This is a genomic window from Cohnella panacarvi Gsoil 349, from assembly GCF_000515335.1.
Lineage (GTDB): Bacteria > Bacillota > Bacilli > Paenibacillales > Paenibacillaceae > Cohnella > Cohnella panacarvi.
In genome coordinates this window covers 2,320,114-2,435,456 of record NZ_KI911563.1, presented here as the reverse complement: position 1 = coordinate 2,435,456, position 115,343 = coordinate 2,320,114, and the positions used below count along the sequence as shown (strand labels likewise).

The following is a 115,343-nucleotide window of genomic DNA, read 5'->3' as shown; positions in this document are numbered from 1 at the left end:
AAGATAGGAATCGTAACGACCAAAATGCGTGCCGGCTCCATCCGCGCGCTCGAGCTGCTCGGAGTCTATAAGGTTGTGGATACGCTCGTGGCTCTTGACGACGTGGAGCATGCGAAGCCGCATCCGGAGCCGGTAGCGAAAGCGATCGCCGCGCTCGAAGTCGAGCCTTCGGCTACGTTCATGGTCGGGGATAGCTCGGTCGACATCCGGTCCGCGATCGCCGCGGGAGCAGTGCCGGTCGGCGTCGCCTGGTCGCTTAAGGGCGCGGACTTGCTGTACGAATCCGGAGCTGTGCATATGCTGCACGAAATGAACGAGCTTCTTACCTTATGCGGGATTGCGGGTGGCGGCGATTGAGAAGGGTGGAGCGGTATCCGGTTGAAGGGCCGAACGCGCTCTGGCAAGTCTATCGAACGGTATCCCGCTTGAAGGCGGTCCGTAACTTTATCTTCATCCAGATCGCGCGTTATTGTCCGAGCTTGCCGGTGAAAAATTGGATCTATCGGCGAATCCTCGGCATGAAGGTCGGGCGGCATACTTCGTTCGCGCTTATGGTGATGGTTGACGTGTTCTTCCCGGAGCGGATATCCGTCGGGGACAATAGCATCATCGGCTACAACTCCACGCTGCTTACGCATGAATACTTAATTAAGGAATATCGTCTTGGCGATATCAAGATCGGCTCGGAAGTGATGATCGGAGCGAACGTCACGATTCTTCCGGGAGTAACGATCGGGGACGGGGCGGTCGTTGCCGCGGGCTCCGTCGTCCACAAAGACGTGGCGCCTGGCGCTTTCGTCGGCGGGAACCCGATCAGAGTCATCGAACGTACGAAAGACGCCAACGAATAGACTGTTTACCGAAGAGAGCCGCCGACAAGCGGCTCTTAAATATTGACATTGTGATCGTACTCCTTAAACATTACAATGGTAGGGGTCAACAAGGATTGATAGGAGTGGGAGTAAATTGAAGTCGATTTGGGTTAACTCTATTCGTACGCCGTTCGTGCTGACTTTCCTATTGCTCATGCTCAAAATGATGCTGTTCCGGCATTTTATTTTCGATAACGTTCAATTAACCGGCCTTTTGGCGGACGCTGCCGCATTGTTAACGCTGCTGTGCGTATTCGAGCTCGCGGTGCCGGCTAGATGGAAACCGCTCGGACACGGGATCGTCAACGCGATCGTCTCGGTGTCGTTATTCGCGGCAACCGTCTACTTCAGCTATTACGGGACGGTTCCGATCTATACGGCGCTGTATGGGCTCGACCAGGTCGGGCAAATACAAGATAGCGTAGAAGCTTCTATTCAAGCGTCGTATTATTTGTTGTTGGTCGACGTCGTCGCGCTTGCGATCGTCGGGCTGTGGAGCCTCGTCAAGGGAACGAGATTGTTCGCGAAGCACCCTATCGCGAGGCCGGAGAACGTTCTTATCTCTCTCGTTGCGTTCGCCGTAATCTCAGGGGGATTCATCCGTTATAATCACGATATTCCGAACGAGCTCGTGCAGGCGGAGAGCCTCGGCTTCCTGAATTACGAAATTACGGCAGGCTATAAAGCAAGCCGTAACGGATCCGTCTCCGTAGAGGCTTTCGCCGAAATTGCCGCGCTGCACGAAGATTTGGAGAAGTCGTTTGCGACCAGCCACGGAGGTGCAACGAAGGGGAACGGAGACACTCCGGCACTCTTCGGTACGGCGAAAGGGAAGAACGTCATCCTCATTCAAATGGAGGCATTCCAGAACTTCGCGATTCATCTGTCCGTCGACGGACAAGCGGTTACGCCGAATCTGAACGCCTTAATCGACGATAGCTTGTACTTCCCTCGATTCTTCCAGACGATCGGTCAAGGCAATACGTCCGACGCGGAGTTTATGTCGAACGCATCGATCTATCCGACAGGCGTCATCGCGATGTCTACCGGGTACGGAGACCGGGAAATTCCGAGTATGCCGAGAATGCTGGCGCAAGACGATTATGTCTCGAATACGTTCCATATTAACGACGTATCGTTCTGGGACCGGAATCAGTTGTATCCCGCGCTCGGGTTCACGCGATATTATGACAGGCCTTCGTTCAACAACGATAAGTTCAACGCCTTCGGAGCTTCCGATATGGAGTTGTACCGCGTCGGTCTGGAGAAGCTTAAAGCCTTCCATGATGCCAACACGCCGTTCTATGCGCAGTTCGTAACCGCCTCGAGTCATCATCCGTTCAAGGTGCCGAAGGACTTGCAAAGAATGAAGATGCCTGAAGCCTTAGAAGGAACGCAGCTTGGCAACTACTTGATCTCGTTGAATTATACCGATTACGCCCTCGGGGAATTCATTCATAATCTGAAAGCGAACGGCATGTGGGACGATACGGTGCTTGTCGCTTACGGGGACCACTTCGGCCTTCAGCCTAAGGACAACGATCCGGCATGGGTGAGCGAGCAACTCGGCATCACTTACGACGAGCACGTAAGCCGATTCAATATTCCGCTCATTATTCGCGTTCCGGGAGTGAAAGGCGAAATGAAAGAGCAAGTCGGCGGTCAGGTCGACATCGTGCCGACGCTTGCCAACTTGCTCGGGGTTAACATCAAGAAACGCGGATACTTAGCGTTCGGCCACGACTTGCTGAACGTGGAGCATAACGTTGTCGGGATGAGATATTATCTTCCTACAGGTTCATTCTTCAATAACGATATTCTGTTCGTGCCGGGCAAAGGGTTCGACGACGGCACGGCTATCGACCTGAAGACGTTGCAACAGGTGACGGACTTCAGCAAGTATCGCAACGATTACGAATATATGCTGTCCTTGCTGAAGCTGTCCGACCAGTACGCCCAGTCGTTACCCGAGCGGTAGCTCTTCCGCTTACTTGAACGTAATCCCGAAGTTGCCGAGCACGTCGTTAATGATCGTGAACAATTCGCCTCTTGTCAGCTGTTTGGCATCGTCGATGTTCTTAAGCGTATGCGCGCCGATCCATGAGCCGTTCGATAATGACGCAAGCGCGGTGTCGGAAGCGGTCTCGAAGCCCATAGCCATGGCTAGGATATAAGCCGTCTGTTCCAGCGAAAGCGGGCCAGGCGGTTGTTCTTTGTCCAGGGGCAACAAATCGTCGATATTCGTACCGAAATACGACGGGTATATTTTCTGCAGTCTGTGCACGCTATTGAGGAGCAAGACGGAACTGGCAGGGCCGTCCAGCTTCCAAGCATCGTTCTTGTAGCCTCCGGCGGTTAAGGAAAGACTAGTGGCGGCAAGCAATCCGGCATAGTCGGGATGGCTTGCGTATTCCGGCTTCGCGAAAGGTCTCATTCTCAAATCCATGCCTTGCTTCGTCAGGCGGGAGCGCAACTCGGTAATGGCGCTCCAAGAACGGGAAAGCTGCCTGAAGTTCATGTTGCGTTCTTGGGCCAGCTTAACCGCGGCGCCCGCTGCTTGGCCCGTCGCCATGCCTAAGGGAATAACTCGCGCGCTGCCATGCGGCAGCGAATCGAAGCTGGCCGACCTGCCGACGACAAGCAATCCATCGATGTTCTTAGGCACCAGCGTCCGGAAAGGCACGCCGTATTGTTCGGGCAGCATCATCACCGCTCCGCCGGCGGTGGCGCTCAAGGATTGAATATCGACTTCGTAGGAACCATAAGCGATGGCGTCCCAGAAGTTCCGGTTCTCCATCAGGTCTGTCATGCGAAGCCGATACTCGCCGATCAGGTGCCTGGACTCGCGCACGTAAAGCTCGGGCGCGACTCCGACGTACTTCAGGCTTGCGAACGGCTTGAAGTTCTGCTTCAAATAATCGACGATAAGCGGAGCTTCCTTGGCGCCGATCTGCATTCCTTCCCGCACGGAAGCGGGATCGAGCGGATCAATGCCGTAAATTTGCATCGAATTGATCAATATCGTGTTATCGTCCTGGCGACCGATGTTCAGCCCGCGCATTTTGACGCGGGTCGGGTTGGAGGACGGGTATTCTCTAGCTTCCGAGTATCCCCATATGCTTCGGGCGTCGGAGCCTACCCCCGGATATTTCTTCAGCTCGTTCCAGACCTTGTCCGTGACTCCGCCAAGCTTAATGACGAGCGTTACGGCCATGCGGGCTTCGGGCTCGCCGATATCCTCCCGTCCCATCGTGAAGGGAGCACCCGCCAGCGCGGCGATATCCGCGTCCTGCGTGGCGTCGATAACCGCGCCGCTTCGTACGTCGTACGAAGAATTATCGGCATTCACGATACGCATGCCGGCGACTTTAAGATCGTACATGATCGGTTCGAGCGATTTGACGTTCATGAGCACGTCGATGTTCTTCTCGTTCTGTACGAGTTTCTGGAAGGCGCTCGCCGCGCGGTTAACGTCGAACGAAGTCCCCTCGATCAGACGATACCACTCGTCGAAGATGCCCTGGTTCAAGTAAGGCGAAGGGTATTTGGAATTAATCAAGGGCGCCTTGTTGTTATCGAGCGAATTGAGCCAGCCTAGCGTCATTAGCCCGCCGAGAATGGTACGCTTCTGCCGAGGCTCGACCAGCAGTACCTTCAGACCGTTGCGCGCAGCGGATACGGCGGCGGTAACGCCTTCGGGGTCGGTGCCCGCCACGATCACGTCGTAATCGCTTTGAGGCTTGGATACGGACGGAATCGGAGCAAGCGGTTGCAGCGAAACCTTATACGATGCGGCATATAGATGAGGCGTTCCGATCGTATTCATAAGCAGCGTTAATAACATGAGGGCGCAAATAAACGGAGCGAGGCGGCGGCGTAGTCGTTGTCGGCAAAACATGCGGTGTCGTCCCCCTATGAATCTAAGTCAATAGCACACAAATGGTATCTAAAATCTAGTAAGATGTAAATAGATTGAAAGGCTCAATGCTCGAAATATGAGCCGTTGTATGTTATTCTGTTATGAAAATCCGACATATTAGTGGGAGAAATAGAGAGAAAGCGAGAAGGGTTATGAAATCAAAAAAGCGTTCCAACGCCATCCAAGTCCTGAAATACGCAAGAACGCTGCTGGTTCTCGCCATTGTCATTTTCGTGCTCATGCCGCAACCGTTCGCCGCTTCCTATGACGTTAAGATTAAGCCCGTCCCATTGGTCCAGGCAGGATCGCCGTCCGCGACGTACGACGTTATCGTGGTCGGCACGGATCCGGAGGGAATTACGGCGGCGGTATCGGCTGCTCGCAACGGGTTGAAAACGCTGCTTGTCGAGCCGCGTAAGCGGAATAGGCTTGGCGGTCTGATGACGCTTGGCGGCCTTAACTCATTGGACATGAACAAGTCTCCGGTCGTGAAGGGCAAGTACCCGGAGAAAACGTTGAATAAGGGCATCTATCAAGAATGGTACGAGATGATCGAGGGCACCTCGTTCGATGTGAACCGGGCGGCGAACGCGTTCCAGAAGCTCGTGCAGGACGAGAAAAATATCGATCTGCTGATGAACGCGAAGGTTACGCCTGTATTAGAAGGTTCGAAAGTCGTCGGAATGAACATCTTGAGAGACAACGGGAAGCCGCTTACGGTTCGCGCCGGAGCTGTAATTGACGCGACTCAAGATGCGGATGTCGCCGCTGCGGCCGGCGTGCCCTTCACGCTTCTTCGCGAAGATCTTGGCGAGCCTTCCGACAACCGCATTGCGGTAACCCTCGTCTTCAAAATCGCCGGAGTTACGGACGACGTATGGCAGGCCATGCGGAACTATCCCGGAGTCGGCTCCGATTCAAGGAGTATCTGGGGGTATAGCAACGCGAGGGAGTATCCGTCATCGAATCCGGATCGCGTGCGGATCCGCAGCCTGAATATCGGCCGACAAGACGATAATACGATCTTGCTGAACACGATGCAGATTTACGGCATCGATCCGCTGGATCCGGCGTCGCTGGAAGAGGGCATCAAGATCGGCACGAAGGAAGCGCCGTTGATCGTTGATTATTTGAAGAAGAAATACAAGCCTTTCCGTAACGTGACCTACGCAGGGGTCGCATCGGAGCTGTACGTGCGGGAATCGAGGCATATCGTCGGGGAATACCGGCTGACGATCGCCGATCTGATGGAGAACCGGGATTTCCCGGACGCGATCGCCTACGGTTCTTACGAGGTCGACATTCAAGGCTCCAGCACCAGCAATCCGGGTTCGGTCACGGTCGGATCGATCTTAATGATTCCGGAGCAGTACGGCGTTCCATTCCGTACGCTCGTACCTAAACGCATCGACGGGTTGCTCGTCGTGGGACGGTCCGCAAGCTTCGATACGCTGCCTCACGGAAGCGCGCGCGTCATTCCGCTCGGAATGGCGACGGGCGAAGCCGCGGGCGCCGCGGCGAAGCTGGCGAAGGACAAGAACAAGTCGCTGCGCGAGCTGTCGCGTTCGAGCGCGGATATGAAGGAACTGCGCGATCGTCTGACTAAACAAGGCATGGACTTAAGAATGAGACCGTTCGCCAAACCCGAGTATATGAAGCATAAGAATTACGAAGGTTTGCTAGCGGCGGTCAGCATCTTCGCGACGGTCGGCGGCTACGATAACAAGGCCTGGGCGCTTGATGAGCCGTCGAATCCGAAACGGTTCGCCAACGTGTACCGCAAGCTGCAGAAGAAGTATCCGTCCATGCAGTCGAAGCAAGACATCGCGACCTTGTTGAATGCGGACTCGGCTAACCTGAGATGGGAAGACGCCGCGTACGCCATTGCCCGCGCTTCGGATCGGGACGTATCGATGGATCAAGCATCGGATTGGCTGATCGGGCAAGGTTGGATTCGGAAGCAGACGGTCAAAGACTTCGCCGATCCGAATAAGCTGACGAACGGCGAGGCGTTCATGATCATTCGGGATCTTGCGGAGAATGTAGCCGGCGCCAAAATTCATTAAGGAAACGACCGCTTGTCGCCGCGAGGCGACCAAGCGGTTTTTGTCTTGATTGGGAGAGCGCCTGCTTAGGGCGTAATGGGTTGACGCGCAAGATGAGGCATGATAAGATTACGACTAACTTCTTCATTTTGGCAGTATGGTAACTTGTTATCGCTTTAATGTAATAAAGTAAAATGCAAGGCGTAGAAACGAGGGTGCGCAGGGTGTCTAAACCAAAAGTTTTCGAGAAACCGACAGGCGTCAAAGATTATTTGCCGCATGCCGTGGCGAAGCTGCGCCGCATCGAGCGGAACGTGCTGGACTGCATGCAGCGATGGGGCTACGAGCAGATTATGACGCCTACGATCGAGTATTACGATACGGTCGGCGTCGCGAGCGCAACGTCGGATCAGAAGCTATTTAAACTGCTTAATCAGAAAGGCACGACGATCGTGCTGCGTTCGGACATGACGGCTCCGATCGCGCGCGTCGTCGGATCTCTGTTGAAGGATAAGCAGTTTCCGCTAAGGCTTAGTTATCACGGGAACGTATTCCGGGCTTTCGAGGATAAGGGGGGGCGGGAAGCGGAGTTTTTCCAGACCGGCGTCGAACTGGTCGGAGACGCTTCTCCCGAGGCGGATGCGGAAGTGATCGCGCTGGCCATCGCCTCGCTGCAGGCTGCGGGCGTTCCGGCTTTCAAGATCGCGATCGGACACGTGGGCTTTCTGAACGGGCTGTTCGAAGAGACGTTGCCGGGCCGCTCCGGCGAGCAAGAGGCGCTCAAAGAATGTTTGCTTCAGCGGGATCATGTCGGCTATCGCGATTTTCTGCGCAAGCTTGTGATCGGCGATTCGGTTCGGGAAGAGCTGGAAGGGATCCTGCGACTGCGCGGCGGGCAGGAGGTATGCAGCCATGCGCTCGAGCTTAGCAGCAACGCAAGCGCCCAAGCGGCGATCCGGCACCTGTGCGAAATATGGGATAATCTTTCCGCGTACGGCGTGCAGGAGCACGTGCTGATCGATCTCACGATGATCGGGGATTTCTCTTACTACACGGGAATGACTTTCGAAGGCTATGCGTCCAACCTCGGATTTCCGGTGTGCAGCGGAGGACGTTACGACAATCTGCTCGCGCAATTCGGCCGGCCTGCGCCTGCGACGGGCTTCGCGCTCAAGACGACGCGGATTATGGAAGTGGTCCCTGACGAGGCGGACGATGCCAGAAGGACGTTGGTCGCCTACGTGCAAGACGATAAGGCGGAGGCGCTTAAGGAAGCGACGATACGCAGGACAAGCGGAGAGACCGTCGTTACGGCGTTAGTAACGGGAGAACAACTCGATAGCCTTGTCGGGCTGGAGATCGCCGAATATTTAACGAATCGTCCCTTTGAATTTAGAGGCGTCGAATACGATCGGTTGGTTCTGGTGAACGGGAAGGAGGGTCAAGCATGACGGAAGGAATCTTGAAGGTTGCCATGCCCAAAGGGCGGATCTATAAGCAAGCGAGCAAGCTCTTCCGCCAAGCAGGGCTACCGATACCGGAGGATTTCGACGACTCCCGCAAGCTTATTATTCCCGTTCCGGAAGCGAACATGGAGTTCATCATGGCCAAACCGGTCGATGTCCCGACGTATGTCGAGTACGGCGTCGCGGACATCGGCATCGTCGGCAAGGACGTGCTGATGGAGGAGAATAAAGACGTCTACGAGCTGCTCGACCTTGGCATCGCTAAGTGCCGGATGTCCGTCATCGGACTGCCGGACTGGAAGCCGGTCATTCATCCGCGCGTCGCGACGAAGTATTCCAACGTCGCTTCCCAGTATTACCGCGAGAAGGGCGAGCAAGTGGAGGTCATCAAGCTGAACGGCTCGATCGAGCTTGCGCCGCTCATCGGCTTGGCGGATCGGATCGTCGATATGGTCGAGACGGGGACGACGCTGCGGGAGAACGGTCTGGTCGAGATGGAGACGCTGTTCCAAGTCACGAGCAGGCTGATCGCGAACCGAGTAAGCTACCGATTGAAAAACACGGCGATTCAGGAACTGTGCGATCGGCTCAGTACGGTAATCCAGGTTAGCGTATAAAGGGAATTGAACGGATCGGAGGTCGCACACGGATGTATATAGGAAAAGCGGAAGGTTTCAAGCTCGACCGCAAGGTGGAGTACGGCACGCCGGAGCAGAACGAGGCCGTTAAGCGGATCGTGGAGGCGGTTGCCCGCGAAGGCGACGAAGCGTTGCTCCGTTATACGGCGGCATTCGATAAAGCGTCGCTGACGGCGGGACAGCTTCGGGTGACCGAAGAGGAAATCCAAGGCGCCTACGCCAAGGTGGAGCCGGAGTTTCTGGAGGCGCTCCGCCAGGCGGCAGCGAACATTACGGCGTTCCACGAGAAGCAGAAGCGCAATACATGGGTCGACTTGCAGCCGGACGGTACGATGCTGGGCATGGTCCATAGACCGCTGCGCAGGGTCGGGCTGTACGTGCCCGGCGGCAAAGCGGCCTATCCGTCGTCGGTGCTCATGAACGTGTTGCCGGCGAAGGTCGCCGGGGTGCCGGAGATCGCGCTTGTAACGCCGCCGGCGACGGGCGGGCGCGAAGGGATCGACCCGTACATTCTCGTGGCGGCCGCGGAAGCGGGCGTGACGGAGATGTACCGGGTCGGCGGCGCCCAAGCGGTAGCCGCGCTGGCCTACGGGACGGCGAGCATCCCCGCCGTCGATAAAATCTGCGGACCCGGCAATATCTACGTGGCGCTGGCGAAACGCGCCGTGTTCGGCGCGGTCGACATCGACAGCATCGCGGGCCCGAGCGAGATTGCCGTGCTGGCGGACGATAGCGCCGATCCGCGTTACATTGCCGCGGATATGCTGTCGCAAGCGGAGCACGACGAGATGGCGTCGGCGGTGCTTGTCACGCCGTCGCAAGCGTTGGCAGAGGCGGTCGCCGCTGAATTGGACCGCCAAGTAGCGACGCTGCCGCGCGCCGACATCGCGCGCAAGTCGCTGGAGCAGTACGGCGCGATTCTCGTTGTGGATAGTCTAAGCGAAGGCGTGGAGGTCGTGAACCAACTGGCGCCGGAGCACTTGGAAGTGATGACGGAGGAGCCGATGGAGCTGCTCGGACGCATCGAGACGGCGGGGGCGATCTTCCTCGGCCCTTACAGCTCCGAACCGGTCGGCGATTACTTCGCTGGACCGAACCACATTCTGCCGACGAACGGCACGGCGCGGTTCTCGTCGCCGCTGAACGTGGACGACTTCATGAAGAAATCCAGCTTGATTCGATACAGCAAGGAAGCATTGTTAAGAGACGCAGCCGGCATCGCCGCGCTTGCCCGCCATGAAGGGCTTGAAGGGCATGCGCGCGCCGTCGAAATCCGATTGGAAGGACGGGAATCTTAAATGAGTGAATGGGAAACGAAGCAAGGCCGCAGCGGGGCGGTGTCCCGCCGCACGAACGAGACGGATATCACGCTGTCGCTAGGCGTGGACGGCTCGGGAGACGTATCGCTCGAGACGGACGTTCCGTTCTTGAACCACATGCTGGATTTGTTCGCGAAGCACGGCCAATTCGACCTTAAAGTCGATGCGCGCGGCGACGTGGACATCGACGATCATCACACCGTCGAGGATATCGGCATCTGCCTCGGCCAAGCGCTGCGCGAAGCGCTCGGCGACAAAGCGGGCATCAAGCGCTATGCGAGCGTGTTCGTACCGATGGACGAAGCGCTGGCGCAAGTCGTTATCGATGTCAGCAACCGTCCTCACTTCGAGCTGCGGGCGGAATTCCCGGCTGCGACCGTCGGCAGCTTCACGGTCGAGCTCGTGGAAGAGTTCCTGTGGAAGTTCGCGCTCGAAGCGCGCGTTACGCTGCATGTCATCGTCCACTATGGACGCAATACGCACCATATGATCGAGGCGGTGTTCAAAGCTTTCGGCCGCGCGCTGGACGAAGCGACCTCCATCGATCCCCGCGTGAAGGGCGTGCCCTCCACGAAAGGAGTGCTGTAAGTGATCGCCATTATCGACTACGGAATGGGCAACCTGCACAGCGTCAGCAAAGCCGTGGAACGGCTCGGCTGCGAAGCGGTCGTCACGTCCGATCCGGCAACGATCTTGGCTGCCGAAGGAGCCATTCTCCCGGGAGTCGGCGCGTTCGGAGACGCGATGGCGAACTTGCGGGAGACCGGCCTCGACGCCGTGGTCAAGCAATACGCGGCGACGGGCAAACCTTTGCTCGGCATTTGTCTCGGCATGCAGCTGCTCTTCACCGAGAGCGAAGAGCACGGGACGCATCGAGGATTGAATCTATTGCCGGGCCGCGTCGTGCGGTTTCAAGGCTCGTACAAGATCCCGCACATGGGCTGGAACGAGCTGGCGTTCAAGCAAGCCGGCCCTCTGTTCGAGGGCGTGGAGCCGAGCCACGTTTATTTCGTGCATTCGTACCACGCTCTGCCGGAAAATCCGTCGGATTTGCTCGCGGTGACGGACTATCATCAGCCGGTGACGGCCATCGTCGGACGCGGATCGCTGTTCGGCATGCAATTCCATCCGGAGAAGAGCGGGGCGCTAGGTATGCGACTGCTCGAAAGGTTCGTCGGGATGACCCGGCTGGCGAGAAAGGGTTGAGCGAAGTTGCGGTTCAGACCGTGCATCGATATTCATCAAGGCAAAGTGAAGCAGATCGTCGGGGAGACGCTGCAGGCCGATCCTTCCAAAGTCGTGGAGAACTTCGTCTCCGAACGCGGAGCGGATTACTTCGCTTCGTTATACAAGGAAGACGGGTTAACCGGCGGACATATCATTATGCTGGGCGGGGGCAATCGCGATGCGGCGTTGTCCGCGCTTCGCGCGTATCCGGGAGGGTTGCAGATCGGCGGAGGCATTACGGCCGATAATGCGTCCGAATACTTGCGCGAGGGCGCATCGCACGTCATCGTGACCTCGTATGTATTCCGTGACGGCCGGCTTCATATGGATAACTTGCGTAAAATCGTATCCGAAGTCGGCAAGGAGCGGCTCGTGCTCGACCTGAGCTGCAAAGAACGGGACGGCAAGTGGTACGTGGTCACGAACCAATGGACGACGTTCAGCGATTTGGAGGTGAACGAGGCGACGGTTCGCGAGCTGGAAAGCTACTGCGACGAGTTCCTCATTCACGCCGTAGACGTGGAAGGGAAGCGGGAAGGCGTTCAGGAGAAGCTGGCGGCGAAGCTGGCGGAATGGACCCGCATACCGGCTACGTACGCGGGAGGCGCGCGCTCGATCGCGGACCTGGAGCGCTTCCGCGACATCACCGGCGGCAAGCTGGACATTACGATCGGCAGCGCGCTCGATATATTCGGAGGGGCGCTTCCTTATAGGGAAGTCGTTGACTATTGCGATCCGAAGCGGACGCGGTAGAAGGAGGAACGGACAATGTTAGCCAAACGAATTATTCCATGTCTGGACGTGAAAGACGGACGCGTCGTTAAGGGCGTTAACTTCGTCAATCTGCGCGATGCGGGCGATCCTGTCGAGCTTGCGGCCATCTACGACCGCGAGGGCGCCGACGAGCTTGTATTTCTAGATATTACCGCTTCCGTCGAAGGTCGCGCGGCGATTGTCGAAGTCGTCAAGCGGACGGCCGGCGAGATCACGATCCCGTTCACCGTCGCCGGGGGCATCTCCACGGTCGAAGACATGAAGCGGCTGTTGCGCGCCGGCGCGGACAAAATCGGCATCAATACGTCGGCGGTGCGCACGCCGGATTTGATCAACGAAGGCTCGCGCGTGTTCGGCGCTCAATGCATCGTCGTGGCGATCGACGCCAAGTGGAACGCCGATTGGAACGATTGGGAAGTGTACACGCACGGCGGCCGTAACCCGACGGGGCTGCGCGCGATCGCCTGGGCGCAGGAAGCGGAGCGTCGCGGGGCAGGCGAGCTGCTGCTGACGAGCATGGACGCGGACGGCACCAAGAACGGCTTCGACATCGCGCTGACGCGCGCGGTATCGAATAGCGTAGGCATTCCCGTTATCGCTTCGGGCGGAGCGGGGAACGCGGAGCATTTCGTCGACGTATTCGCTGAAGCTGACGCCGATGCGGGACTGGCGGCGAGCATTTTCCACTTTAAAGAAATTACGGTGCAAGAGGTTAAGGATGCTTTGCGCGCCAAGGGAGTGAACGTACGATGACGGCGAAGTTTAAAGAGAACGGCTTGCTGGAGCAGATCGCCTGGAACGCGGACGGTCTCGTGCCGGCGGTCGTGCAGGACGCGCTCAGCAAAGAAGTGTTGATGCTGGCCTACATGAATAAAGAATCGCTTCGTCTATCGCTGGAAAGCGGGCAGACGTGGTTCTGGAGCCGTTCGCGCAACGAGCTATGGAACAAAGGCGCGACGAGCGGACATACGCAGCGAATCGAGTCTTTGTCTTACGATTGCGACGGCGACACGCTCCTCGTGAAAGTTTGGCAGCAAGGCCCGGCTTGCCACACCGGCGCGTACAGCTGCTTCTACCGTTCGGCGGAACCTGCCGAAGGCGAAGCCCAGGAAGCGCAAGCGGAAGCAGACCGCTTCGGTCCGCTCAGCCGCCTGGAGGCGACGATCGCCCAGCGCGACGCGGAGCGTCCGGAAGGCGCGTATACGACGTACTTGTTCAACAAGGGCGTCGAGAAGATTCTGAAGAAAGTCGGAGAGGAATCAGCGGAAGTGATCATCGCGGCGATGAAGCGCGACGCGAAGGAGCTGCGCGGCGAGGCGGCGGACCTTATTTTCCACCTGATGGTGCTGCTGCGCGAGCAAGGCATTCCGTTCGACGACGTGCTGGAGGAGCTGGAGTTCCGGCACCGCAAGCCGGTCAAGAAAGACTAGGTGACGGCCATGACGACGAACGAGAACGTGAGCGGGGATCGGGCGCAAGGGATGCCGATCGACTATCATACGCACAACGTGCGATGCGGTCACGCGATCGGCGAGCTGGAAGAGTACGTGCAAAGCGCGGTCGCGCAAGGGATGAAGCAAATCGGCTTGTCCGACCATATGCCTCTGGTCAACCTGTCGCAAGAGGAGCATCCCGACATCGCGATGCCGATGGACGAGCTGCCTCGTTACGTGGAAGAGTGCTTCCGCTTGAAAGAGAAGTATAAAGATCGGATCTCGGTGCGGGTTGGTCTCGAGGGCGATTACGTCGAAGGTTTCGAGGATAAAATCGAGGCGATCGTCAAGGGATACCCGTGGGACTACGTGATCGGATCGGTGCATTTTCTCGGGACGTGGGACGTGACGGACTTCCGCCAAGCCCATCGGTGGGAAGGGCGCCGCGTCGTCGATGCGTACGCCCAGTACTTCGACGCGATCCAGAAAGCGGCAGCGACCGGTTTCTACGACTATATCGGCCATATCGACGCCATTAAGAGGTTCGCTAGACCGCCGGAGGAGGACGTGACGGAGCTAGAGGAAGCGGCTTTGCAAGCGGTGAAGAAGCACGGGCTCGCTTTCGAGCTGAACGTGGCGGGCATTCACGCGCCGTGCAAAGAGCAATACCCTTCGGAGCGGATCCTGGCGCGCGCGAAGGCGCTGGACATTCCCGTCACGTACGGCTCCGACGCGCATCACCCCGATAAAGTAGGGCAAAAAGGGGCTGAAGCGAGAGAGTTGCTGCACAGAATCGGATATACGCACTTGGCCGCGTTCGAAGGGCGTAAACGGTCTCTTATATCGTTTTGAATTCCGCTCCTAATGGTTGTATAATAGATTAGTCGAATTGACGGATTTCGGCACGAAGCGTGTCGATTACAATTTGGAGGGTGTCATGTACAGCAGCAGCAAACTTCGTATTTTTTCCGGATCATCGAATCCGCAGTTGGCAGCCAACATTGCCGAGCATCTCGGTTTGCCGCTAGGCAAGATCAAGCTCTCCCGATTCAAGAGCGGCGAGGTGTACGTTCACTTCGAAGAAACGATTCGGAACTGCGACGTCTTCATCGTTCAATCGTTATCTCATCCGATCAATGATTATTTCGTTGAATTGCTTGTCATGATCGACGCTGCTAAACGTGCTTCGGCCCGGACAATTAACGTAGTGCTGCCGTATTACGGCTATGCCCGCCAAGAACGGAAGGCCGCCCCGCGCGAGCCGATCTCGGCGAAGATGGTCGCGGACGTCCTGACGACGGTCGGCGCCAACCGGATCGTTACGATCGATCTTCACGCGCCGGCGATCCAAGGCTTCTTCAACATTCCGGTCGATCACTTGACCGCTCTCGATCTCATCAGCGATTATTTGAAATCCAAGAATATCCGCAACCCTGTCGTCGTATCGCCCGACGCGGGCCGCGCTTCGACGGCGGAGAAGCTCGCGAACCAACTCGATTGCTCTTTCGCCATCATGATCAAGAAGCGTCCTGCCCATAACGAGTCGGTTATCACTCACGTCATCGGCGACGTCGAAGGCTGCACGCCGATCATCATCGAGGACATGATCGATACCGGAACGACGATCGTCAACGTTGTCGAAGGCTTGAAGGAACGCGGCGCCGAGGACGGCTTCGTCTGCGCGACGCATCCTTTGTTCTCGGGTCCCGCGCTCGAGCGCCTCGATCATCCGAACATCCGGGAAGTCGTCGTTACCGACTCGATCCTGCTGCCGGAAGACCGTTCTCCGCGATTCAAAGTCATCTCCGTCGCTCCGATGCTGGCCGACGCGACCCGCATCATCATGGAAGGCGGTTCGATCAGCACGCTTTTCAAGAACGCCGGCATTTAATCAATCGAATACGCCGCCGACAACCTTTGGGGTCGGCGGTTTTTATTTTATGGATCGGGCGCGCTGTGTTATAATCTTGGTGGTTAACTTGCAAGCAAACGAACGACGGGAGGTGCCTTGCCGATGAGTCAGCGGAAGCGCGCGGCTAAAAACCGGCGTCCCAAAGTGATTCCGATCCGACTGGACGCGACATTCTTCTTCGAACGAGCCGTGCAGTCGCTGGATCGTTATCATTACGACAAGGCATTGAAATATTTTCGCAAAGCGGTCGAATTCGAGCCGGAAAATCCGGTCAACCATTGCAATATGGCGGGTATTCTGTCGGAGATGGGCCGTTACGAGGAGTCGAACGACATTCTTCGCTCCGTGCTCGAACGCATCGATCCGGCGATGACGGAATGTTATTACTACTTGGCGAACAATTACGCCAACATGGAGCTGTACGAAGCGGCCGAAGAGGCGCTCGTTCGGTATCTGGAGAACGATCTGGACGGCCAATTCCTGGATGAAGCGGATGAGCTGCTGGATCTGCTGAAGTTCGAGCTGAACCGTCCGACGAAGTTATCCACGATCAAATCCAAAGAAAACGTATTCGCTCACGACAAAGCCCGCGAGCTTCTTGAAGCCGGACGCTTCGCCGACGCGGTGAAAATATTGGAAGACATTATCGAGAAAGAACCTGGCTTTCTGGCGGCGCGCAACAACCTCGGACTGGCATACTATTATATGGGGCTGTTCGAGAAGTCCATCGTCACGATTAACGAGGTGCTGGATTCCGAGCCGGGGAATTTGCACGCGTTGTGCAATCTGGCGATATTCTACCAGCATTCGAATCAGGAAGGGCCGCTTCGCACGCTCGTCGATCGGTTGAACAAGACGGTTCCGTTCCATCCCGAGCACGTGTTCAAGATGGCCACGACGCTCGGCATCGTTGGGGAGCATAAGGAAGCTTACCGGCATTTTCTTCGCCTGCTGCGCACGGGAGAACTGTCGGGCGAGCCGAGCTTGCATCATTTCGCCGCGGTGGCGGCGACGAATTTGGCGAGGTACGACGACGCGGAGAGGCACTGGAAACAAGCCGAGAAGCTGGACGAGGGATCGCCCGTTCCGCTCTATTACTTGAATAAGCTGGAGAAGGTGCGCGCCGGGGAAGAGAGCGCCCCGTCGCATTATCACTACCACCTTCCGTTCGAGGAGCAGTTCCGGCAATGGGAGAACAATCCGGGGCTCGTTACGGAAGCTCTTAAGCGCGAGCCGCTTATTCGTTCTTCGTTCTTCTGGGCGCTTCGCCACGGCGATCGCAAGACGAAAGTGCAAGTGATACAGGCACTCGGCCTCATCGCGGACGATGAGGTGATCGAAGCGCTGAAGGCGTTCCTGATCGACGCAGGCGAGGAAGACGAATTGAAGCGCGTGGCCGTGCTCGTCCTGCGGTCGATCGGCGTGCAGGAGACGCTGGCGGTTACGTTCGGCGGACGGACGCTGACGCTTGAAGCAAGGCGTAAATCCGCAAGGCTGCCGGTATGGGACAGCGCTTGGCAAGCGGTTCTGGAGCAAGCGCTCGCGGGGATGTCCGGACGCTACGACGTCGTGCAGCAGCACGATATGATGACGTTGTGGGTCGACTTCCTGTCGCGCGTCTATCCGGATGTACCCAAGCTTCACAAGACGACGGGATGGGCGGCCGCGCTTGAATATTGGACGGCGAAGATGCACCGCAGAACGGTAACCTACGCGGATCTCGTGAGCCGGTACGGCGTATCCCAAGCGAGCATTAGCCGCTATGCGAACCGAATTGATGAAGCGTGCGGCATTCGGGAGAAACTGGACTTAACGACACCGTCGTTCCATTGAATCTTTACACAGCATGGACTAGGAGGCAGCATAGATGCATAAATGTATCGTAATCGGTACCGGCCCTGCCGGATTGACGGCAGCGATCTATCTGGCGCGGGCGAATTTGTCGCCGCTCGTCATCGAAGGGCCTGAGCCGGGCGGTCAATTGACGACGACGACGGAGGTCGAGAACTTTCCCGGGTTTCCGGAGGGCATCATGGGACCGGAATTGATGGCTAACATGCGCAAGCAAGCCGAACGCTTCGGCGCGGAATTCCGCACGGGCTGGATTAACGAAGCGGATTTGACGAAGCGTCCGTTCACGTTGTCGCTCGAGGGCGGAGAACAGCTTCGGGCCGAGACGATCATCATTTCCACCGGCGCCTCCGCGAAGTACTTAGGCATTCCGGGAGAACGCGACAACGTAGGCCGCGGCGTCAGCACGTGCGCGACTTGCGACGGATTCTTCTTCAGAGGCAAGAAGATCATCGTCGCAGGCGGCGGGGATTCGGCGATGGAAGAAGCGAACTTCTTGACGCGGTTCGCGTCCGAGGTAACGCTCGTGCATCGCCGCGACGAGATGCGGGCATCGAAGATCATGCAGGATCGCGCGCGGGAGAACGGCAAGATCGTCTGGAACTTGAACCGAACGCCGCTGGAAGTGCTTGCGGGAGATAACGGCGTGACCGGTCTGAAAGTACGCAACAACGCGACCGGCGAAGAAGAGGTTATCGACACGCAAGGGTTGTTCGTGGCGATCGGGCATACGCCGAACACGAAGTTCCTGGGCGGACAGATCGATACGGACGAGCACGGTTATATCCAAGTGAAGCCGGGAACGTCCGAGACGAACGTGCCGGGAGTATTCGCTTGCGGCGACGTTCAGGACAACAAATACCGCCAAGCGATTACGGCGGCGGGCAGCGGATGCATGGCGGCGCTCGATTGCGAGCGATTCTTGGAGCATTCGGCTACGCATGATTGGAGCCAGACGTTATAACCTGGATAGAACATTCTTAACGCGTTACCATTATTCTTTATGAGGTGTCGACTAACATGTCACAATTGTTGTACGTAGGCGTAGATCTTGGCGGAACCGCCATCAAGGTAGGGCTGTGCAACGCTTCGGGAGATTTGCTTCGCACGCATGAGGGCCCGACGGAAGCTGCGGGCGGTACGGATACCGTGCTGAATAACATTGCGGCTTACGTGAACGAGCTGGTGCCGCCGGGTACGGAGGAGTGGGAAGCCGTAGCCGGGATCGGGATCGGGATCGCGGGCTTCCTGAACATTCGGGAAGGGATCGTGGATTTCAGCGCGAACCTTCCGTTCCGGAACGTGCACGTGAAGCAAATCATGGAAGAGAAGCTGGGCAAACCCGTCAAGATCAACAATGACGCCAACGTTGCAGCGCTTGGCGAGGCATGGGGCGGCGCCGGTAGAGGCGTGGCGAACTGCGTGTGCTATACGCTCGGAACGGGTGTCGGAGGCGGCATCATTCTGAACGACCGGCTCATCGAGGGCTTCTCCGGCATGGCCGGCGAGCTTGGGCATATGTCGGTCGTGCCGGATCTGGAGGCGATCCAATGCGGTTGCGGCAAGATGGGCTGCTTGGAGACGGTATCCTCGGCGACGGGCATCATCAGGATGGCGCGCGATGCGGTTTCCCGGGGAGATAAGACGTCGCTCGCGTTGATCGAGGACGGGGTGACGGCCGCGAAGGAAGTGTTCGACGCGGCCAAGAACGGCGACGAAGTCGCTCAGCGGATCGTGAGCCGCGCGGCATTTTATTTAGGCAAATCGCTGGCTGCGGTCGCGGTTGTCGTTAATCCGCAACGGTTCATTCTTGGCGGAGGAGTTAGCAAAGCCGGAGAATTCCTGTTCGCGCAAATTCGCGAGGTGTTCCAGAAGCTGACCCCTTCGGCCGCGAACGAAGACGTGGAGATCGTTGCGGCCGAGCTTGGCAATAATGCCGGCGTCGTAGGCGCAGCGGGATTGTTCCAACGCGCGTGATGCAGGAAGAGTTGACGCTTGGCTCCGCTGCGCTTGCGGCGGGTCAAGCGTTCTGTCGTTCATAGCCACCCAAGGGAGAGGACGCTTATGGATAACATGGTCGCGCAACCTACGCTGGTCATTATTACGGGCATGTCGGGAGCGGGCAAGACGATCGCGGTGCAAAGTCTCGAGGATCTCGGATTTTTCTGCGTGGATAATTTACCGCCTGTGCTCATTCCGAAGTTCGCGGAGTTAATCGAGCAGTCGCAGGGGCGCATCGCGAAAGTCGCGCTCGTCATCGACTTGCGCGGGCGCGAGTTTTTCACGGCGCTCTCGGAATCGCTTAACTATATTCGCGAGCACTACACGATTCATTACGAGATTCTGTTCCTCGACGCTACCGACAGCGTTCTGGTTCAGCGTTACAAGGAGAGCCGCCGCAGACACCCGCTGGCGCCGGAAGGCATGCCTCTGGACGGCATTCGGTCGGAGAGAAAGCTGCTCGAGGATTTGAAGGGCTGGGCTACGCAAGTCATCGATACGAGTAGCTTGAAGCCTGCGGCGTTGAAAGAGAAAATCATCGGGCGGTTCACCGACCTCGATCGCAACAACATCTCGATCAACTTGACTTCGTTCGGTTTCAAATACGGCGTTCCCATCGACGCCGATCTGATCTTCGACGTGCGGTTCCTTCCGAATCCGCATTACGTGGAGCAGTTGCGTCCGAAGACCGGGCAAGAGCCCGAGGTGTACGATTACGTTATGAAGTGGCCTGAGACGCAGACGTTCCTGGCGAAGCTGCTCGACATGCTGCAATATTTGATCCCGCTTTATCATAAAGAAGGTAAAAGCCAGGTCGTCATCGGAATCGGGTGCACCGGAGGCAAACATCGGTCCGTAGCGATCGCGGAATATTTAGGGCGTAGACTCGGGTCTAGCGAGACGGAGCATATCCGGGTCAGCCATCGCGATTCGGAACGCGACAGGCAGAATTGAGGTGGCACCAGTGATAGGGCAACATGATCTTCCGCGTATGCCGCGGATCGTCGTCATCGGAGGCGGCACGGGGTTGTCGGTGATGTTGCGCGGATTGAAACAAAAGCCGCTCGACATTACGGCAATCGTGACGGTCGCCGACGACGGCGGAAGTTCGGGCAGGCTGCGCGAAGAGATGCAGATGCCGCCGCCCGGGGATATTCGCAACGTGCTGACGGCGCTCGCGGATACGGAGCCGTTGATGGAAGAGGTGTTGAAGTACCGATTCAGCAACGGCACCGGGCTTGCGGGACACAGCTTGGGTAATTTGATTCTGGCTGCCATGACTGATATTACGGGCGATTTCGTGACGGGGATTACGGAGCTTAGCCGGATTTTCGCGGTTAGCGGCCGGGTTCTGCCCGCGGCTAATCAAGCGATCGTCCTGAAGGCGGAGATGGCGGACGGCTCGATCGTCGTCGGCGAGTCGACGATCCCGAAGTCGGGGCAACCGATCCGCAGGGTGTTCATCGAACCGCCTAACGTAGAGCCGCTCCGAGAGGCCGTTGAAGCGCTGCGGCAGGCCGATGCGATTCTGATCGGACCGGGAAGCTTATATACGAGCATTATTCCTAATCTAATCGTGCCGAAGCTGGCCGAGGCGATCGTGGGCTCGGATGCGGTGAAGCTGTTCGTCTGCAACGTGATGACGCAGCCCGGGGAGACGGACAACTATTCCGTAAGCGATCATTTGGTAGCTATTCATAAGCATATCGGGCATCATCTATTCGATTATGTGATCGTGAACGATGGAGAAATTCCGCCTCAAGTGCAAAGCTTGTATGCCGAGAAAGGCTCAAAAGCCGTCCATCTGGACTTGGAAGAGGTAACGCGGCGGGGGTATAAAGTCATCGCCGACAAGCTCGTGCTGTTCCGTACGTATTTGCGCCACGATGCCGCTAGATTGAGCGATCATATCTATCAGCTCGTGGAAGATTGGATGATTCGAAAGGGTGACTAAGGCATGTCTTTCGCGGCACAAACGAAAAAAGAGCTGACGATGGTCGTCGCGGACGGCTGTTGCGAGCGTGCCGAACTGTCCGCGCTCATCCGCATGAACGGAACGGTAGCATTGACCGCCAAACGCGTCGTGCTGGACATCGCGACGGAGAACGCGGCGATTTCGCGAAGAATCTATACGCTGCTTAAGCGCCATTACTCCGTCCCTACCGAATTGCTCGTTCGCAAAAAGATGCGGCTGAAGAAGAACAACGTCTATGTCGTCCGGATTCCCGGGGGCGTGGAGGAAATTCTCAAAGATCTGTCGATCACGACGGAAGGCTTCAACTTCCATCCGAGCATCGATAAGAACCTGATCAAGAAGCCGTGCTGCAAAAGGGCGTACTTGCGTGGCGCGTTCTTGGCCGGGGGCTCGGTCAACAATCCGGAAGGCTCCTCATACCATCTGGAGATCGCTTCCCTCTACGAAGAGCATTGCCAAGCGCTTGTCGAGCTCGCGAACAGGTTCCAGCTTAACGCGAGATTCATCGAGCGGAAGAAGGGCTTCGTGCTTTATATTAAAGAGGGCGAGAAAATCATCGAGTTTCTGAGCATTATCGGGGCTCATCAAGCGTTATTCAAATTCGAGGACGTCCGGATCATGAGGGACATGCGCAACTCGGTCAACCGGATCGTCAATTGCGAGACCGCTAATCTGAATAAGACGATCGGTGCCGCGGTTCGGCAGATCGACAACATAAAGCTGCTGCAGAAAGAAGTCGGATTGCACAATTTGCCGGAAAAATTACGCGAAGTCGCGGAGATCAGGCTTCAGCATCCCGACATGAACCTGAAGGAAGTCGGCGATCTGCTCAAGGGTCAAGTAAGCAAGTCCGGTGTCAACCACAGGTTGAGAAAATTGGATGAATGGGCTGAAAAAATCCGAAACGGCGGCGCATAAGCGTATAGCAAATTAGGTTTATTCAATGTTATAATAGCTAAGAAACGATGTTCGGGGTTCCGAAGAAGAGGGACGATTAAAGATAGGGGGTAGCCGTTCCATGACGAGACAGCCGGTGGTTGTTCGGCTAAAAACGGGGCTTCACGCCAGACCGGCGGCACTATTCGTGCAAGAAGCCAATAAATTCTCCTCTGATGTGTTCGTGGAGAAGGATGATAAGAAAGTTAACGCCAAAAGCATCATGGGTATTATGAGTCTTGCGATTAGTTCCGGTACAGAAGTCGCAATTAGCGCCGAAGGTTCCGACGCAGAGCAAGCTGTAACCGCTTTAGTGCAATTAGTCAGCAAAGAAGAGCTCGAAAACCAATAATCCCATACAGCTTAAAGCTCCCGCGCGGGAGCTTTTTGCATCCGAATAACGAAAGCCAGGGCGGTTGCACAGGGTTCATTCCCGATGCAACCGCCCTGGCTTTTCGGTTAGCTAGAGCAAACAAAAGACCGCACTCCGTTAAGGGGTGCGGTACAGGAATTTCAATCGAAAGTTAAGCTTCTTGGTAAGTGTCCAACTGACGCATCGAGATGGCTTCTTCAAGCAATTCGATAAATTCCGCCGAGAGATTCAACTTCTTCGCTTCCCGGTATACTTCCAGCAGGTGTTCATCTCTTAGCGGACGTAGCAGTGAAGCTTTATCGCTTAGCCGACGAGCGGCAATCGTATCGATAGGTCTGCGGTTGGATGGCTGGTAAGGCATATTCGGTTCGAACTGGTCGCTCACAACGTACGGATAGGACCGTTGGTTCATGCAAGATCCCCCTCTTCCAAAGTTCCTAGGTGCTGACTAGAACTGGAGGTATATGGTATTCCCTCATAACCAAGCATACCATGGATTGTCCGGACGGGAGAGGGGGCATTCAAAGATTTGAATTGTTGTTGACACAATTCAGAAGTTGTGGTATCAGTTGCCGATTTTCTCGATGACTTTGTCGATCAGACCGTATTCGCGAGCGGTTTCTGCTTCCATGAAGTTGTCGCGATCCGTATCTTTCTCGATCCGTTCGATCGGTTGACCGGTACGTTCGGCGAGAATGGCGTTCAGTTTATCGCGCATCTTCAGAATGCGTCTGGCGCGAATTTCGATATCGCTGGCTTGACCCTCCGCTCCTCCGAGCGGCTGGTGAATCATGACCTCGCTGTTAGGCAGCGCGAAACGCTTGCCTTTGGCGCCCGCCGCGAGCAGGAAAGCGCCCATCGAGGCGGCCATGCCCACGCAGATGGTGGACACGTCCGGTTTAATGAATTGCATCGTATCGTAGATCGCCATCCCGGAAGTGATGGAGCCGCCCGGACTGTTAATGTAGAGGTGGATATCCTTTTCCGGATCTTCAGCGGCAAGGAACAGCAACTGAGCGATAATGGAGTTGGCGACTACATCGTTCACCGGCGTACCCAAGAATACGATGCGGTCTTTCAATAGACGGGAATAGATGTCGTAGGCTCTTTCCCCGCGGTTACTTTGTTCGACGACCATTGGAATGAAGCTCATTAGACGTCCCTCCTCAGGATTTGGTTTTCTTATCATAGCGAAATCTCAAACAAAAGTCAAAGAACGTCAAAGAACCGAATTGCTCCTATTTCGCAACCCGCTTGGGGCAGAATAAAGAAAACTTTGGCAAATTAACATTTGAAGATTTCTTATAATATAATTTGATCGAATTATACAAAATTATACAAAAACATGAGATAATGATCATGCACCGGCCATTCGGCGGATTCGCAGTCCAGAGGGGAGGGGAATAATGCCGATTCAATTCCGTAATGTTCCGAAACAAGTGATTGCATCGAGAGGGCCGCCAACCTCTGCCCGAGTCGGGCATGATCCGTAAGGCAAGCTCGATAAGGAATCGACGGAGAACAAGAAGCAAGATCGTATTGCCATTATTTTATCGGGTCATAGAACCCTGGAAGGGGAATGTTCATGTCTACTTTAAGCGTTACGAAAGGCAATCTATTGGGTAAAATCGTATTGTTCGCGCTTCTCGCCGCCAGTCTCATCCTTAGCATGGTTCCGAGTTCCGCCTTCGCGTCCTCGGGAGCGCCCGTGCCCGTTATCACGGGAATTCCTAGTCAGCCTACGGGCTTGAGTCCTACGCCGCTTTACGGCGCTGTTAAGCTGACATGGAACGCGCCGCCTGAAACGAATATTACGAAATATATCGTGCAGTACAGAGAGGAAAGCCCAGGCGGAACGAATCCTTGGACATCCGTGACCATCAACAGCGCTACCGCTTATCTCGGCACGACAATCGGAGGGTTGTATATCGACAACACTTCCTATGAATTCAGAGTCAAAGCCGTTAACTCGAACAACTTGCAATCGCTGCCCTCGGCTTCCGTATACGCGTTCCCTAAGAATGCGCCTTGATTCTTTCCTCCTGTAGATACGCAATGAATAGGATTTATCCGAATGTTCGGAAAGGAGGAAAAGAATGATGCTCGCTATGAGATGCGCATCCGGTCGGATGGGCAAGATCCTATTGATCGCGCTTTTGATTGCATGCACCATGGTCGCCGGCGCTTCCAAGCAAGCCGGAGCTTCGGGAAACGCGCAAGTTCCGTCGATTGTTTATCCGCCGACGAATTTGGTGGCCATGCCGGGACAATCGCAAGCCACTCTTACATGGATGCCTACCACGACCAGCAAGATTGATCATTACGTTGTGTATCGCAGATATACGACGGAAACGGGCTTTAGCGCAACCGTGCCTACCAAAGTAAGCGCAAATGCCTATCGCGGGTACACGGTGAATCTTCCTGTAGGCGAAACTTACGAGTTCAAGGTATCGGCAGTAAGGATTACCAATGGGAAGGCAGAGGAGTCAAGCAAGTCCAAACCAACTTATGCGGTGCCGTATTAAAATTCGCCGTAAGCGAACAGAAACCGCCCTCTCGAGGGCGGTTTCTTCATTGCGAGCAGAATAAAGGCCGTACCTAAGGTCGTCGTATAACAACTAAGGTACAGCCCGTGCTAAGCCGAATGAATCGGTCGAAGATATATTGTAGGATAATGGTTGATGCGCATGAAGCGCGGAAGGCAATTGGCGCGCCCGCGAGGAATCGAACCTCGATCTCAGGCTCCGGAGGCCTACGTCATATCCGTTGGACCACGGGCGCACATCCAAACAGGACAGCAAAAAGTATTATAGTTCATCCGTGGTGTAAAATCAAGTAAGCATGAGCGTGTAAATTTGTGAAAATCGTGTACGTTTCTGTTGCATCGTTCCGGGATTTTCGTTAAAATGATGGTGGGACTTAAAGAGTAATGGTGGGACGATTCGCGACCAGCGAATCGCATCGCATGATTGCCGAGGATTGACTCTCCGGGAGGAAACGCGGATCCATGCGAAAAATCGTAGACATTCAAAAGAAGTTGATTCCCGACATCCTCCAGACGATGGAGAAGAGATACGACATTCTGCGCCGCATCTTCGTGACGGGAACGATCGGCCGCCGTACGCTGGCGAGCAGCGTAGACTTGACGGAGCGGGTGCTGCGGACGGAGCTTGAGATGCTTCGCGCGCAAGGACTGCTCGAGATCGGTGCTTCCGGGATGACGTTAAGCGACTCCGGAAGGCAACTCGTAGAAGAGATGGAGCCGATCGTCAAGGAAGTGTTCGGACTGTCGGACCTGGAAGAAGCGGTTCGTCAAGCTTTCGGGCTGAAGCGGGTCGTCATCGTGCCGGGAGACTCCGACGTCTCCGATCATGTCAAACGCGAATTGGGGCGTGCGGGCAGCCGAGTGTTGCGCGAAAGCTTATCCGCGGGAGATGTCGTTGCGGTGATGGGCGGATCGACGATGGCAAGAATGGCTTCGCAGTTCACGGCTCCGGCGCAGCTTCGCGATAACTGGTTCGTACCGGCTCGCGGAGGCCTTGGCGAAAGCGTGGATTACCAGGCGAACACGATCGCCGCGGAATTGGCTAAACGCACCGGAGCTCGGTATCGGATGCTTCACGTGCCGGACCACCTTAGTGAGGAAGCGTACCAGACGCTCATGCAAGAGCCTAACGTGCGCGAGGTCGTCGACATGATCCGCAGCGCCAGGATCGTCGTCCACGGGATCGGGGACGCTATGACGATGGCGGGAAGGCGCAAGCTTAGCGACGTGACGAAGAACGAGCTGCTTAAAGACGGCGCGCTGGCGGAAGCGTTCGGCTACTACTTCGACCGCAGCGGCAAAGTCGTGCATCGGATGGCCACGGCGGGGTTACGGCTGGAGGACATCGAAGCGGCGGGTGTCGTAATCGGCATCGCTGGCGGACGAAGCAAAGGCGAAGCCATCGCGTCGGTGGTTCGGTTCGGGCACGACGACGTGCTGGTAACGGACGAAGCGGGCGCCGAAGAAGCGCTTAAGCACCTCTAACCCGGACGTCGTGAAGGAAATAACGGCGAATCGGCAGTTATTTTCATCTGAAAGTTTACGAACCTCCGAAATTACTGCAAATCGATAGCTGTTTCTACTGAAATTGCGTAAGTCCGGCGTGTGATCGGGAAATAACTGCAAAAGGTTGTTATTTTCGAAGACTACAGTTGCCGGAAGCGAAATAACTGCAAATCGTTGTTATTCAATAGCAAAACCTGTTGTCTCGGCGCGATTCCGCGCTTGACATAGATCAAAATCAGTGTGGTCATCACAAGGAGGAAACCTCAATGGTAAAAATCGGTATTAACGGATTTGGTCGTATCGGTCGTAACGTGTTCCGCGCATCCCTGAACAATCCTAACGTTGAAGTCGTCGCAATCAACGACTTGACGGACGTAAGCACGCTGGCTCACCTGCTCAAGTATGACACTACGCATGGTCGTCTGAACGGAACCGTTGAAGTGGGCGAAGGCGCACTGATCGTCAACGGCAAGTCGATCAAAGTGTTCGCAGAGCGTGACCCTGGCAACCTGCCTTGGTCTTCCGTAGGCGCTGAGATCGTCGTTGAATCGACGGGTATTTTCACGGCTAAAGAAAAAGCCGAGCTTCACCTTAAAGGCGGCGCTAAGAAAGTCATCATCTCCGCTCCTGCTACGAACGAGGATATCACGATCGTTATGGGCGTTAACGAAGACAAATACGATGCCAAAGCGCATACGGTTATCTCCAACGCTTCTTGCACGACGAACTGCCTTGCTCCGTTCGCGAAAGTTCTGAACGATCAATTCGGCATCGTCAAAGGCATGATGACGACGATCCACTCCTATACGAACGATCAACAAGTGCTTGACCTGCCGCACAAAGACCTGCGCCGCGCTCGCGCCGCAGCAGAGAACATCATTCCTTCCTCCACGGGCGCGGCGAAAGCAATCGGCCTCGTTCTTCCCGAGCTGAAAGGCAAGCTGAACGGCATGTCTTTCCGCGTACCTACGCCTAACGTATCCGTAACGGACCTTGTTGCCGAACTGAAAGTATCCGTAACGGTAGACGAAGTGAACGCGGCTCTGAAAGCTGCTGCAGCAGGCCCGCTGAAAGGCGTTATGAACTACTCCGACGAGCCGCTCGTATCGAGCGACTACAACAGCGATCCGGCTTCCTCCACGATCGACGCGCTGTCGACGATGGTTATCGAAGGCAACATGGTTAAAGTCGTTTCCTGGTACGACAACGAGTGGGGCTACTCCAACCGCGTTGTTGACTTGGCTGCATTCATCGCTGCTAAAGGTCTGTAATATAGCATTGCGCAACTCCCGAAACCCCCTCTTGCAGGGGGATTTCGAGGGGGTTGCCCCTCGGACACCCGTCATGGGTGTCCTGCTTCATGGATAGGCGATATGGAAGTTTCCGAGGAGGAGTCGTACTTGAATAAGAAAAGCGTAAGAGATATTGAGGTTGCCGGCAAAAAGGTGCTCGTTCGCGTGGACTTTAACGTTCCGCTCGAGAACGGCGCGATTACGGACGATACGCGCATTCGCGAAACGCTTCCGACGATTCGCTACTTAATCGAGAACGGCGCGAAAATCATTCTGGCGAGCCACCTTGGTCGTCCGAACGGCGAAGTGGTAGACGGCCTTCGCCTGACGCCCGTAGCCGCACGCTTGTCCGAATTGCTCGGCAAATCGGTAGCTAAGGCAGATGAAGTCGTAGGCGCCGCGGTCAAAGCGAAAGCCAACGCACTGAACAACGGAGACGTATTGCTGCTTGAGAACGTACGTTTCGAAGCAGGAGAAGAGAAGAACGATCCGGCGCTGGCGAAAGCATTAGCAGAGCTCGCCGACCTTTACGTGAACGACGCATTCGGCGCGGCTCACCGCGCGCATGCTTCGACGGAAGGCGTCGCTCATCATCTTCCTGCCGTATCCGGCTTGCTGATGGAGAAAGAGCTCGACGTGCTCGGCAAAGCGCTGAACAACCCCGAGCGTCCTTTCACCGCGATCGTCGGCGGCTCCAAGGTCAAGGATAAAATCGACGTCATCAACAAAATGATCGAAATCGCCGACAACATCATCATCGGCGGCGGCTTGTCTTATACGTTCTTCAAAGCGCAAGGCCATGAAATCGGCCTGTCGCTGTGCGACAATTCCAAGCTCGACCTCGTGCTCGAATTCATGGAGAAGGCGAAGAAGCTCGGCAAGAACTTCCTGCTGCCGGTCGATATCATCGTATCCGAAAGCTTCAAAGAAGCCGTCAACATGGACATCGTCGGAGTCGACGGCATTCCTTCGCACAAGGAAGGCGTCGACATCGGTCCGAAGACGCGCGAGATTTACGCGGAAGTCATCAAGAACTCCAAGCTGGTCGTCTGGAACGGACCGATGGGCGTATTCGAAGTCGACGACTTCGCGAACGGCACGCGCGCGGTCGCGCAAGCTTGCGCGACGACGGCGGGTTACACGGTTATCGGCGGCGGCGACTCCGCTGCGGCGGCCGAGAAGTTCAAGCTGGCCGATAAGATGGATCATATCTCGACGGGCGGCGGCGCATCGCTGGAGTTCATGGAAGGCAAAGCTCTTCCTGGCGTAGTCGCGCTGAACGACAAATAGGAGCGAATTCCAATGAGCAGAACACCGATTATCGCAGGCAACTGGAAAATGTTCAAAACCGTCTCCGAAGCGACTTCCTTCGTCTCCGAAGTGAAAGGCAAAGCGGAAGTGGCCGGCGTGGAGAGCGTCATCTGCGCTCCGTTCACGGCGCTGCCTGCGCTTGTAGAAGCGGTTAAAGGAACGAGCATCAAGATCGGCGCGCAAAACCTGCACTGGGAAGACAACGGCGCGTTCACGGGAGAAATCAGCGGCGTTATGTTGAAGGATCTCGGCGTGCACTATGTCATCATCGGTCACTCGGAGCGCCGCCAATATTTCGCGGAGACGGACGAGACCGTGAACAAGAAAGCCCATGCGGCGTTCAAGCACGGCATCGTTCCGATCATCTGCGTCGGCGAGAAGCTCGAAGAGCGCGAAGCCGGCCAGACGAAAGAAGTGTGCCGCGTGCAGACGGAAGGCGCGCTCGTAGGTTTGTCCGCTGAACAAGCCGCTGCATCGGTTATCGCTTACGAGCCGATCTGGGCGATCGGAACGGGCAAATCCTCGACCGCCGACGACGCTAACGAAGTAACGGCGTACATCCGTCAGGTAGTTGCCGGTTTGTACGGCGCGGAAGTAGCGGCGAAGGTCCGCATCCAATACGGCGGCAGCGTGAAGCCGAATACGGTAGCGGAGTACATGAGCAAGTCCGATATCGACGGCGCCCTCGTGGGCGGCGCGAGCCTGGAGCCTGCGTCCTATGTGGCGCTAGTCGAAGGAGCGAAGTAAGATGTCAGCACCTAAACCGGTTGCGCTTATTATTCTCGACGGCTTCGGCCTCCGCGATGAGACGCACGGCAATGCCGTCGCCCAAGCGAAGAAGCCGAACTACGATCGTTATTGGAACACGTTCCCGCACACGACGCTTACCGCATGCGGCGAAGCCGTCGGTCTGCCGGAAGGACAGATGGGCAACTCCGAAGTCGGCCACCTGAACATCGGCGCGGGACGAATCGTCTATCAAGACTTGACGCGGATTACGAAGTCGATTCGCGACCAGGATTTTTACGCGAACGAGACGTTGGTCGGCGCGGTGCGCCATGCCAAATCGAACGGCAAGAAGCTTCATCTGTACGGCTTGCTTTCGAACGGCGGCGTTCATAGCCACATCGATCATCTCTTCGCGCTGCTTGACCTGGCGAAGAAGGAAGAGCTTAACGAAGTTTACATCCATGCGTTCCTCGACGGACGCGACGTCGCTCCGGACAGCGGCGTTAGTTTCCTGCAGCAGCTGCAGGATAAGATCAAAGAGGTCGGCGTCGGTACGCTGGCGACGGTTCAAGGCCGCTACTACGCGATGGACCGCGACAAGCGCTGGGATCGCGTAGAGAAGTCCTACCGCGCCATGGTTTACGGAGAGGGTCCTGCGGCAACCGATGCGGTAGCAGCGGTGAAAGAATCTTACGCGAACAACGTATACGACGAGTTCTTCGTGCCTACAGTAATCGTGGACGCAAGCGGCAAACCGAATGCGCTGGTAGAGTCCGAGGACGCGGTCATCTTCTTCAATTTCCGTCCCGACCGCGCGATTCAGCTGTCGCAAGTATTCACGAACGACGATTTCCGCGGTTTCGATCGCGGTCCCGGCGCTCCAAGCAAGCTGTACTTCGTCTGCATGACGCTGTTCGCGGAGACGATCGGCGGGCTCGTGGCTTACAAGCCGAAGGAACTCGACAATACGCTTGGCGAAGTGTTCGTTCAACAGGGCAAGAAGCAATTGCGCATTGCCGAGACGGAGAAGTATCCGCACGTCACTTTCTTCTTTAGCGGCGGACGCGATCACGTGCTGGACGGCGAGACGCGCATTCTGATCAATTCGCCTAAAGTCGCGACGTATGACCTTCAACCGGAAATGAGCGCGTACGAGGTTGCCGAAGCGGCGGTCCAGGAGATCGAAGCGGATAAACACGACGCTATCATCCTTAACTTCGCCAACGTCGATATGGTCGGCCACTCCGGCATGCTGGAGCCGACGATCAAGGCGGTCGAAGCGACGGACGAATGCCTTGGCAAAGTCGTCGACGCGGTCATCGCGAAAGGCGGCGTAGCCGTCATCATCGCGGACCACGGCAACGGCGACATGGTCATTGACGACAACGGGCGTCCGTTCACGGCTCACACGACGAACCCGGTTCCATGCATTATAACGCAAGCCGGCCATAACCTTCGCGAAGGCGGCATCCTGGCCGACGTCGCTCCGACGCTGCTGAAGCTGATGCAACTGCCTCAACCGAAGGAAATGACAGGCAAGTCGTTGGTTTGATTGAGTTGCATTAGTCAGGCGTCCGAAGTCAAAAACTCTCTCCAGCCGCTGTCCTCGTCCCTTAGCTTGATTAGCTTTTAAGGTGGCTAAGGGACTCCGAAGGCGGACGTTACACTCTTCCGAGAGCTTATGCTTCTCCCGCCTTTAAAGCAACTCGAATGACTCGTTGCAAGCTCGGTCGCAACGTCGACCGACTATTTTATTAAATATAAGGAGTGTTCCTTCAATGACGATCATTACTGACGTTTACGCACGCGAAGTCCTCGACTCCCGCGGCAACCCGACTGTCGAAGTAGAAGTACGCCTCGAATCCGGCGCGCTTGGCCGCGCAATCGTTCCATCCGGCGCATCCACCGGCGCTTACGAAGCCGTCGAGCTTCGCGACAACGACAAAAGCCGTTACCTGGGCAAAGGCGTCCTGAAAGCTGTTGAGAACGTCAACTCCATCATCGCTCCCGAAGTCATCGGTTACGACGCGCTTGACCAAGTCGAAATCGACAACAAAATGATCGCGCTCGACGGCACGCCGAACAAAGCGAAGCTGGGCGCTAACGCGATCCTCGCGGTATCCATCGCGGTTGCTCGCGCTGCTGCAGAAGCTCTGGACGTACCTTTGTACCAATACCTGGGCGGCTTCAACTCCAAGAAACTGCCTGTTCCGATGATGAACATCATCAACGGCGGGGCACACGCGGACAACAACGTCGACGTTCAAGAATTCATGGTTCTTCCTGTCGGCGCTCCTACGTTCGCCGAGGCTCTTCGCACGGGCGCGGAAATTTTCCACGCTTTGAAATCCGTACTTAAAGCGAAAGGCCTGAACACGGCTGTCGGCGACGAAGGCGGCTTCGCGCCTAACTTCGGTTCCAACGAAGAAGCGCTCTCCACGATCCTGGAAGCTATCGAAAAAGCCGGCTACAAACCAGGCGTCGACGTATTCCTCGGCATGGACGTTGCGTCCACGGAGTTCTTCAAAGACGGCAAATACCACCTCGAAGGCGAAGGCAAATCTTACACGCCTGCCGAGTTCGTCGGCCTGCTTGCTAGCTGGGTAGACAAGTATCCGATCATCACGATCGAAGACGGCTGCTCCGAAGACGACTGGGAAGGTTGGAAGCTGCTTACCGACAAGCTCGGCAGCAAAATCCAGCTCGTCGGCGACGATCTGTTCGTAACGAACACCGAGCGTCTGTCTGACGGTATCGAGAAAGGCGTCGGCAACTCGATCCTCGTTAAAGTAAACCAAATCGGTTCTTTGACGGAAACGTTCGACGCGATCGAGATGGCACAACGCGCTGGCTATACGGCGGTTATCTCCCACCGTTCCGGCGAATCCGAAGACAGCACGATCGCCGACATCGCGGTTGCTACGAACGCAGGTCAGATCAAAACGGGCGCTCCTTCCCGTTCCGACCGCGTCGCGAAGTACAACCAATTGCTCCGCATCGAAGACAAGCTGGGCTCCACGGCGTCCTACGCGGGCAAAAAAGCGTTCTACAACCTCAAAAACTTCAAGTAATCGGGGACGAAACCTCGGAACGGCAAAGGACCAAGCTGCGGCGATCGACGCACGGCTTGGTCCTTTTTCTGCGAGGAATTTCGAACAAATAACAACAAATCAATAGTTATATTCGGGATATAAAGCAACAAATTGAAAATAACAACAGATCGATAGTTATTCTAACGAAACCGTGCGATTCGATAGAAAAGGGGCCAAAGTAACTGCGAATCGCTGTTATTTGACGATAATGGGACCCCTACAGAGGAAATAGCTGCGTATCGTTGTTATTTGTGGCGTCTATCGCACGCTCAGTCGAGTTTGTCACAACCATTCAGCGCGGATCCGGTCAAAATGCAAAAACAGGTTGGCGAAGGAAGGTGCCGAGGTTTCATTCTTCTTACGGCAGCGCTTCGCGAAGGACTTGCTCGACTTTGCTGAGATGATCGGCGATCAACGCCGCGGCGCGCTGCTTATCGCGATTTTCGATTGCTTGGAAGATCAACCGATGCTCGGCGAGCAGACGTGCGGCCGTCGCCTTCTCGCCGTAAAACCAGAGCTCCCTCGTCTGGCGAATCGAACCCGAGAACCGGTGGGAGAGCGATTCCATGAGCTGCGCGAGCAACGAATTTCCCGATGCCGCCGCAAGGGTCATGTGGAATTCCGCGTCTGCCCGTTCGCCCGCAAGCGTATCTCCCTGCTCAAGGCTTGACTCCATCGCTGCGAGCAAGGCGCGAAGCTTATCGATGTCGGCGGACGTTCGGCGCTCCGCCGCGAGCGAGGCTGCTCCGATTTCTAACGTTCGGCGTACCTCGAGCAGCTCGATCAACGATTCGGCGTCCTGAAACAGCGAGCTTCCGCCTTTACCTTTGCCGGACTCGTCAGGCAGTTCCGCTCGGACGAAAGTTCCTCCGCCGTGCCGTACGTCCAGCCAGCCCATCGCTTTCAGCGCGCTCGCCGCTTCGCGAATCGTCGAGCGGCCGACGCCGTAAGCTTCGGCCAGCTCTACGACGGAAGGAAGCCGCTGGCCCGGCTGCCATTCGCCTTCCCGTATGCGGCGAAGGATGTCCTCCGCGACCAGTTCGTGTCCTTTGGGTGTTTCGATTTTCATATGACGCATATCCAGCCTCCGACAAGTCGCTTGTCCCACAATCTAATATCTATACAATACTATAAAAGTAACCTATAATGAACCCAAAGTCATCAGATGACCTGACAACATAGGAGGGGTACAGGTGCTGGAACCAGCCGTTGCTAGGCAATTGCGGCAGATCGTAGGGCAGAGACATTTCAGAGACGATCGGGAATCGCTCGTGGCGCATTCTTACGACGGGACGCCGATGTTGCAGCATATGCCTGACGGAGTCATCTATCCGGAGAGTACGGAGCAAGTGTCGGAAATCATGAAGGTGCTTTCCGCGCACCGGGTGCCGATCGTGCCTAGAGGCTCAGGATCTAATCTGTGCGGAGGGACGGTTCCTATCCAAGGAGGAATCGTCATGGTCATGCACCGGATGAATCGCATCCGCGAGGTCGACGCGGATAACTTGACGGCGACGGTCCAGCCCGGCGTAATTACGGCGGACTTCACGGCGCATGTCGAATCGATGGGACTGTTCTACCCGCCCGATCCGAGCAGCATGAGAATATCGACGATCGGCGGCAATATCGCGGAGTGCTCGGGCGGATTGCGCGGGTTGAAATACGGGACGACCAAAGATTACGTCATCGGGCTCGAAGCGGTGCTGGCGAGCGGCGAGATCATTCGCACCGGCGGCAAGCTGATGAAGGACGTCGCCGGCTACGATCTGACCAAGCTGCTCGTCGGTTCGGAGGGGACGCTGGCGATCGTGACGGAAGCGACGTTGAGGCTGGTTCCGCCGCCGGAGAGCAAGAAGACGATGCTTGCGATGTACAAGGATATATACGGCGCGGCGAGAACCGTCTCCAGAATCGTCGGATCGCGCATCATACCCGCGACGCTCGAGATTATGGACAATCCGACGATTCGGGTCGTCGACGACTTCGCGAAGCTGGGGCTGCCGCGCGATATGGCGGCGATTCTGCTCATCGAGCAAGACGGAGAGTCGGCAACCGTGGAACGGGACATCGAACGGATCAAGGACATTTGCGCTTCGGAGGGGGCCGATCGGATCGACATCGCGGAAAGCCGCGAGCAAGCGGAGAAGCTGCTTACGGCACGGCGCAGCGCATTCACGGCGCTCGCCCGGCTGCGCCCGACGACGATTCTCGAGGACGCGACGGTTCCGCGCTCGCGCATTGCCGACATGGTGTTGCGCATCAACGAAATCGCCGCGAAATACGGCGTGTCGATCGCCACGTTCGGACATGCGGGAGACGGCAATCTGCACCCGACCGCGACGACGGACGCGCGGGACAAGGAAGAGGTACATCGCGTCGAGCAGGCGTTCGAGGACATTTTCGCGGCGGCCATCGAGCTCGGAGGCACGATTACGGGCGAACATGGCGTAGGGCTCGTGAAGTCGCCGTTCCTGGAATGGAAAGTCGGGGCGGCGGGGGTCGAACTGATGAAAGGAATCAAGACGGCGTTCGATCCGGACAATCTGCTTAACCCGGGCAAGATGTTCGCGAAGGAAACGAGGAAAAGGGTGGTCATCGATCGTGGCTAAGACAACCGAAGAACTCGGCAATCCGCTGAAGAAGTCGCTGATCGCCAAGCTGGACTACGATCAGTTGACGAACTGCATGCGCTGCGGCTTCTGCCTGCCCGCTTGTCCGACTTTCCGGGAGACCGGTCTCGAACAAGAGTCTCCTCGCGGACGGATCGCGCTCATGAAGGCGGTAACGGACGGATTAATGGAACCTGACGGATCGTTCCGCGACCAGATGGACCACTGCTTGGGCTGCCGCGCGTGCGAACCGGCTTGTCCCGCTGACGTGAAATACGGCCAGTTGATCGAGCAAGCGCGCGACGCGATCGAGGATCACGCCGAGCGCGGACCGCTGATGACCGGCGTACGCAGGCTGTTCTTCAAGAGCATACTTCCGCATCGCAACCGCCTGAAGCGGGCAGGCAGTTTGCTAGCGTTCTACCGGAAATCCGGTTTGCGCGCGCTCGCGAGACGAAGCGGAGCGATGAAGTTGTTCCCTGAGCACATGCGGGAGATGGAGAACGTATTGCCGGACGCTACCGGAAGAGGCGTATTGGAGAGGATCGGAGAAGTATACCCGGCCAAAGGCGAGAAGATCGCCCGCGTCGCGCTGTTCAGGGGCTGCTTGATGGACGTCCTGTTCGCGGAGACGAACGTCAACACGGTCAAGCTGCTGTCCGAAGCGGGATTCGAGGTCGTTATTCCTCCGAGTCAGACGTGCTGCGGCGCGTTGCACGCGCATAGCGGAGAGATGGAGCAAGCCCGCGAGCTGGCTCGCGCCAACGCGAAGACTTTCCGCTCGGCAGACGTCGATTACGTCGTATCCAACGCGGGCGGCTGCGGGGCGTTCCTCGTCGAGTACGATCATCTTCTTCACGACGATCGGGAATATGCCGAGCTTGGAGAATGGTTGGCATCCCGTACGGTGGACGTCGCGAATCTGATCGTCGAACGCGGCAGATTGCCGGCGTTCGCGGAAGCCGAAGCCGCCGAGCCGGTGACGATCACCTACCAGGACTCGTGCCATCTGCGCAATGTCATGAAAAGTTCCGATGCGCCAAGACGGCTTATGAGGCAAGTGAGCGGAGCGCATTACTGCGAGATGAAAGAATCGGACCGCTGCTGCGGATCGGCGGGCATCTATAACGTCACGCAGCCGGAGATGGCCGGACAAATTTTGCGGCACAAGATGGAACATGCGAACGAGACGAATGCCCGCTACATGCTGACGAGCAACCCCGGTTGCCTGCTCCAGATGAAGCTGGGCATCGAGAAGCACGGGGCGAAGGGACGGATGGAAGCGAAACACGTCGTCGATTACTTGTACGAGAGAATCGCGGCGCCTAAGGAATGATCTTGTCTTTTCATACCCGTACGATTAATATGAAAATAAATTTCAATAACCGTGACTTTATTAAATGGATAAGTAGGGACGAATATGGCGATACACGATAATATTCTGATCAAGATGCGGGACATGAAGGAAAGCTTGACTCCCGTCGAGAAGCTGGTGGCCGAATATATCCTGGCCAACTTGGACGAAATCCCGCATCTGTCGATTAAGCAGCTTGCCCAATTGAGCAAGACGAGCGACGCGTCCGTGCTGCGCTTCTGCAAGACGATGGGCTGCAGCGGGTACCGAAGCTTTATCGTCAGCATCTCCGCGTCGATCGGCTCGATGGAAGACGAACAGAAGGATCAATATACGGACATTCAGCCGGGAGACGATTTGACGACGATTATCGCCAACATCTCCCGCAACAATATGAAATCGATCGAGGACACGTTAAGCGTACTGGACCGCGGCGAAGTCGCCCGGGCGGTGAAGGCGCTGCGGGCGAGCGACCGGATCGTGTTCTTCGGCATCGGCGCTTCCGGTTTGGTGTGCAAGGACGGGGAACAGAAGTTTTCCCGCATCAACAAGATGTGCCACGCCTATATCGACGGACACAGCCAGCTAACGGCCGCTACGCTGCTTGGCAGGGGAGACGTGGCCATCTTCATCTCGAACTCCGGGGATACGTCGGAAATTCTCGAAGCGCTCGATATCGTCAAGAAGAACGGCGCGCAGGTTATCGCGATTACGAAGTACAACAAGAGCGAACTGGCGGATAAGGCGAATATCGTGCTGTACATCTCGACGCCGGAGCTTACGATCCGCAGCGGCGCGATGGGCTCGCGGATCGCGATGCTGAACGTCATCGACATTCTGTTCGCGGGCGTTGCGAGCGCGGAATACCAGAACGTGAAGAAATATTTATCGAAGACGCATAACATCCTGTCCGGCAAGCACCGCAGATCGTCGTCCCGATAACGGAAAGGACCTCCGGCGGGGGTTCTTTTTTTTTTTTTTTTTTTTTTTTTTTTTTGTCGCATATTGACGTTATTAAACCAAAAATTTATTTCATTATGAAATTTTATTTCAAATTCTATTGACGAATAATCGACTTGCGTATTATATTAACCTCAGCAAGAGATACACAAAAAGAGTTAATAAAGACTGAAATCCGGACCAATAATCAGGGTAGGAGAATGGCGATGAACGATTATCTTGCAGGCTTGACGACGGAGGAGATTAATCAGAAGACGAAGATGATCGATGAATGCACGACGGAACAGATGCTGAGGCTTCTCAACGAAGAGGACGCCAAAGTTCCCGCGGCGGTAGCGGAAGTCATTCCCGAAATCGCGCAAGCGGTCGATATTTGTTATCGCAAGCTGAAGGCGGGAGGCAGAATGCTGTACGTCGGGGCAGGCACTTCGGGAAGGCTGGGCGTACTCGACGCATCGGAATGTCCGCCGACCTTCGGCGTCGATCCCGAGCTGGTGCAAGGCCATATTGCCGGGGGAGACATTGCGCTAAGAGTAGCGGTGGAAGGTTTCGAGGACAAGGAAGAGGAGGGGGTTGCGCTCATCGAGCGCTGCGGCGTGACGGATAAGGATGCGGTAATCGGCATTTCCGCCAGCGGCAGCGCGGCGTTCGTCATTGCCGGATTGCGGCAGGCGTCCAAGCTCGGCGCGGCGACGATCGGGGTGACGAACAACAGGCGTTCCAAGCTTGAAGCCGTATGCGACGTCTGCATCGCTCCCGTCGTCGGTCCCGAGGTGATCATGGGATCCACCAGACTCAAGGCAGGAACCGCGCAGAAGCTTGTACTCAACATGCTGTCCACGAGCACGATGGTGAAGCTCGGCAAAACATACGACAACCTGATGGTCGACCTGAAAGCCAGCAACTTGAAGCTGTACGACCGGTCCATCCGGATCATCCAGGAAGCGACGGGCGTCGAGCAGGGATTAGCCAAAGTTTATCTTGAAAGGGCTTCCATGAACTGCAAGCTGGCGATCTTGATGATTCGAACCGGCATGAACGCGGAGAACGCGGCGCTCGCTCTAGCGCGCACCGAAGGCAGTCTGAAGGCGGCAATCCGTACGAGTGCCCAGGCGCTTTGACTAAGGCCTGCGGGCGCGAGTGCATGATATTGCAACATATATGAAAAAGGGAGGATTTACGCAATGAAGAGCAGAAAGAAAGTTCTAACATCCATCCTGGCAACAACGTTATCGCTCTCCGTGTTAGCAGCATGCGGTAACAACAATAACAACAATGCTTCGCCATCCGCAAGCGACTCTCCAAGCTCCGGCTCGCCGGCGGCAAGCTCCGCCGCCCCGGAAGCGGCGAAGGACACGATTACCGCGCTGCTGCCGCCGATCTCGCCGAAGTATCAAGAGAGCATCGCGCAGATCGAGAAGGATTTCAACGCCTTGTACCCGAACTTGACTTTGAAAATCGAACCGGCAGGCTGGGAAGACATGACCCAGAAGCTCGATACGCAAGTGAACGCGGGCAGCCCGCCGGATATCGCGTTCATCGGCTCTTCCAGCATCCCGAAATATCTTGAGCAAGGCATGCTGATGGACATTACGGATTCGGTCACGCCGGAGATGATCGCCGACTATAACCCGGCGGTAACGCTCGATTATATGAAAAGCGGAGCGGGGTTGTACGGATTCCCGGCGTACATGGTCGTCCACTCGATCGGCGGCAATAAGCAGTATCTGGAGGAAGCGGGCGTCGACTGGAAGAAAGTACAGCAGGAAGGCTGGACGTACGAACAATTCCGCGAGGCGATCAAGAGCGGCGCGGCAGGCGGCAAGCATTACGGCTTCGTATTCGCCACGGCCGGCGTCGCCGCGAGAGACTACTTGACGATCTTGGCTAAAAACGCGGGAATGGCGGATCCGTTCACGAAAGATTTGAAGTTCGCTTATACGAGCAAAAATTACTTGGAAGTGCTCAAAGCGGTCAGACAGATGATCGACGACGGCTCGATGCCGAAAGAGCTTAGCTCCGTCGACGCGGGCAAACGTTGGAATATGTTCCTGACCGGCCAGACGATGATCACGGGCAAAGGGTTGGCCACGTTCGAGAACTCCGCGAAGGCGAATAACGCCAAGCTCGAAGCGAACGACGGAAGCGCGGTTAAGGACAGCATCAAGGTCGATTATATCGTGCTGCCGGTACCGACCTTCGCAGGCGCTCAGCCGGTCTCGACGACGGTCATCGACGGATACGTGACGTTCCGCGGCAAGAAAGAACCGACTGCCGAGCATAAAGCGAACGTCGCGAAAGCGGCATACTACCTGGCAAGCGGCAAAGTCGCGGCAGTCACGAACAACGATCTGTTCGCTTCGCACATCACGGAAAGCGCGAAAGCCGCGGCGGCAAGCCTGACGATCGAGCGCAGCGCGGAAAACTTGGCGGCGGTAGAGCGGATGCTGACGTTCGCGACGCCTCCTCGCCCGGATATCCCTGCGGAACTGAGCGCGAAAGCGATCAAGCTCGAAGACGAAGTGATCATTCCGAAGATGCAAGCCTTGCTCGCTAACGAGATTACGCCTGAGAAGATGTACGATGAAGTCATGAAAGCAGCTGTGAAAGAATTCGGCGCCGACGGCGTCGTCCAAGACTAAGATTGCGAACGTCGGATAGCCGCTGATCGTACAGCGGCTATCCGATCTCGATTTGAATCGGCTCATAAAGGGGTACGGCGGCATGGCTCAACCGGCAACGAAGACATACAAGAAACGAATGATCAAAGACGGCGATTGGGCATGGGCCTACGCGTTTATCGCCGTGGCTCTCGTCGTATACGCGCTGTTCACGGCGTATCCCGTCGTAAGCGCTTTCCTGATCAGCTTCCAGGAATACAAACCGCTCGGCTCCACTTATATCGGCTTAGACAATTACGCGGAAACGCTCCGCGATGATCTCTTTTGGAAGTCGATCCGCAATACGATCAAATATACGGTTCTGACGGTTCCCGTCAACCTGTTGATCTCTTTCGTGATCGCGATCTTGATCCTTCCGCTCAGGAAACGGCTGCAGACGACGTTCAAGGCCGTCTATTATTTGCCGGCCGTGGCGAGCGGCGTTACGATGTCCGTCGTCTGGCTATGGATATACGATCCGTTGCCGGAGGGCATTCTGAACCAACTGATCGGCTTCTTCGGAATCCATAACCAGAACTGGCTGGGTACGAGCGATACGTCGATGTTCTCGCTCGTGCTGATGTCTTGGCTATCCAGCCACGGCACAAGCATCATCATCTACTTGGCGGCGCTGCTCGGCATCGACGACAGCTATTATGAAGCCGCTGAGCTGGACGGCGCGAACTTCCTGCAGAAGCTTCGTTACATCGTTCTCCCGTTCCTGAAGCCGACGACGCTCTTCCTGCTCGTCACGGGCGTAATCGGTTCCTTCCAAGTGTTCCAGAACGCGTTCCTCATGACGGGCGGCGGACCGGACAACGCGACGACGATGGTCGGGCTGCTTATTTTCAACAATGCGTTCAAGTATTTCGAGTTCGGCGAGGCGGCGGCTCAATCGCTCATTCTGACGGTGATTATCGCAACCATCGCGCTTATACAGTTCAAAGCGTTCGGTAAAGACGTGGAGTACTAGGGAGGCAGGAACGCCATATGGCTTTATACAAAAAAACGCACGCGAACCCGTTGGTTCGAAGGGCCCGGGACGGCGCGATCGTCTTCGTCTTGCTTCTGTTCGCTTTGGCGACGCTGTTCCCGATCTACTTCATGGTCATCTCGTCGTTCGGCGACGCGGTCGAAGCAGGCGCAATGAACTACACGTTATGGCCGGGCAAATTCACGCTGGATTCCTATAAATTTTTCTTCGACTACAGCGAGTATTCGCTGAGATGGATCTGGAACTCGCTTATCGTCGCCGCTTGCGTCATGGTGTCGAACGTGGTGTTCGCCGGCATGGCGGGGTACGCCTTCTCCAAAATCCGTTTCAGAGGGCGCAACGTCCTGTTCGCGATCCTGCTCTGCGCGATGATGATCCCGTACCAAGTGACTCAGGTGCCGCTCTACATCCTCGTCGTGAATACGTTCGAGATGGAGAATACGTACACGGCGATGATCATGCCGGGACTCGTCACGGTGTTCAACGTGTTCTTGGCGAAGCAGTTCATGTCGAGCATCCCGACGGAGATTATCGAAAGCGCCAAGGTTGAAGGCTGCAACCAATTCCGAATTTTCTTCCGCATCATCATGCCGTTGTCGAAGACGGTGCTGGCCGTTATGGCCATCCTGACGTTCATGGACAGCTGGAACACGTTCTTCTGGCCGCTCCTCGTCACCAATTCGATGGATATGCAGACGATCCAGCTCGGGCTGAAAAATTTCCGATTCAATAGCACGACGTATTTCTCGCCGATGATGGCGGGGGCGACGGTCGCGGCGTTGCCGATGTTCATCTTGTTCTTCAGCCTTCAGAAATATTTCCTGCAAGGCGTTACCGTGGGAGCGGTGAAAGGATGACGGGGAACGGACGCGATTCGGCGAATGGCCCGCGTCTTGCCGTCGGGCTAATGTCAGGCACGTCCGTCGACGGCATCGACGCGGCCGTCATCTCGATCGAGGACGGGGAACAAAGCTGCGAACGGCCGAAGGTGAAGCTGCTCGCGTTCGAGAACACGCCCTATCCGGCGCAGGTTCGGGAAGCGATATTCGCCTTGTTCGATCCCGGGCATGCGACGGTCGACCGAGTGGGCAAGATGAACGTACGGCTCGGCGAGTTATATGCCCAGGCCGCGTTGTCCGCGATCTCGGCAGCCGGATTAAGGCCCGAAGACATCGGGGTTATCGGATCCCACGGCCAGACGATCTACCATTCGCCCGAGCCGGCGTTGGAAGACGGCTTCGAGCTGCGATATACGGTGCAGATCGGAGAAGGGTCCGTTATCGCCGCCAGGACAGGCATTCCGTGCGTCTCCGACTTCCGTCCGGCCGACATGGCCGCGGGAGGCCAGGGGGCGCCGCTCGTTCCGTTCACCGAATATCTGTTGTACCGGGAGCCGGATCGGACTTTGCTGCTTCAGAATATCGGAGGCATCGGCAACATGACCGTCATTCCGGCCGGAGCGACGCCCGGGCAAGTGTACGCTTTCGATACCGGTCCGGGCAACGTGCTGATCGACGGCGCGGTGTCGCGGCTATATCCGGGCAGGAAGATGGATGCGGGAGGCGAGCTTGCGCGAAGCGGAACGGTGCATGCGGGTCTGCTGGATCAGCTCAAGCATGAGCCCTACTATAGGAAGCCGCCGCCGAAGTCGACGGGCAGAGAGCTATTCGACTCGAAATATATGACCAAGCTGCTTCGTTGCGGCCGGGAGAATCAGATCTCGTCCAACGATCTGATCGCCACGGTTACGGAGCTGACCGCATGGTCGATCGGAGAAAGCTATCGCCGATTCGTGCGGGATCGCAACCCGGCTGACGCGATCGTCGTCGGCGGAGGCGGAAGCTACAATCCGGTCTTGATGGAACGGATCAAGCAGGAGATGGAGCCGATGGGCGTGCGCGTCATGACGCAGGAAGACATCGGCCTGAACAGCGACGCCAAGGAAGCGGTCGCATTCGCTTTGTTGGCGGACTATGCGATCGCAAGGCGCAGCAACCATCTACCGAGCGTTACGGGAGCGGGACAAGAGAGGATACTCGGGAAAATATCGTATTAGCCGGCGTCGACTAGATTCGGTCGGGTGAAAGCGGGGAATGAGCATCATGATTGAAACTTGGAACGACCGGTATGGCGACGAAGTCATCGCGCTCTGGAACGAGTCGGCCTCGCAAGACGGCTATAAGGAGATGACGGCCGAGAGCTTTCGCGCGACTATCCTGAACAACCCGTACTTCCAGGCGGAGTCCGCGTTCGTGTTGCTCGAGGCAGGGCGGGCGATCGGCTTCGCTTGCGGATGCACCGGCGACGATCTGCCGCTTGGCCATGCGGCGGGATATATCGCTTGCGTCGTCGTCGCAGCCGGGCATCAGTCCGACGATAACTACGGGAAGCTGCTTGGCGCGCTGGAGAATCGATTCCGTCGGCTGGGCAAGACGCAAGCGGACTTCTGGTTTTTCAACCCGATCCGGCTGCCTTGGTACGTCCCGGATACGCCGGGGCACGAACATAACAACGCGCCGGGAGTGCCGGTCGGCAGCAGGCTCCATCGCTATCTGCTCGAACGGGGATACGCGCAGCGGGTGCAGCAGTACGCGATGTATTTGCCGCTGCAAGGCTTCTCCGTCCCGCAAGACATCGAAGACAAAGCGGCGAAGGCGGAAGCGGACGGTTACGAAATCGCGCTGTACGAACCGGATAGGCATACCGGAGTAGAGGATATGTTAGACGCTTTAGGCAATCCGCTGTGGCGGAAGGAAATCGCGGGATGCACGGCGGACGGCGTGCCCGTCGTTATCGCGGCTAAGGACGGCAAGGCTGCGGGCTTCGCCGGACCGGTCGTCCGCGAGCCGAGCGGGCGGGGCTATTTCGCCGGTATCGGCGTGCATCCCGAGCATGAGGGGCATGGTCTCGGCAGCGTGTTGTTCTTCCGTCTCTGCGAAGCGTTCCGGGATATTGGGACGGAATATATGTCTTTGTTTACGGGGGAAGGCAACTTCGCGTATCGGATTTACGAGAAAGCCGGATTTCGGACGGTTAGAACATTCGCGGTGATGAGGAAGGGGCTATAAGCGATGAGCGAACGCAAGAAGTTAACGGTGCTGGCAATCGGCGGACATGTAGGAGACGCGGAGCTTACGGCGGGAGGCGTGCTTAGCAGCCATGCCTTGAAGGGCGATCGAATCGTGACGCTGGCATTGACTGCCGGCGAGCGCGGCGTGCCTGCGGGAAGGGATATGGCGGACTATCGGGAACAGAAGGTTCGCGAGGCGAAGGCGTTCGCGGCCGAGCTTGGCGGCGAAGCGATCGTGTTCGACATCCCGGACGGGGAGCTTCGGGACAACGAAGAGATGCGCTACCGGGTATGCGATGTGATCCGGGAAGTGAAGGCCGATATCATCATTACCCATTTCAAGAACAGTATGCATAAGGATCATATGTCGACCCATCGAATCGTCAATGACGCGAGATACTATGCCGCTCTGCCTACGTTCGTGCGGGAGAAGCCCGCCCACTTCGCCTCGCGGCTCTATTACGCGGAGAATTGGGAGGATGCGGTCGACTATAAACCTTACGTGTACGTCGATTTCACAGATGAAGCTTTCGAGCTTTGGGTGAAAGCCGTCTCGCATCATTGGTTCGTCACCGGCAGCAAGTCGTACGAGTACCTGGAATACTACAAGCATCTGAAGAGAGTTCGCGGCATCGAGGCGCGCAAGCGGTACGCGGAGACTTTCATGATCCCGGAAGAGAACATGCGCTTGCTGAAATCCGATTTATTGTAAAAGGAAGGTGCGGCCATGAGCGTGCGATACGGCATCGACCGCATTGCGCAAGAGGGGCGGTTGCTTCAAGGCAAACGGCTGGGGCTGATTACGTCGCCGACGGGGCTGAACGCGAAGTTCGAGTCCACGATAAAGCTGCTGCACGACGACTATCGGCTAACCGCGTTGTTCTCGCCCGAGCACGGCGTGCGGGGCGATAGGCAAGCGGGAGCGATGGTGGACACGTACTTGGATCCATTGACGGGCGTGCCGGTATACAGCCTCTATCGCCGCGACTCCAAACGGTTGACGGATGACATGTTAGACGCGGTAGATGCGATCGTATACGACATTCAGGACGTCGGCGTCCGGTATTATACGTTCGTCTATACGATGCTGTACGCGCTCGAGGATTGCGCGAAAGCGGGCAAACCGTTCATCGTGCTCGATCGGCCTAACCCGCTGGACGGCGTAACCGTCGAAGGTGGCATTCTTCGCACGGAGTACCGTTCGTTCGTCGGCAATTATCCGATGAGCGTCCGGTATGGCTTAACGTGCGGAGAAGTCGCCACGATGGCGAACGACCGGATGGGTTGGAACGGCGAGCTTCACGTCATCCGGTGCGAAGGTTGGGAACGGAGCATGCTGTTCCCTGAGACCGGCCGTCTATGGGTGCCGCCTTCGATGGGGCTGCCGCGGTTCGAATCGGCGCTTCTATACCCCGGCACTTGCTTGTTCGAAGGCACGAACGTGTCCGAAGGGCGAGGGACGACCGCGCCTTTCGAGATCGTCGGCGCTCCGTTCATCGAAGCGGAGAAGCTGGCGGATGCGATGAACCGAATGCAACTTCCGGGCGTCGTTTTCCGTCCGATCTATTATAAACCCGTCTTCTCCAAGTTCCAGGGAGAGCTGTGCGGCGGCGTTCATCTTCACGTATCGGACATTCGCGCCGTACAGCCGCTCGAGACGGGCGTTCGGCTGCTATACGAGATTATGCGCAGGTACGAAGCATTCGAGTTCCTGTCTCCGTTCAAGGAAGGCGGTAGACCGTTCATCGACCTGCTCGGCGGGAGCGACGTCTACCGCCATACGGAGCCGGACGGCGTAAACGCGCTGCTGGAGCGGTTTCGCGAGGAAAGCGCCGCGTTCGCGGAGCAGAAGCGGACTTATCATTTCTATTGAAAGACGAGGTTGCGCGCATGAAGGATATGACCTTGAAAGAGAAGATCGGCCAGCTGATCTTCACCGGATTCCCCTCGCCGTTCATCAGCGGCGAGATGAAGCGGCTCATCTCCGATTATAAGATCGGCAACGTCATTCTGTTCGCGCATAACGTGGAGAACGCCGGGCAACTCCGGTCGCTTTGCGCCGAGCTTCAGAAGGATATCAAGGGCTGGACCGGCCATCCGGCGTTGATCGCCATCGACCAGGAGGGCGGACGCGTCGTTCGCCTGCCCGCGGACGCGACGAACGTGCCGGGGGCGATGGCGATCGCGTCGACGGGGAAGCCGGAGCACGCATATGCCGCGGGTCGCTTGACAGCTCTCGAACTGCGTGCGCTCGGCATCAATTTCAACCTGGCGCCGGTGCTGGACATCAACAACAACCCTCGCAATCCGGTCATCAACGTGCGGTCGTACGGCGATACGGCCGAGGTCGTCGAGAAGTTCGGCGTTCAGATGATGAAGGGATTGAAAGGCGGCGGCGTGCTGGCATGCGTCAAGCATTTTCCCGGACACGGGGACACCGAGGTCGATTCCCATATCGGATTGCCGTCTATCGGCAAGTCGCTGGAGGAGCTGGAGCAGTTAGAGCTTAAGCCGTTCCGGAAGGCGATCGCCCAAGGGGCGGAATGCGTGATGACGTCGCACATCCTGTTCCCGATGCTCGAGACCGAGCCTGTTCCGGCGACGATGTCGCGCGCGGTTATTACCGGACTGCTCAAGGAACGGCTAGGATTCAAGGGACTGGTCGTGTCCGATTGCTTGGAAATGGACGCCATCCGGAAGCATTACGGTACCGCCCGGGGAGCGGTAGGCGCGCTGAAGGCCGGCGTGCACATGCTGTTCATCAGCCATACGCCGGAGCTCGTGATCGAGGCCGTGAAGGCAATCGAGGCGGCCGTGCGATCGGGGGAGCTGCCGATGGAGGCGATCGACGAAGCGGTTGCCAATGTGCTTGCTTATAAACGCAAATACGAGAGCTCGGTCGTCGACGCCGAAGAGATGCTGGACGAAGTCGGAAGCGAAACTCACCGGCTCGCGGCATCGGCGATGAGCAAGGACAGCATCTGCCTCGTTCGCGGGAAGCTGGAGCCGATCCATGCAGGAGATTCGGGCACGCTGTTCCTCGGCGTCGCGCCGTATCGCGCGGATTTGGTCTCGAATGCGACGAACAAGGGAAGCGGGTTCGCGGAGACGATGGGCGCGGCGTTCGCGGCGGCTCACGAAACGGTCCCGAGCAATCCCGGCGAAGCGGAATGGCGGTCGATCGCGGAACGGGCGAGACCTTATGGGCGCGTCGTCATCGGCTTGTACAATGCGGTCGACAATCCGGGTCAGCTCGCGCTCGCGAACCGGCTCGCGAAGAACGGTCACCGGGTTATCGCCATCGCGCTAGGCAAGCCGTACGACTTGGAACGTCTTGAGGGAGACGTCGCCTGTCTGGCCGCTTTCGAGTACACGAGGCTGGCTCTCTCGTCCCTGATCGCGGTTCTAGGCGGAGCCGCCCAAGCTAACGGGAAGATCAGCCTAACGAAGTTCGGAACGTTCGGATAAGGAAGGGACTGTTACGGATGAATTACGTGGCCGGCATGGACGGCGGAGGCACGAAAACCTCGGTCGTCGTCGCGGATGAACAAGGTAACGTCGTCTATGCTTTCGCGTCGGGGGCGATGAATTATAACGGGCAGGACGCTTCGAGCATTCGCCGCAGCTTCGAGGAGATGTTCGGGACGATCGACCGCGTCTGCGGCGGGCTCGGCAACTGCGTGCGCGTATGCATCGGCACGGCGGGAATCAGCAATCCCGAGGTCGTGCCGCGATTGACGGAGCTTGTCCGGAGCTGCGGGTTCGAAGGCGTCCCGATCATCGTCGGCGACCAGGAGATCGCGCTGCGAGGCGCGCACGATGAACGAAGCGGCATCATTCTGATCGCGGGCACGGGTTCGATCTGCTTCGGCCGCGACGATACCGGAGCGTCGCATCGCGCCGGCGGCTGCGGGTATTTGCTGGACGACGAGGGCAGCGGCTATAGTATCGGGCGAGAACTGCTGACCGCCGTCGCGAAGGCGAACGACGGACGTCTGCCTCCGACCGTGCTTACGTCTCTCGTCTACGAGCGCATGCAGGCGGATTCGGTCGGCCAACTGATCGCGTTCGCCCACGACAAGCGCACGAACAAAGCGGATATCGCCGCGTTGGCGCCGCTGCTCTCGGAGGCATGCGACGCCGGGGATGCCGCCGCTCTGAATATCGCCCGCAAGAGCGCCGAATCGCTCTTCGAGCTGGTCGTACCGGTAGCGGAGAGACTGGGCTTGCAGGGCGGTAATCTCGCCTTGGCCGGCAGCGTGTTGCTTAAAAACGCGCACGTGAGGTCGGAGCTGATTCGGGCAGTCGGCGAGCGTTATCCGGAGATGAGCGTGTATCCCGCCAAGAGAGAAGCTGCGTGGGGCGCCGTGAAGATCGCATTGGAGGAGGCGCAGCCGTAATCCTTTGCCCGTAACCGAAAAACCGTCAGGGACGACCGGAAGCGTCCCTGACGGTTTATTCGTATGAATAACAACCAATCGCAGTTATTCACCGTTTGATTGCATGCGAGCGTGTAGAATAACACACATTTGCAACTTTATAGTGTCTCTGACAATATACCGCTCACATTTTATTTAAATAACAGCCATTCTCAAGCCGGAAAGATGACCGGCCAAGTTAGGAAGCCAACTGTTCCAGCACGTAACTCTTGATCTTGTCTTCGTCCACGACGAGCACGTCCATCTCGTTGACCTTGGCGTCCTTGAACGCCCCGTTCTGAGGAAGCTGTATGCCGGCGATGTTGCCGGTGTCGAGCTTCATGCCGAGACGGGCGAGCTTGAGCAAGTCGTCGGGCGGAATGTCGGTCTCGATGTACGGCGCGATGCTCTTCAACAGTTGCGGCAGCCGGATAAGCGAAGTCGTCTTTTTCATCTCGTCGGCGATCGCGGAGAGGAAGCGGCGCTGCCGGTCGGATCGGCCGTAGTCGGATTGGATATCGCCGCGGAACCGAACGTATTGCAGCGCGGTCAATCCGTCCATGTGCTGCATGCCGGCTTCCAGGTTAATATTGTACCTGGGATCGTCTCGATTGTCCGTGCGGCGCATCGGCTTGTCGACTTCGAAATCGATGCCTCCGAGCGCGTCGATGAGCGAGATGAAGCCTTCGAAATCGGTATAGACGTAATGGTGAATCGGCAAGCCGACAAGATCGCTGACGGTGCTCATCGCGAGGCGCGGTCCGCCGAACGTGACGGCGGCGTTGATCCGGTTCGAGCCGTGGTGGTCGATGCTCGTATACGTATCGCGGAGTATCGAGAAAAGATGGATGTCTTTGGCAACCGGGTCGATGGACGCGATCATCATCGTGTCGGAGCGGGGATGCGAATCGGCTTTCAACCCTCTGGAATCTCCGCCGAGCAGCAGGATGTTCACGCGCTCGGTGCCGTCCCATTCGGGCGGCTCCGGAATCGGCACGGGAGGGCCGCCTTCGATCGGCGCCGTATCCATGGTCGGGATGTCTTTGGAGTTGCCGTATATTTCGTCGGCGAACGACCGAACCGAGTAATAATAATAGGCAATGACAAGGCAAACCGCGAGCACGACGCTTAGGCTGGAATATAGAATAATGCTACGCGTCCGCCGGGACATGCGTCGCTTGGGCTTTAGCCTAGGCGATAAAGGCGGCTGTTCGGTGGAAGGCGGTTGCTGATCGGAGTTCACGGGACCCATCCTTTCCTGGAGCGTTCAGCTAAATATACGACTCGAATCGGCAGAAAGTTTTCCAATTGGAAGAAAAAAACGCACGGGTGCTCGTTCAGCCGCTCCAAAATGCCATATAAAGAGAGCAAAAAGCCCGCTCGGAACGTTGCATGCATTCCCCTATAATGAGAAGAGTAAGGACGCGATCACATTCGAGTAGGATGGTGTATAGACAATGAGCAAACCGCAAGTGGGCATTCAGTTATACTCCGTACGCGACCGCAGCGAGAAGGATTTCCTCGGGACGATCCGGGAAATCGCAGACATTGGATATAAGAACGTAGAGCTTGCGGGGCTATTCGGGCATTCCGCGACGGAAGTGCGCAAGGCGCTTGCGGATGCGGGCCTTAACGCGACATCGGCGCACATCGGATTGACGGCGAACGACCCGGCGATCTGGGACAACCTCAAGAAATCCGTAGAGATGGCGCAAGAGCTAGGCCTGAGAAGATTCGTCGTGCCTTGGTACCCGCTCGGTCAATCCCCGACGGCGGACGACGTTGCCCAATTCGTCGACACGATCGGGAAGGCGGCGGGAATCGTAACGGAAGCGGGCCTCGAGTTCGGCTATCATAACCACGATTTCGAATTCAAGCCCGTCGGCGGTCAATTGATCATCGACCAGCTCTTGGAGCGCATTCCGGCGTCGAAGCTGTTCGCGGAGTTCGACCTTGGTTGGGTGAAGGTCGCGGGTCAGGATCCGGCGGCGTACGTCAAAAAGTATGCGGGACGCTTGCCGCTCGTCCATGCGAAGGATTTCCAAGCGGACGGCGTGGATACGGAGATCGGGCGCGGCACGGTCGATTGGGATTCGGCATTGGCGGCTTGCGAAGCAGCCGGCGTGGAGTACGTCATTATCGAGCAGGAGCGGTACGAAGAATCTTCGCTCGTCAGCGCGAAGAAGAACTTCGAATATTTCAAATCGCGCGGTTGGATTTAACGATACGGATCATAGCTTACGAATACAGGACGAACCCGGCATATGCCGGGTTTTCTTGCGCGTAGGGGTTCGATTGGCGCGTAAACGCGGGAAAATGGTACGATAAGGTTGTCGTTGCGATAGAGGGGAGAATGGGAAGTGGCGATTAGACAGCTTAGCCAAGAACATTACGAAGAACGAATGGCTTTGTCCCAATTCGCGTTCCAGTTCCGATTAAGCGAGGCGGACATCGAATCGAGGAGACAGAAGTGGCGGCCCTCGCACGATTGGGGCTACTTCGACGAGAACGGGCGGCTGCTGTCGGCGTTGACGGTCATTCCGTTCGAAACGTGGGTGCAAGGACGCAAGCTTGCGATGGGAGGCGTCGCCGGCGTCGCCACCTGGCCGGACGCAAGAAGGCAAGGCTGCGTGAGGAAGCTGCTCGCGCATTCGCTGGAAGAGATGAAGAGAGCAGGCCAGACGGTCAGCATGCTGTATCCGTTCTCGTTCGCCTTCTATCGCGCATACGGATGGGAATTCACGATCGAACGCAAGCGATATACGCTGGCGACCGGGCAACTTCCGAAGCGGGTGGACGTACCGGGCCGGGTAACAAGAGTTGCGAAGCCGGAACCGGCCGTTTTGAACGCCGTCTACGAGGTATACGCTTCGCGTTACAGCGGTATGCTGGCGCGTTCGGACGAGTGGTGGGCGGATAAGCTCCTGTCGAAAGCGGGAACGTGTGCCGTGTACGAGAGCGAGAGCGGCAAGCCGGAAGGGTATGTGCTGTACGACGTCGCGGACCGGAAGCTGACGGTACTCGATTGGGCAAGCGTTACCGAGCAGGCGAGAGATGCGCTATGGACGTATATCTCGAATCATGACTCGATGATCGAAGAGGCGACGTTGGACGTGCCGATGGATGATCCGCTAACGTTCTTGCTCGCGAATCCCCGAATTAAGCAAGAGATCGTGCCGTACTTCATGAGTCGGATCGTAGACGCGGAAGCGTTCGTTACGATGGTTGCTTGGGAAGCCGGTACGAGCGATGAATCCGTTGCGCTGCGATTGTCTGATCCGCACGCTTCGTGGAACGACGGTACGTTCAAGCTTCAATGGGATGCGGGCGGGCAAGCGAGATTGGAGCGGATCTCGGCCGAAGAGGCAGCCGCGACGGAAGCGTGCATCGCTTGCGATATTCAGACGTTGACGGCCATGCTGCTCGGCGACCGGCGGCCTTCGTTCCTGAGAGAAGTCGGGCGGGTCGCGGGCGATGACCTGGCGATCGCGAGGCTGGAGCGTCGCATTCCTGCTCGGAAGACGTGTCTCATGGACTTCTTCTAAGCGTCGATAACGCCGTTCTCTTGCAGCCAACAATGACCAACCGTTATTGGTTGTCAATCGGACGGGCATTGTGATAAAATGAGAATACTGTTTTTGTATAGGTACCGTTAAGAGGTGCCAAGGGGGTGTAAGCGGTGGACGTATTTTTCAAGATTCTGCTGATCGTATTCTCGCTAGGTCTGATTGCTGTCGTTCTTCTCCAACGCGGTAAGAGCGCAGGTCTGTCTGGCGCCATCTCCGGCGGTGCGGAGCACTTGTTCGGCAAACAGAAAGCTCGCGGTCTCGACCTGTTTTTGCAGCGCGTAACGATCGGTCTCGCGATCGGGTTCTTTATTTTATCTTTGGTAGTGGCTTACGTCGTACAAAACTAATGACCGACGTGGATAAGCAGGGAGCGTAAGCTTCCTGCTTTTTTTGTGCAATGCGGAAGACAAGGTCGTTCATCCGATTGCCGATGTCGCAAACTGCGTATAATACATAGGACGAGGTGATACGGATGCCGATGTGTACGGAGCAGGAACTGCTGGACTTTATGCGCGAAACGGCGTATAAGCCGATGACGTACCAAGAGCTGGAGAAGCATTTTGGAATATCGGATGCTGCGGAATTCAAGAGCTTCCTGCGAATGCTGGCCGATATGGAGCAAGAAGGCAAGATCGTAATGACGAGAACCGACCGTTACGGGGTACCGGAGCGGATGAATTTATTGCGGGGACGGATTCAGGCGCATCCTAAGGGATTCGCGTTCCTGATTCCAGACGAGAAGGAACATCCCGATCTGTACATTCATGCGAACGATATGAAAGGGACGATGAACGGCGACATCGTGCTGGCGCGAGTCACCGGTACGAATGCGGGCGGGAAGCTCGAAGGCGAGATCGTCCGCATCGTGAAGCGAGCGGTTACGCAGGTCGTGGGGGTATTCAACCATCACGAGAGCTTCGGGTTCGTCGTGCCTGACGATAAACGGATTCAGAAAGATATTTTCATTCGGGCGGAAAACTTCAAGGGTGCGGTAACGGGGCAGAAGGTCGTTGCGAACGTGATTCGATACCCCGAAGGACGCTCTGCGGCCGAAGGCGAAATTATTGAGATTCTTGGTCATAAGGACGATCCTGGCGTAGACATTCTGAGCATTATCCGCAAGCATGGACTGCCGGAAAGCTTCCCTGAGGAAACGATGGCAGAAGCGGAGGCTGCACCGGACGCGATCACGGAAGAAGAGATCGTGCGCCAAGGGCGCCGGGATCTGCGGAACAAGACGATCGTCACGATCGACGGCGAAGACGCGAAGGATCTCGACGATGCGGTTAACGTGGAATTGCTCGACAACGGCAACTGGCTGCTCGGCGTGCATATCGCGGACGTGAGCTATTACGTGCGCGAGAAGTCGAAGCTGGACGAGGAAGCCTATAATCGCGGGTGCAGCGTGTATCTGGTCGATCGCGTTATTCCGATGCTCCCGCATCGGCTGTCCAACGGCATCTGTTCTCTCAATCCGAAAGTGGACCGGCTGACGATGTCGTGCGAGATGGAGTTCGATCCGAAGACGATGCGCCGGGTGCGTCATGACGTGTTCACGAGCGTGATCCGGACGACGGAGCGCATGACGTATACGAACGTGAGGAAAATATTGAACGAAGAAGATCCCGAAGTGACGGAGCGGTATGCGGGACTGGTCGACAACTTTAAGCTGATGCGCGAACTGGCCATGGCTCTGCGCGGGCAGCGCATGCGCCGCGGCGCGATCGACTTCGACTTCCAGGAGTCGAAGGTCATCATGGACGCCGAAGGCAAGCCGGTCGAGATCGTGAAGCGCGAGCGTTCGATCGCGGAGCAGATCATCGAAGAGTTCATGCTGGCGGCCAACGAGACGGTGGCGGAGCACTTCCACTGGCTGAAGGTGCCGTTCATCTACCGGATTCATGAAGATCCGGACGGCGAGAAGCTGATGCACTTCATGCAATTCGCCGGCAACTTCGGTTACGCGGTGAAGGGTAAAGGCAATTCGGTGCATCCTCGCGCGTTGCAGACTTTATTGGAAGAAATTCGCGGTACGAAGGAAGAGACCGTCATCAGCACGATGATGCTGCGGTCGATGAAGCAGGCGAAATACGATCCGGAGAGCTTGGGACACTTCGGGCTGGCGGCGGAGTTCTATACGCACTTTACTTCGCCGATCCGGCGGTACCCGGACTTAGTCGTACACCGCGTCATGCGCGAGGTGCTGGAGAACGACGGATTGCTGCCGGAGAGCCGGTTCGAGGCGTTGGCCGCGCGCATGTCCGACATCGCGCTGCAATCTTCGGAGCGCGAGCGCGTCGCGGTCGAAGCGGAGCGGGATACGGAGAAGCTGAAGAAAGCCGAGTTCATGCTCGATAAGATCGGCGAGGAATACACCGGCATCATTAGCGGCGTAACGAGCTTCGGCATGTTCATCGAGCTGGAGAACACGGTGGAAGGACTTATTCGTCTAAGCGACTTGACGGACGATTATTACCACTTCCATGAGCTGCATATGGCGCTGATCGGCGAGCGTACGTCCAAGATTTACCGGATCGGCGACGAGGTGAAAATCCGCGTCGGCCGAGTGAATATGGACGATCATACGATCGATTTCGAGATGGTCGACATGAAGCCGCGAGGCAGCGGCCGTGTAAGCTGGGTAGACGCGCGCGGACCTGGCGCCGGAGGCGGGTTCAAGAAGAAAAGCCGCGAAGGCGGCAGATTCGGCGTCGGAAGCTCCGGGGGACGCGGCGGCAGCGAGCGCGGAGGTCGTGGCGGCGATGAGCGTCGCGGCGGTCGCGGACGCGGCGGTAAGCCGGGCGCCGGAGGCGGACGCGGAGGCAACAAACCGGGCTTCGAGAACCAGCGCGGCGGCAAGCCGGCAGTAGAGAACAAGCCATCCAAACCCGGCAAGGCGCGAGGGAATACCGACGGCGGCAACGGAGACTTATTCGGCAACAACGGCGGCGGCAAGTTCTGGGGCGTCAGTAGTGACCAGGCAGAGACGAAAGCGGTGCAAGCTCGCGGGCAAGAGGAGCGGCTGCGGCGCAATCCTGCAGCGGCTAAGGCTGAAGGGACAACAACGTCGCTCGCGGTGCCTGCTGAGCAACCGGCGAAGCGCAAAGGCGGCAAAAAAGTCGACATGTGGGGCTTGCCCGTTACCGGCACTTATGCCCGAACCGGCGATGACGGCGGCGAAGGCGGGGACGGCGGCAAACCGCAAGGCTCCCGCAGGGGCGGCGGCGGTCGCGGCGGCAAAGGCAAAGGTGCCGCCAGAGGCGGCGGCAAGCCTGCTTCCCCGGATGCGGCCGGAGCCGCCGACAAACCGAAGCGGCGGAAGAAACAGCCTGCGGAGTAAGGCTATTAGAGCCACCTGGCGCGCACGTGTGCCGGGTGGTTTCTTATGATAAGAAGCAGTGGCTGCTAACGACTGGGTGCGAGAGCGCGAATAACAGCAACTCGATAGCGATTGTCGAGAAACCGAGTGAAGTGCAATAGATCAAAGTAAATCGATTGTTACTGTCGTAAGAACGAGTGAAGAGCGGATTAAATAACAGCAAATCGACAGTTGCTTTTGAGAAATCGAGTGAAGTGGATTAAATAACAACAAATCGAGTGTTATTCGTACGTATAAATGAGGATTTGTTGATATGGGACAAAGATAACTGCAAATCGTTGTTATTCGGTGATGACGATACATCGGTTGACGAAATAACTGCGAATCGTTGTTATTTATCTCAGGAACAGAAACGTCGCCTAGCTCAACGAAAATCAGTCATCGGAGTCGCCGTTTATCCTTGCGAGCGGGGGCAGATCAATGCGCATTAGACAAAATAAGACGTATCTTATAGGATAGAGAATAGTGTGTACGGGGAGGCGGAGCAGGAATGAAAGAGCTGTATCATGTGCTTGGGGCGAAGCAATTTACGAGGGACGAGCTGGAGGAGCTGTTCGATTCGGCTCAGGAGATGGAGAAGGTCGTCGCACGCGGCGGCGATCGGCGGTATGAGGGCAAGATTATGACCACGTTGTTCTTCGAAGCCAGCACGCGGACGCGGCTCAGCTTCGAATCGGCGATGCATCGGCTGGGCGGAGGCGTCATCGGCACGGAGAACGCGGCGCAATTCTCGTCCGCGATCAAAGGCGAGACGCTCGAGGATACGATCCGCATCGTCAGCGGCTACAGCGATGTCATCGTTATGCGCCATACGGATATCGGCGCGGCGAAACGAGCGGCGAAAGTGTCTGCGGTTCCGGTCCTCAACGCGGGCGACGGAGCGGGGGAGCATCCGACGCAGGCGCTGCTGGACGCTTATACGATCCGCAAGGAGTTCGGCAAGATCGACGGTCTGAAGATCGCGATGGTGGGCGATCTTGCGTACGGCCGGACGGTCCACTCGCTGAGCTATATGCTTGCGAATTACCAGGACGTTATGATTTATTATATTTCTCCCGACAACGTACGGATCCCGGAGAACGTGAAGAAGTACTTGGACGAGAAAGGCATCCGTTACGTGGAGACGACGGATCTGAACTCGGTCGCGGGTTCGATCGACGTGCTGTACCAGACGCGGATTCAGAAGGAACGCTTCCCGTCTCTGGAGGAGTTCGAGAAAGCCTCCGGCAAGTACATCGTCGACGGCGAGCTGATGAGCCGATTGAAGCAAGACGCGATCGTGCTGCATCCGTTGCCCCGCGCGGGCGAGATCACGGAGGAAGTGGACGGCGATCCGCGAGCGGCGTATTTCCGGCAAGCGGTCAACGGTCTCTACATCCGGATGGCGCTGATCGACAAATGTTTCGGGGGAGCATCGAAATAACCTTTTCGCGGAGCGTGCGGGCGATTGAAAGCGATCTTCGGCGCGTGCTATAATGAATGTCCGATCATTGACGGCCTTGCAAGATTCATAGGAGGTGAAGGAAAGTGGCGAAGAAGAAAGATTTTTTCGATAAGCCGTTAGCGCAGAATAAGAAGGCGTCCCACGATTACTTCATCGAGGAAACCTATGAAGCGGGCTTGGTGCTGACGGGCACCGAGATCAAGTCGCTCCGCACGGGCCGCTCGAACTTGAACGACGCGTTCGCGACGATCCGTAACGGCGAGGCGTTCCTGCATAACATGCATATCAGCCCGTTCGAGCAGGGCAACCGCCACAACCCGCCCGATCCGACGCGCGCGCGGAAGCTGTTGCTTCACAAGGCGCAGATCAAGAAGCTGCTCGGCACCGTCAAGCAGGAGGGCTACACGCTCGTACCGCTTAAGGTGTACATTAAGAACGGCTACGCAAAGCTCCTCTTGGGTGTCGGCCGAGGCAAGAAGCAGTACGACAAGCGCGAGACGGCGGCCAAGCGGGACGTTCAGCGGGATATTCAGCGGATTCTGCGGGAGAAGCAGAAGGTCAGCTTCCCGAAATAATCGGGTGGTACGCAAGACCAACCTTGCCAGCAACACTTTGAGCAATATCGCTTCAAGCGTGCTATAATAAGTGAGTAAGGAAATCGCTTGACCAGATTTAAGTTTCAAGTTACCGTCGCGGGTAACCCTTTAGGAAGCCTCATCGCAGCAGCGGTTGACGGCGTTCCGCTATTCGGGGCTGTTTTTGGATTCGACGGGGATAGATCGAGCATGGTAAGCGGGTAGTAGGGCTGCGGCTGCTTTAACAACGCGGAAAGCCTATTAAACGGCAAACAACAACCAACTCTGGCTTACGCCGCCTAAGAAACGGCTACCAGGCTCTTACTCTCCATCGCCCATGTGGCGGGCTAAGGGCTCAACTTTAGTGGGATACGCTGTCTAGTCTCCGCCTGGGGCTAGCGGAAGAAGACAATCAGGCTGACCCAACGAGAAGCCGGTTCCGGGGCGTCTCTCGGGTGACATCAAATCTGGGACTACACCCGTAGAAAGCCGTGTGGCGTTGTCTTCGGACAGGGGTTCAACTCCCCTCAGCTCCACCATAAGAACCCTGACCGCATGAGGTCAGGGTGTGGAATCAACCATAATATTGCCGCTTTGGCAGCCTTATGCTTGATTCTCGGTTTGGCAAGGATATGCTTGATTTTTTGAATTAATTTTTATCATGGGGCCGTTTTTGGATTCGACGGGAGTAGTACGAACTTTGTAAGCGGGTAGTAGGGCTGCGGCTACTATAACAACGCGGAAAGCCTATTAAACGGCAAACAACAACCAACTCTGGCTTACGCCGCCTAAGAAACGGCTACCAGGCTTCTACTCTCCATCGCCCATGTGGCGGGATAGAGGCTCAACTTTAGTGGGATACGCTGTCTAGTCTCCGCCTGGGGCTAGCTGAAGAAGACAATCAGGCTGACCCAACGAGAAGCCGGTTCCGGGGCGTCTCTCGGGTGACATCAAATCTGGGACTACACCCGTAGAAAGCAATGTGGCGTTACTTTCGGACAGGGGTTCAACTCCCCTCGGCTCCACCATACATACTATCTATGCACGTTTTTGTCACTGACAAAAATGTGCATTTAGCATATATAGGGGAGATAATCCATGCAAAGTAATATCTCTTTAAAAATTAAACTGATTCGAAATCAACATAACTTAAATCAAGTTTCATTTGCAGAAATTATTGGAGTATCTCAAGCCACACTAAGCGAAATAGAAACCGGAAAGAGTAAGCCGTCTTGTGAGACTCTTCAATTATTAGCCAAAACTTATGGGGTAGATCTAAACTGGCTATTATTGAATATAGATTCTCAGCATCTGGATAAATTAAACGAGCAAGAAAATATTCTATTGAAAGGTTTCAGAAACCTACAAGAAGTTGCTAAAAGGGAAATGTTGGAGTTCCTTGAGATGAAATTGTCACGATACCACAACCGCCAGCAAAGTTAATATCATAAAGTTTAAAGTGAAGGATTACTTCACTTTTTTTATTTTTTGCTAAGTGCTTATCAGATCTTGATTGAGAGTTTCTGTCGAAACATTAGGTCTATTTTATTAATTTTGTGTCAGAATGAAACTATTCACGCTCAAAAATGTCTTACATAAAAGAACACGCTTATTGTAGTCAGTTACATAGCCATCTCCAACACGTAAAAATCGCGCAAAAGTAAATATTGACTAATTAAGTTAAATGCTGGATATTATTAAGTGAGCTGGCCAGCTAAAAATCTTAGGAGGTTAATTGATGTACCGTTACTTAATAGTAGCTTGTGTTTTAATAATAGTGTTTTCTTCGCAGGCTTTTGCTGAAAGTCCGACTTCAGCTGCAAATAGCGAAGATTTTTTTTCAAGGCCTCTAAGCGAGCAAAAAAATGCTCCACATAATGAAAAGGTTAAAGCCCTTATGGAGAAAGGCTTAAATAACGAAGATGCTGAGTACTATGCATCTGTAGACGATTTAGTAGCGGGGTTAGAGAAAAGTGGGAAAGTATTAGATCTAGATAAAGTAGAAGCAGTGCCAGTTGAGGAGATTACTGCAGATCCGAGGGGGTTTAAGAAAAGAATATTAGCTGGAGATCCTTCAGCGATTAAGGCTGGTCTAGGATCTCCTGTTACATCGCGTGGACAGGAAGATATTACTAAATTCATGGACCGCTACCCTAAACAAAGTAAATATGTAATTCAATATCCAGATGGCAGCTTTATTGAATTTAGCCAAGATCCAGGGACGAAATCTGGAAACGATAAAATGGTAAAACCAAGTGGTTATGATGAAGATCTTTATTACACAAGTGCAAACTGCCAAGGTGGTGGCCCCGGGGTTTGTAATAATGCAAATGCACAATGGACGTTCGGCAATGCAACTTATTGGGCTAAAGCTGCGATACTTAACTTGGACTATACAACTATCTTGGATGAAAATGACGGAAGTTGGACTTCTATAATAGGGAACTACACTCCTGGAGCTAGTTCTTCGGGGTTTGTCTCCTACGGAACTCCGACCAAGAACGACCGCCTATCTGCAAAATATGATGATGCTACAGGCACCTTCGTTACAAATAACCATTATGCTGAAGCGCAAATTTATTTTACGGTGACTGTTAGTGGTTCAGTTAGTGGTGGAGTTAATTTTTCATTTTTAAGTTTATCTCTCTCAGTTAACGCAGGGCAATCATATACTCAATATTGCATGTTTAGATTATTACCTGACATGAATGGTCAGGTCAACAAACTAGCTGCTTATTACAAATAAATTTTTTGAAGTCTAATCTAAGAGGTAGGGAACGTTCCCTACCTCTTTTAATAAAGAAGGAGGTTGGCTTTGATGGTCAAGAGGAATGTTTTAACTAAGTTACTTTTGGCTATATTAGCTCTATTTTGGACACAGATAATTTTGGGGTGTAGTACGCATGTGAACTCAGTGAGTGATACTAAAGAAGTATTTCAAGAATATAAACAACTAATTAAAAACAGTTTTGAAGACGAGCTGAAGCAAAACTTAAAGTCAATAAATCTTGTATATACTAAAGACTCGACATACGGCGATTTATCATACGTTTTATTTAGTACCCAAGATAATGATTACGAAGGCTCAGTTATTGTGGATAGAAACCACCAGGAGATTTTGTTCCAAACTTTAAATAAGATAGATAAATCAGTCCCATTTACAAAACTAGAGATGTCGGGACTAATAAATAATAAAGGTCGGTACCATATTATTAGTGGTTTCATTCGAGACGATGAAATAACAGATATTGTTATTAAATTCTCCACTGGTTTAATAGTTAATGTTACCAAATCAGAAGAGAACACGTACAGCTATGTTCTAATTGATGAACCTGAAGGTAATATTGTTATAGGTGTTGAGGGGATTAATAAAGATGGTGAGCAGATTTTTGCATATTAAATATATTCTCCTTTTAGTTATTTGTATTGTTACAACTTTGGTATTAGGGAGTGATACAATAAGTAACAGGAAAATAATAATTAGTGAAGTCTATACATCTACAGGTTTAAACAAAGAATTAAATGGACTTTACACCTGGCCACTGGATTTAATAAACGGACGAAATATCATAAGTTTAAATCAAAAAAACATACCGTTAATTGCTGTAATAGATTCTGGTATAGATCTTAATAATAAGTTTTTATGTAGTAGCTGCATAAAACAAATAACTCTTGAAAATACTCCTTCTTCTGTTCACGGCACCTTAGTTACTGGATTAATTACTGCAAATGGTGATGGTGTGATAACACCACGTGGAATATTGCCAAACGCTAACATACTATCTATTGATGTGGGTTCGGAAAGCGGTATTTCAATTGACAGACTAATAGAAGCTATTAATCTTGCAGTCGTGAATAAAGCAAAAATAATTAATATTAGCTTAACGACCAAAACAGATTCAGACGAATTGAGAATCGCTATTGAGAATGCAATTTCTTCAGGTGTAATAATAATTGCAGCTGCAGGCAATGATGGGGAAAATGAGAATGATTTCCCTGGACGATATAAGGATGTAATTGCAGTATCAGCCTTAACTAAATCCGGGTTTGTGGATAGTCGATCAAATTATTCTGCTGGAAATATAGCAGCTCCGGGTAGTTATTTATTGACAACTGGGTCTACGACGAATGGTATGGACTGGTTTAGTGGTACATCAGCGGCAACTCCATTGGTATCAGCTGCTGTGGCAATCATATTGTCAATTTCCCCCGATCTTAAAGCGGAGGATATAAAGTCACTCTTAATTGCTTCAGCCACAAAAAAAAAATACGGAAATACATCCATTAATATACTTAATATAAAGGCTGCCACTAATAAAGTAGATAAAATTAAATCGAATGGAAACTAACTGAGTACTATATAGCTTCTAACAATTACTCAAGCGTTTTCTATCGAGAACGTCGGCGCTAACGGCCGAGCCTTGTTTATTGGCGAAAATTTCACCCGATTAAAGTAACTAAGATTTCAAAAAAAGAAATGGTTATGGATAAATATGTATAAGCCCCCTTTTGTAAAACAAGGGGGCCACATTAATTAATCAACTCAACTTGGATAATGCGGGCATCTAGTATTACGTTGAAGTTCCCGCTCGTAGAAAAGGTGCGGTTTGACGGTTCCGACGTTTCCATCGTATTCGTAGTACAGGATTTGTTTATCTACATGGATTGTCCAATTAGTCAAAAGATTGAGGGCGACGCCAATAGCCGTTGAAGATAATACTCCATTTGGCCAAATGACTTGTGGTCGAATACCAGCGTCTCCATATGCGGCGTGTTCTTTAGCCAAATCTTTTTCGTTAATATAGCCGTAACATCTCATACAGGGGTGACCTGTGAGACTGGCGATTACCTGCCCCGACATACGTGGGGGCTCGCCAGGAATCATTGCGTTCACATCCATTCCGATATCAATATACGGAATATTCGCAGAACGAGCGAGACGCTCCAACTGATCTCTATTTCCAAGCCCGTCAAGGCAACCGAATATAACGTCACATTTCTTCAAGTCTTCAGCTGCTTCTTGGAATCGCTTCGGAATTCCTTGTATTTCCGCATCTGGTTGCAGAGTGCGGATCATGCGGACAGCAATAACCAGCTTACGTGATTCATTCTCCACATCGAGTAACGTCGCTCCTACCGTACGATTGAGATTTGTACCCTCAATCGTATCATAGTCACATAGGACATATCGCCGAAACCCGATATGAGCAAGTTGTTGAACGACCTGAGAACCACCCCCTCCTAGACCGATTACACCTACGAGACAATTTCCTAGAACTTTGTCAAGTTTCTCCCCGAGAAATGATTGACGATTATTTACTTTGCTCATATCTGCAGTATCCTCCTTAGCAATCTAACTAGAGAGAGTTTTCCGGAGAAATCACACCGGAATATATCCCGATGGATTGATTCGCCTGGTAGCCAGACCCGAGCCATTAAAGTATCTTTGCTTAGCAGTAAAAACCCGTGAGCAGCATTTGGATTCGCCGTCCGGAATGCACGTAAAAAATCAGAGTGAGAGGACAAATCAGTTGCACTGAACTGTGGAATCCCAGTCCCCCAATGCTCATGGACATGTAGAATTCCTAATCGTTCATGATCAGCTTTCTTCATTGCCATCGCAATAGCCTGATGGTTGATACGTGCACCGACAGTCGAATCTTTAATATAAAGCTCATCGGGAACTGATGTATACGATGTCAGTCGTAGGGTTCTACCTTTAAGTAAACAAAAGACAAAGCCAACACGTTCCGAAGCGTGAGAGTGAGGGCGACCTAAGTCGCCCCTTACTTGTCTGTGCAGAGACTTGGTCATTTCGAGAAGCTTCATGCAGGCATTAACCCCCTAATGTGCAGCAACACCATTTCTCGAAGGGAAGAATGACGTACTCCTTGAAACGAGTAATTGTAAATCAAAAGTCACTTTTACTGATTGATAGCTCATCGTCAGTTTCGAAGGTGTTAGAAGCATTCATAAAGAGGAACTATAATGATAATGTTGCTGAGTTCGGTAGATCCGCAGGAAGGTTACCGCATGCGCTTTGGGGATGGATAAAGGGAGAGAGCAAACCTGAATTGGAAAGTTTGCTTTGGTTAGCTACATTTTTAAATACTACAATTTATTCTCTAGTAATGAATAAGACGAAAGGTTTAAAAATAAACCAAGAAGCTAACTATTACTTTAAAAAAAAGAAAAAGCGAGGATTTATTGCAGAGAAAGTTAAACGTGTACTGCAAGATTCGCTTTTGGAAAATCCCCCACCACACATGATGCAGATAATGGAGAAAACGGCTTGCTCAAGAAGTTACTTAGCTTCTCGTTTTCCAGAACTGTATAACCAGGTTATACAGCGATATTACGAACACATGGGAACCAAGAAAAAAGGGTTTAAACCAAGTGCAACTAATAGCAAGAGTGCCCGTCCCGATTAGGTTCTCAAGGACGACCATATATCCACGTGATACTCCATAATGGGATGCAAAAGGTCAAAATAAGAACCAGCTTCCTTGAACTGATTTTTATAGTACATATGTCGGGTTTGCTTTCTTATCCAGTCCTCAGTAATGACTTTTTTAAATTTATCAATATATTGGTCTTCCTTACCGGGGATAAACTGGAACCCTAACAAGCTCTCCACCACCATATCTTTTTTTCGTTAGCAAAGTGACTCCGCTCATGATATTTCTATATTTTCACCGTACAGCTTATTTGTACTTTTGGCAACTGGATGATTTATTTATGTACTTTAGGCAATATTATCGTTGATTTTAATGGTATAATTTAAGAATAAATACTGTACATTTGGCTCTGTTTGTGGCAATGATATGGCTGATTTTTTGGCAATCATATCATTGAAGTCACACAGGGTTTTTTAGTGGGCTGAAAGGGGAGTGCCCCGAATCCGAATGAGGACATTGGGTTCAACCGAGCGCAGAGCAGTTGACATGGAGTCCCTGGACAGAGGTGCGACTCCTATCGGCTTCGTACGGCAGCCCCACCGAGAGGGGCGGGGCTTTGTTGGCTTAGGGAACGTGCGTGATCAATGGCGTTTCCATATTAAGTTACGTAAGCGCTGATCCAAGAGCCATAGCGGCCCCCAAGCCAAAACTGCGATATAGACGGGGAACAGCGTATTGGACCACAGCGGATTGTCCATCCTGAACTGTGCGGCCACGGCCCCTCCCAAGAAGCCTGTAAGCAGAAGCGCGCCCACGAAGCGCGTGCGCGGCACCGCGTACAGGATGGTGCAGATTAGGCCGAGAACGCCCAATACTGCGATATGGCGTTCCTCATATCCCAGTTCGAGAGTCCCTTCTATTACTTGCTTGGGCTTGGCGAGCTTGCCAATGCCATCGAATAGCATGAACAGGATGACGATTCCGTACATCCCGCGCGCCGTCCAGAGTCGCCGCCTTGAGAAGCCGGTTGCGATCGTCGCCGATTTCGTGCTCATTTCCAGTTCGTTCATCAATCTCATCCTCCATCATTGTAATTAAAGCAGATATTGGTTATTGCTAGCTCTCGATTATATTGACGAATCCACTCGCTGATATTCATCGGTCTTCTGCATTGCGGTTTGCCGAGGGTGAGCCCTGACTTTTGTGCCATATCAAGTATGGCGATAGAGGTTCAGGCGCAAATACGTGTTATAATGAACTGGGTTTGTGTATGGTATGAGGCGGATTGCAGCCGAGGCGCTGCGCAATAAAAGTCTAGGAGTGATCGTTTGAGAAAGAATAAACCGATGGCGTTCGATGAACTGTTGAAGGAATTGCAAGGATTGAAAGACGTGCAGATCGATTCTGAAGGTGTTTCGTTGGCGCGGTTACTCGACGAAACGTTCATGAAGAAGCATTCCACAGCGAACAACTTCGCGGAGTTTTTGACGAAGGGAAATTTCCAAGTAGAAACGCGCGAAGATGTTCGGAATATCCCTGACGAGTTATTTGATCGGCATGTTGCAAGAGAGACTGATTTCGCGGATTGGAACGCGATGTTGGAGGCCGCGACCAAGGAGTATGAATGTAGAAGGTAAGAATCCAGGTCATGTCCGTTGTTGCTGCGCATGTAGAAAGCGGCATCCCTACCTGGTACCGCTTTCACCTGGTACCGCTTTCTACTGAATTCGCATAGCGTAGAGGGTTATTACTTCGATGCAATAACCTTGTACGATATGTGAATTTTTTATTTCTAATCCGGATAAGAAAGTCATGTAAATATTAGTTAGGTGGTAATTCATGTGGAATCGGGAACAGTAAAATGGTTTAATGCAGACAAGGGTTTCGGCTTCATCGAAGTCGAATTTAATACCGTACAAGGTAATCGCGGACCGCAAGCTGAGAATGTCGTAAAACTGTAGGCTGCCACATAAAGCCCCGAACGAAAAAATTTCGTTCGGGGCTTTTGCTATCGCTACATCCATTCAAGAAGAGAAGAGGGATGCACCATGTATTATTCTCTTGGATCAGGGGGTCGACTCCCCTCGGCTCCACCATAAGAACCCTGACTGCATGTAGAGTGCACCCCTTAGAATGGACATTGGAAAAACCCCTGGTTTATCCGATGAATTCTAGGGGGTGCATTTTTTATGGCTGTTAAGGGGCAGAAGTTCAAGCGATACACGCATGAGGTTAAAGTAGAGGCAATTCGCCTCCATGTTGAGGAAGGTTGGACTTATCGTCAGATCAATGAACATTTGGGGATTGCAGATCAAGATCGCATGAAAAAATGGATGCGGAAGTATCGGAACTTGGGGCAGTTCGGGTTATTGGATCGGCGTGGCCGAAAAACAGAATACATCAACCAAGATCGACACTTACAAAGCTTGATACGGGAAAATGAAATGCTAAAAAAGNGTTTGGAAATCTGGATGCGGGAGGTGTGCGTCGAAAGTACAGGGCCATTGAGCAGGCGTCAGAGTGGTATGCGGTAAGTGAGCTTTGCAAAGCATTTAAGGTTTCGCGCAGTGGTTACTACGCCTATTTAGCGCGTAAGGGGGCTAGTCGAGATAGGGATCTCAAAGCAAGAATCCAGGCCTTATATACGAAGTATGACGGTAAATACGGGTATAGGCAGCTTCAGCTTTTCCTTTTTCAAGAACAGGGAATATGGGTTAACCATAAGAAAGTTCTACGTCTAATGCAGGAGCTCGGGATACGTTCTAAAATCCGGCGTAAGCACCGCTGTAACTACGCGTCAACAGTCGGTGGGCGCGTCGTGGAGAATCTGTTAAAGCGAGACTTTCAAGCCAACATGCCAAATCGAAAATGGGTCACAGATGTCACTCAGGTTCGAGTGGCGGATACCTGGCTATATTTATCGGTCGTTAAAGATTTATTCAATAATGAAATCGTCGCTCATCATATGGACTTACGTAACGACAACCAACTCGTCTTGCGGACATTCGAGAAGGCCTTTGAAAAGCAAAAGGACATGTCTGGATTGATCGTTCACAGCGATCAAGGATTCCAGTACACGTCCTATGCATACCACGACATGCTGCCAAAGGTTGGCGCCCAAATCAGCATGTCACGCCGAGGCAATTGTCATGACAACGCCTCAATGGAGAGCTTCTTCTCGCATCTCAAAACGGAAGGGCTCTACCTCTATGATATACGAAGCGTTGAAGAGGCACAAAGGCGAATCGAAACTTATATTGCGTTTTATAACCATTCTCGACCGCAAAGAAGACTTAAAAAAATGACGCCGGTTGAGTACCGACGCCAGTTTGTTGCTTAGGTGTTTTTTCATTGTCCGCTAAATGGGGTCTTGACCAATGAGCATGAGGGTTTTTTTTGTAGGCTGAAATGGGGAGTTGCCTCGAGCCCGAAAGAGGATAGTGGGGTTCAACCGCGCGCAGGTCTGCGAAAAAAGCTTTGGAAATGACGGTTCTCATTGATGTATTCGTCTTGGCGGCCAAATATGTAATCTAATTTCCTCGACTCTAACCTCATGCGTGAACCCTTCAATTTCTTTCCTTTTACTGGCCAAGTACGTTTTAGTGGCTTATTTGCAATGTTCTATATGTGCGATTTTTCATAATTTACATCGAAATATTTAACAGCGAAGTGGTTGACAAAGAAACGCTTTCAAAATAATATAGCACTATAAACAAAATGATTCGAATAAATACGAAATATAGTGAAATATAAATTACTTGTAAACGAAATAAAATAAAGGATCGACCTGCTTGTTCAGGAGGGATTATACATTGATTACGTCCATTACCTTAAATGCCGCAATCGATAAAGTTCATTATATTAACCAGTTTCAGATAGACAAGGTTAATCGTGTGAAAGAGATTGTGCTGGAACCGGGGGGTAAAGGAAACAACGTAGCTAAGGTAGCTAAACTATTAGGCTCTTCGGTTATTGCTTCGGGATTTTTAGGAGGAGATACGGGAAGGTACATTCATACTGCGTTGTTGGATAAAGGGATAGCGAGCGAGCCCGTGTGGGCGAGGGGACATACTCGCGAAGCCTTTAATATCATTGACCGAATTGGAGGTACCCAGACTGAAATTTTAGAGCCGGGCCCCATTATTATGCAGGAGGAATGGGAGGCGATGCGGCGGAAGGTGCGAGAGCTAGCGGTAAAAAGCAAAATCGTCAGCTTCTCTGGCAGCTTGCCTAGAGGCATTCCAATGAATGCTTATGCAGAGCTCATTCACATCGCTAAATCGGAAGGCGCACTTACCATTCTTGACTCGAGCGGAGAAAGCTTGTCGAGAGGAATTGAAAGCGGTCCATTCCTGTGTAAGCCCAATCGGGATGAATTGGCTGAGCTCACCGGAATGGAATTAATAACGAAAGAAAGCATAGTTGAAGCAGCCCGGAAGATATTGGAGATGGATGTGGGAATGGTCGTTGTATCCCTCGATAAGCAAGGCTCGGTGGTCGTTACTAACCACGGCATCAGCCAAATACAACCGCCTGATATCGAGGCAGTAAATACGGTTGGCTGCGGAGATGCGCTTGTTGGCGGGATTGCAAATTTCTTGGATCGTATGCAGTCAGAGAAGCCTTCCTCGGAAGAATTAATGGAGGCAGCAGCTTGGGGGACGGCAGCGGCGGCATCGAATGCACGATATCCCATTGCAGGTCATGTGAATCTAGAGGAATTCAATCGTATGCTGCGGCAAGTAAGGGTTGAACGGCTTTAGTCTATGGGCTGACTTTCAGGCATTGTTGGAGGTGATTGGATCGCGAAGGTTGGGCGGATCATGGGCGTGATTATACAAGGCGCTTATTGTAAGCGGTTGCAGATCATCTTATGGACAAACATAAGAAGTATAAATAGTTAGGTTGCTAAAAGTGAAATCAGAACGAAAGACTAGTGTAAGGAGTGACTGCTCTTGGCATCGATCGAGTTCAGGAAGGTAACGAAATCCTTTGGCGACAGTACGGTCATCAAGGATTTGGATTTAACGATTGCGGACGGCGAATTCACGGTGCTTGTCGGACCCTCCGGGTGCGGGAAGACCACGCTCTTGCGCATGATCGCAGGGCTCGATCCCCAGACCTCGGGCGCGGTGCTCATTGACGGCAAGGATGTGACGCAAATCGCTCCCGGACAGCGCGGGGTCGCGATGGTCTTCCAAAACTATGCGATCTATCCGACCATGTCCGTGCGGGAAAATATCGAATTTGGTCTGAAAAATAACAAGGTAAGCAAAGAGGAACGCACCGAGCTCGTCGAGAGCATCAGCGCTACCGTCGGCTTAAGCGAGTATTTGGATCGCAAGCCCTCCACGCTCTCGGGCGGCCAGCGCCAGCGCGTAGCCTTGGCCAGGGCCATGGTGAAGAAGCCGTCGGTCTTCCTCATGGACGAGCCGTTATCGAACCTGGATGCGAAGCTGCGCATTCAAATGCGGATCGAGCTTATCGAGCTGCATAAGAAGCTCGGCACCACCTTCGTCTATGTGACGCATGACCAGGTGGAAGCCATGTCCATGGCCGACACCATCGTACTCATGAACAAAGGGGTTATCCAGCAGGAAGCATCGCCGGATCTCATTTACCGGGAGCCGAATAACCGGTTTACCGCGCAGTTCGTCGGCGTACCGCCGATGAATGTCGCACCGCTGGGCACGGATGGCGCGCATTTCGGCTTTAGACCGGAGTCGGCGGTGCTGACCAGAACCCCCTCGGACGCTTGGTTCCGCTACAAGGGCGTCATAACCACGCGTGAAATGCTCGGCTCGGAGACGATCTATCAGGTGAAGAACGAGCAATTCACCTTTATGATCAAGTGCTATGAGGATCTCTTCACCGTCGATGAGCACGTCTACGTCGGCGTACCGGTAGAGAAGATCATGCTGTTCGGTGCGGACGAGAACCGAATCCCGCGAGAGGATCCCCGCGCTGCGGACTACCTCGAGCGGCTGAGGAGACAAGGCGATGAATAACACCACAAGATGGGACACGCTGCGGCCCTACGTCATGATTCTGCCTGCGATGCTCGCGATCCTATGCTTTGTGATATACCCTGTGTTCTACTTGCTCAAGCTGAGCTTCTATCGGTATAACCTGCTGAACAAAGCGAAAAGCAAATTCATCGGCCTGGATAACTATAAGCAGCTATTCTCGAAAGACGAATTTTACGTGGCCTTAAACAACACGTTGATCTACACCGTAACGGTCGTGCTGCTTACGATTGTCATTGCGCTGCTGCTGGCGCTGTTGATCAATCGGAAGAAGACGAGATTCAATGCGTTTCTGCAGGCGGGGATTTTTACGCCGCATATCATTTCCATCGTCTCGATTGCGCTCGTGTGGATGCTGCTCATGGAGCCGAACTTCGGCATCTTGAACTATGTGCTCAAGACGTTCGGCTTGCCGACCTCGAAATGGCTGCAAAGCTCGAGCACGTCGATGTTGTCCGTCATCCTGGTATCGGTCTGGCATAACGTCGGCTACTATGCGCTGATTCTGCTGGCGGCGCTGCAGAGCGTGCCGCCGACGATCTATGAAGCGGCCGCGCTGGATAATGCCAGCCGGTTTAAAACCTTCTACAAAATTACGCTGCCGATGATTTCGCCACAGTTGTTCTTTGTTCTGATTATTATGACCATCGGCTCCTTCAAAGTGTTCGATACCGTGCGGATCATGACCGGGGGCGGCCCGAACAATTCGACCTCGACCTTGGTGTATCACATCTATGAATACCGCTCCAACAACCTAGGGTATGCGTCGGCAACGGGGATTATATTGATGGTCATCATTGCGATTCTCACGTTCGTTTACTTCCGGGTGCTGGCCAATAAGGTGCACTATCAATAACCGATCGACAAAAGCCTGCGAAAGGACGAAAGCGATGAATTCGAAATGGCGTTACGGGGTTACCGGGATCAGCGTGGCGTTAAAGAGCGTCGTGCTCCTGATCTTCCTGTTTCCGTTCGTGTGGATGATCACCACATCCCTCAAGACCTTTCCGGAAACGATGATCTTTCCGCCGAAGCTGCTGCCCGCGCTGCCGCAATGGTCCAACTTTGTGACCGCGATGCAGTCCGGACCCTTCCTGACCTATACGAAAAACTCGATCATCGTCACGCTGAGCATTATCGTCATTCAAATGCTGGTGATGATCCCGGCGGCTTACGCCTTTGCCAAATATAAATTTAGAGGACAACACTTCTTCTTTGCCCTGGTGCTGCTGGCGTTCATGATTCCGGGTCAGGTGACCTTCATTCCGATTTACTTGATGCTGGCCGACTGGGGGCTGGTTCATACGCTATGGCCGCAAATCCTGCCGTTTGCCGCCAATGCGTTCGGGATCTTCCTGCTGCGGCAATATTTCATGCAGGTGCCCTCGGAAATCATCGAGTCGGCACGGCTGGACAATGCCAACGAGTTTACAATCATGCGAAAAATCATGGTGCCCATGTCCATCCCGGCACTCGCCACGATTGGGCTGTTCAGCTTTGTGAGCCACTGGAACGATTACTTCTGGCCGCTGGTGATGACCGATTCGACGGGGGTACGCCCGCTGACGATCGGGATCGCGATGCTGAGGGAGACCGAGGGCATCAGCAACTGGCACATCATTATGGCGGGCAACGTGGTGCTCGTCGTGCCGATTCTGCTCGTGTACCTGTTCTGTTCCAAGCAGATTGTCAAAGCCTTCGTTTATTCAGGAATCAAGTAAGTTCACGCGATTCCTTGAATGATAAAAAAAAGCACAATGGAGGGGTATCAATGAAAAAGAAGAGCGTAGGCATGATGGTTATCCTTAGCTTGTTGATCAGTATGCTGGCTGCGTGTGCGTCAAACAACAATACACCGGAGAACACAGCGGGCGGCAAAGAGACGCCGAGTCCGTCGGCGGTGGAGAGCAAGACCCCGGCAGCGGGCAAAACAACCGTGAATTTCTGGCACTCGATGAGCGGCAACAACGGGGAATATATCGATAAGATGATCAAGGCCTACAATGCTTCGCAAGATAAAGTGGAAGTGATCGGGACGTTCCAAGGGAACTACCAAGAGACGCTGACGAAGCTGCAGCAAGCCGTGCCGGCCAAAACCGCACCGGACATCTCCATGCTCGAGCGTGCCTTTGTTCCTCTGCTTGCAGAAGCGGAGGTGCTCGCGGACCTGAATCCGCTGCTGGCCAGCACGGGGATGAGCGAGGACGATTTCCTGCCGGGCCTGCTCGGCAACGTGAAATTTAACGGTCAGTTGAACGCCCTGCCGTTCAACCGCTCCACGCCGTTGCTGCATATCAACAAAACGATGCTCGATGAGAAAGGCCTGAAGATCCCGACGACTTGGGAGGAATTAGAGACGGTCGCCAATGCGCTGGTCATCAAAGAAAATGGCGAATACAAGCGCTATGGCTATACGATGCCATATGCGAGCTGGTACCCGATCGCGATGATCGTCCAGCAAAAAGGGGCGTTCTTCAATGAAGAAGGCACGGGTATGGGCTTTGATCAGGAAGGCGTGGCCGCCTTTGAATTCTTGAAGAAGATGCAAAGCACGGGCGCCTTGTACTATCCGCCGGCGCAGGATTCCGGCAATATTGTGAACGGCATGTTCGCGAGCGGTCAAGTCGGGATGATGATGGAATCGACGGGCGTCATTGGTCGTCATGCCGGCGTGGTGGATTTTGAGTATGTGACGGCGTACTTGCCGATGAAAGAGCAATATGGTGCGCCAACGGGCGGAGCGAACCTGGTCATGTTCGAGGATTCGAAGAACAAAGAAGCGGCATGGGATTTCATGAACTGGGTGTTCAACGATCCGCAGGGCGGCCAGCAGTTCATCCTGGATTCGGGCTACGTGCCATTCACGAAGAAAATGGTCGAGTCGGCTGAAATGAAAGCGCAGTGGGAGCAGGTACCTGCCCGCAAGGTGGCATTCGAGCAGCTGGCGCATGCGATTGATACGAATAACCACGCGGCATTCGCAGCGGTGGATCAAATCTTCCTGAAAGCGACCGAGGCGATTATGTACGACAATGCGGATATCGCATCGACGCTTAACGGCTTCAAGAAGGAAGCCGAAGCGTTAATGAAAGAATAACGCCAGAATAACGAAAGAATAAAGGAGCATACCGCAATGTCGATTAGAGGAATTGCGCACCGGGGCTATCCGGTGAAGCACCCGGAGAATACCTTGTCCTCGTTCCAAGCGGCGGTCGATCTCGGCTATACGTATGTAGAGCTGGATGTGCAGCTAAGCAAGGACGGCGTGCCTGTCGTGATGCATGACTACACGGTGGACCGGATGAGCGACCATAGCGGCTACGTGAAGGATTATACGTTAGCGGAGCTCCAGCGGATGAGAATCGGGACGCACGAGCGTATTCCGACGTTGGAAGAGACGATGAAGCTGTTGCGTGGGAAGTTGAACGTGATGGTGGAATTGAAGCAGGCGGGCGATTTGTACCCGGGACTGGAGCAGAAAGCGCTGGATGTTCTGCGCCAAACCAATACGTTCGAGCAGACCATCATCATCAGCTTCGACCATTTCAGCATTCAGAGGCTGAGAGGGCTGGATGCGGACATTCGCCTTGGACTAACGTCCAGCTGCAGCATGCCGTATGTGTTCCCCTTCTTGAAGGAAACCCGCTGCGAGCTGCTGGGCGTGCCGATGAAGATGCTGACGGAGCAGTATGCGAGCATGATTATGGAGCAGGGCGTGGAAGTGGGTCCGTGGCCGGTGGATACGATTGCGGATATGGAAATCATCGCACGGCAATATCCGGAGACGCTGATTACGACCAATGAACTGGAGCGCTGGGCTGCATTCTATGAGAGCCATCCTGAGCTTAAGCGAGCCTAAAGCACCGCATTCGCAAGATGTAAAGACTTTCACAGAAAAAGAGCGAGAGGTGAAAGCCTCTCGCTCTTTTAATAGAAATCTTTCATTTGGTTTCGGAATGAAAATTTTTTTGTCCTATGTTGACAATTATTCGAAATAGAAATAGTATGATGGCATAAATGAAATTAAACAATATAATACGAAAGTTAATCGAAAGAAGTTTTATTGATTTGAAAACAGGTTAAAAGAAGGGAAGAGTATTCTATGTCATTAGTTTCGTCGACACCCTTATTATTGGAAGCAAGGAAGCAAGGCTATGGGATTGTGGCTTTTAATGTGCATACGCTTGAAATGCTGCAAGCGGTTGTAGACGCTGCGGAGGAGAGCCGCTCTCCGCTCATTTTGCAAACCACGGTAGGAACAGTTAAGCATTTGGGGATTGATTATATTGTAGGCGCTGCACAGGCTGCGGCTAAGCAGGCAAGCATTCCCATTGCCCTTCATTTGGATCACTGCCAAGACTTCAATCTTATTATGAAATGTATGAAAGCTGGATACACCTCGGTCATGATCGATCAGTCGATGCATCCTTTTGAGACAAATGTCGAGATGACACAAAAGGTTGTCGAGGTCGCGCGGGCGCTTCAAGTAAATGTTGAGGCTGAGCTAGGAAAAGTAGGCGGCGTAGAAGATGACATCGATGTTGCGGACCATATGGCTACGCTGGCAGATCCAGACGAGTGTCAACGCTTCGTAGAATTAACAGGCGTATCAACTTTGGCTCCGGCGATTGGAACAGCACACGGGATCTATAAGGGAGAACCCAAAATTGATTTCAAACGAATCGCTGAAATTGCAGGCAAGGTCGATGTCCCGCTAGTGCTTCATGGCGGCTCTGGCATTCCGGCTGAGCAGGTGAAGCAATGCGTCGCTCTTGGCATGGCCAAAGTGAATGTGGCAACGGAGCTGAAAAATGCATTTACGCTCTCTTTACAGCAATTTTTCAAAGAGAAGCCGTCGGAGCTTGATCCACGTGCTTATATGGTAGAGGCAAAAAGGGTTGTGAGGCAGATCGCAATTGAAAAAATGACCATGAGCGGATGTATCAATAAAGCTTAGTGCAGGGGGCTTTTTTTGGAAAGGCGGCTTAAGCCATGTCAGATGAATACTTAATTGGTATTGATATGGGGACCTCGGGTTGCAAATTGGCGCTTTTCAATCCGGATGGAACCCTCGTCTACCAAGGAACGAAAGTTTATCCTACCCATTATCCTCAGCCTGGCTTCGCGGAACAGAATCCCGAAGATTGGTGGCGTGCGGTATGCGACAATTTACATGATATGTTTGCAGTGACCAAGATTGCTCCGCATCTCATTAGAGGGATTGGGGTAGATGGTCAGAGCGGCGCGATGATTCCCATGGATGACTTGGGAAAGCCTCTAAGGAATGCCATGATATGGCTGGATCGCAGATCGTCCCGGCAATGTGAAGACATGGTGCGAAATATAGGCGCGGAGAAGCTCTTTGACCTATCGGGCAATCCCGTATCGCCATCCTATGTCACCGGGAAAATAATGTGGATGAAGGAGCATGAGCCAGAGCTTTTTCTTAAGACGAAAAAGATACTGCAGTGCAACAGCTACATTGTCTATCGATTAACCGGACAGTATTCCCAGGATGTCTCTCAGGGCAACGGCCTTCATGTCTTTAATATTGAAACAAAAGAATGGGACTATGAGCTCACTAAAGAGCTGGGTATACCGACTGATTGGCTGCCTGATATTTATGAATGCAGCGATGTTGTAGGGGATGTCGTCGCGGCTGCCGCAGATTGCACGGGGCTTGCTGTAGGGACGCCCGTAGTAGCAGGCGGTTTGGATGCAGCCTGTGCAACGCTTGGGGCAGGCGCAATTCGGCTTGGCGATGTGCAAGAGCAAGGAGGCCAAGCTGGCGGTATGAGTATCGTGATGGAGCGTCCGGTAAAGAACGAAAAGCTCATCCTAAGCTGTCATGTGGTAAAGGACTTGTGGATTCTGCAAGGCGGAACGGTTGGCGGCGGAAGCCTCAACTGGATGAAGCGAGAATTCGCTTGCAGCACGGATGTGGATTTTTTCCATAAGGCTAGCGAAGCCGCTGCGCGCATCCGCCCCGGAAGTGAAGGATTGATCTTTCTTCCTTATATGGCTGGAGAACGTTCGCCGATTTGGGATGTAGATGCGAAGGGTGTTTTTATGGGGCTATCCTATGAGAAAACCAAGGAGCATATGTACAGGGCTATCATGGAGGGTTGCGCGTTGGCCCTGCAGCATAATCTGAGTACGGCATTAGAAAGCGGTGTATCTATTCATACCTTATATAGTGTTGGCGGAGCAGCCAATAGTGTCGAATGGACACAAATAAAAGCGGATATCACAGGGAAAACGATTAAAATTCCTTCTTCTGACGCTGCGACTACGCTCGGAGCAGCGATTCTGGCTGGTGTCGGTACGGGTGTTTATGACAGCTATGCTGATGCGGTTAGAAGAACGGTTCGCATACAGCGTGAACATGCGCCTAACATAAACCACCGACAGGTTTATGAGCAAGTCATTAGCGTATATCGGGAAGCTTATGAGCGACTTAAGGATTTATTTCCGAAAATGGGATGGTGAATAGCGTGAAAGCTGCAGTACTGCATGCAAAAAATGATATTAGAGTAGAAAATATTGCAACTCCTTCGCTAGCGCCTCATGAAATACTTGTGAAAGTAAAAGCAACAGGAATATGCGGTTCGGATTTGCCAAGAGTGATGGGGGATGCCGCGCATTATTATCCAATCGTACTTGGTCATGAGTTCTCTGGTGTTGTAGAGCAAATGGGAGATGAGGTAACGTCGTTGAACATTGGCGATCGTGTAGTAGGTGCTCCTCTAGTGCCTTGTCATGCTTGCCGAGATTGCAAGAACGGGAATTTTGCGCAGTGCAAGCATTATTCCTTTATCGGCTCCAGAGTGAACGGAAGCTGGGCTGAGTACGTTGTTATACCAGAAGAGAATGCCGTTCCCTTCGATGAGAGCATTAGCTTTGAGGAAGCGGCATTTGTCGAGCCCTCGGCTGTTGCGCTGCATGCGCTCAGACTCATTCAATATCAAGGCGGAGAGCATGTCGCCATTCTGGGCGGGGGAACCATTGGCCTACTCGCTCTTCAATGGGCTAATATTCTGGGCGCCAAAGATATAACCGTATTCGATATTGATGATGAACGACTGCAAATTGCCCAGAAATTCGGCGCGGATCATGTCATTAATTCCTCAAAGCCAGGATTTGAGGACGAGTGGAAGCGTATAACGAAGGATCAAGGATATGGAATTGTGTTAGAGGCAGCGGGCTCGGACATTGCAATGAAGCAATGCTTCGACATTGTCGCGAGCAAAGGGAAGGTTTGCTTCATTGGAACTCCCGTCCGTGACATAACCTTTAATCATAAGCAATTTGAATTGCTTAATCGAAAAGAATTTTCGCTAACGGGCTCATGGATGTCCTATAGTTCACCGTATCCAGGCGATGAGTGGGAGTTGACTCTGAAGTTTTTGAAGAAGGGCCGGTTAAATTTCAAAGATATGATCTATAAGAAGTATCCATTGGATGATATTAATGAAGCGTTCGACCTCTATCAAGTTCCCAGTCAGGTTAAGGGAAAGATCCTGCTTCAGCATTCATAGCCGCATGGAGATGGAACAGGATTACTTTCATAATGGTTTAGAATTGAAATTTTCACAAAATTATTTATAATGAGTGTAAAAGAAAACAATTCAAAACTAAACGAAAGAACACTGTGAGGGTATGTGGATGAATGCAGAAACCGGTCGAAGGCTGAGAAGCCTGGAGAGACATCAGTTCATTATGGACTATTTGAAAGCTCATAAGCATGTCGATGTATCTTATCTAAGCTTAGAATTGAATGTTTCTGAGGTTACCATTCGCAAGGATCTCGAAAAACTGGAGCGCGGGAACTTTTTATTGCGCAGTCATGGCGGGGCTGTCATCAATGATCATCTGTTTAGCGAGCCTTCTTTTGTAGAGAAGGAGGATAAACTAAATGATGAGAAATCAGCGATTGCGTCCGAGGCAGCCAAGCTGATTCAGGATGGAATGACGGTTGCATTATCGACGGGGACAACGGTAAGTCATTTGGTTAAGAAAATCAGGGACCGGGCTGGCTTAACGATTGTGACCAATGCGATTAATGTGGCTACTAGCTTTATGGGATCAAATGATAATCAAATTTTTGTAACGGGCGGCAATATTCGTCCTAACACGTTTGCTTTAGTCGGTGAAACAGCTGAGAAGTCTTTAGAAGGCATCTATTGCGAATACGCCTTTGTTGGAACGAATGGATTTAGTATCGACCAGGGCTTAACGACACCAAGTATGGAAGAAGCAGGTGTTGTACGCAAGCTTATCGCTAATGCCAAGCATGTCGTGCTGCTGGTTGACCATAGTAAATTCAATAAGGTAGCCTTCTATCGTATTGAGCGTACGGAACAGATTCACACCGTAATTACCGATCAAAAAGCACCCATGGATGTCGTGAATAAGCTGCGCGATATGGGAATTCGAGTCCTCGTCGTATAATACAGATTGCATAGCGGAATAGCGAGGTAGCAGAATGAATGGTATAGATGAATGGCTGGGGGCCATTTTACATGAGTATGAATGGTTGTTTCGTATATTCGTCAGTGCGCTGTTTGGGTTTATCATCGGATTAAACCGTACGCATAAGCAAAAGCCTGCAGGTGTAAAAACATACATGTATGTGGCTACTGCTTCCGCCCTTATTACCATTGTGTCGATTCAAAGCGTCTTCTTATATTCCGGTGTAAAAGAGCATACCATGATGGATCCGATGAGGCTTGCCGCACAAATCGTTACGGGAGTAGGCTTCATAGGTGCTGGGGTGATCTTGAAGGATGGCTCCAAAGTGGTAGGCCTAACATCTGCGGCTATGATCTTTTATGCAGGCGGAATAGGTATAGCCATTGGTGCGGGACTATATTCCATTGTCTTTTTCTCGTTTATTATCACCAATGTGTTTGTATGGATTGGGGAATGGATCGAAAAACGGCAAGTCCTAAAAATGGAGAGCAAAGATATCATGTCACTCGACGATTCCAATTAGTGCAGTAATGGAATAACAACAAGCGATAAAAACCCCTCACGATCAACAAAGGTTAAGAGGCACCTGATTGGATGCGCTTAGCTTTCGTTGAACGGAGGGGTTATTGTATTTTCTAAGCAATCTGGATTTGTACCTTTAAGTGGTTCGGTCCTGCACCTGCTGCTAACAGCTCTGGAACTTCATGTAATGGAATAACCTTGGTAATCAAGTGCTCCAATTGGACTCGATCATTCTTGACCCACTGCAATGCCGGATAGAAGGTATGATTAATGGCCATTGAGCCGATCAATGTCCAATCTTTTTGATACAGGTCAAAGGGGCTGAGCGTAATTTTGCTATTTTGAGCAGTCACCCCAAACTGAAGGTATTTGCCGGTTGGCCCGAGAAATTGCAATGCTTGCTCGATGACCGCTGGAATGCCCGTAGCATCAACAACGACATCGAATCCGCGAGGATAATGCTGGGTTCCGAGGTGTTGATCGGCCTCATTGCTCATTACGGTTTTTGTTGCACCCCATTGCTTGGCAAGCGCTAGCTTCTCGGAAGAGATATCGACGACCACAAGCTCTGATGCTCCTGCATGAGTAAGCGATTGAATGAGCTGCTGTCCCATTGCGCCGGCACCAAATAAAAGAGTGCGATCTCCCGGTTTAAGCTGCAACCGATTCATGGCATAAACGACACAAGCCATAGGTTCGATGAAAGCGCCTACTCCAAAGGACATGGAATCTGGAATTTGGAATACATTTTTTGCAGGCACAGCGACATATTCGGCCATGGCCCCAGGCTGGGTAACCCCAGTCGCCTGCCAAGCATCACAATGATTGCCCCGATTGGTTAAGCAGTAGATGCACTGTCCGCAAAATATATTAGGCTCTGCGGTCACTCGGTCTCCTACGTTAAAGGCAGTAACACCAGGACCAATCTCATGAATAACGCCAGAGAACTCGTGTCCGGGAATAAGCGGGTAGCTGGACAGAAACTCTCCCTTGAATATGTGGACATCGGTCCCGCATATACCGGCCCGTTCCACTTTTATCGTGACTTCACCTACTCCTGGCGTCGGATAGGGGACATCTAGAATGGCCGCTTTGAAAGGCGCTTCTATGAATAAAGCTTTCATTGAACGCATGGTGTAATCCTCCTTATTCAGATGAATGGCTGGTTTATAGGTTAACTGTACATTAGGCGGGTAGTGCAAGATAGCATTTTAAACTAACCATTTTATCTTACCGTTCAAAATTAAAAGTACAGCGCCGCCGTATTTTTAACTAATTTGAATGGATAGAATGGCGGCAAGCAGGTGTTCTATACTGGTGAGTAAGAAGGAAGACAGAGAATAGGAGAGGGATGAGGTATGAAACTAGGCGCCATTGAAGGGGGCGGAACCAAGTTTGTATGCGGAATCGGATCAGCGGATGGGCATATCATAGATTCGATCTCGATTCCTACAACGACACCCGAGCAGACCTTAGGTCATGTCATGCAATACTTTGCTCCACATAACGTCCAATCGATTGGTTTCGGAAGCTTCGGGCCCGTTGGAACGGATTCAAATAAAGCAAACTATGGCCGAATTTTAAATACGCCAAAGCCTCATTGGAGCGGTTTCCCTATGCTTTCCTATTTGAAAACGCAATTGCACGTACCCATCGCTATCGATACAGATGTAAATGCTGCAGCTTTAGGAGAAGCAACCTGGGGGGCGGCAGCGGGTCTGGATAGTTGTATGTACATGACCGTTGGAACAGGCATAGGGGCAGGCGCGATCATGAAGGGAAAAATTGTACAAGGCTTTTCTCATTCTGAGATGGGCCATTTATTAATACGCAGGCATCCTGATGATCACTTTCCAGGCGCTTGTCCGTTTCATGGCGATTGCTTAGAAGGCATGGCGGCTGGACCTGCGCTGGAGAAGCGTTATGGGAAAAAAGCTGCTTTGCTTGATAAGGAGGATAAGCTGTGGGAAATAGAAGCTTATTATCTCGCGCAGGCTCTGGTCAATATTGCGTTTGTCCTCTCGCCGAAGAAGGTGATTCTTGGCGGCGGGGTCATGAAGCAGGCACAGCTGTTTCCGTACATTCGCGAGCATGTCAAGCAGCTTATGCAGAGCTATTTGGAGCTTCCCGAGGATTGGATTGTGGCACCAAAGCTAGGCGAATTCTCAGCTCTGAAGGGTGCGCTTGCACTAGCGAGAGCAAAAATCGAATAAGTAAATAAATACGAATAAGAGGGCGTGGCCGATATGTCTATGATGAAAGCAGCAGTGTTGGAAAGCCAAGGGAAAATCGAAGTGAAAGAAGTGCCGATACCTTCAGTAAAACCGGACGAGGCGTTGGTTCAAGTCAAGTGCATTGGCATTTGCGGCTCCGATGTTCATTATTACGAGCATGGAAGAATAGGCCGCTATGAAGTGAAGCAGCCCATCATTCTTGGACACGAGCTTGCTGGCGTAGTCACGGAGGTTGGAGAGAACGTACAGCATATTAAAGTGGGAGATCGTGTTGCTGTTGAACCGGGTGTAACCTGCGGCAGATGTGAGAATTGCAAAAGCGGCCGTTACAATCTTTGTCCGGATGTTGTGTTCATGGCAACACCTCCGGTAGATGGAGCGTGGGCAGAATACGTTTCCGTTCGTGCTGACTTTTTGTTTCCTCTGCCCGATGGAATGAGCTTTGAGGAGGGGGCTCTGCTAGAGCCGCTATCCGTAGGTTTTCATGCTATGCACCGGGCTCAGGTTAAGCCTCACGACCGTGTTCTTGTTACCGGTTTGGGTCCGATTGGACAATTAGCGGTTGCCGCTGCTCGATTATTCGGCGTGACTGAAATTTATGGAAGCGATGTTGTGGAATATCGCAGGGACCTTGCCATAACGATGGGCATTACGGAGGTATGCGATCCCGTAAGCGAATCGCTTCAAGAGAAGGTAAATAGCTGGTCGGATGGTAAGGGAATGGACGTCATTATCGAGACATCGGGAAACGCCGGAGCGATCATGGCTACCACCGCTCAAGTGAAGCGGGGCGGTAAAATTGTGCTGATTGGACTTCCTGCCGTTGCTAGCATTGGGATGAACGTTAATGAACTTATAGATGGAGAGATTGATGTACTCGGTGTCTTCCGATATGCGAATACGTATCCTGCGGCGATTCGGGCCCTGCAATCCGGCAAGGTCTGTCTGGAGGACGCGATTACGCATAAGTTCAATTTAGATGATATTCAAGAAGCGCTCGATCTTGCTATCCACCACAAAAACAGCAGCATGAAAATTATGATTTATCCAAATAACTGAACGGAAAATGAGGGGAATCCATTGATTAAAGGCATCGTGTTTGATTTTGACGGATTAATTATTGATACGGAGAGCGCATGGTTTGAGGCGCTAGGAGAGCTATATTCAGAATATGATTCGGTCCTGCCCTTGGAGACGTGGATTCAATGCGTAGGAACAAGCCATGAGGTCTTTGATCCTTATTTACATTTAGCAGAAATCGCGAGTCGACCTGTCAATGTCGAAGATATCCGATTAATAGCTGCTGACAAGCATGCTCGTATTATGCAAGAACGTGTACTAAGGCCGGGTGTCGTTGACTATTTGGAGACGGCACAGAAATTAGGGCTGAAGATGGGTATAGCCTCAAGCTCGCATTTGGAATGGGTGGAACGCTTCGTTAACAAGTTCAATATTGCGCATTATTTCTCATGCATACGAACAGCCGATTATGTGAAGAAGGTCAAGCCTGATCCAGAACTATATCTTCAAGCGCTAGCCCATCTGGATTTGAAGCCTGAGGAGGCCATTGCTTTTGAGGATTCTCCTAATGGAGCGCGTGCTGCTCATACCGCAGGCTTGAATGTCGTTATTGTTCCGAATGAGATCACTGGAGCCTTAACCTTTGGTCCCCATGTGCTGCGGCTGCATTCGATGGCTGATCAAACCTTGGAAGAGGTTATTGCCTCGGTAAGCTCGGCGAAAGCCTCTCAATGAAAAAAAGGATGTGTCACGCTGACGCTGCTGCTCAGCCGTGGCTCATCCTTTTTTTATTAGCTTTCTAATGCGGTCGAACTTAGCAATTCGTCATGAAGCGTCTCGATTTCACGCCGTATGCGAATACCTTGCTCCCAGGAATCAATTCGTGTCAGGGTTTGCTGCAGCTGTTGGACTGCCTCTATATATTTTCCTTTTTTGGCGAGAAGCTGTGCCATGGCGTACTGATAGTAAATGAGTTCAATTTGGTTGGCTTTGTGCTCGTAAAACAGCAATTGATTGATCATACGCTCCGCCTCTTCGAATTGGCCGCACTGAATGTAGGAGATGCCAAGAAAATAGTATGACTCAATTGACTTTTCTCCACCGTAGGTTGAGCTAACGCGGTGAGCTTCTTCCAAGTGTTCGCGCGCCCGTTCATATTCGGACTTCAGCATTGCGATGTTTCCTTGTATCAATAACGTTCGATGCACAATGACCGGCGATGCTTCAATCGAAATTGCCCGCTGCACATATTCTTCTGCTTTGTCGATTTGATGTAAAGCCACATAATAGCGTGCAATGAATTGGTTCGCTAATGAGCGCAGGTCGTTGGATTCATGAACCTCATCCTGCTGTATAGAAGGATATTGTTCTTCTATAATGGCCAGACTGTCGCGAATGTGTTTAAGGCCCTGCTCCATATTACCGATTTCATAACATGCCCATCCTACAACATCGATTCTAAAAAGTGCTTCAAGCAGCCACTCCTTTTCTTCCCGTGCAGCCTCAGCGGCTTTCAATCCGTATTCGATTCGCAGCGGCAAACTAATTCGGCTCAGAAAATGGGACAAGCGCAGCATCAGCTCGATTAGAATCTTCGGCTGCTTTCGCTCCACTGTCCATTGCAGCAGCTTGAACATATTAGGCCATTCCTTCTTTACAGGCGCGAGATCCCGCCCCGGAAGACACTTCCAATAAGGATGAGTTAGCTGTTCATGCTGAAGATGTTGTTCTGCAAACTCAATATAATATTTCCCCCAGCGCTGCTCTGACTCGCCTTTAAAGCGATGCTCCTCTTGAAGCTTCTGTTCGCCGTATGCGATGACGGTTTGATGTGCGCGATAGTACAGCTGATTCTCGTAGCGCTCAGTCGCAATTAATGTATAGGCCCGCATTTGATCAACCGCACGATGGAAGCTGCGGCGGTCTAAGCCTGCAGCGGCGGCCCAGCTATGCTCGTCTGGCGGTGTATGGAAGAAGCAGAGTACCATCCACAGCATTTGTACATCCTCATGGCAGCGATTCCAGGTATGTCCGAATAAATAATCAAAGATAGAGGTCAGAGAGAAGCTGGCTGAGCGTATCTCTTCAATAAAGACATCCAAAGGAATCGCGTCATCTGCAATATAGGCAATGCTTAGCGCCAGCGCCTTGGGATTGCCCGCAGTCACCTCTACTAATTCCACAAGCAGTGCAGGGTCGCTGGAGAGTACATTAGAAAGATGCGTTTTTTTGGACTCTACTTGCGTGGTAGATAAGTGGAACTGCGCTTCCTGAAGCAGGTAACGCAGAGCGTCCTCTTTCTCCAGTCCATCTACCTGCAGTACGAACAACTCACGAGAGCTTTGATGGAACAACTGTTGCTCGTGCTCCCTTGATGTCATGATTACCTTTACCTTTTGCGGTAGATTCGACAAGAAATCGAGTATATCCAAATTACTAGAATCTAGATTATCTGCGATAATCAATATTTGGCCGTTGACGGAGGAAGTAGCTAATGCATTCCGAACAATAAATTGTTTTTCGTTGATCGCATGCTCAAGCAGTTCTACACGACCTAATTGATAGGCAATGGTATCTAAAAAATAGTTGAAGCTCATTCCTTTTAAATCGGCGCTTACCCATATTAGACATGCATAACGCGGCCAAGGGGATTCGATTTTGGCTGCTTCCCCTCTTGCCTCCCCTAGGCTGGCGTAAGCCGATTCTAATACAAGCGTGCTTTTACCCATGCCTCCCCAGCCTGTAATTAAGCACATGGGAGAAGCGGAATGCATCCATTTGTTCAACAGCTCCAGCGTTGCCCTTCTGCCCACAAAAATATTGGCCCACCGTGTTGGCAAATTATGCGAAACATGCTGCAAAGGCAAGCTTAAATTCAAATGTCGTGCTTCGGGTTCTAAAGTATCGGTTGGTACGGGCTCCTTTTCAAACATCCGATTCACGAGCCAATTGATATCTTTGTCATCCGGCGAACCAAAGGTTTGATATTCCAACTGCAATTTGGCTTTGGTCATACAAGCTTTAATCCAAGGCAATGAAGGCGGGTCAAGGACAGGAATTGAGGTTGCTTTTAGAATGTCCACAAACCACGAAATACGCATATCGCTATGCTTGAGAATAATCCACAGGATTGCGAACAGCTTTCCGTCTTCTATTCTGCTAGGCACATATTTATTTCCCATTTGTCCAATCCAGCTCTTTAAGGTGTTCGGTGAAATGCCTAGCTGGTTAGCGATTTTATCTAGATAGGATTCAGAGAAGTGCTGTCCACTGGGTTGCAGTTCTCTTTTTTTTCGTTTTGTTTTGTATTCGGGATGAGATTTCAATGAGGCTACGCCCGAATACAGCAGCTCGGCGAATAAGCTTGGATTTTCGAGCTCTGCCATCTAGAATCACTCCAGTATGTTTGATAGTCCTATCATAGCTAATTATAACTTGCTTTATCCAGACACTCAGGAACTAATCATACAGCCATGCTGTACATTTAAACAGTTAGGCAGGATAGAAGTAGCAGTCAGAAACACAATAAGATAAAAGTGCAAGACGGTGAGGTCATTACAATGAACCGAATGAAGAATAAGAGTTGCGAAATTGAAAGGCTTGAGTATGTGATTTGGCACATTATGATAGCGCTTACGAATCAAATGTGTGAATCAGTACTACAAGGCAAAAAAGGAGTGACTGCTCTTGGCATCGATCGAGTTCAGGAAGGTAACGAAATCCTTTGGCGACAGTACGGTCATCAAGGATTTGGATTTAACGATTGCGGACGGCGAATTCACGGTGCTTGTCGGACCCTCCGGGTGCGGGAAGACCACGCTCTTGCGCATGATCGCAGGGCTCGATCCCCAGACCTCGGGCGCGGTGCTCATTGACGGCAAGGATGTGACGCAAATCGCTCCCGGACAGCGCGGGGTCGCGATGGTCTTCCAAAACTATGCGATCTATCCGACCATGTCCGTGCGGGAAAATATCGAATTTGGTCTGAAAAATAACAAGGTAAGCAAAGAGGAGCGCACCGAGCTCGTCGAGAGCATCAGCGCTACCGTCGGCTTAAGCGAGTATTTGGATCGCAAGCCCTCCACGCTCTCGGGCGGCCAGCGCCAGCGCGTAGCCTTGGCCAGGGCCATGGTGAAGAAGCCGTCGGTCTTCCTCATGGACGAGCCGTTATCGAACCTGGATGCGAAGCTGCGCATTCAAATGCGGATCGAGCTTATCGAGCTGCATAAGAAGCTCGGCACCACCTTCGTCTATGTGACGCATGACCAGGTGGAAGCCATGTCCATGGCCGACACCATCGTACTCATGAACAAAGGGGTTATCCAGCAGGAAGCATCGCCGGATCTCATTTACCGGGAGCCGAATAACCGGTTTACCGCGCAGTTCGTCGGCGTACCCGCCGATGAATGTCGCACCGCTGGGCATGGATGCGCGCGCATTTCGGCTTTCGACCGGAGTCGGCGGTGCTGACCAGAACCCCCTCGACGCTTGGTTCCGCTACAAGGGCGTCATAACCACGCGTGAAATGCTCGGCTCGGAGACGATCTATCAGGTGAAGAACGAGCAATTCACCTTTATGATCAAGTGCTATGAGGATCTCTTCACTCGTGACGTCGAGCACGTCACGACTCCGGTGTCGGTAGAGAAATCATGCTGTTCGGTGCGGACGAGAACCGAATCCCGCAGAGAGGATCCCCCCGCTGCGGATCCACCTCGAAACGCTCGTCGGATGAGGAAGACCGACGGATTAACACCACGAGATGGGACAAGCTACGCGCGGCCCTACGTCATGATTCTGCCTGCGATGCTCGCGATCCTATGCTTTGTGATATACCCTGTGCTCTCTACTTGCTCGTGCGGCTGCGCTCTTTGCTTACCTTGCTGATCAAAGCAGGACCAAATTCATATTTTCCCCGCACGGGGACAGCTATTCGCGATAGATCGCATAGTTTTGGAAGACCATCGCGACCCCGCGCTGTCCGGGAACGCGATTTGCGTCACATCCTTGCCCGTCAATGAGCACCGCGCCCGAGGTCTGGGCGATCGAGCCTGCGATCATGCGCAAGAGCGTGGTCTTCCCGCACCGGAGGGTCCGACAAGGCACCGTGGGATTTCGCCGCCGCAATCGTTAAATCCAAATCCTTGATGACCGTACTGTCGCCAAAGGATTTCGTTACCTTCGATCCTGAACTCGATCGATGCCAAGAGCAGTCACTCCTTTTTGCCTTGTAGTACTGATTCACGACATTTGGATTCGTAAGCGCTATCGATAATGTGCCAATCCAAATGCTCAAGCCTTTCAATTTCGCAACTCTTATTCTTCATTCGGGTTCAGGTCTGTGAATGACCTCACCGGTCTTGCACTTTTATCTTATTGTGTTTCTGACGCGGCGCTGCAGAGCGTGCCGCCGACGATCTATGAAGCGGCCGCGCTGGATAATGCCAGCCGGGTTTAAAACCTTCTACAAAATTACGCTGCCGATGATTTCGCCACAGTTGTTCTTTGTTCTGATTATTATGACCATCGGCTCCTTCAAAGTGTTCGATACCGTGCGGATCATGACCGGGGCGGCCCGAACAATTCGACCTCGACCTTGGTGTATCACATCTATGAATACCGCTCCAACAACCTAGGGTATGCGTCGGCAACGGGGATTATATTGATGGTCATCATTGCGATTCTCACGTTCGTTTACTTCCGGGTGCTGGCCAATAAGGTGCACTATCAATAACCGATCGACAAAAGCCTGCGAAAGGACGAAAGCGATGAATTCGAAATGGCGTTACGGGGTTGCCGGGATCAGCGTGGCGTTAAAGAGCGTCGTGCTCCTGATCTTCCTGTTTCCGTTCGTGTGGATGATCACCACATCCCTTAAGACCTTTCCGGAAACGATGATCTTTCCGCCGAAGCTGCTGCCCGCGCTGCCGCAATGGTCCAACTTTGTGACCGCGATGCAGTCCGGACCCTTCCTGACCTATACGAAAAACTCGATCATCGTCACGCTGAGCATTATCGTCATTCAAATGCTGGTGATGATCCCGGCGGCTTACGCCTTTGCCAAATATAAATTTAGAGGACAACACTTCTTCTTTGCCCTGGTGCTGCTGGCGTTCATGATTCCGGGTCAGGTGACCTTCATTCCGATTTACTTGATGCTGGCCGACTGGGGGCTGGTTCATACGCTATGGCCGCAAATCCTGCCGTTTGCCGCCAATGCGTTCGGGATCTTCCTGCTGCGGCAATATTTCATGCAGGTGCCCTCGGAAATCATCGAGTCGGCACGGCTGGACAATGCCAACGAGTTTACAATCATGCGAAAAATCATGGTGCCCATGTCCATCCCGGCACTCGCCACGATTGGGCTGTTTAGCTTTGTGAGCCACTGGAACGATTACTTCTGGCCGCTGGTGATGACCGATTCGACGGGGGTACGTCCGCTGACGATCGGGATCGCGATGCTGAGGGAGACCGAGGGCATCAGCAACTGGCACATCATTATGGCGGGCAACGTGGTGCTCGTCGTGCCGATTCTGCTCGTGTACCTGTTCTGTTCCAAGCAGATTGTCAAAGCCTTCGTTTATTCAGGAATCAAGTAAGTTCACGCGATTCCTTGAATGATAAAAAAAAGCACAATGGAGGGGTATCAATGAAAAAGAAGAGCGTAGGCATGATGGTTGTTATCCTTAGCTTGTTGATCAGTATGCTGGCTGCGTGTGCGTCAAACAACAATACACCGGAGAACACAGCGGGCGGCAAAGAGACGCCGAGTCCGTCGGCGGTGGAGAGCAAGACCCCGGCAGCGGGCAAAACAACCGTGAATTTCTGGCACTCGATGAGCGGCAACAACGGGGAATATATCGATAAGATGATCAAGGCCTACAATGCTTCGCAAGATAAAGTGGAAGTGATCGGGACGTTCCAAGGGAACTACCAAGAGACGCTGACGAAGCTGCAGCAAGCCGTGCCGGCCAAAACCGCACCGGACATCTCCATGCTCGAGCGTGCCTTTGTTCCTCTGCTTGCAGAAGCGGAGGTGCTCGCGGACCTGAATCCGCTGCTGGCCAGCACGGGGATGAGCGAGGACGATTTCCTGCCGGGCCTGCTCGGCAACGTGAAATTTAACGGTCAGTTGAACGCCCTGCCGTTCAACCGCTCCACGCCGCTGCTGCATATCAACAAAACGATGCTCGATGAGAAAGGCCTGAAGATCCCGACGACTTGGGAGGAATTAGAGACGGTCGCCAATGCGCTGGTCATCAAAGAAAATGGCGAATACAAGCGCTATGGCTATACGATGCCATATGCGAGCTGGTACCCGATCGCGATGATCGTCCAGCAAAAAGGGGCGTTCTTCAATGAAGAAGGCACGGGTATGGGCTTTGATCAGGAAGGCGTGGCCGCCTTTGAATTCTTGAAGAAGATGCAAAGCACGGGCGCCTTGTACTATCCGCGCGGCAGGATTCCGGCAATATTGTGAACGGCATGTTCGCGAGCGGTCAAGTCGGGATGATGATGGAATCGACGGGCGTCATTGGTCGTCATGCCGGCGTGGTGGATTTTGAGTATGTGACGGCGTACTTGCCGATGAAAGAGCAATATGGCGCGCCAACGGGCGGAGCGAACCTGGTCATGTTCGAGGATTCGAAGAACAAAGAAGCGGCATGGGATTTCATGAACTGGGTGTTCAACGATCCGCAGGGCGGCCAGCAGTTCATCCTGGATTCGGGCTACGTGCCATTCACGAAGAAAATGGTCGAGTCGGCTGAAATGAAAGCGCAGTGGGAGCAGGTACCTGCCCGCAAGGTGGCATTCGAGCAGCTGGCGCATGCGATTGATACGAATAACCACGCGGCATTCGCAGCGGTGGATCAAATCTTCCTGAAAGCGACCGAGGCGATTATGTACGACAATGCGGATATCGCATCGACGCTTAACGGCTTCAAGAAGGAAGCCGAAGCGTTAATGAAAGAATAACGCCAGAATAACGAAAGAATAAAGGAGCATACCGCAATGTCGATTAGAGGAATTGCGCACCGGGGCTATCCGGTGAAGCACCCGGAGAATACCTTGTCCTCGTTCCAAGCGGCGGTCGATCTCGGCTATACGTATGTAGAGCTGGATGTGCAGCTAAGCAAGGACGGCGTGCCTGTCGTGATGCATGACTACACGGTGGACCGGATGAGCGACCATAGCGGCTACGTGAAGGATTATACGTTAGCGGAGCTCCAGCGGATGAGAATCGGGACGCACGAGCGTATTCCGACGTTGGAAGAGACGATGAAGCTGTTGCGTGGGAAGTTGAACGTGATGGTGGAATTGAAGCAGGCGGGCGATTTGTACCCGGGTCTGGAGCAGAAAGCGCTGGATGTTCTGCGCCAAACCAATACGTTCGAGCAGACCATCATCATCAGCTTCGACCATTTCAGCATTCAGAGGCTGAGAGGGCTGGATGCGGACATTCGCCTTGGACTAACGTCCAGCTGCAGCATGCCGTATGTGTTCCCCTTCTTGAAGGAAACCCGCTGCGAGCTGCTGGGCGTGCCGATGAAGATGCTGACGGAGCAGTATGCGAGCATGATTATGGAGCAGGGCGTGGAAGTGGGTCCGTGGCCGGTGGATACGATTGCGGATATGGAAATCATCGCACGGCAATATCCGGAGACGCTGATTACGACCAATGAGCTGGAGCGCTGGGCTGCATTCTATGAGAGCCATCCTGAGCTTAAGCGAGCCTAACTAGCATAAGCAAAACTTGCACCCCCATTTGTTAGATCGAATCCAACAAATGGGGGGCAGTTTTGTAGAAGGCGCTTGTATCCTTTCATCCACAACTTCATGAGGTTGTGGATTTTTACTCATCAGTTGGACGCTTATAAAGAGTACATACGACACCGCATGGCAGAGTTCACCGAGGACGAACGACTGGATACGCTCATGGGCTGTCATACGAGAGCAAGGACCTAGGTTAATACAAAATGCTCAAATGAACTTGAGGTAGTCGGATGATTGAATATTGTACTTTCGGCAATAAATTGGTTGAATTCAATGATATAATGTTATTATAATGCGGCTGATGGCAGGAAGTATCATTACGGTAGGTTTGAACAGGATGGGGTGAGAAGAGCTGAGCAACGTTGAATTGGGAAATGATCTACCCACTCATTATGAGCAGTTAAAGACAGCCGCGAATCGGACATCCTCTTGGAGAGAGCGGTTAGAGGCCGTAGAACAACTAGGTCAATGGAATCACCCTAAAATCATTGACGTTCTTAAGCATCGCTTGAATAACGATCTCGTCTATTCCGTACAGGAGGCAGCCTTCCGCAAGCTGCAACAGCTTGGAGAGGATGTGCAGCTGCCGCCAAGGAAGCAAGGCGAACCGATTCACGGCGTTACCAAAATTCTGCTGAGAATCAAGAAGAGCTTGCCGGCAGGGCATTCCTTCGAATCGTTTAAAGAGAAACTCAAGAAGATGAGGATCGATCTATACGATACTTACGAAGGCGTTAAAGGTGCTGAATTTGATCAATGGCTTGAGAGCAAGTGGGCTGAATTAAGGACTAGGTAGGTTAGCTGTAAATAAACTTCTAGGAGTGATGGTTTGAGAAAGAATAAACCGATGGCGTTCGACGAACTGTTGAAGGAATTGCAAGGGTTGAAAACCGTTCAGGTCGATCCTGAAGGCGTTCCGCTCGCGCAACTGTTTGACGAAACGTTTATGAAGAAGCATTCCCAATCGAGTAGCTTTGCGGAGTTTCTAACGAAGGGTAATTTTCAAGTACAAACGCGCGAAGACGTTCGGAACATCCCCGACGAGTTGTTCGATCGGCATGTTGCAAGAGAGACGGATTTCGCGAATTGGGACGCTATGCTAGCGGCGGCGACCAAGGAGAACGAGCGTAAAAGTTAAGTGAGGAAGATCATGGAAGAGCCCGGTGCCGCGTAGGCGCTGAGCTCTTTTTTGCGTTTGCGGCTTCGCGTTGTTCAAGTCCTAAGCCTGGGTGCTATTCCTATTAGTTATTTATGGAGAGTTATGATATAATGAATTTACAGCAGTCTTGACCGAATTCACATAGCGTAGAGGGTTATTCTATTGCTGCAATAACCTTGTACGGTATGTGAATTTTTATTTCTTATAAATAAAAAGGTCATGTAAATATGAATAAGGTGGTTATTTATTTGGAATCAGGAACAGTGAAATGGTTTAATGCAGACAAGGGCTTCGGCTTCATTGAAGTAGAGGGCGGTAACGACGTATTCGTACATTTCAGCGCAATCGTCGGCGACGGCTACAAATCCTTGGACGAAGGCCAGCGCGTCGAGTTTAATGTCGTGCAAGGCAATCGCGGACCACAAGCCGAGAATGTCGTAAAACTGTAGGCCTTCTAGCTCCGAACGGAAGAATTTCGTTTGGGGCTTTTTTTATCGATACATCCATTTCAAGAGAGAAGGAGGATACACAATTGTATCATTCTCGCAAAAAACCGCTGGAGGATCTTCCCGAAGAATTAACTGCCATATGGTCTTGTACGAAGGAAAACTGCCGCGGATGGATGAGGGATAACTTCGTATTCTCCATCGTTCCAATATGCTCCTTATGCCAATCCGAGATGGTCAAAGGCGAAAAAATGCTGGCAATGGTTATGAATACTAGTCCTCTCCAGATAAAGCTGTGAGTGTGCGTTCAATTCCCCTCAGCTTCACCATAATTACCCTGACCGCATGAGGTCAGGGTTTTTTTGTGGGACTCGGCGTTGAGTTAACTCTGCTGTCGCATCATCGAGATTGCCGACTGACGGTTCGCCATTGCGAAAACAACAAATATCCATATAGAAGCAACCTCAAGCTATACGCCGATGAAGAGACGTATGATGTAATACGAGAAGAGCCTCGCACGGCCAAGCCTCTCGGCATGAGGCGCCAGCCGCCGCGAACCGAGAAAGGATGATGTCTAGTGGACAACCGCAAGCTGCTGGGCCTGACGCCCGCGATGGGATGGAATTCTTGGAACACCTTCACCTGGGACATTAACGAACAATTGATCCGCGACGTCGCGGATGTGTTCGTCTCGGAAGGGTACAAGGAGGCAGGGTACGAATATATCGTCATCGATGACTGCTGGAGCTTGAAAGAAAGGGACCAGGACGGCAATCTCGTCGCCGATCCGGCCAAATTCCCGAGCGGAATGAAGGCGCTCGCGGACTATATTCATTCGAAGGGCTTAAAGTTCGGCATGTATTCCTGCGTAGGGACCCATACGTGCGCCGGTTATCCGGGCAGCTTCGAGCATGAGTTCCAGGATGCGCGGTTGTTGGCCGAATGGGGCGTGGACTACTTAAAGTACGATTACTGCTTCAAACCTCGCAACCTGTCGGGAGAGTTAATGTACAAACGAATGAGCCTGGCGCTCAAAAATTGCGGAAGGGACATCTTGTTCTCCGCCTGTAATTGGGGAGAAGACAACGTCTATCAGTGGATACGCGCATCGGGAGCCCATATGTACCGGTCCACGGGAGACATTCAAGATAACTGGGACTCCGTCAAGAAGCTCGCGATTTCGCAATTGGACAAGGAATGCTATACCGGCGCCTTCTGCCATAACGACATGGATATGCTGATCGTCGGCATGCACGGCGGCAGTAACGACGGCTTTATCGGCAGCCACAGCGGCGGCTGCACCGACACGGAGTACAAAACCCATTTTTCGTTATGGAGCATTATGGGTTCTCCGCTGATGATCGGCTGCGATATCCGGAACGCCAGCCAAGCAACGAAGAATACGCTGCTCAATCCCGATCTCATCGCCATCAATCAGGATACCGAGGGACGGGGCGCATATCGCATCAAACCGGAGCCGCAATGGTTCCATACGGACGAAGTATTCATGCTCGTGAAGGTGCTGGCGGACGGCGATCTGGCCATAGGCTTCTTCAATTTGAGCGACGAACAACGCCAGCTTTCGCTCCAGTTCTGGGACATCGGACTTCCCTATGCGGAGAAGATCTCGCTGTCGCTCTACGACTGCTGGGAGCATAAGGAACTCGGCGTATTCAGAGAGAGATTCGCTCCTACCGTACCGGCGCGCGATTGCGTAATCGTACGGGCAAAGCTGGTATAAACGGCAATCTTCATTAACGCTCCGCGCGAGCGGCATGCAGCATCGCATACTCCGTCGGGGTGTGCGATGTTGCTTTTTTGAATACTCTGGAAAAGTGCAACTGGTCCTGATAACCAACGGAATAAGCGACGGATTTAACGGTTAATCCGGAAGACTTCAACAGCTCGCAGGCGCGCCGAATTCTGAACGCGGTCAGATAAGCGGAGACGGACATCCCGTTCGCGTCCTTGAACAAGCGGAACAGATAACTTCTCTCGATTCGAACCGCGCTCGCGATATCGGCTACCGTAATCGTCGTTTTCCAATAGTTATTCGCGATATACTCCTTCGCCAGTTCCGCGTAATCCGCCGGACGAATCGTCGTGCTCTTCGGATAGTGCTCCATGTAATAGGACAGCAGCAGACGCAGCTCCGATTCGGCGCGCACGATTTCGAACGGCGCGGCGTCCGCGGCCGGGACGGTTGGGAATAGCGGCCCCAGATGATGCGGAGCTTCCGGGACGACCGGCTTATCGGGCGACAGCTCCGTCAGAGACAAGAGGCGCGGGGCTTCTTCGCCTTTAAACTCGATCCATGCGTACTCCCACGGGTCTTGAGGATCGGGGTAATAATACACCTCCGCATGCGGGAAAATAACGAAGCTTTCCCCTGCCTTTAACGGGAATGAGGATTGACGGGTTTCGAGTACGCCCTTGCCGCTCATTATGTAATGCAACGCATAAAGGTCGCGTACGCCCGGCCCCCACTTATGCAAATTCGGAGGTTTGTAGCCGTTGCTGACGCATAATAAAGCATGGCTGCGATTCGCCTTTTCGTTCATAGATCGTATCCGGTTCCTTTCATCGATAACCTTTGTCCGACAATCATTCAACAACAGTACAGTACTACGAAGTTTGCCGCAGAGCAATCGGAGCGCCAAAAGGTGGTTTTTGGAATAACTCTTTTATTGGGTTAATTATTGTGTTATATTAATTTAGGATTGTAAGCAACCGTGTTTGTAAACGACATTTAATATTGAAGGTAAATGAGTGAATTTATCTTTGGATAAAAGTCACGTTCATGGCCTAACTTCCTGATAGCGGGAAAGTTAGGTCATTTTGTTTTACCAATATTAACCAACTTGGATGGATCATCTCCTATGACCAAACGGCGGTATCATTTTCCCGCATTATCTTGGATTGTCGCCGCGGGAGCAATCTTTATTGCTTTGGATCAGATTTTGTTATGGGCAAGTTGTGAGGCAACGCCAACCGATATCGCACGCATACAATCTGTTGAAGAGAACGGCAATAGACGACAACAAAATGAGGATGGCGCAGAATAACCTCTGCTCCATTCTCGTTTTTTGTTATTTGAGTTGAGATTCCCCCAGGTTCATGCAACGATACACGGTCTCCCAGATTAAGGCTCATTGACAAAGAAACATGTATCTTTTATGATGACTTCAGGATACCTATAGGGGTATGGGTATAAAACGAAAGGAGCGATACGACGGATTACTCAAAACGCCACCGTCCCCATCGCAATACCAACTTAGATAGGAGCGATAGAAGATGGATTTGAATTTAGGGTGGCTCCTTACCCTGTTCGCGATCGGATTTATCGGATCGTTCATATCCGGGATGGTCGGAATCGGAGGTTCGATCATCAAATACCCGATGCTGCTCTACCTTCCGCCGGCTCTGGGTTTTGCCGCCTTTACGGCGCAAGAGGTATCCGCGATCAGCGCCGTGCAGGTGTTCTTCGCAACGATCGCCGGCGTGTTCGCTTACAAGAAGAGCGGGTTAATCCATAAGCGGCTCGTGCTGTATATGGGTGTTCCGATGGTCGTCGGCAGCTTCGTCGGCGGTTACGGCTCCAAGTTTTTGCCGAATTCGACGATCAACCTGACGTATGCGCTGCTGGCGCTTATCGCGGCGATCATGATGTTCATGCCGAAGAAAGGCGAAGACGGCGGTGATTACACCAAGCTTGAGTTCAATACGGCCATTGCTTCCGTCTCGGCCGCAATCGTCGGTATCCTGTCAGGCGTCGTTGGCGCGGCGGGCGCATTCATTACCGTGCCGATCATGCTTGTCCTTCTCAAGATTCCGACGCGCGTCGCTATCGCATCATCGCTGGCGATTACGTTCGTCTCTTCGATCGGTTCGACGGTCGGTAAGGCAATGGGAGGCCATATGCTGCTCGTTCCGTCCGTCATCATGGTTGTCGCGAGCATCATCGGATCTCCGATCGGAGCGAAGATAGGACAGAAGATCAACGTCAAAGCGCTGCAGTTCGTGTTAGCCGGATTGATAACCGCAACGGTGATTAAAATATGGTTCGACATTCTGGATTAATTCTTTCGAAGTAAGAGAAAATTTTTTTGGCCTATTTAATACCCGTACGGGTATACCTATAGAAGGAGGAAATCTTAAATGACAACGACCGCGACGCACCAACCGATGACCGCACAAGAGGTTACTCGTTATATTGTGGACAAGAAGCCGCTGTTCATTCTGGATGTTCGCAACGAGGGCGATTATAACGATTGGAGAATCGAAGGGGAGACCGTCGAATCGATTAACGTTCCGTATTTCGAGTTGCTCGATGGCGTGGATAGCGTGAAGGACCGTATTCCCGCCGAGAGAAAAGTGCTCGTCGTCTGCGCCAAGGAAGGCTCGTCCGTCTTCGTGGCGGAGCAACTGGCCGAGACGGGCCGCGCGAACGTGTTCTACCTTGAAGGCGGAATGAAGGCTTGGAGCGAGTATTTAGAGCCGGTTAAAATCGCGGATTTGCAGGGCGGCGGCGAGTTGTACCAATTCGTTCGCATCGGCAAAGGCTGCCTGTCGTACATGGTGCTTTCCGATGGCGAAGCGGCTACGATCGATGCGGTGCGCATGACGGACGCGTTCGAGCAATTCGCGGCGGAGAAAGGCGCGCTAATCAAGCATGCGATCGATACGCACTTGCATGCGGACCACATCTCCGGCGGACGCCGGCTGGCGATGAATACCGGCGCAACGTATTGGCTGCCTACGAAGGATGCGGGAGAAGTGCAGTTCGAGTACGAGCCGCTTCAAGACGGGAATGAAATCATGGTCGGCAGCACGCCGATCCAGATCCGGGCGCTCTACTCGCCAGGTCACACGATCGGCAGCACATCCTTTGTTGTGGATGATCGTTACCTGCTGTCGGGGGACATTCTGTTCGTCGAGTCGATCGGACGGCCTGACCTTGCCGGCCTTGCGGAGGACTGGGTTGGCGATCTGCGCGACACGCTTTACGGCCGCTACAAGGAGCTGTCGGAGGAATTGATCGTGCTTCCGTCACATTTCGGCAGAATGACTGAGCTCGGAGCAGGCGGCCAAGTATCTGCCCGTCTGGGCGATCTATACATGCATAATCCGGGGCTTAACATCCATGACGAGGAACGATTCCGCCGCACCGTAACGGAAAACCTGCCGCAGCATCCGAACGCTTACCAGCAAATCCGTCAGACGAACATGGGCAAGATCGCCCCTACGGCCGACGAACAACGCGAGATGGAAATCGGTCCTAACCGTTGCGCGGTCCATGACAAATAAGCATCGATGCCTAATAACAGAAGGAGGAGTAACACGATGTCTAACCATGCACCTATTCAAGTAGATCTTTCGCTCGATTGCAAAGGCCTTGCGTGCCCGATGCCGATCGTGAAGACGAAGAAGGCGATCGAGTCGGTTCAGTCGGGACAAGTCGTCGAAGTACAAGCAACGGATAGGGGCTCGCTAGCCGATATGCAAGGATGGGCGAGAACGACCGGTCATCAATACTTGGGCACGATCGAGGACAACGGCGTACTGAAGCATTACATCCGCAAATCGAGCCCTCATGAAGCGAAGCCGGAAACGAAATATGCGGTGACGATGACGACGGAAGAGCTGCAAGCGAAGCTGGCAAGCGGCGATGCGATCACGGTGCTCGATGTACGGGAGCCTGCCGAATACGCATTCCTGCATGCGACCGGCGCAATCTCTATCCCGCTGGGGGAGCTTGAAGCCCGTATCGGCGAATTGAAGCGGGAGGATGCCATTGCTGTCATCTGTCGCACCGGCACGCGCAGCGACCTAGCTTGCCAAGTGCTCAAAGAGCAAGGTTTCTCTAACGTTGTGAACGTTCTGCCGGGCATGACCGGCTGGAAGGGACCGACGTCCCGATTGAACTAACGAATCCCATCCATTATTACGATCGGTCATCGTACCGCTATTTTCGAGGGTGAGTTAGTTCGAGCCCGACGTAGAATTTATTTTTCGAGGGTGAGTTAGTTCGAGCCCGACGTAGAATTTATTTTTCGAGGGTGAGTTAGTTCGAGCCCGACGTAGAATTTATTTTTCGAGGAGGAAACCACCATGAATACAGATCTCGTAGTCGACACCAAAGGCTTGGCATGCCCGATGCCGATCGTTAAAGCGAAGAAAGCGCTGGACAGCTTGCAATCCGGCCAAGTGATGGAAGTGCTCTCGACGGACAAAGGCTCGGTGAACGACTTTCAAGCTTGGGTGAAGCAAACGAAGCATGAGCTCGTTAAGCACGAAGAGGAACAAGGCGTCTACAAATTTTACGTTCGCAAGGCATAATGCGTAGAAGGGAGAACGACGAACCGCTATGGAACAAAAGAAGAAGACGACAATCGTATTATTCAGCGGAGACTACGATAAAGCGATGGCTGCCTTTATTATCGCGGGTGGAGCAGCCGCCTACGATCACGACGTAACGATATTCGCGACCTTCTGGGGTCTGAATACGCTCCGCAAGGAAGAGGCCGTCCGTACGAGCAAAGGCTTGCTGGAAAAAATGTTCGGCTGGATGATGCCGCGCGGCGCGAACAAGTTGGGTCTTTCCAGAATGCAAATGCTCGGCATGGGGCCGAAGATGATTAAACACGTTATTAAGAAGCATAATGCGATGACGCTGCCGCAGCTAATCGAGCTGTCGCAGGATATGGGCGTCAAACTGGTCGCTTGCACGATGACGATGGATTTGCTCGGATTGCAAAAGGAAGAGCTGATGGACGGCATCGAGCTAGGCGGAGTGGCAGCCTATCTCGGAGATGCTTCCGATGGCAACGTTAACTTGTTTATCTAAATTGCCCATTAGCGGGTATGAGCGCGTGAAATCTTGCCTTATAATATACCCATACTTGTATGAGTGTTGCAGAGAGGATGAGGAAGAGATGGACTATCAATACTCGGAAGAGATCAAAACGCGCCTGCGGCGGATCGAAGGGCAAATCCGCGGCGTTCTTCGACTCATGGACGAAGGAAAACCCTGTAAGGACGTCGTCAGCCAGTTATCGGCGGTCCGCAATGCCTCCGATAAAGCGATTGCTCAAATCGTAGCCGAGAATCTTCATCAATGCATCCTGGAAGAACAGTCGTCGGGAGGGGACACGGGCAAGCTCGTACAGCAGGCGGTCGAGCTGCTAGTGAAGAGCAGGTAAGTTGCGCGAGCGAGAAACTCCCCAGCTCTGCCATAAGGTATTCATTCGTAATAGGATGAAGACCTTATGGTTTTTTTGTGCGTGTAAAATGTCGAATCCTAGTGTACGATGGAAATAACTGACTATCGATTCGGAGCGTAGAGGAAGACTCTATGACGACGATGCGAGGAGGGTTAACGATAGATAAGAGTACTGCAGCAACGAGAGACTTCACCTTGGGCAAGGTCGAGACGGAGCAGCAAGCAAAGCGAATCGTAAACTTCTTGTTCTCTCGTCATTCGTTCGACGACGCCAGACATACGCCCGGAGAGGAAGCGCACTTTCGCGAGCTTCCTTACCGTGCGCTCAGGAATGAAATTCTGATGTGGGTCGTGTACGACCAAGAAGGCAAAGTCATCGCCGTAAGCAGCGCGGCGGAGAACGAGCAGCGCACGGGCGGTTATAGCTGGGACTATATCGTCGTGCATCGCGACTACCGCAGATTCGGCTTGGCAACGATGCTCTTGGAGGAGATGTTCGCCGAACTGTCGCGGCTCCGCGCTCGCTACCTGATCACGTATACGTGCGGCTTGCCGGAATACGGTCCGATTAGGCGGCTGTTCGAGAGTCACGGGTTCCGTCTAATCGGGACATGCCCCGACTATTATTACGAGGGCGAAGATAGATTGATCTATAGCCGAAAGCTCGTCTGAAGGCATTAACGGCAGAAAGCAGGAGAGCATGGACTTAATGCGATGGCTTCGCCGGGTAGGCGTACTTGCGGAGGACCGCAACAAGCTTTGGTTGATGGCCCCGGTGTTTCTTCTATGCGGCATTGCGGAAGTACTTACTTATAATGGATTCATGACGCTGTTCAATCTGAGGTTCGGCAGCGAGTATTTGCCTTACGTCTATGCGGGGGAAGCGGTCGTGCTGCCGCTGGAAGTCTGGTTCATGAGCTGGCTGGCCGCGAAGCTGAGCAAGCCCGGGCTAATGAAGGCGATGTACGCCGTCATGGTGGCGATCGTGGTCGTCAACGCGGCGATGCTGCTCGGTCTTCGCGTGACGGGAGGCGACTTGCGGGCGTATTATCCGATATTGTTCCTGTCTTCGAGCTTCGTCGTTCGGCAGCAGACGATCTTGCTATGGAGTCTCGCGGTCGATCTATGTCCGACGGATCAAGCGAAGCGGCTGATGCCGCTGTTCGTATCCTCGGCGACGCTGGGCGGGGTCATCGCCGGATTGTTGACGCAGGTGCTTAACCCGATCCTCGGGCCGGACGTCGTCTATATCGTCGGTCCTCTGTTCCTGCTGACGGCGTCATTCAACTATCGCAAGTCAATCAATAGATACCTGGTGCCCTTGATGCTGAGGGAACCTGCTCAGGAAGATGAATCAACCGGACTGTCATCGCGGGACTACTTCATGCAGACGCTTCGCTCGCCGTTCTTGCTCGGCGTATTGGGGCTCATGACGGTCATGCCGGCGCTTTATTTTCTGATCGAATACGTGTTCATGAACACGGCCCATGCGGCGTACGCCAGCGAAGCGGAGTTCGGCCATATGTTCGGCGTCGTCACGACGATGCTGTTCGCGCTCGCTTTCCTGCTGCAGACGGTATCCGGCAAGCTAATGACTTGGTTCGGCGCAAGCGGTCTGATTACCGTCATCTCCTGCGTGTACGTCGCATCGTTCGCGGCGGCTTGGACGATGCTCGATTCGCCTGCGGCGTTCGCCGCCGTCTCTGGCGGATACATGCTCTGTTACTTGCTGATCTACTATTCCGCGGAGCCTTCCTTTCAAATATTCTATAAGACGCTCAGCATTCGGCTGAGAGACGGCTTCCGGTATACGGCGCAAGGCGTCTCGGCATTCATGGGCATCGTGCTCGGCGCCGGGCTGCAAGCTTTGCATACGCTGCTCGGCGTAAGCCTGGCGGGCTTGCTGATGATCGGGGCTGCGGGAGCGCTTGCGATGATCGGGCTAAGCTTGCTTGTCCGACGGGCGTATATGAAGGAACTGCTCCGAAGCATGTTGTCGCGCGGAATGGACGAACGCGAATACGAAGAAGCGGCGATGAAGCTCATGCGGGGCTCGCGAATGCGCGGAGAGCTGCTTGCCATGCTGAAGCAGCCGAGCGACGAAGCGAAAGAAGTCGCCCTGCGCGTGCTAGCGAGGATCAAGGATGCGCGATTCCTGCCGGAGTTGTTGGAGCTTCTCGAACATTCGAATTCGCGCATACGCCATGCCGCGTTGCTGGCGATGGAACCCGGCGCCGGAAACCTGCAGGACCTGACTCGCGTCGCTTCGGTGCTGGAGGATTCCGAGCCCGATGTGCGCGCGGCGGCCGTCCGGGGGCTGGCGCGGATGGGCCACCTGCCTTCTCAGGCTTTCTTCTTCCTTCGAATGAAGCTGCTCGATCCCCATCCCGCGGTCGTCGCGGAAGCGGTCAAGTCGATGTTCGCGCTGGGGAGTCCGGCAAGCATCGAAGCGGCCTATGAGGCGATGGACCGAATCTTCGAAGAGGGAGGAGAACAGGCGGTTCATATGTGCGGCGTCGTGGCGGAGCTGAAGCTGGACAAGTTCTCTGACCGTATTCGCAAGTCGCTCGAAGCCGCGGAGCCCGCGCTTCGGGTTGCGGCAACGCGGACGGCAGGCTTGCTAGGGTTGGCGGACACCGTGCCGGACCTGTTGAGACGGCTGCCGACCGCAGACCAAGAGCTGCATCGGGTGACGACGCAAGCGATCGCTTTGATGGGGGAACAAGTCGTACCTCTTGTACAGGACCGAATGAAGCACGCGACTCCGAAAGAATGGCAAGCGTGCGTTACCGCTTTGTCCGAGCTTCTTCCGGAAGCGGAAGCACGGGGATGGCTAGCGGAAGAAACAGCCGGCAAGCTGGTCGAGATCGAATGGGCGGGACGGCTCGCGACCGCGTTCCGCGCGCTTGAACGGCCGGAGCTGGCCGAGCTCGCGGCTTTGCGGCACAAGGACAACCAAGATTCCGTACACGAAGCGGCATGGGCCGTTCTCGGCCGCCTGACCGACGATAGGGTCGTAAGCTCCATTCGGCGCGCGCTTGCGGACGGCGACGGCGAGGCGCGCGGAGGAGCTCTTGAGGTGCTCGCCGAAGGAGCGGGCGAGCGTAAGCTGTCCCAAAGATTCGCCTTGTCGCTTCAGAACGACGCCGCCCATGAAATCGATTTGGCGAAGGAAGAAGCATTGGCCGCCCTGAGAGAAGCGGCCGCGTCTAGCGACGAATGGTATCGGGAGATGGCGCAGGCTGCAAGCGGCGTTGCCGCTAAGGGGGCGAATAGTAAGCAGATGGAAGAACAAGGCATAATCGGTCGTCTTAACCGAGTCGTCTATTTGAAGAAAGTACCTTTCTTCGCCGACCTCTCGTTGGAAGAATTGGGCCTGATCGCGGACGTCGCGGAAGAGCGGTCGTTCGAGGACGGCGCGTATTTGCTCGAACGGGGGCAAGCGAACGACGCCCTGTACGTCGTGATCGAAGGCAACGTGGAGTTGACCAGCGTATCCGCCGCCGGCTGGGAAGGAACGCTGGGCGTGCTGGCGGCCGGAGAAGTATGCGGAGCCACCTCGGCGCTGGACGATACGCCTTCTACGGTAACCGCGCAAGCCTTCTTCGGCGAAGTACGCGCGTTGGCGTTGCGGCGCTCGGACATCAATCGGCTCGTGAGGCTGTATCCGGAGATTGGAATCGGCTTGCTTCGGGCTTCGCTCGCGAGAGTTCGGTTGCTCGAAGAGATGATGATGAAAATCGATTCGTAACGGGAGCGGACTTGCGTAGTCCCGGCGAGAGCCGGATCATGCGGTTAAGGGAGGCGTGAAACCGGATGTCGGACAAGGGAAACGGCCGCATGGGAGCGGCGGTGCTGCGGGTAGCGAACCGGCTGGAGGAATTGGAACGGCTGCACGCTTTCTTAGACTCGGTCGCGGAGCAGGGCGGTTGGCCCGGGAAGCTGAAGCTGGACTTCCTGCTCTGTTGCGAGGAGCTGGTGACGAACACGATCCACTACGGGTTCCCTCAAGGCGGGGATCATACGATTACGATAACCGCGGCAACGGAGAACGGCATAGCAAGTATTTTGCTGGAAGACGGGGGCATCGCCTTCAATCCGCTCTTGGAATCCAAAGAACCCGACATCTCGCTTGGCATAGAGGATCGGGACATCGGCGGGCTCGGAGTTTTTTTCGTGAAAAGTCTGATGGATACGGTACAATACGAACGCACGGCGAATGGTAATCGACTGAGCCTTGCCAAGGCGTTGACCACGACACAATAGGGGGAATCGCAATGAACATCGTAACAACGGAGAACAACGGCGTAACCGTACTCGAAATCGAAGGCCGTCTCGACGGTCAACATGCCCAGTCTGCGGAAAATGCTTTCCTGGCGCTTGCGGCGGAGGGGAAGAAGAACTTCGTATTGGATTTCGAACGAATGGCTTACATCAGCAGCGCAGGACTTCGCGTCGTGCTGGTCGCGGCCAAGAAGGTCAGAAGCCTGCAAGGCAAGCTGGTGTGCGCTGCGATGAACGACCAAGTCCGCGACGTGTTCGAGATGTCGGGATTCATTAGCATTCTGGAAACGGCGGAGACGGCGGAAGAGGCGTTGCGGAGGTTCTAATCTTGACGTGCCGGGAAGGTGGACGGATCGATGGCTGATTGGTTGTATGGAGCGGCAATCGTTGCAGGCGGGCTCGCCGGAGCAGGGGTCATGTATGCAGGTTTAAGAGGCCGCCTTGCTCGGTCGAAGGCGCTGTTCGATATCAGCATGTTGCTGCACTCGACGCTTCGGCGGGGCGAGCAAATGGATCGGATTATCCGAACGGCCAGGCGAGTGCTTCCCGTCGAAGCCGCTTCCTTCATGCTGCTCGATCACGAGACGGGAGAGCTGATCTTCGAAGTTGCCCAAGGCGACAAGGGAGACGAAGTCCGAGAAATTCGGCTGTCGCCGGGCGAAGGCATCGCGGGCGTCGTCGCAAGCACCGGACAAAGCGTGATCGTGAACGATGCCGCACGCGATTCGAGATGGTCGGAACGGGTATCGCAAGCAACAGGGTTCGCGACCCGCAACCTGTTGACCGTACCGATCATCAATCAAGGCCGCGTGGAGGGCATCCTCCAGGTCATCAATAAGCGAGGAAGATCGGGCTTTACCCGCAAGGATCGCGCATGGCTCGAACAGGTCGCGAAACCGATGGCGGTCGCGCTGGAGAACACGAGGCTGTACGAGCAGGCCGAGCAGTCTCTCACGGCGCTGAACACGACGACGGCGATCAAAGAGAGGCTCGAGAGTGAGCTGCAGATCGCGGGCGGAATCCAGATGAGCTTCCTGCCGCGCACGATGCCGTCTTCGCAGGAGCCGTACGATATATGCGCGCTGCTCAAGTCGGCGAAGGAAGTCGGCGGGGACTTCTATAACTTCTATAAAGTCAGCAACAACCTGCTATTCTTCACGCTTGGAGACGTCTCCGACAAAGGCATTCCGGCGGCGTTGTTCATGGCGGTCACGTTGACGCTGATCAAAGGAAAGATGACGCGGGACATGACGCCGGGCCAACTGCTTCGCCTGGTGAACGAAGAGCTGGCTAGCGACAACCCGCCGCTGTTCGCGACGATCGTCTGCGGCGTGTTCAACACCGAGACGGGCGAGGTCGTCATGAGCGAGGGCGGCCATTGCCCGCCTTACATCGTCAGGGCCGGCGGAGAGGTCGAGCCGGTGAAGCTGAGGAAAAGCTTGCCGCTCGCGGCCATGCAGGACGTGGATTATCACGATATCGCCGTGCAGCTCGAACACGGGGATCGCCTCGTTGTATACACGGACGGCATCACCGAGGCGGAGAACGCGGCGCAGGAGCTATACTCCGGCGAGAGGTTGCGGGAATTCCTGGCGATGACGCCGGGCATGTCGAGCGCCGAGGTTATCGACGCGCTGCTGATGCACGTGTTCATGTTCGCGGGCGACGCCCCGCAATCCGACGACATCGCGGTGCTTAGTCTGATGAGGAAGTAGGGTTATGAAACCCTTCGAAGGCGGAGGCATGGGAATAACAACAAATCGATAGTTATTCTGACGGAATATTTCGTATTTTCACATCAGTCAGATGGGTGAAGAAAGCTGATCCTATTGACAAACTTTGCATTTCTGAACATAATGAAATCAATTATTGCCGGGGAAGCACCTCACAGAGCCCAACACGCGTCGTGTTGCTTTGCTGAGGTGCTTTTATTATTGTGCGAAGGGATGGGGCGGGTTGAAGAAAGACAAGCGCGGGCCGGATCGGGTCAAGGAGCAGACCGTCACTTACGATATTTACGCGGCGATGCCGGACGACGGGCATCGGTATGAAATCCTGGACGGAAGCATGGAGATGATGTCTCCGGGACCGTCGACGACGCACCAGGCGGTAAGCGGAGAATTGGAGTTTCTGTTAAAGCAAAGCTGCAAGTCGGATTACATGGTTTATGACGCACCGCTGGATGTCATTCTTAGCGAGACTAACGTCATGCAGCCGGACATTCTCATGATCCATCGAAGCCGATTGCACATCGCAACGCCAAGAGGCATCGAAGGTCCTCCCGACATGGTGACGGAGATTCTATCCCCTGGTTCCCGCCGCAAGGATAAGGTCATCAAGATGAGGACTTATGCCAAATTCGGAGTAAAGGAATATTGGATCGTCGATCCGCAGGCGCTGACCATGGAGCAGTATCGGCTCGGCGAAGACGGGTATTACGACTTGCATCAGCTATACGAAGGAGACGATCTCGTTGCATCGGACATGCTGCCTTGCGTGTCCTTCAAGATAAGCGAGATTTTTACGGAAATTCATAACTGAGGTGAGGAACACCCCGACCGGTCGTCTATCAACGACGCCGTTCGGGGTGTCGTTGTTTAGTACAACCTTTCCAAGGAGGTAGAGAAGGATGAGAGCAGCTCGATTGTATGACACGCCGGAAGAGTTCGCGGTGATGATTAAAGGCCATTTGGACAATGAAAGGGGCATGCGGGCGACCTTGCGGGAGGATGAGCCATTGCTGCTCGACGTTTGCTTGTCGGACGACCCGAAAGATATCGCGCAAGTTAGCCTTCACAATTCGTATAGGACGTATATGGCAGGCGGAGATCTGAACACCGTGATCGATCAGCTTAACGGAATCCTGAACGTATCGAATCTGATTCGGGAGAAGGGCGGCGAGGAGCTTCAGAAGCTGGACGCCGCCTATATCTATCCGGCGATTCGAGACGAACGTTACGTGATGGAGGCCGGCCGGAACAATCCGTTTATCTCGGATGCTTACTTGCCGGGGCTCAGGGTGATCTTTATCGAAATCAAAGACAGCTTCTCCAAGATCGTAACCGAGTTGTCTCTAGAGTCCAACCCTCGGCTTACGGCAGAGAGGGTCAAACGCATAGCCTATCGGAATTTGCGTTCGGCCGGCTGGATCTATCCTAAGTTGGAGCTGACGAGTCCTTGTCGCAAGTCTTGCACGATCGATGCTTACACGGACAATCCGCATCCGATCGAGTGTCAGTTCTTACTGCAGCCAATGGCAGCCGCGAACCTGCCTGATCATTGCGTTATTGCTTATACGAATAGGAAGTACGCGTTGCTCCTGCGTTCCGCAGAGCCGATGGATACCGCCGAGCAGGTTGTGCGTCTGGTCGAGAAGTCGAGGTTTAAGGAAGTCGTGAAACGAAGCTTCCGCCTGTTGCCCAACCCTGTCTCCATGCGCATGTATTGGATTAGAAACGGCCAAGCGGAGTGGCTCGATCAGTTGGGCGGGTGAATTTCCAACGTCCAACCGTATCCTCCTCGGGAACGGTTTTCCCTTTTGCGACGCGTTTGTTACTATAGAGAGGGCGTTAGGCACATGCGATCGCCGAGTCCAGAACGCTATTAATCATTTATTTAGTTAACGACATCAGGAGGCCTATAACTTGAGCAAGCAAGCATACGGAATTCCGCTAGAAGGGTTCGCCGAATTCAGCCGGAAGGTAGCCGCCGAAGGCGCCGTGCTACTGCGGAACGAGGGGCATGTCCTGCCGATTCGCCATGGCGAGACAGTCTCCATTTTCGGAAGAACGCAGATTAATTATTACCGCAGCGGCACGGGTTCGGGCGGCAGCGTTAACGTTGCTTATACGACGAATTTGCTGGACGGTCTTAGAAGCAAACGGAGCTTAAAGGTCAACGAACAGTTGGCATCCGTATATGAACAATGGATCGGAGCTAACCCGTTCGACAACGGCGGAGGAGGCTGGGCGGCCGAACCTTGGCATCAGAAGGAGATGCCTCTCGACGATGCGGTGGTCTCCGCTGCCAGAAGCAATTCCGATAAGGCGATCGTCGTGATCGGCCGTACGGCGGGCGAGGACCAAGACAATGCCGATGCGCCCGGAAGCTATCAACTAACGACGGAAGAGCAAGCGATGCTGAAGCAAGTGACGAAGCGCTTCGAGCAAGTCGCGGTCGTGCTGAACGCATCGAACATTATCGATATGAGCTGGTTGAACGACGCGGACTACGCGCATCCGATTCGCAGCGTGATCTACGCTTGGCAAGGCGGCATGGAAGGAGGCAACGCGCTCGCCGACGTGCTGGCCGGCGAGGTTACGCCTAGCGGCAAGCTGACGGATACGATCGCTTACTCGCTCGCCGACTATCCGTCGACACGCAATTACGGCAATGAACATAAGAACGTATACGAGGAAGATATTTACGTCGGGTATCGCTACTTCGAGACGTTCTGTCCGGACAAGGTGCAGTTCGAGTTCGGTTACGGCATCTCGTACACGACTTTCGAGATTAAGCAGGGGAATGCGAAGGTTACGGGACAAGCGGGACAACAGCGTATCGAGATCGATGTGACCGTTACGAATGCCGGCACGACTTACGGCGGCAAAGAAGTCGTTCAAGTCTATTATGAAGCGCCGCAGGGCAAGCTCGGACAACCGGCGAAAGCGCTCGCGGCATTCGCGAAGACGAAGGAGCTTAAACCGGGCGAATCCCAAAGTCTCGCCGTAAGCTTCCCGGTGAACGTTATGGCTTCTTACGACGACAGCGGCGTAACCGGACACCGCTCCGCTTACGTACTGGAAGCGGGCACGTACCGGCTTTTCGTCGGGAACAGCGTGAAGAACGTTACGGTTGTCGGCGTTAACGGGCAAGACGGTTACGTCGTGGACGCGGTCCAAGTCGTGGAACAGTTGCAGGAAGCGTTGGCGCCGGTAGAGTCGTTCGCGAGAATGAGACCGGGAGCGCGCCGCGCGGACGGCACGTACGAACTCGCGAATGAGGCGGTTCCGACACGCGGCGTATCGCTTGCGGAGCGAATCGAACGCAATCTGCCGGAGACGCTGAAGCAAACCGGCGATCAAGGGTACAAGCTTAAAGACGTTAAGGACGGCAAAGTCGGCATGGAGACGTTCATCGCCCAGATCGGCGACGAGGACCTGGCCGCGATCGTCAGGGGCGAAGGAATGAGCAGCCCGATGGTGACGCCGGGGACGGCATCCGCTTTCGGCGGCGTAAGCGACAACCTGCTCGGCTTCGGCATTCCGATTGCCTGCACGGCTGACGGGCCTTCCGGTATTCGGATGGATAGCGGTCATAAGGCGACCCAAGTGCCGATCGGCACGCTTCTCGCCGCAACTTGGAACGCCGAATTGGTCGAGCAGCTTTACGTGATGGAAGGCAAGGAGCTGGTCGGCAACAACATCGACGCCTTGCTGGGGCCAGGCCTCAACATTCGGCGCAGTCCGCTTAACGGGCGTAATTTCGAGTATTTCTCGGAGGATCCGCTCGTTACGGGCGTGTTCGCCGCGGCTTGCGTGCGGGGCATCATGAAGGGCGGTTCCAATGCGACGCTAAAGCACTTCGCCTGCAACAATCAGGAGAAGCACCGCCACACGGTCAATGCCGTCGTCTCCGAGCGCGCCGTACGGGAAATTTATCTGAAGGGATTCGAGATCGCGGTGAAAGAAGGCGGCGCGAACTCGATCATGACTGCTTACAATCCTCTTAACGGGCATTGGACGGCATCGAATTACGACCTCAATACGACGATTCTGCGCGGCGAATGGGGCTTCAAGGGTATCGTCATGACGGACTGGTGGGCGGTCATGAACGATGTTGCCAGAGGAGGTCCCGCCGATCGGAAGAACACGAAGTGGATGGTCCGAGCGCAGAACGACCTGTACATGGTCGTCGCGAACTACGGCGCGGAAACGAACGTATGGGGCGACAATACGTTGGCTGGCTTGGCTGACGGTTCGTTGACACGCGGGGAGCTTCAGCGCAGCGCCATGAACATTTGCGAGTTTATCATGCGTGCTCCGGTCTTCGGCAGAGAGATCGTGAGGGAAGCGAAGGCGGAAAGCTTCAAATCCAATCCCGAGTTGAAGGCTGAGCGCGCGCAATCGTTATCCGCCAACGCGCAGGTTAAAGTTACCGCGGAAGGGCCGAACGTCATGAAGGTGGAGAAATCCGGCGTGTACCGGATCAACGTCCATCTGTTATCCAAGGAAGCCGCTTGGTACCAAAGCGCGTGCAACGTCTTCTTGAACGATCGGCTGATGACTACCGTCCAGACGAACGGAACGGACGGCGGATGGGTCAAGCAGAAGCTGGGCGTCGTCGAATTGGAAGCGGGCTTGTACGAATTGAAGCTGGATTACGCGAAACCCGGCTTGCAGATCGATTGGATCGAGTTCAAACCATAACGAAGGAAGCCGACCCGTGATGGTCGGCTTTTTAATTTGCCTTCCTTCTGTGTTCCACGTCACAAAGCTCCAATCGCATCCGCTATATACTGGAGCCGTAACGTACGGACAGAGAGGATGGATGAGAGATGGAACAACGGTTTAACGGCGAAGAGAAGATCGGCGCGATCGTAGCCGAGTATCCGGGCGCGAGTAACTTGTTCAAGGAGGTTCGGATCGATTTCTGCTGCGGCGGCGACCGTTCGCTCAAGCAGGCGATCCATCAGAAAAATCTGGACGAGCATGAGATCATACGGCGATTAAACGAGTCGTACGCGGCCTATATCAACAAAAGCGCCCTTTCGGACACGGACTGGAGAACGGCGCCCGTAGCCGATTTGATCGATTACATCGTCGATACGCACCACGCTTATTTACGCAAAGAGCTTCCGCTGCTGAGCGAATTCCTTACGAAGATTCTGCGCGTTCACGGCGGCGGGCATCCCGAGATTGCGGCGTTGTATAAGCGGTTCCATCTGATCAAGATGGAGCTTGACGAGCATCTGATCGCCGAGGAGGAGGTGCTTTTCCCTAAGCTGAAGCAGCTTGCGGAGCAGCCCTCGGCTGAAACGATCGAGAGGACGATCAAAGAGCTGTACGAGCTGGAAGCCGAACATAGCGCGGTAGGCGACGGCCTAAGAGACATGAGAGAGATTACGAACGATTACGCGCTGCCGCCGGACGCTTGCAGAACGTATACGCTCGCTTATCAGAAATTAGCCGAACTGGAATCGGATCTTTTTCAGCATATTCACTTGGAGAACAACGTCTTGTTCCCGCGCGCCCTTGCGAGACGAATTCAATAAAGAGGTGAACGAACGTGGATCAACCGTCATTCGGATGCGGCGGAATGAGCGACGGAGCAGGCGCTCTGGAAATCGCGTTATGCGCGCCGCTACAGCTATTATGGAACGAGCATGCACCTTTGCGGGCGATGATGGATACTTTCAACGAGACGGCTCAGAAGGTCATGACCTACGAAGGAAGCTTGCTTGCTTTGTTTAACTTGCTGCGCGAGCAAGTTGCGGCTTTTACCTTGGAGTTGAAGGCGCACGCCCGTAAGGAAGACGACGTGCTGTTTCCGATGATGGCGGCGCACATCGGCAGAGAGTTCGGACCGATCGCCGTTATGGAACACGAGCATGTGCAGGCGGAGATGAATTTGGAGCGGTTCTTGGAAGCGGCCGGTCCAGACGGGACCGAGCTGGACGATGAAGAAGCTAAATTCATTGCCGGATACGCCGCGTTCGCCTACTCGATTCTAACGCAGCACTTCAACAAAGAGGAGAACGTGCTGTTCCCGATGGCCGAACGCATGCTGTCCGAGGAAGAGAAGGCGCGACTAGCCGGTCTGCTATCATAAAGCTCCCGCAGGAGAATATGCATTAATGATGCATGACAATGCGGTTCTCCTGAAGGAGGCTCTATATGGAAATCCATGTCGTACAGTCCGGCCAATCTTTGTACCGGATATCCCAGACCTATGGGATGCCCGTCTCTACGATCGCGGAAGCCAATGAGATCGACCCGGCGTTGCCGCTGGTCGTCGGGCAGACGCTCGTCATTCCAATCGTCGGTTCATACTATTGGGTACGTTCCGGCGATACCCTATATAGCATCGCACGAAGATTCGGAACGACGGCCCAGGCGCTGGCGAGCGCGAACGGGATTCCTCTTGCCGGTACGCTAGCCGTAGGCACGCGCCTGTATATTCCGCCCAAACCGCGCAGGGACGCGGAGATTAACGCCTACGTCGAGCCTCGAGGCGATAGCGTGTCGCCGGCCTTGCTCGAAGCGTCGCAAGAGGCTGCCCCTCATCTCACTTATCTCGCTCCGTTCAGTTTCCGCATCAACCGGGACGGATCGCTGACACGCCCCCCGCTTAACGGACTCGCGGAAATCGCGAGCCGGCATAGGGCGGTGCTCATGATGGTCGTGACGAATCTCGAGGGCGACCAGTTCAGCGCCGAGCTAGGGCAAGTCATCCTGAACGACGAGCAAGTACAGAACCGGCTGCTGGACAACATCATCTCAACGGCGGGCGAACTCGGCTTCCGGGACATCCACTTCGACATCGAGCATCTCCGCCCGCAGGACAGGGAGGCTTATAACCGATTTCTGCGCAAAGCGACGACCCGGATTCATCAAGAGGGCTTGCTGATATCGACGGCGCTGGCTCCCAAGACGAGCGCGGCTCAAGTCGGCGAGTGGTACACGGCGCACGATTATAAGGCGCACGGGCAGATCGTCGACTTCGTCGTCATTATGACGTACGAATGGGGTTATAGCGGTGGGCCGCCGATGCCGGTGTCCCCGATCGGACCGGTACGCAGGGTGCTGGAATATGCGCTTACCGAAATGCCCGGTTCCAAAATCATGATGGGCCAGAACCTATACGGATATGATTGGACGCTTCCTTACGTGCCCGGCGGCGCTTACGCCAGAGCGCTCAGTCCGCAGCAGGCGATTGCCCTCGCCCGCGAGCGTAACGCTGCCATTCTGTATGACTATGAGGCGCAAGCTCCGCATTTTTCGTATTGGGACGATAACGGGAAGGAGCATAAAGTTTGGTTCGAAGATGCGAGGTCCATCCAGGCTAAATTCGACCTCTTGAAGGAGCTCGGTCTTCGCGGGATCAGCTACTGGAAGCTGGGTCTGAGTTTCCCTCAGAACTGGCTGCTGATCGAGAGCAATTTCAACGTAACGAAGAAATAAGAAGGAACTTACCCGAGAAAGCCGTTTCGCGTGGCGCTGCCATGCGGGGCGGTTTTTGTAACATAACAGAAAGAATTGAATTCGGGGTTAGGGCTGCCCTATTTCAATAGGGTGATGCGGGATGATAACGGAACGTAAAGCGGACATGCCCGGGGGCATATTCGTAGGTCCTGGCGTGATAGTCGCTATTTGTGTGACCGTGAATACGGCCGTGCAGCGACGGAGCTAATCCCACTCTCTCCGCCAACCAATAGAACCTGCGATCGTACAGCTATTTCATAGAACCGGTAAGGTGTTAAATCAATAAATGCAAATGTGCAGGTGATAGCTCGCCGCGTGACTCCATTGAAGGTTTGTAGGACTAATACCTGCACTTTTGCAGGACGAAGGATTAAACGAGCGATTTCGGGTAGGATTATCTGCAGAATTGCAGGTGTGCTGCGACTCCAAAGGAGAACAAAGTGCGAACCCCCGGTGCAGCGACGGAAGTAGGAGGACAAAGTGCGAACCCCCGGTGCGGCGACTCCAAAGGAGAATAAAGTGCGAACCCCCGGTGCAGCGACGGAAGTAGGAGGACAAAGTGCGAACCCCCGGTGCTGCGACTCCAAAGGAGGACAAAGTGCGAACCCCCGATGTAGAGACGGAAGTAGAGGGGCCGTCCATCCTGCTGCGCTCTGACGCACGCCGCCCTTGGCGCCAAAACGTCGGGAGAGCCGCGGGAAAGATTGGAGACCATACCTTGGCGGTTGAAACGAACGCCCGACCGATCCGAATAGGATCGGTTTTTTTATTGTTTTTGTGCATTTGTGACGCCAGTCACGAAGTTATTTTCCCGAGCCTCTATGATAAAGGGGAAAGCACATTCAAGGAGGCGGATCGACGATGGAATCCAAGCGAGTGAACCGCGAAGCAGAACAACAACCGGATCACGACCATTCGCAAAAAGGAACTTTTTTCTCGGTACTGATGGTTGGCGCGTTCATTGCACTTACGTTCGTATTGCTGTTCGGAATATACATGTCCAGAGTATAGGAGGGGATTCGATTGAAGCTGAAAATGCATCGTTACGAGGAAATATGGCTGTTGATCGGCTGCGGATTGCTGATCGTCTTCATGCTGATTACGGGGTATCAGACTTTCGCGCGAGAGATGGGGCCGCCAAGCGGCAATCAGAAGATCGATTGGCGGAAGGTGGACCAGACCGCGCCTTTCGATAAGCCGGGGTTAAGGCAAACCGGCGACAACGAATACGAAGCCGTGATTATCTTGGAAGCTTTCGGCTTCACGCCAAGCAACATCGAAATTCCGGCAGGGGCTACCGTTAAATTCATCCTGACTTCCAAGGACATCGTCCACG

113 protein-coding genes, 1 tRNA gene, 2 other RNA genes and 1 pseudogene (2 of these 117 only partly in view) are annotated in these 115,343 nt (G+C 53.7%); 104 read left to right on the top strand and 13 right to left on the bottom strand.

Annotated features, from left to right (window positions below):
* The 3 genes from ppaX to COHPA_RS0111680 form a co-directional block, all read left to right on the top strand.
* Positions 1 to 357 carry the 3' portion of a pyrophosphatase PpaX gene (ppaX, locus tag COHPA_RS0111690; RefSeq protein WP_027086355.1) on the top strand. Its footprint begins 312 nt before the window's first position, so 357 of the gene's 669 nt are visible here — the last part of the coding sequence; the start codon falls outside the window, past its left edge; the stop codon is at positions 355 to 357.
* Positions 354 to 851: an acyltransferase gene (locus COHPA_RS0111685; protein ID WP_027086354.1), complete on the top strand. Its 498-nt coding sequence runs from the start codon at positions 354 to 356 to the stop codon at positions 849 to 851. The genes ppaX and COHPA_RS0111685 overlap by 4 nt, the downstream gene beginning before the upstream one ends.
* Positions 852 to 966: 115 nt before the next feature.
* Entirely contained in the window at positions 967 to 2,850 is a 1,884-nt protein-coding gene (locus COHPA_RS0111680) for a sulfatase-like hydrolase/transferase (RefSeq protein WP_027086353.1), read from the top strand.
* A gap of 9 nt (positions 2,851 to 2,859) precedes the next feature.
* Here the strand turns inward: COHPA_RS0111680 and COHPA_RS0111675 are convergent, their stop codons facing one another.
* On the bottom strand, positions 2,860 to 4,770 hold the full coding sequence (locus COHPA_RS0111675) for an FAD-dependent oxidoreductase (RefSeq protein WP_027086352.1): 1,911 nt from the start codon (positions 4,768 to 4,770) through the stop codon (positions 2,860 to 2,862).
* 173 nt (positions 4,771 to 4,943) lie between these two features.
* On the opposite strand from COHPA_RS0111675, the gene COHPA_RS0111670 reads away from it, so the two are divergent.
* The 18 genes from COHPA_RS0111670 (at position 4,944) to COHPA_RS0111585 (ending at position 22,720) form a co-directional block, all read left to right on the top strand.
* On the top strand, positions 4,944 to 6,857 hold the full coding sequence (locus COHPA_RS0111670) for an FAD-dependent oxidoreductase (RefSeq protein WP_027086351.1): 1,914 nt from the start codon (positions 4,944 to 4,946) through the stop codon (positions 6,855 to 6,857).
* Between the two features lie 203 nt (positions 6,858 to 7,060).
* The gene (locus COHPA_RS0111665; protein WP_027086350.1) at positions 7,061 to 8,287 is read left to right on the top strand and encodes an ATP phosphoribosyltransferase regulatory subunit; all 1,227 of its coding nucleotides are present in this window, start codon (positions 7,061 to 7,063) and stop codon (positions 8,285 to 8,287) included.
* A complete protein-coding gene (gene hisG / locus COHPA_RS0111660; protein WP_027086349.1) occupies positions 8,284 to 8,919 on the top strand; it encodes an ATP phosphoribosyltransferase in 636 nt (211 codons plus the stop codon). The genes COHPA_RS0111665 and hisG overlap by 4 nt, the downstream gene beginning before the upstream one ends.
* Positions 8,920 to 8,951: 32 nt before the next feature.
* Entirely contained in the window at positions 8,952 to 10,238 is a 1,287-nt protein-coding gene (gene hisD / locus COHPA_RS0111655; protein ID WP_027086348.1) for a histidinol dehydrogenase, read from the top strand.
* On the top strand, positions 10,239 to 10,847 hold the full coding sequence (gene hisB, locus COHPA_RS0111650) for an imidazoleglycerol-phosphate dehydratase HisB (protein ID WP_027086347.1): 609 nt from the start codon (positions 10,239 to 10,241) through the stop codon (positions 10,845 to 10,847).
* A complete protein-coding gene (gene hisH, locus COHPA_RS0111645) occupies positions 10,848 to 11,465 on the top strand; it encodes an imidazole glycerol phosphate synthase subunit HisH (protein WP_027086346.1) in 618 nt (205 codons plus the stop codon). It begins immediately after the preceding gene.
* Between the two features lie 6 nt (positions 11,466 to 11,471).
* Entirely contained in the window at positions 11,472 to 12,239 is a 768-nt protein-coding gene (hisA, locus tag COHPA_RS0111640; RefSeq protein ID WP_027086345.1) for a phosphoribosylformimino-5-aminoimidazole carboxamide ribotide isomerase, read from the top strand.
* 15 nt (positions 12,240 to 12,254) lie between these two features.
* On the top strand, positions 12,255 to 13,013 hold the full coding sequence (hisF, locus tag COHPA_RS0111635) for an imidazole glycerol phosphate synthase subunit HisF (protein ID WP_027086344.1): 759 nt from the start codon (positions 12,255 to 12,257) through the stop codon (positions 13,011 to 13,013).
* A complete protein-coding gene (hisIE, locus tag COHPA_RS0111630) occupies positions 13,010 to 13,690 on the top strand; it encodes a bifunctional phosphoribosyl-AMP cyclohydrolase/phosphoribosyl-ATP diphosphatase HisIE (RefSeq protein WP_027086343.1) in 681 nt (226 codons plus the stop codon). The genes hisF and hisIE overlap by 4 nt, the downstream gene beginning before the upstream one ends.
* Before the next feature lie 51 nt (positions 13,691 to 13,741).
* The gene (hisJ, locus tag COHPA_RS0111625; protein ID WP_035120679.1) at positions 13,742 to 14,545 is read left to right on the top strand and encodes a histidinol-phosphatase HisJ; all 804 of its coding nucleotides are present in this window, start codon (positions 13,742 to 13,744) and stop codon (positions 14,543 to 14,545) included.
* A gap of 85 nt (positions 14,546 to 14,630) precedes the next feature.
* A complete protein-coding gene (locus tag COHPA_RS0111620; RefSeq protein WP_027086341.1) occupies positions 14,631 to 15,584 on the top strand; it encodes a ribose-phosphate diphosphokinase in 954 nt (317 codons plus the stop codon).
* Between the two features lie 123 nt (positions 15,585 to 15,707).
* On the top strand, positions 15,708 to 17,438 hold the full coding sequence (locus tag COHPA_RS0111615) for a tetratricopeptide repeat protein (RefSeq protein WP_027086340.1): 1,731 nt from the start codon (positions 15,708 to 15,710) through the stop codon (positions 17,436 to 17,438).
* Between the two features lie 34 nt (positions 17,439 to 17,472).
* Positions 17,473 to 18,420 carry a thioredoxin-disulfide reductase gene (gene trxB, locus COHPA_RS0111610; RefSeq protein ID WP_027086339.1) on the top strand — a complete coding sequence of 316 codons (948 nt, stop codon included), beginning with the start codon at positions 17,473 to 17,475 and terminating at the stop codon, positions 18,418 to 18,420.
* Positions 18,421 to 18,476: 56 nt separating this feature from the next.
* Positions 18,477 to 19,433, top strand: a complete 957-nt coding sequence (locus COHPA_RS0111605; protein WP_027086338.1) for an ROK family glucokinase — start codon at positions 18,477 to 18,479, stop codon at positions 19,431 to 19,433.
* A gap of 87 nt (positions 19,434 to 19,520) precedes the next feature.
* Positions 19,521 to 20,411, top strand: a complete 891-nt coding sequence (rapZ, locus tag COHPA_RS0111600) for an RNase adapter RapZ (RefSeq protein WP_027086337.1) — start codon at positions 19,521 to 19,523, stop codon at positions 20,409 to 20,411.
* Positions 20,412 to 20,448: 37 nt separating this feature from the next.
* A complete protein-coding gene (locus COHPA_RS0111595; protein WP_027086336.1) occupies positions 20,449 to 21,411 on the top strand; it encodes a gluconeogenesis factor YvcK family protein in 963 nt (320 codons plus the stop codon).
* A 3-nt stretch (positions 21,412 to 21,414) separates the two neighbouring features.
* Positions 21,415 to 22,350: a DNA-binding protein WhiA gene (gene whiA, locus COHPA_RS0111590; RefSeq protein WP_027086335.1), complete on the top strand. Its 936-nt coding sequence runs from the start codon at positions 21,415 to 21,417 to the stop codon at positions 22,348 to 22,350.
* 100 nt (positions 22,351 to 22,450) lie between these two features.
* Positions 22,451 to 22,720, top strand: a complete 270-nt coding sequence (locus tag COHPA_RS0111585; protein WP_027086334.1) for an HPr family phosphocarrier protein — start codon at positions 22,451 to 22,453, stop codon at positions 22,718 to 22,720.
* A gap of 172 nt (positions 22,721 to 22,892) precedes the next feature.
* Here the strand turns inward: COHPA_RS0111585 and sda are convergent, their stop codons facing one another.
* Positions 22,893 to 23,153, bottom strand: coding sequence for a sporulation histidine kinase inhibitor Sda (gene sda / locus COHPA_RS0111580; protein ID WP_027086333.1), 261 nt, complete (start codon positions 23,151 to 23,153; stop codon positions 22,893 to 22,895).
* A 153-nt stretch (positions 23,154 to 23,306) separates the two neighbouring features.
* The gene (gene clpP / locus COHPA_RS0111575; RefSeq protein ID WP_027086332.1) at positions 23,307 to 23,894 is read right to left on the bottom strand and encodes an ATP-dependent Clp endopeptidase proteolytic subunit ClpP; all 588 of its coding nucleotides are present in this window, start codon (positions 23,892 to 23,894) and stop codon (positions 23,307 to 23,309) included.
* Between the two features lie 432 nt (positions 23,895 to 24,326).
* Between clpP and COHPA_RS0111570 the strand changes: the two genes are divergently transcribed.
* Both COHPA_RS0111570 and COHPA_RS0111565 read left to right on the top strand, forming a co-directional pair.
* Positions 24,327 to 24,773 (top strand): fibronectin type III domain-containing protein, encoded by a 447-nt coding sequence (locus COHPA_RS0111570; protein WP_027086331.1) that lies wholly within the window; start codon positions 24,327 to 24,329, stop codon positions 24,771 to 24,773.
* A 64-nt stretch (positions 24,774 to 24,837) separates the two neighbouring features.
* Entirely contained in the window at positions 24,838 to 25,266 is a 429-nt protein-coding gene (locus tag COHPA_RS0111565; RefSeq protein WP_027086330.1) for a fibronectin type III domain-containing protein, read from the top strand.
* 181 nt (positions 25,267 to 25,447) lie between these two features.
* On the opposite strand, the gene COHPA_RS0111560 is transcribed toward COHPA_RS0111565, so the two are convergent.
* Positions 25,448 to 25,522: transfer RNA gene (locus COHPA_RS0111560), tRNA-Arg, on the bottom strand.
* Positions 25,523 to 25,748: 226 nt separating this feature from the next.
* Here COHPA_RS0111560 and COHPA_RS0111555 point away from each other — a divergent pair.
* The 6 genes from COHPA_RS0111555 (at position 25,749) to eno (ending at position 33,195) form a co-directional block, all read left to right on the top strand.
* On the top strand, positions 25,749 to 26,771 hold the full coding sequence (locus COHPA_RS0111555; RefSeq protein WP_027086329.1) for a sugar-binding transcriptional regulator: 1,023 nt from the start codon (positions 25,749 to 25,751) through the stop codon (positions 26,769 to 26,771).
* Between the two features lie 287 nt (positions 26,772 to 27,058).
* Positions 27,059 to 28,063 (top strand): type I glyceraldehyde-3-phosphate dehydrogenase, encoded by a 1,005-nt coding sequence (gene gap / locus COHPA_RS0111550; protein ID WP_027086328.1) that lies wholly within the window; start codon positions 27,059 to 27,061, stop codon positions 28,061 to 28,063.
* A gap of 129 nt (positions 28,064 to 28,192) precedes the next feature.
* Positions 28,193 to 29,374, top strand: coding sequence for a phosphoglycerate kinase (locus COHPA_RS0111545; RefSeq protein WP_027086327.1), 1,182 nt, complete (start codon positions 28,193 to 28,195; stop codon positions 29,372 to 29,374).
* A 12-nt stretch (positions 29,375 to 29,386) separates the two neighbouring features.
* Entirely contained in the window at positions 29,387 to 30,142 is a 756-nt protein-coding gene (gene tpiA / locus COHPA_RS0111540; protein ID WP_027086326.1) for a triose-phosphate isomerase, read from the top strand.
* A gap of 1 nt (position 30,143) precedes the next feature.
* Positions 30,144 to 31,676, top strand: coding sequence for a 2,3-bisphosphoglycerate-independent phosphoglycerate mutase (gene gpmI, locus COHPA_RS0111535; protein ID WP_027086325.1), 1,533 nt, complete (start codon positions 30,144 to 30,146; stop codon positions 31,674 to 31,676).
* A gap of 226 nt (positions 31,677 to 31,902) precedes the next feature.
* Positions 31,903 to 33,195, top strand: coding sequence for a phosphopyruvate hydratase (gene eno, locus COHPA_RS0111530; protein ID WP_027086324.1), 1,293 nt, complete (start codon positions 31,903 to 31,905; stop codon positions 33,193 to 33,195).
* 379 nt (positions 33,196 to 33,574) lie between these two features.
* Here the strand turns inward: eno and COHPA_RS0111525 are convergent, their stop codons facing one another.
* On the bottom strand, positions 33,575 to 34,294 hold the full coding sequence (locus COHPA_RS0111525; RefSeq protein WP_027086323.1) for a FadR/GntR family transcriptional regulator: 720 nt from the start codon (positions 34,292 to 34,294) through the stop codon (positions 33,575 to 33,577).
* Positions 34,295 to 34,409: 115 nt separating this feature from the next.
* Between COHPA_RS0111525 and COHPA_RS0111520 the strand changes: the two genes are divergently transcribed.
* The 13 genes from COHPA_RS0111520 to COHPA_RS0111460 all read left to right on the top strand — a co-directional run bounded on the left by COHPA_RS0111520 (position 34,410) and on the right by COHPA_RS0111460 (position 49,263).
* On the top strand, positions 34,410 to 35,825 hold the full coding sequence (locus tag COHPA_RS0111520; protein ID WP_027086322.1) for an FAD-binding oxidoreductase: 1,416 nt from the start codon (positions 34,410 to 34,412) through the stop codon (positions 35,823 to 35,825).
* On the top strand, positions 35,818 to 37,161 hold the full coding sequence (locus COHPA_RS0111515; protein ID WP_027086321.1) for a (Fe-S)-binding protein: 1,344 nt from the start codon (positions 35,818 to 35,820) through the stop codon (positions 37,159 to 37,161). Before COHPA_RS0111520 ends, COHPA_RS0111515 begins: the two co-directional genes overlap by 8 nt.
* A gap of 84 nt (positions 37,162 to 37,245) precedes the next feature.
* Positions 37,246 to 38,121 (top strand): MurR/RpiR family transcriptional regulator, encoded by an 876-nt coding sequence (locus COHPA_RS0111510; RefSeq protein ID WP_027086320.1) that lies wholly within the window; start codon positions 37,246 to 37,248, stop codon positions 38,119 to 38,121.
* A gap of 224 nt (positions 38,122 to 38,345) precedes the next feature.
* Positions 38,346 to 39,260, top strand: a complete 915-nt coding sequence (gene murQ, locus COHPA_RS0111505; RefSeq protein ID WP_027086319.1) for an N-acetylmuramic acid 6-phosphate etherase — start codon at positions 38,346 to 38,348, stop codon at positions 39,258 to 39,260.
* Between the two features lie 63 nt (positions 39,261 to 39,323).
* Positions 39,324 to 40,781 (top strand): ABC transporter substrate-binding protein, encoded by a 1,458-nt coding sequence (locus tag COHPA_RS0111500; protein ID WP_027086318.1) that lies wholly within the window; start codon positions 39,324 to 39,326, stop codon positions 40,779 to 40,781.
* Positions 40,782 to 40,863: 82 nt separating this feature from the next.
* Entirely contained in the window at positions 40,864 to 41,772 is a 909-nt protein-coding gene (locus COHPA_RS0111495) for a carbohydrate ABC transporter permease (protein ID WP_027086317.1), read from the top strand.
* Between the two features lie 17 nt (positions 41,773 to 41,789).
* A complete protein-coding gene (locus tag COHPA_RS0111490; RefSeq protein WP_027086316.1) occupies positions 41,790 to 42,650 on the top strand; it encodes a carbohydrate ABC transporter permease in 861 nt (286 codons plus the stop codon).
* A complete protein-coding gene (locus tag COHPA_RS0111485; RefSeq protein WP_027086315.1) occupies positions 42,647 to 43,849 on the top strand; it encodes an anhydro-N-acetylmuramic acid kinase in 1,203 nt (400 codons plus the stop codon). Before COHPA_RS0111490 ends, COHPA_RS0111485 begins: the two co-directional genes overlap by 4 nt.
* 37 nt (positions 43,850 to 43,886) lie before the next feature.
* Positions 43,887 to 44,861: a GNAT family N-acetyltransferase gene (locus COHPA_RS0111480; protein WP_027086314.1), complete on the top strand. Its 975-nt coding sequence runs from the start codon at positions 43,887 to 43,889 to the stop codon at positions 44,859 to 44,861.
* Between the two features lie 3 nt (positions 44,862 to 44,864).
* A complete protein-coding gene (locus COHPA_RS0111475) occupies positions 44,865 to 45,575 on the top strand; it encodes a PIG-L deacetylase family protein (protein ID WP_027086313.1) in 711 nt (236 codons plus the stop codon).
* Between the two features lie 15 nt (positions 45,576 to 45,590).
* On the top strand, positions 45,591 to 46,736 hold the full coding sequence (locus tag COHPA_RS0111470; RefSeq protein WP_027086312.1) for an exo-beta-N-acetylmuramidase NamZ family protein: 1,146 nt from the start codon (positions 45,591 to 45,593) through the stop codon (positions 46,734 to 46,736).
* Between the two features lie 17 nt (positions 46,737 to 46,753).
* The gene (gene nagZ / locus COHPA_RS0111465; protein ID WP_027086311.1) at positions 46,754 to 48,331 is read left to right on the top strand and encodes a beta-N-acetylhexosaminidase; all 1,578 of its coding nucleotides are present in this window, start codon (positions 46,754 to 46,756) and stop codon (positions 48,329 to 48,331) included.
* A gap of 17 nt (positions 48,332 to 48,348) precedes the next feature.
* Positions 48,349 to 49,263, top strand: a complete 915-nt coding sequence (locus COHPA_RS0111460; RefSeq protein ID WP_027086310.1) for a BadF/BadG/BcrA/BcrD ATPase family protein — start codon at positions 48,349 to 48,351, stop codon at positions 49,261 to 49,263.
* Between the two features lie 217 nt (positions 49,264 to 49,480).
* Here COHPA_RS0111460 and COHPA_RS0111455 read toward each other — a convergent pair whose 3' ends face one another.
* Positions 49,481 to 50,524, bottom strand: a complete 1,044-nt coding sequence (locus COHPA_RS0111455) for an LCP family protein (RefSeq protein ID WP_027086309.1) — start codon at positions 50,522 to 50,524, stop codon at positions 49,481 to 49,483.
* Positions 50,525 to 50,738: 214 nt separating this feature from the next.
* Here COHPA_RS0111455 and COHPA_RS0111450 point away from each other — a divergent pair, with 214 nt between their 5' ends.
* The 12 genes from COHPA_RS0111450 (at position 50,739) to COHPA_RS25130 (ending at position 62,597) form a co-directional block, all read left to right on the top strand.
* Positions 50,739 to 51,503 (top strand): sugar phosphate isomerase/epimerase family protein, encoded by a 765-nt coding sequence (locus tag COHPA_RS0111450; protein ID WP_027086308.1) that lies wholly within the window; start codon positions 50,739 to 50,741, stop codon positions 51,501 to 51,503.
* Positions 51,504 to 51,641: 138 nt separating this feature from the next.
* Positions 51,642 to 52,826: a GNAT family N-acetyltransferase gene (locus COHPA_RS0111445; RefSeq protein WP_027086307.1), complete on the top strand. Its 1,185-nt coding sequence runs from the start codon at positions 51,642 to 51,644 to the stop codon at positions 52,824 to 52,826.
* Between the two features lie 134 nt (positions 52,827 to 52,960).
* Positions 52,961 to 53,197 carry a preprotein translocase subunit SecG gene (gene secG, locus COHPA_RS0111440; protein ID WP_027086306.1) on the top strand — a complete coding sequence of 79 codons (237 nt, stop codon included), beginning with the start codon at positions 52,961 to 52,963 and terminating at the stop codon, positions 53,195 to 53,197.
* A 131-nt stretch (positions 53,198 to 53,328) separates the two neighbouring features.
* Positions 53,329 to 56,190 carry a ribonuclease R gene (rnr, locus tag COHPA_RS0111435; RefSeq protein WP_051421837.1) on the top strand — a complete coding sequence of 954 codons (2,862 nt, stop codon included), beginning with the start codon at positions 53,329 to 53,331 and terminating at the stop codon, positions 56,188 to 56,190.
* Between the two features lie 529 nt (positions 56,191 to 56,719).
* Entirely contained in the window at positions 56,720 to 57,652 is a 933-nt protein-coding gene (pyrB, locus tag COHPA_RS0111430) for an aspartate carbamoyltransferase (RefSeq protein ID WP_027086304.1), read from the top strand.
* A 104-nt stretch (positions 57,653 to 57,756) separates the two neighbouring features.
* Positions 57,757 to 58,248, top strand: coding sequence for an SsrA-binding protein SmpB (gene smpB, locus COHPA_RS0111425; RefSeq protein ID WP_027086303.1), 492 nt, complete (start codon positions 57,757 to 57,759; stop codon positions 58,246 to 58,248).
* 174 nt (positions 58,249 to 58,422) lie between these two features.
* Positions 58,423 to 58,787: a transfer-messenger RNA gene (gene ssrA, locus COHPA_RS24825) on the top strand.
* Positions 58,788 to 58,911: 124 nt separating this feature from the next.
* Positions 58,912 to 59,276: a transfer-messenger RNA gene (ssrA, locus tag COHPA_RS24820) on the top strand.
* A gap of 70 nt (positions 59,277 to 59,346) precedes the next feature.
* Complete coding sequence (locus COHPA_RS0111420; RefSeq protein ID WP_027086302.1) at positions 59,347 to 59,691, top strand: helix-turn-helix domain-containing protein; 345 nt, start codon at positions 59,347 to 59,349, stop codon at positions 59,689 to 59,691.
* 295 nt (positions 59,692 to 59,986) lie between these two features.
* On the top strand, positions 59,987 to 60,994 hold the full coding sequence (locus COHPA_RS0111415) for a hypothetical protein (RefSeq protein WP_027086301.1): 1,008 nt from the start codon (positions 59,987 to 59,989) through the stop codon (positions 60,992 to 60,994).
* Positions 60,995 to 61,066: 72 nt separating this feature from the next.
* Positions 61,067 to 61,648: a hypothetical protein gene (locus COHPA_RS0111410; RefSeq protein ID WP_027086300.1), complete on the top strand. Its 582-nt coding sequence runs from the start codon at positions 61,067 to 61,069 to the stop codon at positions 61,646 to 61,648.
* Entirely contained in the window at positions 61,623 to 62,597 is a 975-nt protein-coding gene (locus COHPA_RS25130) for a S8 family peptidase (RefSeq protein ID WP_084760596.1), read from the top strand. The genes COHPA_RS0111410 and COHPA_RS25130 overlap by 26 nt, the downstream gene beginning before the upstream one ends.
* A 194-nt stretch (positions 62,598 to 62,791) precedes the next feature.
* On the opposite strand, the gene COHPA_RS0111405 is transcribed toward COHPA_RS25130, so the two are convergent.
* Positions 62,792 to 63,577: a HesA/MoeB/ThiF family protein gene (locus tag COHPA_RS0111405; protein ID WP_027086299.1), complete on the bottom strand. Its 786-nt coding sequence runs from the start codon at positions 63,575 to 63,577 to the stop codon at positions 62,792 to 62,794.
* Positions 63,574 to 64,077 carry a hypothetical protein gene (locus COHPA_RS0111400; RefSeq protein ID WP_027086298.1) on the bottom strand — a complete coding sequence of 168 codons (504 nt, stop codon included), beginning with the start codon at positions 64,075 to 64,077 and terminating at the stop codon, positions 63,574 to 63,576. Before COHPA_RS0111400 ends, COHPA_RS0111405 begins: the two co-directional genes overlap by 4 nt.
* A 62-nt stretch (positions 64,078 to 64,139) precedes the next feature.
* Between COHPA_RS0111400 and COHPA_RS0111395 the strand changes: the two genes are divergently transcribed.
* Complete coding sequence (locus COHPA_RS0111395; RefSeq protein WP_156926646.1) at positions 64,140 to 64,679, top strand: hypothetical protein; 540 nt, start codon at positions 64,140 to 64,142, stop codon at positions 64,677 to 64,679.
* Positions 64,680 to 65,287: 608 nt separating this feature from the next.
* Here COHPA_RS0111395 and COHPA_RS0111385 read toward each other — a convergent pair.
* Positions 65,288 to 65,725 (bottom strand): DoxX family protein, encoded by a 438-nt coding sequence (locus COHPA_RS0111385; protein ID WP_245590296.1) that lies wholly within the window; start codon positions 65,723 to 65,725, stop codon positions 65,288 to 65,290.
* A 267-nt stretch (positions 65,726 to 65,992) separates the two neighbouring features.
* Between COHPA_RS0111385 and COHPA_RS0111380 the strand changes: the two genes are divergently transcribed.
* From COHPA_RS0111380 to COHPA_RS0111310, 15 genes are all read left to right on the top strand, one after another.
* Entirely contained in the window at positions 65,993 to 66,283 is a 291-nt protein-coding gene (locus COHPA_RS0111380; RefSeq protein WP_035120669.1) for a hypothetical protein, read from the top strand.
* Positions 66,284 to 66,487: 204 nt separating this feature from the next.
* Positions 66,488 to 66,607: a cold-shock protein gene (locus COHPA_RS25125; RefSeq protein ID WP_156926645.1), complete on the top strand. Its 120-nt coding sequence runs from the start codon at positions 66,488 to 66,490 to the stop codon at positions 66,605 to 66,607.
* 228 nt (positions 66,608 to 66,835) lie between these two features.
* On the top strand, positions 66,836 to 67,180 hold the full coding sequence (locus COHPA_RS0111370) for a helix-turn-helix domain-containing protein (RefSeq protein ID WP_027086292.1): 345 nt from the start codon (positions 66,836 to 66,838) through the stop codon (positions 67,178 to 67,180).
* Complete coding sequence (locus COHPA_RS0111365) at positions 67,129 to 67,986, top strand: IS3 family transposase (RefSeq protein ID WP_027086291.1); 858 nt, start codon at positions 67,129 to 67,131, stop codon at positions 67,984 to 67,986. The genes COHPA_RS0111370 and COHPA_RS0111365 overlap by 52 nt, the downstream gene beginning before the upstream one ends.
* Before the next feature lie 472 nt (positions 67,987 to 68,458).
* Positions 68,459 to 69,409, top strand: coding sequence for a 1-phosphofructokinase family hexose kinase (locus tag COHPA_RS0111360; RefSeq protein ID WP_027086290.1), 951 nt, complete (start codon positions 68,459 to 68,461; stop codon positions 69,407 to 69,409).
* Positions 69,410 to 69,601: 192 nt separating this feature from the next.
* Positions 69,602 to 70,654: an ABC transporter ATP-binding protein gene (locus COHPA_RS0111355; RefSeq protein WP_027086289.1), complete on the top strand. Its 1,053-nt coding sequence runs from the start codon at positions 69,602 to 69,604 to the stop codon at positions 70,652 to 70,654.
* Positions 70,647 to 71,528, top strand: a complete 882-nt coding sequence (locus COHPA_RS0111350; protein WP_027086288.1) for a carbohydrate ABC transporter permease — start codon at positions 70,647 to 70,649, stop codon at positions 71,526 to 71,528. Before COHPA_RS0111355 ends, COHPA_RS0111350 begins: the two co-directional genes overlap by 8 nt.
* A 34-nt stretch (positions 71,529 to 71,562) precedes the next feature.
* On the top strand, positions 71,563 to 72,393 hold the full coding sequence (locus tag COHPA_RS0111345; RefSeq protein ID WP_027086287.1) for a carbohydrate ABC transporter permease: 831 nt from the start codon (positions 71,563 to 71,565) through the stop codon (positions 72,391 to 72,393).
* Between the two features lie 50 nt (positions 72,394 to 72,443).
* Positions 72,444 to 73,769, top strand: a complete 1,326-nt coding sequence (locus tag COHPA_RS0111340; protein ID WP_027086286.1) for an ABC transporter substrate-binding protein — start codon at positions 72,444 to 72,446, stop codon at positions 73,767 to 73,769.
* 36 nt (positions 73,770 to 73,805) lie between these two features.
* Positions 73,806 to 74,531: a glycerophosphodiester phosphodiesterase gene (locus tag COHPA_RS0111335; RefSeq protein WP_027086271.1), complete on the top strand. Its 726-nt coding sequence runs from the start codon at positions 73,806 to 73,808 to the stop codon at positions 74,529 to 74,531.
* Positions 74,532 to 74,774: 243 nt separating this feature from the next.
* Entirely contained in the window at positions 74,775 to 75,629 is an 855-nt protein-coding gene (locus COHPA_RS0111330) for a class II fructose-bisphosphate aldolase (RefSeq protein ID WP_027086285.1), read from the top strand.
* Positions 75,630 to 75,664: 35 nt separating this feature from the next.
* A complete protein-coding gene (locus COHPA_RS0111325; protein ID WP_027086284.1) occupies positions 75,665 to 77,161 on the top strand; it encodes a xylulokinase in 1,497 nt (498 codons plus the stop codon).
* A gap of 5 nt (positions 77,162 to 77,166) precedes the next feature.
* On the top strand, positions 77,167 to 78,210 hold the full coding sequence (locus COHPA_RS0111320; RefSeq protein WP_027086283.1) for a galactitol-1-phosphate 5-dehydrogenase: 1,044 nt from the start codon (positions 77,167 to 77,169) through the stop codon (positions 78,208 to 78,210).
* A gap of 127 nt (positions 78,211 to 78,337) precedes the next feature.
* Positions 78,338 to 79,123: a DeoR/GlpR family DNA-binding transcription regulator gene (locus COHPA_RS0111315; RefSeq protein WP_027086282.1), complete on the top strand. Its 786-nt coding sequence runs from the start codon at positions 78,338 to 78,340 to the stop codon at positions 79,121 to 79,123.
* A 34-nt stretch (positions 79,124 to 79,157) separates the two neighbouring features.
* A complete protein-coding gene (locus COHPA_RS0111310; protein WP_027086281.1) occupies positions 79,158 to 79,667 on the top strand; it encodes an MgtC/SapB family protein in 510 nt (169 codons plus the stop codon).
* 112 nt (positions 79,668 to 79,779) lie between these two features.
* Here COHPA_RS0111310 and COHPA_RS0111305 read toward each other — a convergent pair whose 3' ends face one another.
* Positions 79,780 to 80,799, bottom strand: coding sequence for an alcohol dehydrogenase catalytic domain-containing protein (locus COHPA_RS0111305; protein ID WP_027086280.1), 1,020 nt, complete (start codon positions 80,797 to 80,799; stop codon positions 79,780 to 79,782).
* Between the two features lie 225 nt (positions 80,800 to 81,024).
* Between COHPA_RS0111305 and COHPA_RS0111300 the strand changes: the two genes are divergently transcribed.
* Genes COHPA_RS0111300 through COHPA_RS0111290 form a run of 3 tightly spaced genes read left to right on the top strand, consistent with a single transcriptional unit; the run spans position 81,025 to position 83,655 of the window.
* Positions 81,025 to 81,879 (top strand): ROK family protein, encoded by an 855-nt coding sequence (locus tag COHPA_RS0111300; protein ID WP_027086279.1) that lies wholly within the window; start codon positions 81,025 to 81,027, stop codon positions 81,877 to 81,879.
* A 33-nt stretch (positions 81,880 to 81,912) separates the two neighbouring features.
* The gene (locus tag COHPA_RS0111295) at positions 81,913 to 82,959 is read left to right on the top strand and encodes an NAD(P)-dependent alcohol dehydrogenase (protein WP_027086278.1); all 1,047 of its coding nucleotides are present in this window, start codon (positions 81,913 to 81,915) and stop codon (positions 82,957 to 82,959) included.
* A 21-nt stretch (positions 82,960 to 82,980) separates the two neighbouring features.
* Entirely contained in the window at positions 82,981 to 83,655 is a 675-nt protein-coding gene (locus COHPA_RS0111290; RefSeq protein ID WP_027086277.1) for an HAD family hydrolase, read from the top strand.
* A 56-nt stretch (positions 83,656 to 83,711) separates the two neighbouring features.
* On the opposite strand, the gene COHPA_RS0111285 is transcribed toward COHPA_RS0111290, so the two are convergent.
* Positions 83,712 to 86,306 carry a tetratricopeptide repeat protein gene (locus tag COHPA_RS0111285; protein ID WP_027086276.1) on the bottom strand — a complete coding sequence of 865 codons (2,595 nt, stop codon included), beginning with the start codon at positions 86,304 to 86,306 and terminating at the stop codon, positions 83,712 to 83,714.
* Between the two features lie 301 nt (positions 86,307 to 86,607).
* Here COHPA_RS0111285 and COHPA_RS23390 point away from each other — a divergent pair, with 301 nt between their 5' ends.
* Positions 86,608 to 87,390 (top strand): ABC transporter ATP-binding protein, encoded by a 783-nt coding sequence (locus COHPA_RS23390; protein ID WP_027086275.1) that lies wholly within the window; start codon positions 86,608 to 86,610, stop codon positions 87,388 to 87,390.
* 457 nt (positions 87,391 to 87,847) lie between these two features.
* On the opposite strand, the gene COHPA_RS26085 is transcribed toward COHPA_RS23390, so the two are convergent.
* Positions 87,848 to 87,979 (bottom strand): hypothetical protein, encoded by a 132-nt coding sequence (locus COHPA_RS26085; RefSeq protein ID WP_245590340.1) that lies wholly within the window; start codon positions 87,977 to 87,979, stop codon positions 87,848 to 87,850.
* A gap of 328 nt (positions 87,980 to 88,307) precedes the next feature.
* Here COHPA_RS26085 and COHPA_RS26310 point away from each other — a divergent pair.
* From COHPA_RS26310 to COHPA_RS0111230, 10 genes and pseudogenes are all read left to right on the top strand, one after another.
* A pseudogene (locus tag COHPA_RS26310) lies at positions 88,308 to 88,652 on the top strand (carbohydrate ABC transporter permease); the annotation flags it as partial.
* Between the two features lie 34 nt (positions 88,653 to 88,686).
* Positions 88,687 to 89,517 (top strand): carbohydrate ABC transporter permease, encoded by an 831-nt coding sequence (locus tag COHPA_RS0111270; RefSeq protein ID WP_027086274.1) that lies wholly within the window; start codon positions 88,687 to 88,689, stop codon positions 89,515 to 89,517.
* Positions 89,518 to 89,567: 50 nt separating this feature from the next.
* Positions 89,568 to 90,398: an extracellular solute-binding protein gene (locus COHPA_RS26250; protein WP_027086273.1), complete on the top strand. Its 831-nt coding sequence runs from the start codon at positions 89,568 to 89,570 to the stop codon at positions 90,396 to 90,398.
* A gap of 5 nt (positions 90,399 to 90,403) precedes the next feature.
* Positions 90,404 to 90,895 carry an extracellular solute-binding protein gene (locus COHPA_RS26245; RefSeq protein ID WP_281173023.1) on the top strand — a complete coding sequence of 164 codons (492 nt, stop codon included), beginning with the start codon at positions 90,404 to 90,406 and terminating at the stop codon, positions 90,893 to 90,895.
* Between the two features lie 36 nt (positions 90,896 to 90,931).
* Complete coding sequence (locus tag COHPA_RS0111255) at positions 90,932 to 91,657, top strand: glycerophosphodiester phosphodiesterase (RefSeq protein ID WP_027086271.1); 726 nt, start codon at positions 90,932 to 90,934, stop codon at positions 91,655 to 91,657.
* A 388-nt stretch (positions 91,658 to 92,045) separates the two neighbouring features.
* Positions 92,046 to 92,489 carry a HEAT repeat domain-containing protein gene (locus COHPA_RS0111250; protein WP_035119427.1) on the top strand — a complete coding sequence of 148 codons (444 nt, stop codon included), beginning with the start codon at positions 92,046 to 92,048 and terminating at the stop codon, positions 92,487 to 92,489.
* 51 nt (positions 92,490 to 92,540) lie between these two features.
* Positions 92,541 to 92,831 carry a hypothetical protein gene (locus COHPA_RS0111245; RefSeq protein ID WP_035120664.1) on the top strand — a complete coding sequence of 97 codons (291 nt, stop codon included), beginning with the start codon at positions 92,541 to 92,543 and terminating at the stop codon, positions 92,829 to 92,831.
* 269 nt (positions 92,832 to 93,100) lie between these two features.
* Positions 93,101 to 93,301: a cold-shock protein gene (locus tag COHPA_RS0111240; RefSeq protein WP_035120662.1), complete on the top strand. Its 201-nt coding sequence runs from the start codon at positions 93,101 to 93,103 to the stop codon at positions 93,299 to 93,301.
* Between the two features lie 83 nt (positions 93,302 to 93,384).
* Positions 93,385 to 93,597 carry a cold-shock protein gene (locus tag COHPA_RS0111235; protein WP_027086267.1) on the top strand — a complete coding sequence of 71 codons (213 nt, stop codon included), beginning with the start codon at positions 93,385 to 93,387 and terminating at the stop codon, positions 93,595 to 93,597.
* Between the two features lie 278 nt (positions 93,598 to 93,875).
* A complete protein-coding gene (locus COHPA_RS0111230) occupies positions 93,876 to 95,039 on the top strand; it encodes a glycoside hydrolase family 27 protein (protein ID WP_027086266.1) in 1,164 nt (387 codons plus the stop codon).
* 13 nt (positions 95,040 to 95,052) lie between these two features.
* On the opposite strand, the gene COHPA_RS0111225 is transcribed toward COHPA_RS0111230, so the two are convergent.
* Entirely contained in the window at positions 95,053 to 95,859 is an 807-nt protein-coding gene (locus COHPA_RS0111225; RefSeq protein ID WP_027086265.1) for an AraC family transcriptional regulator, read from the bottom strand.
* A gap of 318 nt (positions 95,860 to 96,177) precedes the next feature.
* Here COHPA_RS0111225 and COHPA_RS25575 point away from each other — a divergent pair, with 318 nt between their 5' ends.
* The 20 genes from COHPA_RS25575 to COHPA_RS0111125 form a co-directional block, all read left to right on the top strand.
* Positions 96,178 to 96,363 (top strand): hypothetical protein, encoded by a 186-nt coding sequence (locus tag COHPA_RS25575; RefSeq protein ID WP_156926644.1) that lies wholly within the window; start codon positions 96,178 to 96,180, stop codon positions 96,361 to 96,363.
* Between the two features lie 229 nt (positions 96,364 to 96,592).
* Positions 96,593 to 97,378, top strand: a complete 786-nt coding sequence (locus tag COHPA_RS0111220; RefSeq protein WP_027086264.1) for a sulfite exporter TauE/SafE family protein — start codon at positions 96,593 to 96,595, stop codon at positions 97,376 to 97,378.
* 78 nt (positions 97,379 to 97,456) lie between these two features.
* Positions 97,457 to 98,605: an MBL fold metallo-hydrolase gene (locus COHPA_RS0111215; protein ID WP_027086263.1), complete on the top strand. Its 1,149-nt coding sequence runs from the start codon at positions 97,457 to 97,459 to the stop codon at positions 98,603 to 98,605.
* Between the two features lie 36 nt (positions 98,606 to 98,641).
* Positions 98,642 to 99,226, top strand: coding sequence for a sulfurtransferase TusA family protein (locus tag COHPA_RS0111210; RefSeq protein ID WP_027086262.1), 585 nt, complete (start codon positions 98,642 to 98,644; stop codon positions 99,224 to 99,226).
* Positions 99,227 to 99,409: 183 nt separating this feature from the next.
* Complete coding sequence (locus COHPA_RS0111205; RefSeq protein ID WP_027086261.1) at positions 99,410 to 99,637, top strand: sulfurtransferase TusA family protein; 228 nt, start codon at positions 99,410 to 99,412, stop codon at positions 99,635 to 99,637.
* A 28-nt stretch (positions 99,638 to 99,665) separates the two neighbouring features.
* Complete coding sequence (locus COHPA_RS0111200) at positions 99,666 to 100,145, top strand: DsrE/DsrF/DrsH-like family protein (protein WP_027086260.1); 480 nt, start codon at positions 99,666 to 99,668, stop codon at positions 100,143 to 100,145.
* Positions 100,146 to 100,233: 88 nt separating this feature from the next.
* The gene (locus COHPA_RS0111195; RefSeq protein WP_027086259.1) at positions 100,234 to 100,500 is read left to right on the top strand and encodes a metal-sensitive transcriptional regulator; all 267 of its coding nucleotides are present in this window, start codon (positions 100,234 to 100,236) and stop codon (positions 100,498 to 100,500) included.
* Between the two features lie 152 nt (positions 100,501 to 100,652).
* Positions 100,653 to 101,192: a GNAT family N-acetyltransferase gene (locus COHPA_RS0111190; RefSeq protein WP_084760584.1), complete on the top strand. Its 540-nt coding sequence runs from the start codon at positions 100,653 to 100,655 to the stop codon at positions 101,190 to 101,192.
* A 37-nt stretch (positions 101,193 to 101,229) separates the two neighbouring features.
* Positions 101,230 to 104,271: a HEAT repeat domain-containing protein gene (locus COHPA_RS0111185; RefSeq protein WP_027086257.1), complete on the top strand. Its 3,042-nt coding sequence runs from the start codon at positions 101,230 to 101,232 to the stop codon at positions 104,269 to 104,271.
* A 65-nt stretch (positions 104,272 to 104,336) separates the two neighbouring features.
* Entirely contained in the window at positions 104,337 to 104,786 is a 450-nt protein-coding gene (locus tag COHPA_RS0111180; protein WP_027086256.1) for an ATP-binding protein, read from the top strand.
* A gap of 11 nt (positions 104,787 to 104,797) precedes the next feature.
* Positions 104,798 to 105,130: an STAS domain-containing protein gene (locus tag COHPA_RS0111175; protein ID WP_027086255.1), complete on the top strand. Its 333-nt coding sequence runs from the start codon at positions 104,798 to 104,800 to the stop codon at positions 105,128 to 105,130.
* 30 nt (positions 105,131 to 105,160) lie between these two features.
* A complete protein-coding gene (locus tag COHPA_RS24400) occupies positions 105,161 to 106,519 on the top strand; it encodes a PP2C family protein-serine/threonine phosphatase (RefSeq protein ID WP_027086254.1) in 1,359 nt (452 codons plus the stop codon).
* Positions 106,520 to 106,760: 241 nt separating this feature from the next.
* Positions 106,761 to 107,345, top strand: a complete 585-nt coding sequence (locus tag COHPA_RS0111165) for a Uma2 family endonuclease (protein ID WP_027086253.1) — start codon at positions 106,761 to 106,763, stop codon at positions 107,343 to 107,345.
* An 88-nt stretch (positions 107,346 to 107,433) separates the two neighbouring features.
* Positions 107,434 to 108,297 carry a hypothetical protein gene (locus COHPA_RS0111160; RefSeq protein ID WP_027086252.1) on the top strand — a complete coding sequence of 288 codons (864 nt, stop codon included), beginning with the start codon at positions 107,434 to 107,436 and terminating at the stop codon, positions 108,295 to 108,297.
* Positions 108,298 to 108,448: 151 nt separating this feature from the next.
* Positions 108,449 to 111,232, top strand: a complete 2,784-nt coding sequence (locus COHPA_RS0111155; protein WP_027086251.1) for a glycoside hydrolase family 3 C-terminal domain-containing protein — start codon at positions 108,449 to 108,451, stop codon at positions 111,230 to 111,232.
* 128 nt (positions 111,233 to 111,360) lie between these two features.
* Positions 111,361 to 112,077: an iron-sulfur cluster repair di-iron protein gene (ric, locus tag COHPA_RS0111150; protein ID WP_027086250.1), complete on the top strand. Its 717-nt coding sequence runs from the start codon at positions 111,361 to 111,363 to the stop codon at positions 112,075 to 112,077.
* A gap of 14 nt (positions 112,078 to 112,091) precedes the next feature.
* The gene (locus COHPA_RS0111145; protein ID WP_027086249.1) at positions 112,092 to 112,634 is read left to right on the top strand and encodes a hemerythrin domain-containing protein; all 543 of its coding nucleotides are present in this window, start codon (positions 112,092 to 112,094) and stop codon (positions 112,632 to 112,634) included.
* Positions 112,635 to 112,699: 65 nt separating this feature from the next.
* Entirely contained in the window at positions 112,700 to 113,986 is a 1,287-nt protein-coding gene (locus tag COHPA_RS0111140) for a glycoside hydrolase family 18 protein (protein ID WP_027086248.1), read from the top strand.
* 882 nt (positions 113,987 to 114,868) lie between these two features.
* Positions 114,869 to 115,018, top strand: coding sequence for a cytochrome c oxidase subunit 2A (locus COHPA_RS25570; protein WP_156926643.1), 150 nt, complete (start codon positions 114,869 to 114,871; stop codon positions 115,016 to 115,018).
* Positions 115,019 to 115,042: 24 nt separating this feature from the next.
* Positions 115,043 to 115,343: the 5' portion of a cytochrome c oxidase subunit II gene (locus tag COHPA_RS0111125; protein ID WP_035120649.1), read on the top strand. Its footprint extends 161 nt past the window's final position; only the first 301 of its 462 coding nucleotides appear in the window; it begins with the start codon at positions 115,043 to 115,045; the stop codon falls past the right edge of the window.

Bases quoted from the DNA above. Each gene is read 5' to 3' on its own strand.
- COHPA_RS0111555 (WP_027086329.1), top strand. From the start codon at position 25,749: ATGCGAAAAATCGTAGACATTCAAAAGAAGTTGATTCCCGACATCCTC.
- COHPA_RS25570 (WP_156926643.1), top strand. From the start codon at position 114,869: ATGGAATCCAAGCGAGTGAACCGCGAAGCAGAACAACAACCGGATCAC.
- rapZ (WP_027086337.1), top strand. From the start codon at position 19,521: ATGGATAACATGGTCGCGCAACCTACGCTGGTCATTATTACGGGCATG.
- COHPA_RS0111195 (WP_027086259.1), top strand. From the start codon at position 100,234: ATGGACTATCAATACTCGGAAGAGATCAAAACGCGCCTGCGGCGGATC.
- COHPA_RS0111225 (WP_027086265.1), bottom strand. From the start codon at position 95,859: ATGAACGAAAAGGCGAATCGCAGCCATGCTTTATTATGCGTCAGCAAC.
- COHPA_RS0111460 (WP_027086310.1), top strand. From the start codon at position 48,349: ATGAATTACGTGGCCGGCATGGACGGCGGAGGCACGAAAACCTCGGTC.
- COHPA_RS0111570 (WP_027086331.1), top strand. From the start codon at position 24,327: ATGTCTACTTTAAGCGTTACGAAAGGCAATCTATTGGGTAAAATCGTA.
- COHPA_RS0111335 (WP_027086271.1), top strand. From the start codon at position 73,806: ATGTCGATTAGAGGAATTGCGCACCGGGGCTATCCGGTGAAGCACCCG.
- COHPA_RS0111285 (WP_027086276.1), bottom strand. From the start codon at position 86,306: ATGGCAGAGCTCGAAAATCCAAGCTTATTCGCCGAGCTGCTGTATTCG.
- COHPA_RS0111205 (WP_027086261.1), top strand. From the start codon at position 99,410: ATGAATACAGATCTCGTAGTCGACACCAAAGGCTTGGCATGCCCGATG.
- COHPA_RS0111595 (WP_027086336.1), top strand. From the start codon at position 20,449: ATGCCGCGGATCGTCGTCATCGGAGGCGGCACGGGGTTGTCGGTGATG.
- hisJ (WP_035120679.1), top strand. From the start codon at position 13,742: ATGCCGATCGACTATCATACGCACAACGTGCGATGCGGTCACGCGATC.
- eno (WP_027086324.1), top strand. From the start codon at position 31,903: ATGACGATCATTACTGACGTTTACGCACGCGAAGTCCTCGACTCCCGC.
- COHPA_RS25130 (WP_084760596.1), top strand. From the start codon at position 61,623: ATGGTGAGCAGATTTTTGCATATTAAATATATTCTCCTTTTAGTTATT.
- COHPA_RS0111485 (WP_027086315.1), top strand. From the start codon at position 42,647: ATGACGGGGAACGGACGCGATTCGGCGAATGGCCCGCGTCTTGCCGTC.
- COHPA_RS0111220 (WP_027086264.1), top strand. From the start codon at position 96,593: ATGGATTTGAATTTAGGGTGGCTCCTTACCCTGTTCGCGATCGGATTT.
- COHPA_RS0111330 (WP_027086285.1), top strand. From the start codon at position 74,775: ATGTCATTAGTTTCGTCGACACCCTTATTATTGGAAGCAAGGAAGCAA.
- COHPA_RS0111175 (WP_027086255.1), top strand. From the start codon at position 104,798: ATGAACATCGTAACAACGGAGAACAACGGCGTAACCGTACTCGAAATC.
- COHPA_RS0111510 (WP_027086320.1), top strand. From the start codon at position 37,246: ATGGCGATACACGATAATATTCTGATCAAGATGCGGGACATGAAGGAA.
- COHPA_RS26250 (WP_027086273.1), top strand. From the start codon at position 89,568: ATGAAAAAGAAGAGCGTAGGCATGATGGTTGTTATCCTTAGCTTGTTG.
- ric (WP_027086250.1), top strand. From the start codon at position 111,361: ATGGAACAACGGTTTAACGGCGAAGAGAAGATCGGCGCGATCGTAGCC.
- sda (WP_027086333.1), bottom strand. From the start codon at position 23,153: ATGAACCAACGGTCCTATCCGTACGTTGTGAGCGACCAGTTCGAACCG.
- COHPA_RS0111270 (WP_027086274.1), top strand. From the start codon at position 88,687: ATGAATTCGAAATGGCGTTACGGGGTTGCCGGGATCAGCGTGGCGTTA.
- COHPA_RS0111385 (WP_245590296.1), bottom strand. From the start codon at position 65,725: ATGAGATTGATGAACGAACTGGAAATGAGCACGAAATCGGCGACGATC.
- COHPA_RS0111475 (WP_027086313.1), top strand. From the start codon at position 44,865: ATGAGCGAACGCAAGAAGTTAACGGTGCTGGCAATCGGCGGACATGTA.
- COHPA_RS0111215 (WP_027086263.1), top strand. From the start codon at position 97,457: ATGACAACGACCGCGACGCACCAACCGATGACCGCACAAGAGGTTACT.
- COHPA_RS0111405 (WP_027086299.1), bottom strand. From the start codon at position 63,577: ATGAGCAAAGTAAATAATCGTCAATCATTTCTCGGGGAGAAACTTGAC.
- COHPA_RS0111470 (WP_027086312.1), top strand. From the start codon at position 45,591: ATGAGCGTGCGATACGGCATCGACCGCATTGCGCAAGAGGGGCGGTTG.
- COHPA_RS0111615 (WP_027086340.1), top strand. From the start codon at position 15,708: ATGAGTCAGCGGAAGCGCGCGGCTAAAAACCGGCGTCCCAAAGTGATT.
- COHPA_RS24400 (WP_027086254.1), top strand. From the start codon at position 105,161: ATGGCTGATTGGTTGTATGGAGCGGCAATCGTTGCAGGCGGGCTCGCC.
- COHPA_RS0111670 (WP_027086351.1), top strand. From the start codon at position 4,944: ATGAAATCAAAAAAGCGTTCCAACGCCATCCAAGTCCTGAAATACGCA.
- COHPA_RS0111255 (WP_027086271.1), top strand. From the start codon at position 90,932: ATGTCGATTAGAGGAATTGCGCACCGGGGCTATCCGGTGAAGCACCCG.
- hisD (WP_027086348.1), top strand. From the start codon at position 8,952: ATGTATATAGGAAAAGCGGAAGGTTTCAAGCTCGACCGCAAGGTGGAG.
- COHPA_RS0111140 (WP_027086248.1), top strand. From the start codon at position 112,700: ATGGAAATCCATGTCGTACAGTCCGGCCAATCTTTGTACCGGATATCC.
- whiA (WP_027086335.1), top strand. From the start codon at position 21,415: ATGTCTTTCGCGGCACAAACGAAAAAAGAGCTGACGATGGTCGTCGCG.
- COHPA_RS0111410 (WP_027086300.1), top strand. From the start codon at position 61,067: ATGGTCAAGAGGAATGTTTTAACTAAGTTACTTTTGGCTATATTAGCT.
- COHPA_RS0111420 (WP_027086302.1), top strand. From the start codon at position 59,347: ATGCAAAGTAATATCTCTTTAAAAATTAAACTGATTCGAAATCAACAT.
- COHPA_RS0111295 (WP_027086278.1), top strand. From the start codon at position 81,913: ATGTCTATGATGAAAGCAGCAGTGTTGGAAAGCCAAGGGAAAATCGAA.
- COHPA_RS0111180 (WP_027086256.1), top strand. From the start codon at position 104,337: ATGTCGGACAAGGGAAACGGCCGCATGGGAGCGGCGGTGCTGCGGGTA.
- COHPA_RS0111340 (WP_027086286.1), top strand. From the start codon at position 72,444: ATGAAAAAGAAGAGCGTAGGCATGATGGTTATCCTTAGCTTGTTGATC.
- COHPA_RS26085 (WP_245590340.1), bottom strand. From the start codon at position 87,979: ATGATCGCAGGCTCGATCGCCCAGACCTCGGGCGCGGTGCTCATTGAC.
- COHPA_RS0111500 (WP_027086318.1), top strand. From the start codon at position 39,324: ATGAAGAGCAGAAAGAAAGTTCTAACATCCATCCTGGCAACAACGTTA.
- hisF (WP_027086344.1), top strand. From the start codon at position 12,255: ATGTTAGCCAAACGAATTATTCCATGTCTGGACGTGAAAGACGGACGC.
- COHPA_RS0111565 (WP_027086330.1), top strand. From the start codon at position 24,838: ATGATGCTCGCTATGAGATGCGCATCCGGTCGGATGGGCAAGATCCTA.
- gap (WP_027086328.1), top strand. From the start codon at position 27,059: ATGGTAAAAATCGGTATTAACGGATTTGGTCGTATCGGTCGTAACGTG.
- COHPA_RS0111400 (WP_027086298.1), bottom strand. From the start codon at position 64,077: ATGAAGCTTCTCGAAATGACCAAGTCTCTGCACAGACAAGTAAGGGGC.
- gpmI (WP_027086325.1), top strand. From the start codon at position 30,144: ATGTCAGCACCTAAACCGGTTGCGCTTATTATTCTCGACGGCTTCGGC.
- COHPA_RS0111495 (WP_027086317.1), top strand. From the start codon at position 40,864: ATGGCTCAACCGGCAACGAAGACATACAAGAAACGAATGATCAAAGAC.
- COHPA_RS0111210 (WP_027086262.1), top strand. From the start codon at position 98,642: ATGTCTAACCATGCACCTATTCAAGTAGATCTTTCGCTCGATTGCAAA.
- COHPA_RS0111185 (WP_027086257.1), top strand. From the start codon at position 101,230: ATGCGATGGCTTCGCCGGGTAGGCGTACTTGCGGAGGACCGCAACAAG.
- COHPA_RS0111585 (WP_027086334.1), top strand. From the start codon at position 22,451: ATGACGAGACAGCCGGTGGTTGTTCGGCTAAAAACGGGGCTTCACGCC.
- COHPA_RS0111315 (WP_027086282.1), top strand. From the start codon at position 78,338: ATGAATGCAGAAACCGGTCGAAGGCTGAGAAGCCTGGAGAGACATCAG.
- murQ (WP_027086319.1), top strand. From the start codon at position 38,346: ATGAACGATTATCTTGCAGGCTTGACGACGGAGGAGATTAATCAGAAG.
- hisB (WP_027086347.1), top strand. From the start codon at position 10,239: ATGAGTGAATGGGAAACGAAGCAAGGCCGCAGCGGGGCGGTGTCCCGC.
- COHPA_RS0111300 (WP_027086279.1), top strand. From the start codon at position 81,025: ATGAAACTAGGCGCCATTGAAGGGGGCGGAACCAAGTTTGTATGCGGA.
- COHPA_RS26245 (WP_281173023.1), top strand. From the start codon at position 90,404: ATGTTCGCGAGCGGTCAAGTCGGGATGATGATGGAATCGACGGGCGTC.
- COHPA_RS0111245 (WP_035120664.1), top strand. From the start codon at position 92,541: ATGGCGTTCGACGAACTGTTGAAGGAATTGCAAGGGTTGAAAACCGTT.
- COHPA_RS0111605 (WP_027086338.1), top strand. From the start codon at position 18,477: ATGTCACAATTGTTGTACGTAGGCGTAGATCTTGGCGGAACCGCCATC.
- COHPA_RS0111345 (WP_027086287.1), top strand. From the start codon at position 71,563: ATGAATTCGAAATGGCGTTACGGGGTTACCGGGATCAGCGTGGCGTTA.
- hisG (WP_027086349.1), top strand. From the start codon at position 8,284: ATGACGGAAGGAATCTTGAAGGTTGCCATGCCCAAAGGGCGGATCTAT.
- COHPA_RS0111310 (WP_027086281.1), top strand. From the start codon at position 79,158: ATGAATGGTATAGATGAATGGCTGGGGGCCATTTTACATGAGTATGAA.
- COHPA_RS0111480 (WP_027086314.1), top strand. From the start codon at position 43,887: ATGAGCATCATGATTGAAACTTGGAACGACCGGTATGGCGACGAAGTC.
- COHPA_RS25575 (WP_156926644.1), top strand. From the start codon at position 96,178: ATGACCAAACGGCGGTATCATTTTCCCGCATTATCTTGGATTGTCGCC.
- pyrB (WP_027086304.1), top strand. From the start codon at position 56,720: ATGAAAGAGCTGTATCATGTGCTTGGGGCGAAGCAATTTACGAGGGAC.
- COHPA_RS0111305 (WP_027086280.1), bottom strand. From the start codon at position 80,799: ATGCGTTCAATGAAAGCTTTATTCATAGAAGCGCCTTTCAAAGCGGCC.
- hisIE (WP_027086343.1), top strand. From the start codon at position 13,010: ATGACGGCGAAGTTTAAAGAGAACGGCTTGCTGGAGCAGATCGCCTGG.
- COHPA_RS0111160 (WP_027086252.1), top strand. From the start codon at position 107,434: ATGAGAGCAGCTCGATTGTATGACACGCCGGAAGAGTTCGCGGTGATG.
- COHPA_RS0111415 (WP_027086301.1), top strand. From the start codon at position 59,987: ATGTACCGTTACTTAATAGTAGCTTGTGTTTTAATAATAGTGTTTTCT.
- nagZ (WP_027086311.1), top strand. From the start codon at position 46,754: ATGAAGGATATGACCTTGAAAGAGAAGATCGGCCAGCTGATCTTCACC.
- COHPA_RS0111525 (WP_027086323.1), bottom strand. From the start codon at position 34,294: ATGCGTCATATGAAAATCGAAACACCCAAAGGACACGAACTGGTCGCG.
- tpiA (WP_027086326.1), top strand. From the start codon at position 29,387: ATGAGCAGAACACCGATTATCGCAGGCAACTGGAAAATGTTCAAAACC.
- trxB (WP_027086339.1), top strand. From the start codon at position 17,473: ATGCATAAATGTATCGTAATCGGTACCGGCCCTGCCGGATTGACGGCA.
- COHPA_RS0111200 (WP_027086260.1), top strand. From the start codon at position 99,666: ATGGAACAAAAGAAGAAGACGACAATCGTATTATTCAGCGGAGACTAC.
- COHPA_RS0111325 (WP_027086284.1), top strand. From the start codon at position 75,665: ATGTCAGATGAATACTTAATTGGTATTGATATGGGGACCTCGGGTTGC.
- rnr (WP_051421837.1), top strand. From the start codon at position 53,329: ATGTGTACGGAGCAGGAACTGCTGGACTTTATGCGCGAAACGGCGTAT.
- COHPA_RS0111380 (WP_035120669.1), top strand. From the start codon at position 65,993: ATGGCGTTCGATGAACTGTTGAAGGAATTGCAAGGATTGAAAGACGTG.
- clpP (WP_027086332.1), bottom strand. From the start codon at position 23,894: ATGAGCTTCATTCCAATGGTCGTCGAACAAAGTAACCGCGGGGAAAGA.
- COHPA_RS0111675 (WP_027086352.1), bottom strand. From the start codon at position 4,770: ATGTTTTGCCGACAACGACTACGCCGCCGCCTCGCTCCGTTTATTTGC.
- COHPA_RS0111450 (WP_027086308.1), top strand. From the start codon at position 50,739: ATGAGCAAACCGCAAGTGGGCATTCAGTTATACTCCGTACGCGACCGC.
- COHPA_RS0111190 (WP_084760584.1), top strand. From the start codon at position 100,653: ATGACGACGATGCGAGGAGGGTTAACGATAGATAAGAGTACTGCAGCA.
- COHPA_RS0111350 (WP_027086288.1), top strand. From the start codon at position 70,647: ATGAATAACACCACAAGATGGGACACGCTGCGGCCCTACGTCATGATT.
- COHPA_RS0111490 (WP_027086316.1), top strand. From the start codon at position 41,790: ATGGCTTTATACAAAAAAACGCACGCGAACCCGTTGGTTCGAAGGGCC.
- COHPA_RS0111620 (WP_027086341.1), top strand. From the start codon at position 14,631: ATGTACAGCAGCAGCAAACTTCGTATTTTTTCCGGATCATCGAATCCG.